The sequence below is a fragment of the Azospirillum halopraeferens DSM 3675 genome, from assembly GCF_000429625.1.
Taxonomy (GTDB): Bacteria; Pseudomonadota; Alphaproteobacteria; order Azospirillales; family Azospirillaceae; genus Azospirillum; species Azospirillum halopraeferens.
Genome location: NZ_KE386927.1, coordinates 51,160 through 164,463, shown reverse-complemented (window position 1 = coordinate 164,463; position 113,304 = coordinate 51,160). Strand labels below are relative to the sequence as shown.

General features: G+C 71.1%; 103 protein-coding genes. 40 read left to right on the top strand and 63 right to left on the bottom strand.

Features of this window, described 5'->3' with window-relative positions:
• Positions 1 to 381: 381 nt before the first annotated feature.
• The 4 genes from G472_RS38410 to G472_RS37630 form a co-directional block, all read right to left on the bottom strand.
• Positions 382 to 762 (bottom strand): DUF6481 family protein, encoded by a 381-nt coding sequence (locus G472_RS38410; protein WP_245593577.1) that lies wholly within the window; start codon positions 760 to 762, stop codon positions 382 to 384.
• Positions 763 to 815: 53 nt separating this feature from the next.
• A complete protein-coding gene (gene infC / locus G472_RS0125360; RefSeq protein WP_029010619.1) occupies positions 816 to 1,349 on the bottom strand; it encodes a translation initiation factor IF-3 in 534 nt (177 codons plus the stop codon).
• Positions 1,350 to 1,617: 268 nt separating this feature from the next.
• Complete coding sequence (locus tag G472_RS0125355; protein ID WP_029010618.1) at positions 1,618 to 1,827, bottom strand: cold-shock protein; 210 nt, start codon at positions 1,825 to 1,827, stop codon at positions 1,618 to 1,620.
• A 127-nt stretch (positions 1,828 to 1,954) separates the two neighbouring features.
• A complete protein-coding gene (locus G472_RS37630) occupies positions 1,955 to 2,551 on the bottom strand; it encodes a DUF3429 domain-containing protein (RefSeq protein WP_051341278.1) in 597 nt (198 codons plus the stop codon).
• Between the two features lie 422 nt (positions 2,552 to 2,973).
• Here G472_RS37630 and G472_RS39885 point away from each other — a divergent pair, with 422 nt between their 5' ends.
• From G472_RS39885 to G472_RS0125320, 6 genes are all read left to right on the top strand, one after another.
• Positions 2,974 to 3,546: a Rossmann-fold NAD(P)-binding domain-containing protein gene (locus G472_RS39885; RefSeq protein WP_211100255.1), complete on the top strand. Its 573-nt coding sequence runs from the start codon at positions 2,974 to 2,976 to the stop codon at positions 3,544 to 3,546.
• A gap of 136 nt (positions 3,547 to 3,682) precedes the next feature.
• Positions 3,683 to 4,903: an EAL domain-containing protein gene (locus G472_RS35590; protein ID WP_035693714.1), complete on the top strand. Its 1,221-nt coding sequence runs from the start codon at positions 3,683 to 3,685 to the stop codon at positions 4,901 to 4,903.
• A gap of 152 nt (positions 4,904 to 5,055) precedes the next feature.
• Positions 5,056 to 9,909, top strand: coding sequence for an NAD-glutamate dehydrogenase (locus tag G472_RS0125335; RefSeq protein WP_029010617.1), 4,854 nt, complete (start codon positions 5,056 to 5,058; stop codon positions 9,907 to 9,909).
• A gap of 109 nt (positions 9,910 to 10,018) precedes the next feature.
• The gene (locus G472_RS0125330; protein WP_051341277.1) at positions 10,019 to 11,941 is read left to right on the top strand and encodes a sensor histidine kinase; all 1,923 of its coding nucleotides are present in this window, start codon (positions 10,019 to 10,021) and stop codon (positions 11,939 to 11,941) included.
• On the top strand, positions 11,938 to 13,284 hold the full coding sequence (locus tag G472_RS0125325; RefSeq protein WP_029010615.1) for a sigma-54-dependent transcriptional regulator: 1,347 nt from the start codon (positions 11,938 to 11,940) through the stop codon (positions 13,282 to 13,284). The genes G472_RS0125330 and G472_RS0125325 overlap by 4 nt, the downstream gene beginning before the upstream one ends.
• Before the next feature lie 83 nt (positions 13,285 to 13,367).
• Positions 13,368 to 13,610 carry a type II toxin-antitoxin system Phd/YefM family antitoxin gene (locus G472_RS0125320; RefSeq protein ID WP_029010614.1) on the top strand — a complete coding sequence of 81 codons (243 nt, stop codon included), beginning with the start codon at positions 13,368 to 13,370 and terminating at the stop codon, positions 13,608 to 13,610.
• A gap of 92 nt (positions 13,611 to 13,702) precedes the next feature.
• Here G472_RS0125320 and G472_RS0125315 read toward each other — a convergent pair whose 3' ends face one another.
• The 3 genes from G472_RS0125315 to G472_RS0125305 all read right to left on the bottom strand — a co-directional run bounded on the left by G472_RS0125315 (position 13,703) and on the right by G472_RS0125305 (position 15,647).
• Entirely contained in the window at positions 13,703 to 14,719 is a 1,017-nt protein-coding gene (locus G472_RS0125315; RefSeq protein WP_029010613.1) for a nucleotidyl transferase AbiEii/AbiGii toxin family protein, read from the bottom strand.
• Positions 14,712 to 15,305, bottom strand: a complete 594-nt coding sequence (locus G472_RS0125310) for a DUF6088 family protein (RefSeq protein WP_029010612.1) — start codon at positions 15,303 to 15,305, stop codon at positions 14,712 to 14,714. The genes G472_RS0125315 and G472_RS0125310 overlap by 8 nt, the downstream gene beginning before the upstream one ends.
• 150 nt (positions 15,306 to 15,455) lie before the next feature.
• On the bottom strand, positions 15,456 to 15,647 hold the full coding sequence (locus tag G472_RS0125305; protein WP_029010611.1) for a hypothetical protein: 192 nt from the start codon (positions 15,645 to 15,647) through the stop codon (positions 15,456 to 15,458).
• Between the two features lie 175 nt (positions 15,648 to 15,822).
• Here G472_RS0125305 and G472_RS0125300 point away from each other — a divergent pair, with 175 nt between their 5' ends.
• From G472_RS0125300 to G472_RS40695, 4 genes are all read left to right on the top strand, one after another.
• On the top strand, positions 15,823 to 16,278 hold the full coding sequence (locus G472_RS0125300) for a GNAT family N-acetyltransferase (protein ID WP_029010610.1): 456 nt from the start codon (positions 15,823 to 15,825) through the stop codon (positions 16,276 to 16,278).
• Positions 16,279 to 16,612: 334 nt separating this feature from the next.
• Positions 16,613 to 17,572, top strand: a complete 960-nt coding sequence (locus G472_RS0125295) for a TAXI family TRAP transporter solute-binding subunit (protein ID WP_029010609.1) — start codon at positions 16,613 to 16,615, stop codon at positions 17,570 to 17,572.
• Between the two features lie 68 nt (positions 17,573 to 17,640).
• A complete protein-coding gene (locus tag G472_RS0125290; RefSeq protein WP_051341275.1) occupies positions 17,641 to 19,749 on the top strand; it encodes a TRAP transporter permease in 2,109 nt (702 codons plus the stop codon).
• 80 nt (positions 19,750 to 19,829) lie between these two features.
• On the top strand, positions 19,830 to 22,049 hold the full coding sequence (locus tag G472_RS40695) for a methyl-accepting chemotaxis protein (protein WP_156927253.1): 2,220 nt from the start codon (positions 19,830 to 19,832) through the stop codon (positions 22,047 to 22,049).
• A gap of 113 nt (positions 22,050 to 22,162) precedes the next feature.
• Here G472_RS40695 and rplS read toward each other — a convergent pair whose 3' ends face one another.
• From rplS to ffh, 6 genes are read right to left on the bottom strand one after another with little or no spacing between them, the layout of a single operon-like run.
• Positions 22,163 to 22,558 carry a 50S ribosomal protein L19 gene (gene rplS, locus G472_RS0125280; RefSeq protein WP_029010606.1) on the bottom strand — a complete coding sequence of 132 codons (396 nt, stop codon included), beginning with the start codon at positions 22,556 to 22,558 and terminating at the stop codon, positions 22,163 to 22,165.
• A 41-nt stretch (positions 22,559 to 22,599) separates the two neighbouring features.
• Positions 22,600 to 23,340: a tRNA (guanosine(37)-N1)-methyltransferase TrmD gene (trmD, locus tag G472_RS0125275; protein WP_245593598.1), complete on the bottom strand. Its 741-nt coding sequence runs from the start codon at positions 23,338 to 23,340 to the stop codon at positions 22,600 to 22,602.
• Between the two features lie 59 nt (positions 23,341 to 23,399).
• Positions 23,400 to 23,957 carry a ribosome maturation factor RimM gene (gene rimM, locus G472_RS35585; RefSeq protein ID WP_035693712.1) on the bottom strand — a complete coding sequence of 186 codons (558 nt, stop codon included), beginning with the start codon at positions 23,955 to 23,957 and terminating at the stop codon, positions 23,400 to 23,402.
• A 34-nt stretch (positions 23,958 to 23,991) separates the two neighbouring features.
• The gene (gene rpsP, locus G472_RS0125265; protein ID WP_029010604.1) at positions 23,992 to 24,333 is read right to left on the bottom strand and encodes a 30S ribosomal protein S16; all 342 of its coding nucleotides are present in this window, start codon (positions 24,331 to 24,333) and stop codon (positions 23,992 to 23,994) included.
• Between the two features lie 41 nt (positions 24,334 to 24,374).
• Positions 24,375 to 24,749, bottom strand: coding sequence for a VOC family protein (locus tag G472_RS0125260; protein WP_029010603.1), 375 nt, complete (start codon positions 24,747 to 24,749; stop codon positions 24,375 to 24,377).
• Positions 24,746 to 26,122, bottom strand: coding sequence for a signal recognition particle protein (ffh, locus tag G472_RS0125255; RefSeq protein WP_029010602.1), 1,377 nt, complete (start codon positions 26,120 to 26,122; stop codon positions 24,746 to 24,748). The genes G472_RS0125260 and ffh overlap by 4 nt, the downstream gene beginning before the upstream one ends.
• Positions 26,123 to 26,426: 304 nt before the next feature.
• Between ffh and G472_RS0125250 the strand changes: the two genes are divergently transcribed.
• Positions 26,427 to 27,776, top strand: a complete 1,350-nt coding sequence (locus G472_RS0125250; protein WP_029010601.1) for a pentapeptide repeat-containing protein — start codon at positions 26,427 to 26,429, stop codon at positions 27,774 to 27,776.
• A 22-nt stretch (positions 27,777 to 27,798) separates the two neighbouring features.
• On the opposite strand, the gene G472_RS35580 is transcribed toward G472_RS0125250, so the two are convergent.
• The 3 genes from G472_RS35580 to G472_RS0125235 are packed head-to-tail and all read right to left on the bottom strand — an operon-like array spanning position 27,799 to position 30,292.
• Positions 27,799 to 29,166, bottom strand: a complete 1,368-nt coding sequence (locus G472_RS35580; protein ID WP_051341273.1) for an HD domain-containing phosphohydrolase — start codon at positions 29,164 to 29,166, stop codon at positions 27,799 to 27,801.
• 10 nt (positions 29,167 to 29,176) lie between these two features.
• A complete protein-coding gene (locus G472_RS0125240; RefSeq protein WP_029010600.1) occupies positions 29,177 to 29,932 on the bottom strand; it encodes an SAM-dependent methyltransferase in 756 nt (251 codons plus the stop codon).
• Between the two features lie 6 nt (positions 29,933 to 29,938).
• A complete protein-coding gene (locus tag G472_RS0125235; RefSeq protein ID WP_084536927.1) occupies positions 29,939 to 30,292 on the bottom strand; it encodes a metallopeptidase family protein in 354 nt (117 codons plus the stop codon).
• 150 nt (positions 30,293 to 30,442) lie between these two features.
• On the opposite strand from G472_RS0125235, the gene G472_RS0125230 reads away from it, so the two are divergent.
• Positions 30,443 to 30,745, top strand: coding sequence for a 4a-hydroxytetrahydrobiopterin dehydratase (locus G472_RS0125230; protein ID WP_029010598.1), 303 nt, complete (start codon positions 30,443 to 30,445; stop codon positions 30,743 to 30,745).
• Positions 30,746 to 30,983: 238 nt separating this feature from the next.
• Here the strand turns inward: G472_RS0125230 and G472_RS0125225 are convergent, their stop codons facing one another.
• The 7 genes from G472_RS0125225 to G472_RS0125195 form a co-directional block, all read right to left on the bottom strand.
• Complete coding sequence (locus tag G472_RS0125225) at positions 30,984 to 31,763, bottom strand: succinate dehydrogenase iron-sulfur subunit (RefSeq protein ID WP_029010597.1); 780 nt, start codon at positions 31,761 to 31,763, stop codon at positions 30,984 to 30,986.
• Positions 31,764 to 31,799: 36 nt separating this feature from the next.
• A complete protein-coding gene (gene sdhA, locus G472_RS0125220) occupies positions 31,800 to 33,590 on the bottom strand; it encodes a succinate dehydrogenase flavoprotein subunit (protein WP_029010596.1) in 1,791 nt (596 codons plus the stop codon).
• 6 nt (positions 33,591 to 33,596) lie between these two features.
• Positions 33,597 to 33,995 (bottom strand): succinate dehydrogenase, hydrophobic membrane anchor protein, encoded by a 399-nt coding sequence (gene sdhD, locus G472_RS0125215; RefSeq protein WP_029010595.1) that lies wholly within the window; start codon positions 33,993 to 33,995, stop codon positions 33,597 to 33,599.
• A gap of 12 nt (positions 33,996 to 34,007) precedes the next feature.
• The gene (gene sdhC, locus G472_RS0125210; protein WP_029010594.1) at positions 34,008 to 34,397 is read right to left on the bottom strand and encodes a succinate dehydrogenase, cytochrome b556 subunit; all 390 of its coding nucleotides are present in this window, start codon (positions 34,395 to 34,397) and stop codon (positions 34,008 to 34,010) included.
• Positions 34,398 to 34,652: 255 nt separating this feature from the next.
• Positions 34,653 to 34,904, bottom strand: coding sequence for a DUF3126 family protein (locus G472_RS0125205; protein ID WP_035693711.1), 252 nt, complete (start codon positions 34,902 to 34,904; stop codon positions 34,653 to 34,655).
• A gap of 91 nt (positions 34,905 to 34,995) precedes the next feature.
• Positions 34,996 to 35,259, bottom strand: coding sequence for a hypothetical protein (locus G472_RS0125200; protein ID WP_029010592.1), 264 nt, complete (start codon positions 35,257 to 35,259; stop codon positions 34,996 to 34,998).
• Between the two features lie 9 nt (positions 35,260 to 35,268).
• The gene (locus G472_RS0125195; RefSeq protein WP_029010591.1) at positions 35,269 to 35,622 is read right to left on the bottom strand and encodes an Mpo1-like protein; all 354 of its coding nucleotides are present in this window, start codon (positions 35,620 to 35,622) and stop codon (positions 35,269 to 35,271) included.
• Between the two features lie 103 nt (positions 35,623 to 35,725).
• Here G472_RS0125195 and G472_RS0125190 point away from each other — a divergent pair, with 103 nt between their 5' ends.
• Positions 35,726 to 36,739 (top strand): aspartate-semialdehyde dehydrogenase, encoded by a 1,014-nt coding sequence (locus tag G472_RS0125190; protein ID WP_029010590.1) that lies wholly within the window; start codon positions 35,726 to 35,728, stop codon positions 36,737 to 36,739.
• A 30-nt stretch (positions 36,740 to 36,769) separates the two neighbouring features.
• Here G472_RS0125190 and G472_RS35575 read toward each other — a convergent pair whose 3' ends face one another.
• Complete coding sequence (locus tag G472_RS35575) at positions 36,770 to 37,846, bottom strand: mitochondrial fission ELM1 family protein (RefSeq protein WP_342667964.1); 1,077 nt, start codon at positions 37,844 to 37,846, stop codon at positions 36,770 to 36,772.
• A gap of 49 nt (positions 37,847 to 37,895) precedes the next feature.
• Here G472_RS35575 and G472_RS0125180 point away from each other — a divergent pair, with 49 nt between their 5' ends.
• The gene (locus G472_RS0125180) at positions 37,896 to 38,444 is read left to right on the top strand and encodes an Lrp/AsnC family transcriptional regulator (RefSeq protein ID WP_029010589.1); all 549 of its coding nucleotides are present in this window, start codon (positions 37,896 to 37,898) and stop codon (positions 38,442 to 38,444) included.
• Positions 38,445 to 38,453: 9 nt separating this feature from the next.
• Here the strand turns inward: G472_RS0125180 and G472_RS0125175 are convergent, their stop codons facing one another.
• Both G472_RS0125175 and G472_RS0125170 read right to left on the bottom strand, forming a co-directional pair.
• Positions 38,454 to 39,305 (bottom strand): EamA family transporter, encoded by an 852-nt coding sequence (locus G472_RS0125175; protein WP_029010588.1) that lies wholly within the window; start codon positions 39,303 to 39,305, stop codon positions 38,454 to 38,456.
• A 39-nt stretch (positions 39,306 to 39,344) separates the two neighbouring features.
• On the bottom strand, positions 39,345 to 39,926 hold the full coding sequence (locus G472_RS0125170; RefSeq protein ID WP_029010587.1) for a nitroreductase family protein: 582 nt from the start codon (positions 39,924 to 39,926) through the stop codon (positions 39,345 to 39,347).
• Between the two features lie 101 nt (positions 39,927 to 40,027).
• On the opposite strand from G472_RS0125170, the gene G472_RS35570 reads away from it, so the two are divergent.
• Positions 40,028 to 40,963: a LysR family transcriptional regulator gene (locus tag G472_RS35570; RefSeq protein WP_051341268.1), complete on the top strand. Its 936-nt coding sequence runs from the start codon at positions 40,028 to 40,030 to the stop codon at positions 40,961 to 40,963.
• Here the strand turns inward: G472_RS35570 and G472_RS0125160 are convergent.
• The 19 genes from G472_RS0125160 to htpX all read right to left on the bottom strand — a co-directional run bounded on the left by G472_RS0125160 (position 40,927) and on the right by htpX (position 57,051).
• A complete protein-coding gene (locus tag G472_RS0125160) occupies positions 40,927 to 42,045 on the bottom strand; it encodes a hypothetical protein (RefSeq protein WP_029010586.1) in 1,119 nt (372 codons plus the stop codon). The two genes, G472_RS35570 and G472_RS0125160, sit on opposite strands and share 37 nt — an antisense overlap.
• On the bottom strand, positions 42,039 to 42,266 hold the full coding sequence (locus G472_RS0125155) for a hypothetical protein (RefSeq protein ID WP_029010585.1): 228 nt from the start codon (positions 42,264 to 42,266) through the stop codon (positions 42,039 to 42,041). Before G472_RS0125155 ends, G472_RS0125160 begins: the two co-directional genes overlap by 7 nt.
• A 51-nt stretch (positions 42,267 to 42,317) precedes the next feature.
• On the bottom strand, positions 42,318 to 43,433 hold the full coding sequence (locus G472_RS0125150; protein WP_029010584.1) for a hypothetical protein: 1,116 nt from the start codon (positions 43,431 to 43,433) through the stop codon (positions 42,318 to 42,320).
• A gap of 2 nt (positions 43,434 to 43,435) precedes the next feature.
• Positions 43,436 to 44,551: a hypothetical protein gene (locus G472_RS0125145; RefSeq protein WP_029010583.1), complete on the bottom strand. Its 1,116-nt coding sequence runs from the start codon at positions 44,549 to 44,551 to the stop codon at positions 43,436 to 43,438.
• A 337-nt stretch (positions 44,552 to 44,888) separates the two neighbouring features.
• On the bottom strand, positions 44,889 to 45,995 hold the full coding sequence (locus G472_RS37625; RefSeq protein ID WP_029010582.1) for a nucleotidyltransferase family protein: 1,107 nt from the start codon (positions 45,993 to 45,995) through the stop codon (positions 44,889 to 44,891).
• Entirely contained in the window at positions 45,970 to 46,848 is an 879-nt protein-coding gene (locus G472_RS37620) for a hypothetical protein (RefSeq protein ID WP_156927252.1), read from the bottom strand. Before G472_RS37620 ends, G472_RS37625 begins: the two co-directional genes overlap by 26 nt.
• A gap of 112 nt (positions 46,849 to 46,960) precedes the next feature.
• Entirely contained in the window at positions 46,961 to 47,845 is an 885-nt protein-coding gene (locus G472_RS0125130; protein WP_029010581.1) for an SIR2 family NAD-dependent protein deacylase, read from the bottom strand.
• Between the two features lie 271 nt (positions 47,846 to 48,116).
• Complete coding sequence (locus G472_RS0125125) at positions 48,117 to 49,280, bottom strand: DegT/DnrJ/EryC1/StrS family aminotransferase (RefSeq protein WP_051341264.1); 1,164 nt, start codon at positions 49,278 to 49,280, stop codon at positions 48,117 to 48,119.
• The gene (locus G472_RS0125120) at positions 49,281 to 49,562 is read right to left on the bottom strand and encodes a hypothetical protein (RefSeq protein WP_029010579.1); all 282 of its coding nucleotides are present in this window, start codon (positions 49,560 to 49,562) and stop codon (positions 49,281 to 49,283) included.
• A gap of 4 nt (positions 49,563 to 49,566) precedes the next feature.
• Complete coding sequence (nifT, locus tag G472_RS0125115) at positions 49,567 to 49,776, bottom strand: putative nitrogen fixation protein NifT (protein ID WP_029010578.1); 210 nt, start codon at positions 49,774 to 49,776, stop codon at positions 49,567 to 49,569.
• Positions 49,777 to 49,798: 22 nt separating this feature from the next.
• The gene (locus tag G472_RS0125110; RefSeq protein ID WP_029010577.1) at positions 49,799 to 50,965 is read right to left on the bottom strand and encodes a cysteine desulfurase family protein; all 1,167 of its coding nucleotides are present in this window, start codon (positions 50,963 to 50,965) and stop codon (positions 49,799 to 49,801) included.
• 7 nt (positions 50,966 to 50,972) lie between these two features.
• A complete protein-coding gene (locus tag G472_RS0125105; RefSeq protein ID WP_029010576.1) occupies positions 50,973 to 51,287 on the bottom strand; it encodes a nitrogen fixation protein NifZ in 315 nt (104 codons plus the stop codon).
• A 12-nt stretch (positions 51,288 to 51,299) separates the two neighbouring features.
• Complete coding sequence (locus G472_RS0125100; RefSeq protein ID WP_035693709.1) at positions 51,300 to 51,605, bottom strand: nitrogen fixation protein NifZ; 306 nt, start codon at positions 51,603 to 51,605, stop codon at positions 51,300 to 51,302.
• An 8-nt stretch (positions 51,606 to 51,613) separates the two neighbouring features.
• A complete protein-coding gene (locus G472_RS0125095) occupies positions 51,614 to 52,381 on the bottom strand; it encodes a 4Fe4S-binding leucine-rich repeat protein (RefSeq protein ID WP_029010574.1) in 768 nt (255 codons plus the stop codon).
• Entirely contained in the window at positions 52,378 to 52,893 is a 516-nt protein-coding gene (locus G472_RS0125090) for a hypothetical protein (RefSeq protein ID WP_029010573.1), read from the bottom strand. Before G472_RS0125090 ends, G472_RS0125095 begins: the two co-directional genes overlap by 4 nt.
• An 88-nt stretch (positions 52,894 to 52,981) precedes the next feature.
• Entirely contained in the window at positions 52,982 to 53,173 is a 192-nt protein-coding gene (locus G472_RS0125085; protein ID WP_029010572.1) for a 4Fe-4S dicluster domain-containing protein, read from the bottom strand.
• An 82-nt stretch (positions 53,174 to 53,255) separates the two neighbouring features.
• On the bottom strand, positions 53,256 to 54,809 hold the full coding sequence (nifB, locus tag G472_RS35555) for a nitrogenase cofactor biosynthesis protein NifB (protein WP_035693708.1): 1,554 nt from the start codon (positions 54,807 to 54,809) through the stop codon (positions 53,256 to 53,258).
• A gap of 166 nt (positions 54,810 to 54,975) precedes the next feature.
• Positions 54,976 to 55,908, bottom strand: coding sequence for an exopolyphosphatase (locus tag G472_RS0125075; protein ID WP_029010571.1), 933 nt, complete (start codon positions 55,906 to 55,908; stop codon positions 54,976 to 54,978).
• A gap of 81 nt (positions 55,909 to 55,989) precedes the next feature.
• Entirely contained in the window at positions 55,990 to 57,051 is a 1,062-nt protein-coding gene (gene htpX / locus G472_RS35550) for a zinc metalloprotease HtpX (protein WP_035693707.1), read from the bottom strand.
• Between the two features lie 136 nt (positions 57,052 to 57,187).
• Between htpX and G472_RS35545 the strand changes: the two genes are divergently transcribed.
• The 7 genes from G472_RS35545 (at position 57,188) to G472_RS35535 (ending at position 67,927) form a co-directional block, all read left to right on the top strand.
• The gene (locus G472_RS35545) at positions 57,188 to 57,358 is read left to right on the top strand and encodes a DUF1674 domain-containing protein (RefSeq protein WP_425388006.1); all 171 of its coding nucleotides are present in this window, start codon (positions 57,188 to 57,190) and stop codon (positions 57,356 to 57,358) included.
• A gap of 130 nt (positions 57,359 to 57,488) precedes the next feature.
• Positions 57,489 to 59,243, top strand: coding sequence for a thiamine pyrophosphate-binding protein (locus tag G472_RS0125060; protein ID WP_029010570.1), 1,755 nt, complete (start codon positions 57,489 to 57,491; stop codon positions 59,241 to 59,243).
• Entirely contained in the window at positions 59,243 to 60,331 is a 1,089-nt protein-coding gene (locus tag G472_RS0125055) for an enolase C-terminal domain-like protein (protein ID WP_029010569.1), read from the top strand. Before G472_RS0125060 ends, G472_RS0125055 begins: the two co-directional genes overlap by 1 nt.
• Before the next feature lie 160 nt (positions 60,332 to 60,491).
• Positions 60,492 to 60,866, top strand: a complete 375-nt coding sequence (locus G472_RS0125050) for a helix-turn-helix domain-containing protein (protein ID WP_029010568.1) — start codon at positions 60,492 to 60,494, stop codon at positions 60,864 to 60,866.
• 104 nt (positions 60,867 to 60,970) lie between these two features.
• The gene (locus tag G472_RS35540) at positions 60,971 to 63,898 is read left to right on the top strand and encodes an FAD-binding and (Fe-S)-binding domain-containing protein (protein WP_035693704.1); all 2,928 of its coding nucleotides are present in this window, start codon (positions 60,971 to 60,973) and stop codon (positions 63,896 to 63,898) included.
• Positions 63,895 to 65,691 (top strand): glycoside hydrolase family 15 protein, encoded by a 1,797-nt coding sequence (locus tag G472_RS0125040; protein ID WP_029010567.1) that lies wholly within the window; start codon positions 63,895 to 63,897, stop codon positions 65,689 to 65,691. The genes G472_RS35540 and G472_RS0125040 overlap by 4 nt, the downstream gene beginning before the upstream one ends.
• Before the next feature lie 115 nt (positions 65,692 to 65,806).
• On the top strand, positions 65,807 to 67,927 hold the full coding sequence (locus G472_RS35535; RefSeq protein ID WP_051341263.1) for a hybrid sensor histidine kinase/response regulator: 2,121 nt from the start codon (positions 65,807 to 65,809) through the stop codon (positions 67,925 to 67,927).
• Positions 67,928 to 67,948: 21 nt separating this feature from the next.
• Here G472_RS35535 and G472_RS37615 read toward each other — a convergent pair whose 3' ends face one another.
• Complete coding sequence (locus G472_RS37615; RefSeq protein WP_051341261.1) at positions 67,949 to 68,623, bottom strand: peptidoglycan-binding domain-containing protein; 675 nt, start codon at positions 68,621 to 68,623, stop codon at positions 67,949 to 67,951.
• A 157-nt stretch (positions 68,624 to 68,780) separates the two neighbouring features.
• A complete protein-coding gene (locus G472_RS40690) occupies positions 68,781 to 70,550 on the bottom strand; it encodes a tetratricopeptide repeat protein (protein ID WP_029010566.1) in 1,770 nt (589 codons plus the stop codon).
• A gap of 151 nt (positions 70,551 to 70,701) precedes the next feature.
• Here G472_RS40690 and G472_RS0125020 point away from each other — a divergent pair, with 151 nt between their 5' ends.
• From G472_RS0125020 to G472_RS0124995, 6 genes are all read left to right on the top strand, one after another.
• Positions 70,702 to 70,974, top strand: a complete 273-nt coding sequence (locus G472_RS0125020) for a GNAT family N-acetyltransferase (protein WP_029010565.1) — start codon at positions 70,702 to 70,704, stop codon at positions 70,972 to 70,974.
• A gap of 99 nt (positions 70,975 to 71,073) precedes the next feature.
• Positions 71,074 to 72,369 carry an RsmB/NOP family class I SAM-dependent RNA methyltransferase gene (locus tag G472_RS0125015; protein ID WP_029010564.1) on the top strand — a complete coding sequence of 432 codons (1,296 nt, stop codon included), beginning with the start codon at positions 71,074 to 71,076 and terminating at the stop codon, positions 72,367 to 72,369.
• 129 nt (positions 72,370 to 72,498) lie between these two features.
• Positions 72,499 to 74,160, top strand: a complete 1,662-nt coding sequence (locus G472_RS0125010; RefSeq protein WP_029010563.1) for a heparinase II/III family protein — start codon at positions 72,499 to 72,501, stop codon at positions 74,158 to 74,160.
• Positions 74,161 to 74,233: 73 nt separating this feature from the next.
• Positions 74,234 to 75,820 carry a bifunctional phosphoribosylaminoimidazolecarboxamide formyltransferase/IMP cyclohydrolase gene (gene purH, locus G472_RS0125005; protein WP_029010562.1) on the top strand — a complete coding sequence of 529 codons (1,587 nt, stop codon included), beginning with the start codon at positions 74,234 to 74,236 and terminating at the stop codon, positions 75,818 to 75,820.
• Between the two features lie 125 nt (positions 75,821 to 75,945).
• Positions 75,946 to 76,947, top strand: a complete 1,002-nt coding sequence (locus G472_RS0125000; RefSeq protein ID WP_029010561.1) for an AAA family ATPase — start codon at positions 75,946 to 75,948, stop codon at positions 76,945 to 76,947.
• A gap of 11 nt (positions 76,948 to 76,958) precedes the next feature.
• The gene (locus tag G472_RS0124995; RefSeq protein WP_029010560.1) at positions 76,959 to 79,451 is read left to right on the top strand and encodes a S8 family peptidase; all 2,493 of its coding nucleotides are present in this window, start codon (positions 76,959 to 76,961) and stop codon (positions 79,449 to 79,451) included.
• 20 nt (positions 79,452 to 79,471) lie between these two features.
• Here G472_RS0124995 and G472_RS0124990 read toward each other — a convergent pair whose 3' ends face one another.
• The 10 genes from G472_RS0124990 to G472_RS0124945 form a co-directional block, all read right to left on the bottom strand.
• The gene (locus tag G472_RS0124990; protein ID WP_029010559.1) at positions 79,472 to 80,656 is read right to left on the bottom strand and encodes an ABC transporter substrate-binding protein; all 1,185 of its coding nucleotides are present in this window, start codon (positions 80,654 to 80,656) and stop codon (positions 79,472 to 79,474) included.
• 37 nt (positions 80,657 to 80,693) lie between these two features.
• Positions 80,694 to 81,662, bottom strand: coding sequence for a PDR/VanB family oxidoreductase (locus G472_RS0124985; RefSeq protein WP_029010558.1), 969 nt, complete (start codon positions 81,660 to 81,662; stop codon positions 80,694 to 80,696).
• A 17-nt stretch (positions 81,663 to 81,679) separates the two neighbouring features.
• Positions 81,680 to 82,441 carry a GntR family transcriptional regulator gene (locus G472_RS0124980; RefSeq protein ID WP_029010557.1) on the bottom strand — a complete coding sequence of 254 codons (762 nt, stop codon included), beginning with the start codon at positions 82,439 to 82,441 and terminating at the stop codon, positions 81,680 to 81,682.
• 10 nt (positions 82,442 to 82,451) lie between these two features.
• Positions 82,452 to 83,522, bottom strand: coding sequence for an aromatic ring-hydroxylating dioxygenase subunit alpha (locus G472_RS0124975; protein WP_035693702.1), 1,071 nt, complete (start codon positions 83,520 to 83,522; stop codon positions 82,452 to 82,454).
• Positions 83,523 to 83,718: 196 nt separating this feature from the next.
• The gene (locus G472_RS0124970; protein ID WP_029010555.1) at positions 83,719 to 84,906 is read right to left on the bottom strand and encodes an ABC transporter substrate-binding protein; all 1,188 of its coding nucleotides are present in this window, start codon (positions 84,904 to 84,906) and stop codon (positions 83,719 to 83,721) included.
• A 14-nt stretch (positions 84,907 to 84,920) separates the two neighbouring features.
• Entirely contained in the window at positions 84,921 to 85,664 is a 744-nt protein-coding gene (locus G472_RS0124965) for an ABC transporter ATP-binding protein (protein WP_029010554.1), read from the bottom strand.
• Positions 85,657 to 86,409 carry an ABC transporter ATP-binding protein gene (locus tag G472_RS0124960; RefSeq protein ID WP_029010553.1) on the bottom strand — a complete coding sequence of 251 codons (753 nt, stop codon included), beginning with the start codon at positions 86,407 to 86,409 and terminating at the stop codon, positions 85,657 to 85,659. The genes G472_RS0124965 and G472_RS0124960 overlap by 8 nt, the downstream gene beginning before the upstream one ends.
• Before the next feature lie 3 nt (positions 86,410 to 86,412).
• Positions 86,413 to 87,429, bottom strand: a complete 1,017-nt coding sequence (locus G472_RS35520) for a branched-chain amino acid ABC transporter permease (protein WP_084536901.1) — start codon at positions 87,427 to 87,429, stop codon at positions 86,413 to 86,415.
• A 23-nt stretch (positions 87,430 to 87,452) separates the two neighbouring features.
• Positions 87,453 to 88,307, bottom strand: a complete 855-nt coding sequence (locus tag G472_RS0124950) for a branched-chain amino acid ABC transporter permease (protein WP_029010552.1) — start codon at positions 88,305 to 88,307, stop codon at positions 87,453 to 87,455.
• Positions 88,301 to 89,026 carry an alpha/beta fold hydrolase gene (locus G472_RS0124945; RefSeq protein WP_211100254.1) on the bottom strand — a complete coding sequence of 242 codons (726 nt, stop codon included), beginning with the start codon at positions 89,024 to 89,026 and terminating at the stop codon, positions 88,301 to 88,303. Before G472_RS0124945 ends, G472_RS0124950 begins: the two co-directional genes overlap by 7 nt.
• 338 nt (positions 89,027 to 89,364) lie before the next feature.
• On the opposite strand from G472_RS0124945, the gene G472_RS0124940 reads away from it, so the two are divergent.
• Positions 89,365 to 89,772 (top strand): hypothetical protein, encoded by a 408-nt coding sequence (locus G472_RS0124940; RefSeq protein ID WP_029010550.1) that lies wholly within the window; start codon positions 89,365 to 89,367, stop codon positions 89,770 to 89,772.
• 3 nt (positions 89,773 to 89,775) lie between these two features.
• Here the strand turns inward: G472_RS0124940 and G472_RS0124935 are convergent, their stop codons facing one another.
• Positions 89,776 to 92,802, bottom strand: a complete 3,027-nt coding sequence (locus G472_RS0124935; RefSeq protein WP_029010549.1) for a transglycosylase domain-containing protein — start codon at positions 92,800 to 92,802, stop codon at positions 89,776 to 89,778.
• A gap of 441 nt (positions 92,803 to 93,243) precedes the next feature.
• Between G472_RS0124935 and G472_RS37600 the strand changes: the two genes are divergently transcribed.
• From G472_RS37600 to G472_RS0124920, 3 genes are all read left to right on the top strand, one after another.
• Positions 93,244 to 94,980: a sensor histidine kinase gene (locus G472_RS37600; RefSeq protein ID WP_051341254.1), complete on the top strand. Its 1,737-nt coding sequence runs from the start codon at positions 93,244 to 93,246 to the stop codon at positions 94,978 to 94,980.
• A 214-nt stretch (positions 94,981 to 95,194) separates the two neighbouring features.
• Positions 95,195 to 95,422, top strand: a complete 228-nt coding sequence (locus G472_RS0124925) for an antitoxin MazE family protein (RefSeq protein ID WP_029010548.1) — start codon at positions 95,195 to 95,197, stop codon at positions 95,420 to 95,422.
• A complete protein-coding gene (locus G472_RS0124920) occupies positions 95,419 to 95,787 on the top strand; it encodes a type II toxin-antitoxin system PemK/MazF family toxin (RefSeq protein ID WP_029010547.1) in 369 nt (122 codons plus the stop codon). The genes G472_RS0124925 and G472_RS0124920 overlap by 4 nt, the downstream gene beginning before the upstream one ends.
• Before the next feature lie 45 nt (positions 95,788 to 95,832).
• Here G472_RS0124920 and hisS read toward each other — a convergent pair whose 3' ends face one another.
• A complete protein-coding gene (gene hisS / locus G472_RS0124915) occupies positions 95,833 to 97,188 on the bottom strand; it encodes a histidine--tRNA ligase (RefSeq protein WP_029010546.1) in 1,356 nt (451 codons plus the stop codon).
• 128 nt (positions 97,189 to 97,316) lie between these two features.
• Here hisS and pyrC point away from each other — a divergent pair, with 128 nt between their 5' ends.
• The 4 genes from pyrC (at position 97,317) to G472_RS0124895 (ending at position 103,950) form a co-directional block, all read left to right on the top strand.
• Positions 97,317 to 98,372, top strand: a complete 1,056-nt coding sequence (pyrC, locus tag G472_RS0124910; RefSeq protein WP_029010545.1) for a dihydroorotase — start codon at positions 97,317 to 97,319, stop codon at positions 98,370 to 98,372.
• Positions 98,373 to 98,693: 321 nt separating this feature from the next.
• Positions 98,694 to 102,047: a DUF4347 domain-containing protein gene (locus tag G472_RS39875; protein ID WP_029010544.1), complete on the top strand. Its 3,354-nt coding sequence runs from the start codon at positions 98,694 to 98,696 to the stop codon at positions 102,045 to 102,047.
• Between the two features lie 156 nt (positions 102,048 to 102,203).
• Positions 102,204 to 103,361: a sensor histidine kinase gene (locus G472_RS37595; protein ID WP_051341252.1), complete on the top strand. Its 1,158-nt coding sequence runs from the start codon at positions 102,204 to 102,206 to the stop codon at positions 103,359 to 103,361.
• Positions 103,345 to 103,950, top strand: a complete 606-nt coding sequence (locus G472_RS0124895) for a response regulator transcription factor (protein WP_035693700.1) — start codon at positions 103,345 to 103,347, stop codon at positions 103,948 to 103,950. The genes G472_RS37595 and G472_RS0124895 overlap by 17 nt, the downstream gene beginning before the upstream one ends.
• A gap of 53 nt (positions 103,951 to 104,003) precedes the next feature.
• On the opposite strand, the gene G472_RS0124890 is transcribed toward G472_RS0124895, so the two are convergent.
• Genes G472_RS0124890 through G472_RS0124875 form a run of 4 tightly spaced genes read right to left on the bottom strand, consistent with a single transcriptional unit; the run spans position 104,004 to position 108,482 of the window.
• Entirely contained in the window at positions 104,004 to 105,335 is a 1,332-nt protein-coding gene (locus G472_RS0124890) for a nitrate regulatory protein (RefSeq protein WP_051341238.1), read from the bottom strand.
• Positions 105,336 to 105,352: 17 nt separating this feature from the next.
• On the bottom strand, positions 105,353 to 106,150 hold the full coding sequence (locus tag G472_RS0124885; RefSeq protein WP_029010541.1) for an ABC transporter ATP-binding protein: 798 nt from the start codon (positions 106,148 to 106,150) through the stop codon (positions 105,353 to 105,355).
• 11 nt (positions 106,151 to 106,161) lie between these two features.
• Positions 106,162 to 107,115 carry a nitrate ABC transporter permease gene (gene ntrB, locus G472_RS0124880; RefSeq protein ID WP_084536900.1) on the bottom strand — a complete coding sequence of 318 codons (954 nt, stop codon included), beginning with the start codon at positions 107,113 to 107,115 and terminating at the stop codon, positions 106,162 to 106,164.
• A 26-nt stretch (positions 107,116 to 107,141) separates the two neighbouring features.
• The gene (locus tag G472_RS0124875; protein ID WP_029010539.1) at positions 107,142 to 108,482 is read right to left on the bottom strand and encodes a CmpA/NrtA family ABC transporter substrate-binding protein; all 1,341 of its coding nucleotides are present in this window, start codon (positions 108,480 to 108,482) and stop codon (positions 107,142 to 107,144) included.
• A gap of 612 nt (positions 108,483 to 109,094) precedes the next feature.
• Here G472_RS0124875 and cysP point away from each other — a divergent pair.
• The 4 genes from cysP to G472_RS0124855 are packed head-to-tail and all read left to right on the top strand — an operon-like array spanning position 109,095 to position 112,931.
• Positions 109,095 to 110,108, top strand: coding sequence for a thiosulfate ABC transporter substrate-binding protein CysP (cysP, locus tag G472_RS0124870; protein WP_029010538.1), 1,014 nt, complete (start codon positions 109,095 to 109,097; stop codon positions 110,106 to 110,108).
• 28 nt (positions 110,109 to 110,136) lie between these two features.
• Entirely contained in the window at positions 110,137 to 110,958 is an 822-nt protein-coding gene (gene cysT, locus G472_RS0124865) for a sulfate ABC transporter permease subunit CysT (protein ID WP_029010537.1), read from the top strand.
• Between the two features lie 3 nt (positions 110,959 to 110,961).
• Complete coding sequence (gene cysW / locus G472_RS35505) at positions 110,962 to 111,846, top strand: sulfate ABC transporter permease subunit CysW (RefSeq protein WP_035693698.1); 885 nt, start codon at positions 110,962 to 110,964, stop codon at positions 111,844 to 111,846.
• A complete protein-coding gene (locus G472_RS0124855) occupies positions 111,843 to 112,931 on the top strand; it encodes a sulfate/molybdate ABC transporter ATP-binding protein (RefSeq protein ID WP_029010536.1) in 1,089 nt (362 codons plus the stop codon). The genes cysW and G472_RS0124855 overlap by 4 nt, the downstream gene beginning before the upstream one ends.
• Positions 112,932 to 113,304: the final 373 nt, after the last annotated feature.

Here is a 113,304-nt window from a genome sequence, read left to right as displayed (position 1 = left end):
CAATGTCTCTCAGCTAGTACGCCCTTGTCAGTTTGGCGCGAATGGGTCGATCAGATGCGAATCCTTTACCTGAATTCCGAAGGCCACCTTATTGCCGACGATCTCCACCCCGTCCGTGCCTTCTGTAGTTTCGAGGCCACGCTTAATCCTGCTCCTGTTCGATTGTGAACCGCAGGCTTCCGACGGTCCGGTCGCTGGGAGGCTCGGGGAGATAGTGCTCCTCCTTGGGAATGCTCAAGGACCTTAGCTCCTCGATGAGATCATCCAACGTGGGAGCGCGCCCCTCCCGTGAACCGCACCGGGATTCCCGGAGCGGTTCAATGGAAGCTATCAGCCGCCTTCGGCGTGACAAGCTTCAAACCCGGGCTGCGGTAATACTGGCTATCGCTTCCGGGCTTTCCGTGCCGCATAGCGGGCATCGCGGGAGGCTTTGCGTTCAGCTTCCAAGGCAACCTCACGGGCAGTTTGCTCGGCAGCCTCCAGGGCCTCGGAGGCCTCTCGACTTGCCCGCTCAGCTTCTGCGGCAGCTTGTTGGGCCGCAAGCGCGGCCTTGCGTTCCGCGGCGCGGGCGTCGCGGGCGATGCGGATGGCCTGCCGGGCCGCTTCCCGTTCAGCAAACGCCGGATCGTTCACGCCGGGCTGGGCACGGATTTTTTCCACCATGGCTTTCTTCGCGTTGGCGGACGCGCGCAGCCGGTCGGCAAAATCCGTGTTCTTAAAACTGTTCATCTCGATCCGTTTCGTAGAAATGACGGCGCTCACGCCGGTCCGGGGCTGCCGCAGATCGACAGCCCCCCTCACAGGAATGCCGGAAATCAGCGCGGGGCGATGACCATGACCATCATGCGGCCCTCGACGCGGGGCATCTGCTCCACCTTGGCGATGTCCTGCAGCTGGTCCCGCACGCGGATGAGCACGTTCATGCCGAGATCCTGGTGCGCCATCTCACGCCCGCGGAATCGCATGGTCAGCTTGACCTTGTCGCCTTCTTCGAGAAAGCGGGTGGCGGCGCGCATCTTCACATCGTAGTCGTTGTCATCGATGTTCGGGCGGAGTTTGATCTCCTTCAACTCGATGATCTTTTGCTTCTTACGCGCCTCGTTCGCCTTCTTCTGCTCCTCGAACCGGAATTTGCCGTAGTCGAGGATCTTGCAGACAGGGGGCTCGGCTTGCGGTGCGATCTCGACCAGATCGAGTTCGGCGTCCACCGCGGCATTGAAAGCGTCGCGCAGCGACACGATGCCGATCATCTCGCCGTCGGCGCCCACGAGGCGCACTGTGCGGGCCGTGATTTCGCGGTTAAGACGTGGGCCTTCGCGGACGGGTTCCGCGTCATAGAGCTTGGCTATGTCCGTCTCCTGGGTTTGTTGCTGGGAGTGCCCCGGGACTGGCGTCAGCACCGGGGCGCGAGGGTCGCGACCACTCCGGCGTCATACGAATGCCGCTGATCGAGAGTGACCAAGCAGTCATGCAAATTCTCTTGCCGACGCGCGTAGCACACCGATGCAACATTCTGGCCTGGTTCGAAAAGAGCATGCGTGCGCGGACACACGTCAGGATCGGAGACGTGAAGGGCGGCCAAAGCCGCCCCTTTTCCCATCACCAAGCCCGTGGCGCTCAGAGCGCCCGCAGGTTTTCGGCCGACACCTTGCCCCGCTTCTGATCGCGCACGGCCTCGAACGAGAGCTTCTGGCCCTCATTGAGATTGCCAATGCCCGCCCGCTCGACAGCGGAAATGTGGACGAAAACGTCTGCCGTGCCGTCATCCGGCTGGATGAAGCCAAAGCCCTTGGTCGAGTTGAACCACTTCACGGTACCATTAGCCATGGGTCAGTTCCCTTTCTGGCGTTGCCCCGCCCCACATGAGGGGAGCATCAAATTCACTGCGGGAAGAGACCCAGACCCAAAATTGAGGCTGGAACACACATAACCCATAGCATCTTCGATTACACCATTATCGGGACTGGCACAGCTTCTTACAAGCGGAAACTGAGAGTGGTCCGCGCAGGCGGTGTCCGGGGAGGTGGTACACGATCTGTGGAGAACCGGCCCACGGTGGCCGCCTGACCATGCCGGCCAGACCAGCCGGAGACCAATAGAGCGACCCAACTCCTACACTACGCCTCGGGGCACGATCCACCAGCAGGCTCAGGCGGTCGCGCATCCGCCCGTACCACGTCGGCAGCCGGCCGCTTGCCACGGCACGGCGGTCGGCGCCCCAAGCCAGCGCCAGCGCGGCGATCAGCGCCGGGACGGTCACCGGGTGCGGCAGCAGGATGGCCGTCCAGCCGAACAGGGAGGGGACCACGCCCCACATGAGCCATGCGGCGGCGCGCTCCTCGTCCGGCGGGGCGGCGAGCACCCGGCCCCGGTGCACCGCGCCGATGAAGGACAGGATGACGGCGCCGTAGACCGTCACGGCTCGCACCGCTTCCGCCCGCAGCGGCCCGTCGAGCCCCCACGCCGGCGCGCTGCCCGCCGCGAAGGGAATGAGGCCGAGATAGGAGAGGAGGCGGACCGTCCCCGCTGCGCCACCCGTCGCCGCACTCATCGTCCGTCCTTCCGCCCTGCACGTGGAATCGGCCCGCACCCGTACGCCCGACGCGGCCTACCGGATCACCGGTCATGGCTCGTCCGCGCTCCTGGCCGTCGGGCAGGGGCGGCCCGGGTCTCTGGCATGACCGCCGCCGATTCGCCCCCGCCCGCCCTCACCGGTTTCGACTACCCCATCCGCGCCGTCGTCGTGGGTGCGGGGGGGGGGGGCGGTATCGGGGCTGCGATGACGCGGCGGCGGCTGGCCGAGCCCGCCGTGCGGCTCACCACCGGCACGCTCGACGTGACCGGCGAGGCGTCCATCGCTGCCGCGGCGGAATCGGCGGGGACGGCAGACCTGGTCTTTGTCGCGGTCGGGCTTCTGCATGGTGACGGGGGCAGCCGGAAAAGACCCGGCGCGCGCTCGATCCGGACGCCCTGGTGCACCTGTTCCGCGTCAACGCCGTCGGGCCGGCTCTGGTCGCCAAGCACTTCCTGCTGTTGCTGCCGCGCCGGGGGAGCGCTGTCCTTGCCGCCGTCTTGGCCAGGGTCGGCAGCATCGCCGACAACCGGCTGAGCGGCTGGTACGGCTACAGGGCCACCAAAGCGGCGCTCAACCAACTCATCCGCATGGCCTTTATCGAACTGGTGCGCACCCGGCCGGACGCGCTGTGCGTCGCCCCGCACCCCGGCACCGTCGACACCGCGCTGTCCGGGCCGTTCCGGGTCGGCGTCCCGCACGGCCGGCTGTTCACGTCGGATCAGGCCGCGGTGCACCCGCTGCGCGTGCCGGACGCGCTGGCCCCGGCCGACAGCGGCGGGTTTTCGCCCGGGACGGCCGGCGCCTGCCGTACTGACGTCGATGGCGGCGGGAGGGAAGAGATGCACCGGCGCGTCGGCGTTGATAGGTTCGCGGGGCCGCCTCCTGTGTCCGCTCACCCTCCCGACCGCCGCCGGTCCGGCTCTTACACCGCTGTCATGCCTGGAGGCGTGAAGCGGCGCGGGAGTATATGATGAAGGACAGAACCGATCCGATGCGGCTCCGGCCGATGATCGCCGGTCCCCCGGCCCGTGCGTGCGCGATTTAACCCCCCGGTAAGCAGCCCGGCGCAAGGTGGGGCCGACGCGACCTGAACGGTGACGTTGCCCCATGACCGTGCTGATCCACGCCGTCTATGCGCTCGCCTACACCGTCGCCGGCGTCTCGCTGGGGTGGGCGCTGCCCTACATGCGGCCGGAGTCGGACCCGCTGGTGGGCTGGCTGACCGGCGCCGCGGTGGTGCTGGGCGGCGGGCTGGTGCATGAGGCGGTCAACCGGCGCGGGCGCGAGCATGCCCTGCGCCGCCGCCTGTCCCGCCTCGCCGAGGCGGTGGAGGCGCTGAGCGGGGACCTCGGCCGCCAGCGCGCCGAGGTGGCCCGCCTGGAGGCGGCCCTGGCGGCGGCGCGCAGCGCCGAGGGCGGCGTGCGCTACGACGCGATGATGCAGGAGATGAAGCTCCTGCACTCCCTGGTCAGCCGGCTGCACGACCGCCGCACGGCGGCCGCACAGCCGCTGGTTCCCGTGCAGGCGCCACCGGTGGTGGCCGCCGCCGCTGCTCCGCCGGAGGCGAGCGGGCCGGACGGGGCCGCCCTGGACGACGCCTCGGTCCTGGAGGCGGTGCGCGACGCGCTGAAGGCCGACCGCATCGACATCCATCTGCAACCGGTGGTCAGCCTGCCCCAGCGCAAGCACCGGTTCTACGAGGTCTACTCGCGGGTGCGGGCGCGCGACGGGTCGCAGATCCTGCCCGACCGCTACATCGCCATCGCCGAACGCGAGGGGCTGATCGCCACCATCGACAACCTGCTGCTGATGCGCTGCATCCAGCTCATCCGCGAGACGGAGCGGCGCGGGCACCCGGTGGCCTTCTTCTGCAACATCGCGCCGGCCAGCCTGGGCGACGGCGAGTTCATGCGCCAGTTCCTGCACTGCATGGCGCAGAACCAGACCCTGGTGCCCAAGCTGGTGTTCGAGCTGGGCCAGGACGACCCGGGGACGGGGGAGGGGGCGACGCTGGCCATCCTGGCGCAGCTTGCCCGCACCGGCTTCCGATTCTCCATGGACCAGGTCCGCGACCTCGACGCCATCGACGTCGACGCGCTGGCGCGGCGGGACTTCCGCTACCTCAAGCTCGACCGCGCCCGCCTGCTGGACCCGGCCGTGCGCCCGCGCGTCCGGGCGTTGCTGCGCGCCTGCAAGGAGCACGACATCGACGTCATCGTCGAGAAGATCGAAACCGAGGCCCAGCTCGTGGAACTCCTCGACCTCGGCATCGACTACGGCCAGGGCTACCTGTTCGGCGAACCGCGTCCGGCGCGCAAACCGGGCTGAACCGCTGCGGCTGTTCGGCCGTTCGTCGGATCGGCGTTTCGCCGGACCGCCCGGGGCATTCGGCCGATGCCGGCGGGAAGGGGTTGTTCGCGGCGGCGGACAGGCTACCCTTTGCCCGGACGCGTCAAGAAAAGAAACGGGAGGGACCCGCCATGGCTCTGCGGGCCGAGCAGCTCAAGGACGAACTGACCGAAGCGGTGATCCGCCATGTGCACGGGCGGCTCGACCGCGACCGCGCGGGCATGGCGGAGCGCTTCGTGCGCGCCTTCTACGCCAACGTGCCCCCCGACGACATCGTGCAGACACCGGCGGAGCAGCTCTACGGCGCCGCCATCGCCATGTGGCAGTGGGGCCAGCGGCGGCGGCCCGGCGTGGCGAGCGTGCGCGTCTACAACCCCCGCATCGAGGAACACGGCTGGACCTCCCACCGCACGGTGGTGGAGATCGTCAACGATGACATGCCGTTCCTGGTCGATTCGGTGACGGCGGAGCTGAACCGGCAGGGGCTGTCGGTGCAGCTCGTCATCCACCCGGTGGTGCGGGTGACCCGGGATGACGGCGGCGCGCTCACCGGCCTGATGGAAGGGAACGGCCGGGATGCCGAGGGGGCGCTGGCGGAGTCCTTCATGCATGTGGAGGTCGCCACCCACACCGACGCCGCGACGCTGGAGCGGGTCCGGGCCGGGCTGGAAGGGGTGCTGCACGACGTGCGGGTGGCCGTCGCCGACTGGCGCCCCATGCGCGGCCAGCTTCGCGAAGCCCTGGCCGAGGCCGAGGCCATGCGCATCGTCCTGCCGAGCGAGGAGGTGGCCGAGGCCGAAGCCTTCCTGCGCTGGATGGACGAGGACCACTTCACCTTCCTCGGTTACCGCGAGTACCGCTTCGACGACGAGGCCGGAACCGGCGAGCCCATGCTGCGCATGGACGCCGCCAGCGGGCTGGGCATCCTGCGCGACAGCGACTACACGGTCTTCGACGGGCTGCGCCACTTCCGGACGCTGCCGCCGGACGTGCGCGACTTCCTGCGCCAGCCGCGCGTGCTGATGGTCACCAAGGCCAACCGGGCGGCCACCGTGCACCGCTCGGTTCCCATGGATGCGGTGCTGGTGAAGCGCTTCGACGCCGCGGGCGCCATCGTCGGGGAGCGGCTGATCGTCGGCCTGTTCACCTCCTCGGCCTACAACCGCAGCCCGCGCGACATCCCGTTCCTGCGCCACAAGGTGTCCGGCGTTCTCAAGCGCGCCGGCTTCGACCCCAGGAGCCACGACGGCAAGGCGCTGCTGAACATCCTGGAGAACTATCCCCGCGACGAGCTGTTCCAGGTCGGCGTCGAGGAGCTGTACGAGACCGCCATCGGCATCCTGCACCTGCAGGAGCGCCAGCGCCTCGCCCTGTTCGTGCGCAAGGACCCGTTCGAGCGGTTCTGCACCTGCCTCGTCTACGTGCCGCGCGACCGCTACGACACGGGGCTGCGCCTGCGCATGCAGGAGATCCTGGAATCCGCGCTCAACGGCACCTGCAGCGGCTTCACCACGCGGGTGGCGGAAAGCGTGCTGGCGCGCGTCCGCTACACCATCCGCACCGAACCCGGCCGGGTGCCCGCCATCGACACCGCCGCCATCGAGGAGCGGCTGGTCCAGGCGGCGCGCGACTGGAGCGACCGCCTGCGCGATGCCCTGGTCGAACTGCGCGGCGACGAGGCGGCGACCCGGCTCATGGCCCGCTACGGCGCCGCCTTCCCCACCGGCTACCGCGAGGCGTACTCGGCGGAAGCGGCGGTGCACGACATCGACCGGGTGGAAAGCGTGCTGGCGCGCGGCCGCGTCGCCATCAACCTCTACCGTCCCCTGGAGGCCGACCCCGACGAGGTCCACTTCAAGCTCTACCACGAGGGGCATCCGGTGCCCCTGTCCGATGTGCTGCCGATGCTGGAGCACATGGACCTGCGGGTCATCACCGAACTGCCCTTCGAGCTGGCCCCCGCCGACCGGCCCGGCGCGGTGTGGATTCACGATTTCGTCACCCGTTCCCAGACGGGGATGCCGGTCGACTGCGCCCTGGTCAAGGACAGCTTCCAGGAAGCCTTCTCGGCGGTGTGGGAAGGCCGGATGGAGGACGACGGCTTCAACCGGCTGGTCCTGCGCGCCGGTCTCAGCGCCCGCCGCATCACGGTGGTGCGGGCCTACGCCAAGTACCTGCGCCAGGCCCGCATCCCCTACGGCCAGGACTCCATCGAGGCGACGCTGGCCGCCCACCCGCAGATCGTCCGCCTGATCGTCCGCCTGTTCGAGGCCCGCTTCGACCCGGCGCAGGCCGCCGACTCCGCGGCGCGCCAGGCGGACGCGGCCGAGGCCATCGTGCGGGCGCTGGACGACGTGGCCAACCTGGACGAGGACCGCATCCTGCGCCGCTTCGTCAACGCCGTCCAGGCGACGCTGCGCACCAACGCCTACCAGCCCGACACGGACGGCGGGCCGAAGCCCTACCTCTCCTTCAAGATCGACAGCCAGGCGGTGGACGACCTGCCGCCGCCGCGGCCGTGGGTGGAGGTGTTCGTCTATTCCCCGCGCATGGAGGGCGTGCATCTGCGCGGCGGCAAGGTGGCGCGCGGCGGCATCCGCTGGTCCGACCGGCGCGAGGACTTCCGCACCGAGATCCTAGGCCTGATGAAGGCGCAGATGGTGAAGAACGCCGTCATCGTGCCGGTCGGCTCCAAGGGCGGCTTCGTGGTGAAGCGCCCGCCGCCGGCCGCCGCCGGGCGCGATGCCGCCATGGCCGAGGGGGTGGCCTGCTACCGGACGCTGATGCGCGGCCTGCTGGACGTCACCGACAACCTGGACGCCGAGGGGGCCGTGGTGCCCCCCGCGTACGTGGTGCGCCACGATGGCGACGACCCGTACCTGGTGGTGGCGGCCGACAAGGGAACGGCCACCTTCTCCGACATCGCCAACGGCATCGCGCTGGAGCACGGGTTCTGGCTGGGCGACGCCTTCGCGTCGGGCGGCAGCCAGGGCTACGACCACAAGAAGATGGGCATCACCGCCCGCGGCGCCTGGGAGTCGGTGAAGCGCCACTTCCGTGAACTGGGGCGGGACATCCAGACGACACCCTTCACCTGCGTCGGCGTCGGCGACATGTCCGGCGACGTGTTCGGTAACGGCATGCTGCTGTCCCGTTGCACCCGCCTGGTCGGCGCCTTCGACCACCGCCACATCGTCTGCGATCCCGACCCGGATCCCGAGCTGAGCTGGCAGGAGCGCCGGCGCCTGTTCGAGCTGCCGCGGTCCTCCTGGGCCGACTACGACGCGCGGCTGTTGTCGGACGGCGGGCGGATCTTCGACCGCTCGGCCAAGGCGCTGACCCTGACGCCGCAGATCAGGGCGTGCTTCGGCATCGACCGCGACCGGGTGACGCCTCTGGAGCTGATCCAGGCGATGCTGCGCGCCGAGGTGGACCTGCTGTGGTTCGGCGGCATCGGCACCTACGTCAAGGCGGCGGGCGAGAGCAGCGCCGAGGTGGGCGACAAGGCCAACGACGCCGTGCGCATCGACGGCGGCGACCTGCGGGCGAAGGTGATCGGCGAGGGCGCCAACCTGGCGATGACCCAGCGCGGCCGCATCGAGGCGGCGCAGGCGGGCGTGCGCCTGAACACCGACGCCATCGACAACTCCGCCGGCGTCGACACCTCCGACCATGAGGTGAACATCAAGATCCTGCTGGGCGACGTGGTCGGCCGCGGCGACATGACGCTGAAGCAGCGCGACCACCTGCTGGCCGGCATGACCGACGAGGTGGCGGGGCTGGTGCTGACCGACAACTATCTGCAAACCCAGGCGCTGACCATCGCGCAGGCCCGCGGGCCGGAGATGCTGGAGGCGCAGGCCCGCTTCATCCGCGCCCTGGAGAAGTCGGGCCGTCTGAAGCGCCGTATCGAGGCTCTGCCCGACGAGGAGGAACTGGCTGCCCGCACCGCCGAACGGCGCGGCCTGACCCGGCCGGAACTGGCGGTGCTGCTGGCCTACGCCAAGATCACCCTGTACGACGATCTGCTGGCCTCGGACCTGCCCGACGATCCCTTCATGGCGGCCGACCTGGAGCGCTACTTCCCCCGCCCCCTGCGCAAGCCCTACGCCGAGGCCATCGCGCGCCACCGGCTGCGGCGCGAGATCGTCGCCACCACGGTGACCAACAGCGTGGTCAACCGCGTCGGCCCCGTCTTCGTCAAGGAGATGATGGAGAAGACCGGCATGGGGCCGGCCGACGTGACGCGGGCCTACGCCATCGTGCGCGACGCCTTCAGCCTGCGCCCCCTGTGGAGCGCCATCGAGGGGCTGGACAACCGGGTGCCGGCGGAGGTGCAGTCGGCCATGCTGATCGAGACGGTGCGGCTGATGGAACGCGCCGTCGCCTGGTTCCTGATCAACGGCAGCCATCCCCTGGACATCGCGTCGGAGACCGATCTCTACCGTCCCGCCATCGAGACGCTGGCCGCCGGCCTGGACGGCGTGCTGGACGCCGAGGAGACCGGCCGCCTGACCCAGCGCTGCGCCGCCTATGGCGAGCAGGGGGTGCCGGAGGAGGTGGGGCGGCGCGTCGCCAGCCTGCCGGTTCTGGCGGTGGCGCCCGACCTGGTGCGCGTCGCCCGGCAGACCGGGCGCGACGTGCCGGCGGTGGCGGCGGTCTATTTCATGCTGGGCCGCCGCTTCGGGCTGGAATGGCTGCGCGACCGCGCGGCGCTGGTGAAGACCGACAACCACTGGCAGAAGCAGGCCACCGCCGCCATCGTCGATGACCTGTTCGCCCACCAGACCCAGTTGACCGTCCGCGTCCTGGACGGCGCCGGCACCCTGCCGCCCGGGGACCCGGTCGAGCACTGGATCGCCCGCCGCCGCCCGGTGGTGGAGCGGGTCGAACAGCTCCTGTCCGAACTGCGCACCCAGCCGGCGGTGGACCTCGCCATGCTGGCGGTGGCCAACCGGCAGCTCAGGGGATTGACCGCGGGGTGATCGGGGCGCGGCCGTCCGCACCCCGGGTCGCCGGCGTCCGCGAGCCTTCCGGCGACAAGGCCGGTGCGACGCGATACACTCCGCCTCCCCTTTGGGAAGCGGAGCGGCGATGGCGTTCGGGTGGCACGTTGCGGGGATGGCGCCGGCGGCCGGCGCGCTGCCCCGGCCGGTGCAGGCGGTGGCGTGGTGGCTGGCGGTGACGGCGATGGCCGCGGCGGCGGTCGCCGGGGCCGCGCTGTGGAGCGAACGCCGCGGCATCGAGGCGTTGCGGGCGGGCGGGGAGCACCGCATCGCCCTCTATGTCAGCAGCCTGGAGGGCGCCATCCAGCGCCACGACTACCTGCCCGTGGTGCTGTCCATGAACGAGGACGTGCGCCGCCTGCTGCGCGATCCCGGCGACGCGGCGCTGCGCGACCGGGTCAACCGCTACTTCGCCACGGTGACGCAGGAGGCGCAGTCGGCCACGCTCTACGTCATGGACGCCTCGGGGCTGACGCTGGCAGCCAGCAACTGGGACACGCCGCAGAGCTTCGTTGGCAGCAATTACGCCTTCCGCCCCTATTTCCGCCAGGCGATGACGTCGGGTCGCGGCCGGTTCTACGCGGTCGGCGTCACCACGGGCACGCCCGGCCTGTTCCTGTCCCACGCCGTCAGCGACGGCGGGCGCACCGTCGGCGTGCTGGCGGTCAAGGTCAGCCTGGACGCGCTGGAGGAGGCGTGGCGCAACGGGCCCGAACGGGTGCTGGTGGCCGACGGGGCCGGCGTCGCCTTCCTGTCGTCGGAGCCGGCGTGGCGCTTCCGCACCCTGGATGATCCCTCGGCGGCGGAGCTGCGGCGCATGAGCCTGTCGCGCCAGTACGCCGGGGTGACGCTGGAGCCGTTGGCCGTGACGGGACGGGGCGACCGGCACGGCGCCCCGGTGCTGGCGATCCGCGACCCCGACGGCCCCGGCACCACCGAGTACCTGATGCAGAGCGTGGCCCTGCCCGGCCCCGACTGGCGCGTGGTCATCCTGTCCGACCCGGCGCCGGTGACGGCGGCGGCGCGCACCGCCGCCGCGGTGGCCGCCTTCGCCGTGGTGTTCCTGCTGCTGGTCGTCCTCTACCTGCGCCAGCGCCGCCGCCGCATCCTGGAGGGCATGGCGGCGCGCGATGCGCTGGAAACCGCCAACGTCGAGCTTCGCCGCGCCCATGAGGAGCTGGAGGTGCGCATCGCCGCGCGCACCGCCGACCTGGTCGCCGCCAACGCGCGGCTGACCCGCGAGGTGGCCGAGCGCGAGCGGGCCGAGCGCGTGCTGCGCGAGGCGCAGGACGAGCTGGTGCAGGCGGGCAAGCTCGCCATGCTGGGCCAGATGGCGGCGGGCATCACCCACGAGCTGAACCAGCCCCTGGCGGCCATCCGCACCTACGCCGACAACGCCGTGGTGCTGTTCGACCGCGGCCTGCACGACGACCTGCGCACCAACCTGGTGCGCATCCCCCATCTGGTGGAGCGCATGGCGCGCATCACCGGCCAGCTCAAGGCGTTCGCGCGCAAGACCAAGGCGCGGGCGGAGCCGGTGCCGGTCGGCCGCGCCGTGCACAACGCCCTGCTTCTGATCGAACAGCGCCTGGCGCCGGAGGGGGTGGAGCTGATCTGCGTGCCGGCCGACCCCGGCATCGCCGTGGTGTTCGAGGAGGTTCGGCTGGAGCAGGTGCTGATCAACCTGTTCCGCAACGCGCTGGACGCCATGAAGGGGCAGCCGGTGCGCCGCCTGAGCATCGCCGTGGAGGTGCGGGGGGAACGGGTGCGCATCCGCGTGCGCGACACCGGCCCCGGCATTCCCGATGACGTGCTGCCGCGCATCTTCGAACCGTTCTTCACCACCAAGGACGCGGCCGGTCTGGGGCTGGGGCTGTCAATCTCGGCCGGCATCGTGCGCGACGCCGGCGGCCAGCTCACCGTGGACGGCGGGCCGGGCGGGGCGGAGTTCGCGGTGGACCTGCCCCGCGCCGGGGCCGGGGAGGCAAGCAGCGTGAGGGGCACGGCATGAAGGTGCTGTTCGTCGAGGACGAACCGGACGTCCGCCTGGGCAGCGAGCAGGCGCTGAAGCTGGCGGGCATCCCCGTGGACGGGTTCGAGCGGGCCGAGGACGCCCTGCCGGCGCTCGAACCCGATGCCGCGGCGGTGCTGGTGACGGACGTCAAGCTGCCGGGCATCGACGGGCTGGAACTGCTGCGCCGCGCCCGTTCGGTCGACCCCGCCCTGCCGGTGGTGCTGGTCACCGGCCACGGCGACGTCTCCATGGCGGTGGAGGCGATGCGCGAGGGCGCCTACGACTTCATCGAGAAGCCCTTTTCCTCCGACCATCTGGTGGAGGTGGTGCGCCGCGCGCTGGAAAAGCGCCGGCTGGTGCTGGAAAACCGCCGCCTGCGCCGCGCCATCGCCGGGCGGGGCGCGCTGGAGGACACCATCCGCGGCACCTCGCCGGCCATCGCCGGGGTGCGCCGGCTGGTGGAGCGGCTGGCCGAGACCGCGGCCGACGTGCTGGTGCTGGGCGAGACCGGCACCGGCAAGGAGCTGGTGGCCCGGGCGCTGCACGAGCTGAGCCCGCGCCGCGCCCGCAACTTCGTGGCGCTCAACTGCGGCGCCCTGCCGGAGAGCGTGTTCGAGAGCGAGATCTTCGGCCACGAGGCCGGCGCCTTCACCGGTGCCATGAAGCGCCGCATCGGCAAGATCGAGCACGCCGACGGCGGCACCCTGTTCCTGGACGAGATCGAGACCATGCCGCTGGCCCTGCAGGTCAAGCTGCTGCGGGTGCTGCAGGACCGGCGGGTGGAGCGCCTGGGGTCCAACGACGCGCGCCCGGTGGATTTCCGCGTCGTGGCGGCGACCAAGGAGGACCTGAAGGAGCTGTCGGACCGCCGGGGCTTCCGCGCCGATCTCTATTACCGCCTCAACGTCGCCACCATCGCCCTGCCGCCGCTGCGCGAGCGGATGGAGGACATCCCCGTCCTGTTCGAGCATTTCGTCACCGACGCCGCGGTGCGCTACGGCCGCGAGCCGCCGGTGGTGTCGCGGGCGCAGATGCAGCTTCTGTGCTCCCACGACTGGCCGGGCAACGTGCGCGAGCTGCGCAACGTGGCGGAACGCACGGTGCTGGGCCTGCTGCGCGAGCCCTTCGCCCCCGGCCGCCCCGACGGTGCCGGTGCCGCGTCGCCCCTGTCCCTGGCGGAGGAGATGGACGCCTTCGAGCGCGGCGTCCTGGAACGCGAGCTCACCCGCCACCGCGGCGACGTCGCCGCCACCTGCGCCGCCCTGCAACTGCCGCGCAAGACCTTCTACGACAAGCTGAAGCGGCACGGCATCGACCGGGCGCGGTTCGAGCGGGGGTAGGAGGGGGCGACGGTCTTGCGGAGGCGTTGACCAACCGGTTGGACGATGCCAGGGTTGGTCGGAATCGACCGGAGAGGTCTGTCATGGACACCGTCAATCAGGACGACGCCAAGATCCATCGGTCGCAGCTCGTGGACCGTGCCGCCGCGGGCGAGGAGATCATCATCGCCCGGTCCGGACGGCCGATGGCCCGGCTTGTGCCGCTGCGGCGGCGCACCGCGCCGCGGCCCCTTGGCCTGCTGCGCGGCCAGGTGACGCCGGGCGATGACTTTGACGCGCCGCTTCCCGCCGAGATGGCGCGAGCCTTCCGGGGTGAGCTGCCATAAGGCTGCTGATCGACACCCGCATCGCGCGACCGCCCCCGGAAAGGCTCTCCCGGGAGGGCCAATGGACAACGTTGCCTCCCGGCCCGTTTTTCTTATCCTGCCGCGCTGTTGGCTCGCGCGGCGATGTCTGCGCAGCGCTCCATGAGCGTCTCGAAAGGCTCGGCTTCCTCAAGGAGGAGCCCGTCGTCGACCATCCGTGCGTAATCTTCTGCGAGAGCTTTCGCGCCATCGCCGCCCGGGACGAGTTGCAAGCCGCCGTTCACGGCCCCGGCATAGTCAATCGGAGATCGATCGACAGCCTTCTCGGCGAAGAACATTGCCTTGTGGCGCGCCACGGCATTGGCCAACTCGCGATCAGCGAAGGCGGTGGCCGCAAAGCCCGCTTCATCCAGACGCGCTACGTCATGCCAGTGCCGTGCAAAACGGTCACCCCGGAGTCGTTCCTGAAGACAGAAGACGTGGATTGCGGTCGCCTTCTCCCAGAAAGTTCGCTCGGCGTGCATGACTCGTGGCCGTGCGGTCGGAAACGTCACCCCATCCACCAGTCCGGCAGCATCGCAGGTGACATCACGCGGGCTCGCCGGCTCGCCCGTTGAGCGCGCGCCGAATTCGAGCATGACGCTCGGAGACACATAGCCCGAGCCCCCCGCCATCGCCTCGTAGTCGATGAAGAGTTTCTCGCCGTCCCTCCGGATCGCCGCTGAGAAGGGGCCTTCTGCCAATGCTTCGGCGATGACCGGCTGAACGGCTCCCATAACCCATTCCGGCAAGCGCTTGCGCACCTCGCTCGTCCAGCGCTTTTCTTCGCTTCGTGTCTTCGGCAGCGCTTCGCTGTTGTCTCCAACGATATTCGGTGCGAGCGCTCGAATGTCGTAGGTCAGATCGACGTCCTCGGAGAACCGCCGAATGACACCGTAGGCCTTCGACAGCGAGGTGCCGCCCTTGAAGACGAGATGTTCGCCGAGGGGCGAGCCATAGAGCGTCGCCAACGCCCACACCACCCACACATCCTTCTCGAGAAGGTGTGCGGGGCGGCCGGAGCGATCAGCCGCGACGCTCAAGGCTTCCCGGCGATCCTCGGCCGGAAGGAGGAGGAAGGCCTCAGCCATGCGCGACCTTCCCCACGCTGCGCGCAAGCCATGTCGGAAGCTGAGGCGCCACGGCCACCAGCTCGCTGAAGGCGGCGGGCGGAAGCGTCCGCTTCAGGGTGTGGAGGGCCGCCTCGACCTTCTCAGGTCCGAGCCAGGCAAGCGCTCTCACCGCCTGACCCGCCGGTCGATGCGGCATAGTGAGCTGCCAGCGAGGGGCGTGGCGAAGTTCGACGATTTGCTTGCCGATGCTGATTTTCCGTGTGCGCCCCGACGTCAGATAGACGGTTCGGACCGGCACCTGGGTCGTAAGCCCAAAGCTATTGGCGGCAGCGGCGCCGCTCGAGACGATGACCTCGCCGCGCTGCGCAGCGAGCGCCTCGACCGCCTGTTCGACGGACGGCGCTCTGGTGCCGAACCGGCTCGTGACCGGCAGCAGGTAAACCCCACGTCCAGCCCGGATCAGTTTTCCCCGCGTGGCCAAGCGCGACAAGGCTTGATCCACCGCGGCGCGATTGCCCAGGTGAAGCAAGCTTTTAGCCGAGACGGGCGTGCCCTCTGGCAGCCGCGTCGCATGCTGAAGGATCTGTTCGGTCAAGCGTTGCACGGCGATTCTCCTGTCAGAAATATATGCAGTTTTCTGACAGTCTTCAATCGGAGGCTTGCAGCGCCGGCAGGGCGCGCCGTTCGGCCGGCGGCGGTCATACACGGCATCACAGTCGCAGGCCGGGCACACCGGGCGCCCGTTCGTCTCCGGTCAGCGGATCGCCGCGAAGACCGTCTCGGCGTCCGTGTCCGATAAGCGCAGCACGGTCGTCAGCGACAGCGTGCGCGCCGCGGCGGTGAGGAGGACGTGCCGGCCTTCGGGACGGCGGGATGTGGCGATCTCCAACACTGTGACCGCCCGAGTCTTCCCGACCACGGCTCCGCTGAGAATCGCCAGGTTCATGCTTTGTCCTTGCCTCGCCGGATCGCCCGCCCGGCCGGGATGGTGGCGGCTATATAAGTCCGCGTTTGCGCCGACCGCGCCGTTGCCGTGTATGATGTGCCGGTGATCGCTTAGCGGAGGGGACGCCACCGTTCGTCACCGCCGGAATCATGTCGCCCGACCGGAGAACGCCCCCATGGAGATCCGACGCCTGGCGTTCCGGGATCTGTCCGCCCAAGCTCTTTACGATCTGCTGCGCCTGCGCCAGGACGTGTTCATCGTGGAGCAGGCCAGCCCCTACGGCGACATCGACGGACGGGACCCCGACGCCGTCCATCTGATGGCCGCGGGTCCCGACGGGGTGCTGATGGGGTGCGCGCGCTGCCTGGGGCCGGAGGGCGAGGCGCCGGGCGTCGTCCGGTTCGGGCGGCTGGCCGTGCATCCCGCGGCGCGCGGCACCGGGCTCGGCCGCCGGCTGGTGGCGGAGGGGCTGGACTGCCTGGCCGGGCACTGGCCCGGCCACGCGGTGGAGATCGGCGCGCAGCTTTACCTGGAAGCGTTCTACGCCGGCTTCGGCTTCCGGCGGATCGGCGGCGTCTACGACGACGCCGGGATTGCGCACGTGGACATGCGGCTGGCGGGGGAAGGGTGATGCCGGGATCGGAGCGTCCCGACTCCGAACCCGCCATCGGCCGCGACGGCGGCCGTGGCCCGTCGGGGCCGAAGCCTGCGTGGCGTATGAACGCGGCGGGAGCCTCCAGACCGCGTCCGACGCGTCGCCGCACCCGCGAAGCCCGTGCCGGAATCCGCACGGCCGCGCCGGCGGCGTGCGGATTTCGGCACGCCGCCGCTCCCTTGTCCGCTGACGGTGCCAGGCTTTCCAACGGTTCGGCCGGCGGATGATCGCTGGCACGGCTCTTGCCCCCATGGGTCCGGACGGCGCCCCCGCGCGCCGCCGCAAACACCGCATGAGGGAGAGACGCACCATGAAGTCCGCGTTTGCCGCCGCCACCGCCGCCGTGTCGTTCGCCGCCGTGTCGTTCGCCACCTTGCCGGCCGGGGCGGCCGAGTTCATCAACGTGCTGACCGGGGGGACCAGCGGCGTCTACTACCCGCTGGGGGTGGCGATCGCCAGGCAGGTGGGCGACGCGCTGCCCGACGCCAAAACCTCGGTCCAGGCGACCAAGGCGTCGGTGGAGAACCTGAACCTGCTGCAAAGCGGGCGCGGCGAGCTGGCCTTCTCGCTGGGCGATTCCCTGAGCATGGCGTGGGCCGGCGACGCCGAGGCGGGATTCCGCCAGAAGCTGGACAAGCTGCGCACGGTCGGTGCCATCTACCCCAACTACATCCAGATCGTGGCGCGCGCCGACAGCGGCATCCGGACGCTGGCCGACCTGAAGGGCAAGCGCGTGTCGGTGGGGGCGCCCAAGTCGGGCACGGAGCTGAACGCCCGCGCCATCCTGGGCGCCGCCGGTCTCGGCTACGGTGACTTCGCCAGGACCGAGTACCTGCCCTTCGGCGAGTCGGTGGAGCTGATGAAGAACCGCCAGCTCGACGCCACGCTCCAGTCGGCGGGGCTGGGCGTCGCCTCCATCAAGGACCTGGCCGTCAGCTCCGAGGTGGTGCTGGTGGAGGTGCCGGCGGACGTGGTCGCCCGCATGGGCGACCCGGTGTACGTGTCCGCAACCATTCCCGCCGGCACCTATCCGGGCCAGGACGGGGACGTCGCCACGGTGTCCGTCGCCAACTACCTGGTGACCCACGCCGGGGTGTCCGACGACGTGGTCCACGCCATGACCAAGGCGGTCTTCGCGCACCCGGAGGCGCTCGCCGCCGCCCACAGCGCCGCCCGCCAGATCTCCGCGGAGCGGGCGGCCGCCCCCATCGCCGTGCCCCTGCACCCCGGCGCCGAGCGCTACTTCCGTGAGGCCGGCCTGCTGAAGTGATACGGGCACCGGGGGGCTCCGGTCCCCCGGCCGCACCGCCGCCCGCACCCAGCCCCGGAGACCCTGCCATGACCAGCCCCGCGCGGCCGCCCGATGGGGCCGCCGCCACCCGCCGCGTCGTCGACCGCGAAAACCCGGCGACGGCCCACCTCGACCTGCCGGCGTGGACGCGCCGCGTCATCTTCGCCCTGTCCGTCGCCTTCGCCCTGTTCCAGTTGTGGACGGCCACCTTCGCGCCGCTGTCCAGCGCCGTGGTGCGGGCGATCCATGTGGGATTCCTGCTGGCCCTGACCTTCCTGCTGTTCGGCGCCGGCCGGCGCCACGAGCGCACGGCGGTGCCCGCGCTCGACTGGATCCTCGCCGCCCTCGCCCTTGCCGTCAGCCTCTACCACCTGGTGTTCGAGCACGACCTGCTGCTGCGCGCCGGTGATCCCACGGCGCTCGACCTGGCGGTGGGGACGGTGACCATCGTCCTGGTGTTCGAGGCGGCGCGGCGCATCCTGGGGCCGGCCCTGCCGATCATCTGCGGCGTCTTCCTGCCCTACGCCCTGCTCGGCCCCATGCTGCCCGATGCGCTGGCCCACCGCGGCTACGGCTTCGACCAGGTGGTGGAGCAGCTCGCCTTCGGCACCGAGGGCATCTACGGCACGCCCATCTACGTGTCCGCCACCTTCATCTTCCTGTTCATCCTGTTCGGCGCCTTCCTGGAGCGCGCCGGCATGATCCGCCTGTTCAACGACGTGGCGCTGGGCATGTTCGGCCACGCCAAGGGCGGGCCGGCCAAGGTGGCGGTGGTGTCGTCGGGCTTCATGGGCACCATCAACGGCTCCGGCGTGGCCAACGTGCTGACGACCGGGCAGTTCACCATCCCGCTGATGACCCGCTTCGGCTACCGCCCGGCCTTCGCCGGGGCGGTGGAGGCGACGGCCAGCATGGGCGGGCAGCTCATGCCGCCGATCATGGGGGCGGCCGCCTTCATCATGGCCGAGACCATCGGCGTGCCCTATCACGAGGTGGCGCTGGCCGCCCTGCTGCCGGCGGTTCTCTACTTCGGCGCCGCCTTCTGGATGGTCCACCTGGAAGCCGGGCTGCATGGCCTGAACGGCGTGCCCAAGGCCGAATGCCCGAGCGCCCTGGCGGCGATCCGCGCGAAGTGGCACCTGATCTTTCCGCTGGTGGTGCTGGTCGCCCTGCTGTTCTCGGGCTTCACGCCGATGTTCGCCGGCGTGATCGGCATCGCCTGCACCATCGTGCTGATCCTCGGCACCGGCACCGCCGGGACGCTGCCGGCGGTGTGGCTGCGCACCGCCTTCTGGATCGGGCTCGGCCTGGTGGCGGCCGGTCTGTGGCGGATGGGGCTGCGGGTGGAGCACCTGGCGGTGGCCATGGTGGGGTTGCTGGTGCTGCCGTCGCTGGCCCTGCGCGGCGGGCGGGAGACGCTGACCCTGCTGGTGCGCAGCCTGGCGGACGGGGCGCGCAACGCCATCGGCGTCGGCGTCGCCTGCGCCCTGGTGGGTGTGCTGATCGGCATCCTGACCCTGACCGGGCTGGCATCCGGCATCGCCGCCGGCATCGTGGAGATCTCCGGCGGCAGCCTGATGCTGGCGCTGGTGCTGACCATGGTCGCCTCGATCGTGCTGGGCACCGGCCTGCCGACCACGGCCAATTACATCATCACCTCCGCCATCGCGGCACCGGCGCTGCTGGAGATGGGCGTGCCGCTGATCGTCAGCCACATGTTCGTCTTCTACTTCGGCATCATGGCCGACCTGACGCCGCCCGTGGCGCTGGCCGCCCTGGCCGCCTCGTCCGTGGCGCGCGGTGCGAGCCATCTGCAGATCGGCTGGATCGCCACCCGCATCGCCATCGCCGGGTACGTGGTGCCGTTCATGGCGGTCTACGCCCCGGCCCTGCTGCTGCAGACCGACGATCCCGTGGCGGTGGTCTACATCGCGGCCAAGGCGGCCATCGGCATCATGCTGTGGGGCGGTGCCTCGGTGGGCTACTTCCTGACGCGGCTCTCCTGGCCGGAACGGGCCTTCGCCACGGCGGCGGCGGCGCTTCTGGTGGTGGCGATGCCGATCACCGACGAAATCGGCCTGGGCATGGCCGCGGCCTTCACCGGCTGGCAGTGGTGGCGCACCCGCCGCGCGGCGGTGCGGGTGCCGGCGGTGTGACCGTTTCAGCGTGACGTGAAGGGCGCCGAAAAGACCCGCGATCCGGCGGGCGGCGGCGCGGACACAGGGGGAGGAAAACCATGCGTACGGCGTTCCGGATGGGACTGGCCGCCCGGCTGTTCGCCGCCTTCGCGGCGGTGGCGGCGCTGACGGTGGCGGGCAGCGGGGTGGGGTGGTGGTCCTACGCGGCGGTGGAGCGGCGCATCGACGCCATCGCCGACCACACCCTGCCGGAGGTGGCGGCGGTGAGCCGCCTGAGCAAGGCCAGCGCCGCCCTGGCCGCCGCCGCCCCCGACCTGGAGGCGGCGGCCACCCCGGCCGACCGCGACGCGGCGGCGGCCCGCATCGCCGGGCGGGCGGCGGCCCTGGCCGACCGGCTGGCCGACCTGGACGGGTTGGATCTGCCGGCGGGGCAGGTGGCGGACCTCGGCGGCGCGGCGCACGGCCTGCTCGCCACGCTGGAGCGTCAGGCGACGGCGGCCGACGACCGCATCGCCCGGCGGCTGCGCCGGCTGGCCCTGGTGGAGACGCTGAACGCCACCCACCAGACTCTTCTTACCGCCATCGAGCCGCTGGCGGCCGGTGCCAGGGGCGACGTGATCGCCGCGGCCGAGGCGCTGACCGACGACACCGCAGCGGCGGCCCGTGCCCTGGTGGAGGCCCACACGCAGGGCCGCGGCGCGGCGACGGCGGAGGCGATGCGGCGGGCGGCCGACGCGCTGCACCGCAACACTGCCTTCGCGGTCAGCGACCTGACCACCGACGCGTTGGTGCGCTTCAGCACCTTCCTGGAATTGAGCGCCCTCACCAACCTGGCCGCCGGCCTGCTCAACGAAGCAGCCAACGGGACGGAGGCGGACCGCCTGCCGGATCTGCACGCCCGCTTCGACCGGGCGGCCGGGGCGATTGCGGCCCTGGTGGCCGACCTGCCGGCCCGCGAGGCGGCGCGGGTGGAGGCGCCGGTCGCCACCCTTCTGAACATCGGCCGCGGCGCCGATGGCCTGTTCGCGGTGCGCGCGGCGGAGCTGGAGGCCATGGGCGCCGGTGCCGTCCTGCTGGCGCAGAGCCGGGCCGGAGCGGCGGCCCTCGACGCCGCCGTGGAGGGATTCGTCGCCGTCACGCTGGCGGCGTCGCGCGACGCCGCGGCGGCGGCGCGGGCGGCCACCGCGTCCGGCCGGCTGTGGCTGGCCGCCGTGGCGGGGCTCAGCATCGTCGGCGCGGTGCTGATCGCCTGGCTCTACGTCGGGCGGGGCATCGCCGCGCGCCTGCTGGCGCTGGCCCGCGCCATGCGGGCGGTGGCCGACGGCAACCATGCGGTGCCGGTGCCGACCGGCGGCCGCGACGAGGTGGCGTCCATGGCCGAGGCGCTGCTGGTGCTGCGCGACGCCGCCGCCGCCGCGGCGCGGGCCAACGAGCGGGTGGAGGAGGAGCGGCGGCGGGCGGCGGACGAGAAGGCGCGCACGCTCCGGGCCCTGGCCGACCGGTTCGAGGCGTCGGTCCGCTCGGTCGCCGGGGCGGTGGCGCAGGCGGCGGGCGGCCTGCACGGCACGGCGCAGGCGATGGTCACGCAGGCGGACGCGGCCGGCCGGTGCACCGGCAGCGCCGCCGCGGCGGCGGCCCGCACCCTGGACTGTGTGCGATCCGCCGGCACCGCGGCCGAGGCGCTGACCGCCTCCATCGCCGCGGTGGAGCGGCAGGTGGCGCTGTCCTCCGACACGGCCGAGCGGGCGGTGCGCGACGCCGAACGCACCGACGCCATCATCCACGATCTGGCCGGAGCCGCCGCCAGCATCGGCGGCGTGGTGGAGATGATCGGCCGCATCGCCGCGCAAACCAACCTGCTGGCGCTCAACGCCACCATCGAGGCGGCGCGCGCCGGCGAGGCCGGTCGCGGCTTCACGGTGGTGGCCAACGAGGTCAAGACGCTGGCCAACCAAACGGCGGCCGCCACCGGCCGCATCGCCGGCCAGATCGCCGCCATGCAGACCGCGACCGGAGAGGCGGTGAGCGCCATCGGCGCCATCACCGAAACGATCCGGTCTCTCGGCGCCCTGTCCGGCACGGTGGCCGACGGCATGCGCGACCAGGCGGCGGCCACCCGCGCCATCGGCGCCGGCGTCCGCGACGTGGCGCGGGAGAACGGGGAGTTGTCCGAAGCCCTTACCACCGTCGCCGCCGGCGTCGCCGCGGGCCGGGCCGCCACCGGCGACGTGCTCACCGCCGCCGAGTCCCTCTCCGCCTGGTCCCGCCGCCTGGACGAGGAGATGCAGGGGTTCGCGGCGTCGATCCGGGCGGTGTAGGGCGCTCCCCGGCCCTTCTGAACGGCACAGTCCGCCCCGCCACCAACGCCGAACGCCCGCCGGAGGAGACCCCGGCGGGCGTGTGGCAGTCGCTGCAGCAGGTGCGCCCGATGTTACTCGGCGGCGGCGGCCGGCTTGCCCATGCCGCGGCCGGTGGTGCGCTCGGCGATGCGGGCCGACTTGCCGCGGCGGTCGCGCAGGTAGTAGAGCTTGGCGCGGCGGACGTCGCCCTTGCGGACCAGCTCGATGGAGTCGATGCGCGGGCTGTACAGCGGGAACACACGCTCCACGCCCTCGCCGTAGCTGATCTTGCGGACCGTGAACGAGGAGTTCACGCCGGCGTTCTTGCGGGCGATGCAGACGCCCTCATAGGCCTGCACGCGCTCGCGCGTGCCTTCGACCACCTTCACGTTCACGCGGAGCGTGTCGCCCGGCGAGAACTCCGGAATGGTCTTGTCGCCCAGGACCTTCTGGATCTGCTCCTGCTCGAGCTGCTGCAACAGGTTCATGGCACTACCCCTTTTCAACCGGCGCGCCTCGCGGCGGACCGTCACTCCATCGGTTTCCGGCGGCCGCGGCGCGCGCGGCCGGTTGCTTCGTCCTCGGCCCGGCGCCGCTCGGCGTAGCGGGACCACAGGTCGGGCCGGCGGCCCGCGGTGATCCGCTCCGCCTCGGCGAGCCGCCAGGCGTGTACCTTCCCGTGGTGACCGGACAGAAGAACGTCCGGCACCCGTCGCTCCACACCCTGCCCGTCGGTCCACACCGCCGGCCGGGTGTAGTGGGGATACTCCAGCAATCCCCGCTCGAAACTCTCCTCGCCCGCCGTCTCCACGTTCCCCATGACACCCGGCAGCAAACGCACCACCGCGTCCATGAGGCAGAGGGCGGCCGGCTCGCCGCCGGACAGCACGAAGTCGCCGAGGCTGACCTCCTCGACCGCGTGCGCCTCCAGCACCCGTTCGTCCACCCCTTCGTAACGGCCGCACAGCAGCGTCACAACCGGGGTCGCCGCCAGTTCCCGGACCAGTTCCTGGTCGAGAACCCGGCCGCGCGGCGACAGGTAGATGACCCGTCCGCGCCCCTCGCGTCCCGGCGGGCCGCAGGCCGCGGTGAGCGCCGCGTCCAGGACGTCGGGCCGCATCACCATGCCGGCGCCCCCGCCGAAGGGGGTGTCGTCGACGGAGCGGTGTTTATCGCGCGCAAACGCCCGAATGTCCACCGTTTCGAGTGCCCAGACTCCATTTTCCAGGGCCTTGCCGGCCAGGCTGTGACCCAGCGTGCCCGGAAACATCTCCGGGAACAGGGTCAGCACCCGCACCGTCCAGGCCAGGGGTCCGGCCGCCCCGTGGTTCACCGCTCCGGCTCCTCTTCGCCCCCGCCATCGCCCGCATCTCCCTCCGGCCGCACTTCGACCACGACCGGCGGATCGACGACAAGACGGCCGCCGCGCACGTCCACCACCGGCACGCAGGCCCTGGTGAACGGCAGCAACTCCGTCCCGCCGCCCGGCGTGCGGACCTCCAGCACGTCGCCGGCGCCGTGGTCGTACAGCGCCTTCACCGTGCCGAAGGGTGTGCCGTCGGCCAGCACCGCGGCCAGGCCGATGAGGTCGGCGTGGTAGAACTCGTCCTCATCCGCCGGCTCGGGCAGGGCGGCCCGGTCGACGTAGACGTCCACGCCGGCCAGGGACTCCGCCTGCTCGCGGCTGTCGATGCCGCCCACGCGGGCCAGCCACAGCCCCTTGTTGGACCCGGCGAGGGACACGGCGAAGCGCCGCGCCCCCGTCGCGTCCGACAGCGGGCCATAGGCGGCGACGGCGCCCGGGTCGGCGGTGAAGCTCTTCAGCTTCACCAGACCCCGCACGCCGTGCGCCCCGACGAACCGGCCGACGCAGATGCGGTTGGACATGGACGAACCCTGCCGCGGACTGCGGGAATCCGGCTCAGCCCTCGGCGGCAGCGGCGGCCTTCGCGCGCTCCTGCGCCTTGGCCTTGGGCGCCGACTTCTTCGGGGTCTCGCGGATGGCCGGCTTCTCGACCAGGCCGGCGTTGGCGAGGAACAGCACGACGCGGTCGGTCGCCTGGGCGCCCATGGTCAGCCAATGCTTGGCGCGCTCCGCGTTCAGCACCACGCGCTGCGGATTGTCGCGCTCCAGCATGGGGTTGTAGGTGCCGATCTTCTCGATGAAACGGCCGTCGCGCGGGCTGCGGGCGTCGGCGATGACGATCGAGTAGAACGGGCGCTTCTTGGCGCCGCCGCGGGCGAGACGAATCTTCAGAGCCATGGGTGGAACTGCTTTCCTGCTTGGTCGTGAACGTGATGGGTTCAGGACGCCGTGTGGCACACGGCTTCCAGTCGGTTGCCGTCGGGGTCGATGACGAACCCGGCGTAATAGTCGGGGTGGTATACGGGCCGCAGGCCCGGCGCCCCGTTGTCGGTGCCGCCGTGGGCCAGCGCCGCCGCGTGGAACGCGTCGACGGCGTCGCGGCTGGCGGCCCGGAAGGCGATGTGGACGCCGGCGGCCGGCCCCGCCGGGGGCTGCTCGGGCACGGCGATCCACAGGTGCGGGTGGGCGTCGCCGTAACCGGCGGACTGCCCGAAATCCATCATGCGGCGGTAGCCCACGGCCGCCAGCACGGCGTCGTAGAACGCCCTGGCGCGGGTGATGTCGGAGACGGGCAGGGAGATGTGGTCGATCACGGGAAGCCGCCCCCGCCCCGCAGGTTGCGCGGCAGCAGGCCGCCCAGGCCGTGGCGGGCGATGCCCTTCTTGCCCAGCTTCTGCACCTGCTTCATCATGGACCGCATGTCGTCGAACTGCTTCAGCAGCCGGTTGACCTCCTGCACCGTGGTGCCGGAGCCGGCGGCGATGCGCTTGCGCCGCGATGCCTTGATGATCTCCGGCGTCTTGCGCTCCTTCTTCGTCATGGACGAGATGATCGCCTCCTGACGCTTCAGCGCCTTGTCGTCGATCTTCTTGTCCTTGAGCTGGTCCTTGATCTTGCCGACGCCGGGCAGCAGGCCCAGCAGGCCGCTCATGCCGCCCATCTTGCGGATCTGGCGGAGCTGGGCGGCCATGTCGTCCAGGTCGAAGCCCTTGCCCTGCTCCATCTTGCGGGCAAGCTTCTCGGCCTCCTCCTGGTCGATGGACTCCGCGGCCTTCTCCACCAGGCTGACCACGTCGCCCATGCCCAGGATGCGGCCGGCGACTCGGTCGGGGTGGAAGCCCTCCAGGGCGTCGAGCTTCTCGCCCATGCCCAGCAGCTTGATGGGCTTGCCCGTCACCTGGCGCATGGACAGGGCCGCACCGCCGCGGGCGTCGCCGTCGACGCGGGTCAGCACGATGCCGGTGATGCCGACCCGGTCGTTGAAGCCGGTGGCGACCGCCACCGCGTCCTGGCCGGTCATGGCGTCGGCGACCAGCAGCGTCTCCACCGGCTTTGCGGCGTCGCGCACGGCCGCCACCTCGGCCATCAGCTCCTCGTCGATGGCGAGGCGGCCGGCGGTGTCGAGCATGACGACGTCATAGCCCTCCTTGCGCGCCGTCTCCAGCGCGCGCCGGGCGATGGCCACCGGGTCCTGGCCGGGGACGATGGGCAGGGTGGCCACCCCCGTCTGCTCGCCCAGCACCTTGAGCTGCTCCTGCGCGGCCGGACGGCGCACGTCGAGCGACGCCATCAGGACCTTCTTGCGCTCCTTGCTCTTCAGGCGCAGGGCGATCTTGGCCGTGGTGGTGGTCTTGCCGGAGCCCTGCAGGCCGACCATCAGCACCGGCACCGGCGGCACGGCGTTGAGGTTGATCGGCTCCGCCTCGCCCAGCATCTCCACCAGATGGTCGTGGACGATCTTGATGACCTGCTGGCCGGGCGTGACCGAGCGAAGGACCTCCTGCCCGACCGCGTTCTCCTTCACGCGCGCGACGAACTGCTTGACCACCGGCAGGGCGACGTCGGCCTCCAGCAGCGCGATGCGCACCTCGCGCAGCGCGGCGGACACGTCCTCTTCGCTCAGCGCGCCGCGGCGGCGCAGCTTGTCGAAGATGTCGCCCAGACGTCCGGTCAGGCCCTCGAACATGCGGTCCTCGTATCGGTCAGGTCCCCCGCGCCAAACAAAAAACGCGCCAGTGCGCGACACTCGCGGACTGACGGCGCGCCCGGCGGGCACGGTGTCGAACGGATCGACAGGAACTGAGCCGCGGACTTTAGGAGCGGCGGCGGCGTGAGTCAACAGGATCCGACCGGCAACCGGACGTTACCCTCACGGATTGCGTCCGTATGTAAGGAAATGCCGCAGCAGCCGGCTAGTTCTTACGAACCGTTAACCGTTTGTTCGCTGCTTGCGGGCATTCTGACCCTCCGTCAAGGATCGAGGGTCAGGGATGTCGACGTCGCAAGGCTTCGGGTCGAACGCGCCGCGCGCCAAGCTGTCCCAGAGCCAGCTCAACACCGTCCTGCTGCGCCACCAGGCGTTCCGCAAGAGCCAGCCGGGCGGGGTGCGCGCCAATCTGAAGATGCGCGACCTGTCGCATCTGGACCTGTCGGGAATCGACCTGTCGGACGCCGATTTGTCGGGGGCGAAGCTGTTCAGCGCCCGTCTGATGGGCAGCAACCTGCAGAACGCCAACCTCTACGCCGCGGATCTGCGGCTGGCCAACCTGGAGAAGGCGGATCTGCGCCGGGCCGATCTGCGCGGCGCCTGCCTGCGCGGCGCGGTGCTGAGCGAGGCGTCGCTGGTCGAGGTGGACCTGCGCGACGGCACGCTGCTGCACTACGGCGAGAACGGCGAGATGCGCGAGCACAGCTTCGACGACGGCGTCATCACGGCGGAGCTGACGGCGGCGACGGTGCGCGGGGCCGACCTGTCGCGGGCCAAGCTGGCCAACGCCTTCGTCATGCAGACCGACCTGACCGACGCGGTGCTGCGCGGCACCAAGTTCATGCGCGCCAACCTCACCAACGCCAACATGACGGGCTGCGACCTCACCGACGCCGACCTGTCCGAGGCCAACCTGTCGGGCGTGCGCCTGTCGGGGGCGGTGATGACGGGCTGTGCGATCAACCGGGCCAACTTCACCAACGCCGTGCTGATCGGCGCCATCCTCGACGCGGCCCAGCTCCGCTCGCCCAACCTGGTCGGCGCGGTGATGGCGCGCGCCATGGAGAACCCGGAAAAGGAACTGCGCGACATCCTGGCCGCGCACGTCGCGTGGATCGACGGCGGCGGCAAGACGGGCAAGCGGGCCGACCTGTCGGCGCTCGACCTGTCGGGGCGGAACCTGGACGGGATCAACCTGTCGGCGGCGATCCTGCAATGCATCACCCTGCGCGGGGCCTCGCTGGTCGGGGTCACCCTGGCCATCGCCGACCTGTCGCTGGCGGACCTGCGCAAGGTGGACTTCACCGGCGCCGACCTGCGCGGCATCAACCTGGAACGCGCCACCCTGTCCAACGCCAACCTCACCGATGCCCGGCTGGGACCGGTCCACATCCAGACCATGAGCGGCCACGTCTGGCGCGCCAACCTGCAGCGCGCCCGCATGAGCATGGCGGTGCTGCGCAACGCCGACCTGCACAAGGCGAACCTGGCCGGAGCCAACCTGACCGGCACCGACCTGCGCGGCGCCAACCTGTCCGGGGCGGACCTGTCGGGCGCCGATCTCACCGGGTCCGATCTGGAGGGGGCCGACCTCACCGACGCCCGGACGGCCGACGCGATCGGCCTGACGTAGGGCGGACGGGCGCCGACCCCGGCTACAGGGTCACCAACCCCTGTCCCAGCACGGCGGCGCAGGCGTCCACCGCGTCCGCGTCGTAGAGGCGGCCGCGGTGGCGGGTCACCTCCTCCAGCGCCGCCGCGACGCCCAGCGCCGGCCGGTAGGGACGGTGACAGGCCATCGCCTCCACCACGTCGGCCACGGCGATGATGCGCGCCCCCCGCAGGATCGCCTCGCCCGTCAGCCCCTGCGGGTAACCGGAGCCGTCCAGGCGCTCGTGGTGCTGGTGCACCAGGTCGGCCAGCGGCCAGGGGGCGTCCACCGACTTCAGGATCTCATAGCCGGATTGCACGTGCGCCTTGACCAGCCCGTATTCGGCGGGGCTGAGCCGGCCGGGCCGCGTCAGGATCTCCGCCGGCACGGAAATCTTGCCGATGTCGTGGACCGTCGCCGCCATGACGATGCCGGTCGTCTCGTCCTCGCTCACCCCCAGGGCGCGGGCGATGGCGCGGGCCAGTTCCGCAACGCGGCGCTGGTGCCCGGCGGTGTAGGGATCGCGCAGTTCCACCGTGGCGGCGATGGCGGCGACGGTGCCCTCCAGGCTGCGGGTCAGCCGCTCGGCCCCCCGCCGCTGCTCCGCGCGCAGGCGCAGCACCGACAGGCCGAAGGCCAGGTCGCCCGCCATCTCCGTCAGCAGCGTCCGCTCCTCAGGATCGAATCCGTCGGGGCCGGCGGCGGCGATGCGCAGGGTGCCGAACGGCACCTCCCCGGCGACCGGCAGCGCCAGCAGGACCGCCGGCTCCGGCGGCGGGGTTCCGCAGGCGGCGAGCGGCCGTCCGGATGCGGCGTCCTCGACGCCGGCGTAGGGATAGCCGCCCTCCTCGACAAGGACGCGGCACATGGCCGCCAGCAGGGCGGGGGCGTCCGCGGCGTCGATGATCGCCCGGTTGCCGGCCCCGCGCGCCTTCAGGGCGCGATTCACCCGGTGCAGGCGCACCTCGCGGGCGTGGTGCTCGCGCTCCAGCTCCACCCGGCGGGTGACGTCGACCAGGGTGAGGATCAGGCTGCCGACGCGCCCGTCGGCTCCGGTCACCGGCTGGATCAGCCAATCCCGGTAGGCGACGTCCCCTTCGGGATGGCCGGGGGGCCGGAACGGCCTGGCCTCGGCCCGGTGCGGCCGGCCGGTCGCCGCGACGTCGCGCAAGATGCCCTCCATCTCGGGGTCGGGATGAAGGTCGAAGTGATTGCGGCCGGGGTAGGCGTCCGCGGTGCGGCCGTCCGCCTCGGCGAAGAGGCGGTTGACGCGCAGGTAGGTGAGGCGGGTGTCGAGATGGGCGGCCGGCAGCGGCAGTGCGGCGAACAGCGCCGCCGCGCCGGCGGGGTCGGTCGGTTCGGGCGGGCTCACGGCCGCGCCCTCAGCCCATCCGGCGGAGCAGGTAGAAGACGTAGCCGTAGCCGGCACCGAAGCGCCGCCGCAGGTCGATCTCCGCCGCTTCGGCGTCGAGCACGGCGGCCCGCGCGGCGTCGCCGGGGTAGCGCTCCCGCCACTCGGCGATGCGCGCCTCCAGCGGCCGATAGTACTCGTCCCACCACGCGGAGTCGGGCAGGGTGACGGTGTCGAGCACCCGCCAGCCCAGCCGCTCCGCCGCGGCGCGGTTGGCCGCCTCGGTCCGCATGGCCGGGTAGGCATCGGCCCAGAAGGCCCGGGCTTCGGCCGGCGGCGCTTCGGTCAGCCAGGTCAGTTCGCTGAACGCCGCCAGCCCGCCGGGGCGCAGCAGGCGGCGCCAGCGCTCCAGCCCGGCGTCGAACCCGGCGATGTAGATGGATCCTTCGCCCCACAGCAGGTCGAAGCGTTCCGCCGGCAGGGCGTCCAGCTCCAGCATGGAGCGCCGCTCGACCCGCGCGCGCCGGCCCAGCCCGGCCTCGTCGATGCGGCGCTGCGCCTCGCCCAGGAACGGTTCGTGGATGTCGATGCCGGTGACGCGGCCGCCGGTGACCCGCGCCAGCATCATCAGCGACCGGCCGGGACCGCAGCCGATGTCCAGCACCTCCGGATCGTCGGGCAGCCCGTGGGCGCGCAGGCGGCGCACCGCGTCCTGCGTCACCGCATCGGACCCCGGCGCCTGGCGCGGCAGCCCTTCATGCAGGGCGAAGAAGAGGGCGTCGTCCATGGCCGTTCACTCCCCGCCGTTCTCGATGCGCTCCATGTCGTCGTCGGAGAATCCGAAATGGTGGCCGATCTCGTGGATCAGCACGTGCCGGACGACGTGGAACAGGTCTTCGCCGGTCTCGCACCAATAGTCCAGGATGGGACGCCGGTAGAGGAAGATGGCATCGGGCTCCAGGCGCACGTCCGAGACACTTTGCCGCGTCAGATCGACGCCGCTGTAGAGGCCGAGCAGGTCGAAGGGGCTTTCCAGCTCCATGTCCCGCGCGGTGTCCTCGTCGGGAAATTCCTCGACGCGGATAAGGACGTTGCGCACGTGGACGCGCAGCGGTTCGGGAATGGTGGCGAGCGCCTCCTCGGCCATCGCTTCCATCTCGACGGCGGAGGGCGGGTGCAGCGGAGGGCGGTGCATGGGGTCCTGCGTCATGGCAAGAACCCTAGCGGAGCTTGACCCTTCCGCCAAGCGGCGGTAAGCCGGGACCCCCGAAACACCAGAGCGCGAGGAGTGGCCGCGATGGCGGAAAAGCTGGTCGGTGTCAAGCGTCAGACGGCCCTGAAGGAACTGCACGGGTGGGTGGAGGTGCTGGAGCGCGACGCCATCCGCAAGACCTTCCACTTTCCGGATTTCCCCGCCGCATGGGGCTTCATGAGCCAGGTGGCCCTGCTGGCCGGCAAGATGGATCACCATCCCGAGTGGTTCAACGACGTGGGACGCGTCGAGGTCATTCTGTACACCCGCAGCGTCGACGGCGTGACGGCGAAGGACGTGGAGTTCGCCCATCGCCTGGACCAGATGGCGCCGCCGCACGACCGCTGAGGTCCGCCGCCGCGACCGCATCCGGCAAGGGCCGCGCCCTTCGCGCGGCCCTTCGCACGTCCGGGCCCGAGTTGTGGCCGATCCGGCCGTCGCACAGCCCGAACGGACGGGACCGCTGTTCTGCAGCATGGTCGTCCGGCCACCGGAGGATCGAGGAGGAAACGACTCTCCCCCGTCAAAGCAGACGAGGCGCCCCGAAGGGCGCCTCGCAGCGTGAGACATGCGGCGCAGCGGCGTGTCAGCGCCGGGCCACCATGAGCTTCTTGATCTCGGCGATCGCCTTGGCGGGGTTGAGGCCCTTGGGGCACGCCTTGGTGCAGTTCATGATGGTGTGGCAGCGGTACAGGCGGAACGGGTCTTCCAGATTGTCCAGCCGCTCGCCGGTCATCTCGTCGCGGCTGTCGACGATCCAGCGGTACGCCTGCAACAGGATCGACGGACCCAGGTAGCGGTCGCCGTTCCACCAGTAGCTGGGGCAGGAGGTGGAGCAGCAGAAGCACAGGATGCATTCGTAAAGGCCGTCCAGCTTGGCGCGGTCCTCCGGCGACTGCAGGCGCTCGCGGTCGGGCGGGGCCGGGCTCTGGGACTGCAGCCACGGCTTGATCGAGGCGAGCTGGGCGTAGATGTGCTTCAGGTCGGGCACCAGGTCCTTCACCACCGGCATGTGCGGCAGCGGGTAGATGCCGACGTCGCCGGGGATGTCCTCGATGGCCTTCAGGCAGGCCAGCGTGTTGGTGCCGTCGATGTTCATCGCGCACGACCCGCAGATGCCCTCGCGGCACGAGCGGCGGAAGGTCAGCGTCGAGTCCAGGTTGTTCTTGATGTAGATGATCGCGTCCAGGATCATCGGGCCGAACTTGTCCAGGTCGACGATGAACGTGTCGACCCGCGGGTTCTGCCCGTCGTCCGGGTTCCAGCGGTAGATCCTGAAGGTCTTCGCCCGCTTGGCGCCCTGTGCGGCGTTGACGGTCTTGCCGACGCCGACCCGGGAATTGGCGGGAAGGTTGAATTCGACCATTGTCTGTGCGTCCTTGCCTGCGTTCCGGGGCCGTTCTTAGTAGACGCGCGCCTTGGGCGGGAACACGTCGACTTCGTCGGTCAGGGTGTAGAGGTGCACGGGGCGGTAGTCGATCCGCACCTCGCCCTTTTCCCCGACCCAGGCCGCGGTGTGCTTCATCCAGTTGTCGTCGTCGCGGTTCGGGAAGTCCTCGCGGGCGTGGGCGCCGCGGCTTTCCTGACGGTTGTGCGCCGAGTTCATGGTGACGACCGCCTGATAGAGCAGATTGTCCAGCTCGATCGCCTCGATCAGGTCGGAGTTCCACACCAGCGAGCGGTCGGAGACCGCCACGTCGCCCTTCTTGGCGAAGGCCTCGCCGATCAGCTTCACACCCTCCGCCAGCACCTCGCCGGTGCGGAAGACGGCGCAGTTGTTCTGCATGACCTTCTGCATCTCCAGCCGCAGCTCCGACACCTTCATGGAGCCCTTGGCGTTGCGCAGGCGGTCCAGGCGCTCCAGCGCCACGTCGGCGCTGTCGGCCGGCAGGGCCTTGTGGGAGCCGGCGTCCTTCACCAGTTCGGCCGCGCGGATGGCGGCGGCGCGGCCGAACACCACGAGGTCGAGCAGCGAGTTGGAGCCCAGCCGGTTGGCGCCGTGCACCGACACGCACGCCGCCTCGCCGATCGCCATCAGGCCGGGGACCACCTGGTCGGGGTTCCCGGCGGTGGGGCGCACCACCTCGCAGCGGAAGTTGGTGGGGATGCCGCCCATGTTGTAGTGCACGGTGGGCAGGACGGGGATCGGCTCCTTCGTCACGTCGACGCCGGCGAAGATCTTCGCCGTCTCGGCGATGCCGGGCAGGCGCTGGTGGATGATCTCCGGCGGCAGGTGCTCCAGGTGCAGGTGGATGTGGTCCTTGTGCTCACCCACGCCGCGGCCCTCGCGGATCTCGATGGTCATCGAGCGCGACACCACGTCGCGCGACGCCAGATCCTTGGCCGAGGGGGCGTAACGCTCCATGAAGCGCTCGCCGTTGGAGTTGGTGAGATAGCCGCCCTCGCCGCGCACACCCTCGGTGATCAGGCAGCCGGAGCCGTAGATGCCCGTGGGATGGAACTGCACGAACTCCATGTCCTGGAGCGGCAGGCCGGCGCGCAGCACCATGGCGTTGCCGTCGCCCGTACAGGTGTGCGCCGAGGTCGCCGAGAAATAGGCCCGGCCGTAGCCGCCCGTCGCCAGCACCGTCTGGTGGGCGCGGAAGCGGTGGATGGTGCCGTCGTCCATGTTCAGCGCGATGACGCCGCGGCACGCCCCGTCGGCGTCCATGATCAGGTCCAGCGCGAAGAACTCGACGAAGAACTCCGCCTCGTGCTTCAGCGACTGCTGGTAGAGGGTGTGCAGGATGGCGTGGCCGGTGCGGTCGGCCGCCGCGCAGGTGCGGTACGCCTGGGTCTTGCCGTACTGGGCGGTCATGCCGCCGAAGGCGCGCTGGTAGATCTTGCCCTCCGGCGTGCGCGAGAAGGGCACGCCGTAGTGCTCCAGCTCGATGATCGCCGGGATGGCCTCGCGGCACATGTACTCGATGGCGTCCTGGTCGCCCAGCCAGTCCGACCCCTTGACGGTGTCGTACATGTGATAGCGCCAGTCGTCCTCGCCCATGTTGCCCAGCGCCGCGGAGATGCCGCCCTGCGCCGCCACCGTGTGGGAGCGGGTGGGGAAGACCTTGGTGATGCACGCCGTCTTCAGGCCCTTCTCGGCCATGCCGAAGGTGGCGCGCAGCCCCGCGCCGCCGGCGCCGACGACGACGACGTCATAGGTGTGATCGATGATCTGGTATGCGCTCGCCATGACCGGTCAGACTCCGAAGGTCAGCTTGAGGACGGAGACGATGCAGATCGCCGCCAGTGCGTAGAGGACGAACTTGGTCACGATGATCGAGGCGATCTTCGCGAACTCGTTGTGCACATAGTCCTCCAGGACCACCTGCATGCCGGCGGCGGCGTGATGGAAGCCGACGGCGACGAACAGGATCATCATGGCGGCGGAGTAGGGCGACCGCAGCCACTCCACCATCTCTACGTAGTCGGCGCCGAGATGGATGATCACGGCGATGACGAACCACAGGGTCAGCGGGATCAGTGCCAGGGCCGTCAGGCGCTGGTGCCACCAGTGATCGGTCCCGTGCTTGGCGGAGCCCAGGCCGCGGGCCAGCGCCAGGGGGGTGCGCAGGGTGTTTCGGTTGTGCGTGCTCATGTCGGCTCCCCCTTACCAGGCGATCAGGCCGATGATCCAGGCCAGCAGCGTCAGCACGATCGAGGCGATCGCCACGATGTAGGCGCCCCGCTCGGCATTCTGCAATTCGAACGCGTACCCGGCGTCCCACACCAGGTGACGGATGCCGTTGGCAAGGTGGAAGAACAGCGCCCAGGTCCAGCCGAACATCAGCAGCATCCCGAACCACGAGCCGATGAAGCCCTGCGCGGTGGCAAAAGCGTCGGGACCGGCGGCGGCGGCCACCAGCCACCAGGTGATGAGCAGGGTTCCGATGGTCAGCCCCACGCCCGTGATGCGGTGCGTGATCGACAGCGCCATCGTCCATTGGAATCGGTAGACCTGAAGATGCGGTGAGAGCGGCCGACTGCTGCCGTTTGCCATTTTTGTGCGTCCTCTGTTTCGGCTGCCGGGCGCGGCGCGGGTGCGGTTGCCGCAGCGGCGGATCAACAACAAGCTCGCATGTGCGAAAAGATTTTTCGGCGAATTCGTTTACGCCTCTCGCACCCATGAGTCAACGCACCCGCACGGAAGTGCAGGGGCAAAATACTACTTTCGTGGGGGCGAAATTGGTAGCACCACGCCGCGCGACGGGACGCCGCGGGCGGCATTACCCGCGGCGGGGCGGCGGCGGCCGCGTCAGCGCTTGCGGGCGGGCGCGCCGGCCGGCGGCAGGTCTTCCTCCAGGATGACGACGTGCAGGGCGTAGGAGACCTCCCCCTCGTCCACATCGCGGTGCAGGGTGCCGAGCAGCTCGCCGCCGCAGGTCACCTCGGCCGACTGGCCGGCTTTGGCCTGCGGTTCGACCGTGATGGTGTCGTTGCCGAAGGTCCGGCGCAGATAGGTCTGGACGCGGGCGATCTCGGTTTCGGTCATCTTGGCGGGCGGCATGGCGGTCTCGGTCCCTTTCTTATGCGCTCACAACAGATCATATGGGCATCACGCCCCGGTCCGCAGCCCCCGAAGGGGCCGCGGGGTGGCTTCAGCGGTCGAAGCGTTTCACGTTGTCGACCATCATCGTGTACATCTGCGAGATGAGGTCGGCGGGGCGCAGCCGGCCGAAGGGAATGTTCTCCTTGGCCCACTCCACCAGACCCTCGGGCGGCCGCGAGGGGACAACCTCGTACCCCGTCTTCTTCAGCGCCGCAAGCACGGCGCGCGCCTGCTTGGTGTAATCCTCGTTGAAGAAGGACTTGTCGGCGTCCTTGATGGCCTTGGCGATGAGGTCTTCCAGGTGCGTCGGCATCGATCGGATTCACTCCACTCCGGCGCGGTCCAGCTCGCGCCGAAGCCGCCCGGAGATCCACAGGACGAACATGTGCAGGTCGCCGGCCAGCGACCACAGCGGGTGGCGGAAGGTGGCGGGCCGGTTGCCCTCCACGGTGGCGTGGGCGATCCAGGCGAAGCCGTAGCCGCAGACCACCGCAGCCGGCAGCAGCCACGGTTCGCCGGTCACCGCCGCCGCGGCCAGCAGCGCCAGCGCCAGCCCGGTGCCGGCCACGTGCAGGGCGCGGGTCGCCGGGCGGCTGTGCTCGCGCAGGTAAAAGGGCCAGAACTCCGCGTAGGTGCGCGGGTCCGGCGGGGGTCCGGGCCGATCCCGTCCGGCCATCGCCTCCTCCGTCGGCGTCGCTTCGGTGCGGCGATTGTTGCATTTCCGGAGGCAAGCGAATAGGTCAAACGATTCCGTGAACCCGGCAGAAGGATGCTTCGCGATGGGCTACAAGGTTGCGGTCGTCGGCGCCACCGGCAATGTCGGGCGAGAGATGCTGTCCACCCTGGCGGCGCGGTCGTTCCCGGCCGACGAGGTGGTGGCGCTCGCCTCGGCCGGCTCGGCCGGGCGCGAGGTGTCGTACGGCGACGACACGACGCTGACGGTGCGGGATCTCGCCCGCTTCGACTTCCGCGGCATCGACATCGTGCTGTCGTCGCCGGGCGCCGAGGTGTCGGCCGGCTTTGCCCCCGGGGCCGCCGCGGCCGGCGCGGTGGTGATCGACAACACCTCCCACTGGCGCATGGACCCCGACGTGCCCCTGGTGGTGCCGGAGGTCAACCCGCAGGCGCTGGCCGGCTTCCGCAGGAAGCGCATCGTCGCCAACCCCAACTGCTCCACCATACAGATGGTGATGGCGCTGAAGCCGCTGCACGACCTGGCGACCGTGCGGCGCGTCGTTGTTGCCACCTACCAGTCCGTGTCGGGGGCGGGGAAGGAGGCGATGGACGAGCTGTTCAACCAGACCCGCGCCATCTACGTGAACGACCCGGTCACCCCGACGGTCTTCCCCAAGCAGATCGCCTTCAACGCCATCCCGCAGATCGATCGTTTCATGGAGGACGGCTCCACCCGCGAGGAGTGGAAGATGATGGTGGAGACCAAGAAGATCCTCGACCCGTCGATCAAGGTGACGGCAACCTGCGTGCGCGTGCCCGTTTTCATCGGCCACGCCGCCGCGGTGACGGCGGAGTTCGCTGATCCCATCGACGCCGAGGAGGCCCGCACCGCCCTGCGCAACGCCCCCGGCATCGTGGTCATGGACCGGCACGAACCCGGCGGCTACATGACCCAGGTGGAGGCCACCGGCGACGACGCCGTCTACGTCAGCCGCATCCGCGAGGACGCCACGGTGGACAACGGCCTGTCCTTCTGGTGCGTCGCCGACAACCTGCGCAAGGGCGCCGCGCTGAACGCCGTGCAGATCGCCGAACTGCTGGTGCACGAGCACCTGTAAGGCGCAACCGCCGTCCGGCGGCCCCGCCCGTCAGCGCCGCCGCGCCCGTTGCGCGGCGAGGCGGCGGCGGACCTCGGCGGCGACCCGCGTGGTGTCGTCGAAGGGCTCGTAGGTCCAGTGGTCCAGCGTGCCGGCGAAGGGGCGGGTGATGCCGTCGCGGTACAGGGCGTCGAGGAAGGCGCGGAACTTGGGCGAGCCGCCCTCCAGTTCGATCACGTAGACCGGCTTGCCGGTGAAGCAGGCCTCCGACACCATGGACACGCTGTCGCAGGTGACGACCACCGCGTCGGCCAGAGCCAGATAGGCGAAGTAGGGGTTCTCGCCGGTGCCGTCCCACACCTCCGCCGGCAGGCCGGTAAGGCGGGCGCGCAGGATCGCCTCGTTGTCCGCCCCGGTGCGCCGCGACGGCGTCACCATCAGGCCGGCGCCGTGCTCCTGCGCCAGCCGGGCCAGGTTGTCGGCGACGTCTCCCATGACGGTGGGGGACAGGTGGTAGACGCCGTTGCTGCCGCCCACCAGCACCGCCACGCGCGGCCGCGGCAGGTGGTCCAGGCGCGCGGCGTGGCGGGCGGCGGCCTCGTCCAGCACGGCGCGGGTCACCCGGTGAAGGGCGCCGCGGGTGGTGATGACGTTGGGGCCGCGCAGCCGGTCGTGCTCGGGCACCACCACCAGGCCGAAATGGCGGGGGGAGATCTGCGGGTCCTGGATGCGCACCGTGAAGGTGCGGCCGCCCGAATGGCGGCGCGCCGCCAGGGCGGCGGGGTTGCTCTGGCGGCCGATGGCGATCAGCACGTCGGGCCAGGGCGGGCCCACGGGGTCGCCCTCGGCGGAGAAAGCGAAGCGGTTGCCGATGCGCAGGAAGGGGGTGAGCTGCTTCCACGGGCTGCGCAGGCGGATGCGCTTGACCACCGGCGTGATCCCCAGCGCCTCGGCCAGGCCGACGCCCTGGTTCTCCATGCCGGCCGCCCCCTCGGTGACGACCCAGCAGGTCAGGCCGTCGTCCGCACCGGGGTGCGGCGCGTCGTCGCGCCCTTCTGTTTGCTGGCCGGAAAAACCATCGGCGGTTTCCGGTTGCGCCGGGTTCCGGCTTGGCGTAGAGGCTGCCACCGTGTAATATCCTTTCCCAGACCATCCCCCGGAGCGAACTGAGCACATCATGCGGCGGGTCAAACTCGACCGAATTGACCGGCGTATTCTGCGGGATCTGCAGAATGACGGCCGGATGACGAACGTGGAGCTTGCGCGGCGCGCCGGCATCTCCGCCCCCCCCTGCCTGCGGCGGGTGCGAGCGCTGGAGGAGTCCGGGTTCATACGCGGCTATCACGCCGACATCAATCCCGATGCGCTGGGATTCGGCGTGACGGTGTTCGCGCAGGTCGGCCTGTCCAGCCAGGCGGAAGCCGACCTGAGGAAGTTCGAGGAGCTGATCAACAGCTGGCCCATGGTGCGCGAGTGCAACATGCTGGCCGGGGAGTTCGACTTCCTGCTGAAGATCGTGGCCGAGGACTGGGACGACTACCAGCGCTTCCTGACCACGAAGCTGACCAGCGCCCCCAACGTGGCGCACGTCAAGTCGGCCCTGTCGATCCGCAGCTCCAAGCACCTGCCGGGCGTTCCCATCGACGTGGATTCCCCCGACATCCCGGAATCCCTGGAGGACGACGAGGAGGACGACGAGACCGCACCGGTGCGCGCCGGGCGGTGATCGGCCCGGTCACCGCCGCGACAGGGCCATCCCGGTGGCCGTCGCGGCGAGGATCAGGGCGATGCCGGCGGTCTGCACCGGCTCGAACCATTCGCCGAGCAGCAGGGCGCCCAGCGCCGTCGCCACCAGCGGGCTGAACAGCGACAGGAAGACCACGTCGGCGCCCAGGGCGGCGATCCCGCGCACCCACAGCCAGTAGGTGAGTGCGGTGCCGACGATGGTCAGCACGGCAAGCCCGAAGAGGTTGAGCGCGCTCGGCACCGGCGGCGGCCCTTCGACGGCCAGCGCCACCGGCAGCAGGACCAGACCGCCCAGGGTGAGCTGCCAGGCGGCGAGGGCCAGCGGCGGCCCGGCGCGGCCCCACCGTTCCAGCAGCACGGTGCCCAGCGCCATCGATCCGGCCGCCGCCAGGGCCGCCAGGACGCCCACCCTATCGGGGGCCGCGGACGGGTCGAGCACCAGCAGCGCCACACCGGCCAGCCCCGCCAATGCCGCCGCGATCTGCCCCGGATGGGGGCTTCGGCGCAGCATCACCCACGCCAGCAGCCCGACGATGAGGGGCTGGATCGCCATGATCGTGGCCGCCATGCCGCCCGGCAGACGGGCGGCGCTGACGAACAGCAGGCCGAAGAACAGGCCGATGTTGGCCACCCCCAGCACCGCCAGCGGCACGATGCGGTCGCGGGGCGGCAAGCCGGGGCCCAGCGCCATCAGCAGGACGCCCGCCGGCAGCGCGCGCAGCGCACCGACCAGCAGGGGATGGCCGGTGGGCAGCGTCATGGTGAACACGACGTAGGTCGTGCCCCACAGGACGGGGGCGAGCAGCGTCGCGAGAATGACCGGAAGCCGGGAGCCGGGCACGCCGGGGTCTCCGTTGCAGGAGGGGGCAGGGGGACGGTGTCAGCCCCGGAACGGGCCGGGGTAGGCGATCGCCTCCAGCGGCCGGCGCGGCGAGGGCTGTTCGCGCGCCCGCAGGTCGTCGGGCAGGGTGGCGGGGTCGGCGCGCCGGCCGATGGCCGCGGCCATCTCGATGCGGAACCGCTCGGGCACGGCGAGGCGGGCGCGGGCGCGGTCGAAATCGATGCCGGCCATGCCGTGGGCGTGATAGCCCAGCCGAATGGCCTGAAGGGCCAGTTGCGCCCAGGCGGCGCCGGTGTCGAAGCTGTGGGTGTAGGCGGGCGTGTCGGAGTCGTCGCGCACCAGCCGGGTGTCCGACAGCACGAACACCAGGGCCGACGCGTCGCGCGCCCACCGGGCGTTGCCGGGCAGCAGCAGGTCCAGGAAATCGGCCCAATGGGCGTCGCCGCGCCGGGCGTAGAGGAAGCGCCAGGGCTGGTAGTTGAACGCCGACGGCGCCCAGCGGGCGGCCTCCAGCATGGTCAGCAGGTCGCTTTCCGGCATGTCGGCCGCGTCGAAGGCGCGGGGCGACCAGCGGGCCGGGAACAGCGGGTCGACGGGGTGGGCGGGAACGCGTTCGCTCATGGTCGGTCTCCAATGCCGGGTGGGGCGAGAGGTAACCCCTTGCCCGCTACAGGACAATGTGGCATCCGGTTCACTCACCATTCACCGGCGGGAAACAATACGTGGACCGGTTCACCGCGCTGAGGGTCTTCCGCACGGTGGTGGAGCAGGGCAGCTTCGCCGGGGCGGCGCGCCAGCTCGGCCTGTCGCCGGCGGCGGTGACCAAGAACCTGTCCGAACTGGAAGCGCAGCTCGGCGTGCGCCTGCTCAACCGCACCACCCGGCGGATGAGCCGGACCGAGGCGGGGGCGCTCTATTACGACCGGGTCGTGCGCATCCTCGACGCGCTGGAGGATGCGGACGGGGCGCTGGGGCCGCTCCAGCGGATGCCCGGCGGTGTGCTGCGGGTGGCGGCTCCCCTGACCCTGTCGCTGACGCGGCTGTCGGCGGCGATGCCGCGTTTTCTGGAGCGTTATCCGGCCCTGTCGGTGGACCTGCGCATGGAGGACCGCCGCATCGACCTGGTCGAGGAGGGCATCGACGTCGCCATCCGCGCCGCCACCGTCCTGCCGGACTCCAGCCTCGTCTCCCGGCGGCTGATGGCCATGCGCTACGTCGTCTGCGGCGCGCCGTCCTACTTCGCGCGCCACGGCATGCCCGCCGTTCCCGACGATCTGCGCGTCCTGTCCTGCGTCCGCTTCTCCCTGGGCCGCCACGTCGCGGAATGGACGTTCCACAAGGACGGGCACACGGTGAGCGTGCCGGTCGGCGGCCGCTACATGGTGTCGTCGAGCCTGGCCGTGCGCGACGCCCTGCTGGCCGGCTTCGGCATCGGCCTGATGCCGCACCTGTACGTGCGCGACGACCTCGCCGCCGGCCGCCTCCTCGCCGCGCTGCCGGACTGGTCGGCCGGCGAACTCGGCGTCTTCGCGGTGTACCCGTCCCGCCTGCACGTGCCGCTCAAGGTCCGCGCCTTCCTGGACTTCGTCGTCGAGGACCTGACGGACGGGGAATGCGGAGCCTATGCGGGACCGGAGGCGGGCGGTGGCATCGGCTGACATGGAACGGCGATGCGTTGCAGAAGGCCGATCACCGCGCCGGCCACATCCTGCGGCGGCCCTTCCCAGGGATAGTGATAGGGCAGCAGCCCCGGCTTGGCGTTGATCTCCAGGACGGCGACGGTGCCGGCGGTCGGCGGCTGCGCCGGGTCGGTGATCATCACGTCCAGCGCGGCGACCTTCAGGCCGGGGATGGCCGCACAGGCCCGTTCCATCATCGCACGGTACCCGGGGTGAACGGCCCCGGGGCGGGAGATGCTGTCGGCGCCGGAGGCGCCATTGGACGTCGGGTGCAGGAAGACGCGGCGGCCCGCCGCGGGCACGCTGTCGAGGTGCAACCCCTGGCGGGCCAGCATGAACGTGCGGGCATGCCCTTCGGGGATGTCGAAGTGGCCGACCACCCGGCGCGCCGCCCGCTCGCGGTGCTTGGCGTCGATCAGCGCGGCTACGGAGCTGATTCCATCGCCCAGCACGCTGGCCGGACGGCTGAACTTCACGCCGACCACCGCCGGCTCGACGTAGAAGAAGCGCCAGACGTGGCCGGGCATGCTCCGTTCCACCAGCACCGCGTCGTAATGGGCGGCGACCATCCGGAAGGCGTCGTCGATCTCCTGCGCCGTCCGCAGGCCGGGGAAGACGAGATCGCCGAGCGCGCCGCTGTTGGGCTTGACGCACAGCTCGCCCCGGCACTGCGCGGCGTAGAGCAGGGCGCCGGCCCGGTCGGCGGCGGCGAACACGCGCCCCGGCGGCGTGGGAATGCCGGCCGCCGCCAGCCGCTTCCCGGTTTCCTGCTTGTCCTTCGTGATCAGGCCCGCGGTTCCGTTGACCGGGGCGGCGGGCCCCGTGGCGAACCCGCCGCGGCTCAATCCGTGATGGCGAAAGAAGAACACCTCGGCACCGATCGGCAGGCACAGCCACGGGCTGGCCTTCGGATTCCGCTCCGCCGTGCCGCACTTGCGCGGCCAGGTGTCGGCGGCCACCACCCGGGTGGGGATGCCGGCCCGCTCCGCGGCTTCGCGCAGGACCCATGCGTGGCCGTGCCGTTCCCGGATCAGAGTGTCCGCCGGCAGCACGGTCAGCATTCCCCCCCGGACGCCGCCAGCACCCGGCGCGACTGCAGCACCGCCAGGATCGAGGGCGTCGCGACGCCGGTCAGCGCCGCCATCTTGATCAGCGCCTCGCGGCGTTGCACGAGTTCGTCTTCCGTCAGGTCCGGCACCGTGCAGAACGGCGAATCTATTTCGCTTGCCGGTTGATCACTTTGAATCTCGTTGGAATGATCGTTCTGATTGTCGTGCGTCACAGGATTCTCCATGATGTAACAAGATGAAATGGTGCCGATATTGTAGGATCATCACGGTGTCACGCTCAATGAATCCTTGGTGGGTTCTATGGCGGTGGCGATGCGGCAGAGAAAGGCGACCAGGGCGCCGGCCACATCCCGGGGCGTTCCTTCCCAGGGAAAGTGGTGCTGGAGCAGGCCGGGGCTGGAATTGATCTCCAGAACGGCGAACGTGTCCTCCGCCATCGCCGGACGGGCGGGATCGCGGATCGCCACATCGACGCCGGCGACTCGCAGCTCGGGCAGGGCGGCACAGGCCCGTTTCACCGCGGCGGTGTAGCTCGGGTGCACCGCTTCGGGGCGGGCGACGCCGTCGGCCCCGGTCTGCGCGTTGGAAAGGGGGTGAAGGAACACCCGGCGGCCGGCGGCGGGAACGCTGTGGGGTGTCAGCCCCTGGCGGCCCAGCATGAAGGCGCAGGCGTGGCCGTCGCCGATCGGGAAATGCCCGACGAGGGCACGGGTGGCGCGCTCCCGGTTCTTCGCGGCCATCAGTTCGGCCACCGTGCGGTGCCCGTCGCCGACGACACTGGCCGGCCGGCTGTGCTTCACCGCGACCACATCGGGGTCGATCCAGAAGAAGCGCCAGATCTGGCCGGGCACGCTGCGTTCCACCAGCACCGTGTCGTAACAGGCGGCGACCGCGCGGAACGCTTCGTCGATCTCCTCCGCCGTGCGCAGGGCGGGAAAGACCAGGTCGCCCAGCGAGCCGGTGTTGGGCTTGATGCACAGTTCGCCCCGGCACCGCGCGGCGTAGAGCAGGGCGCCGGCCCGGTCGTCGGCGGCAAACGTCCGGCCCGGCGTCGTCGGGATGCCGGCCGCCGCCAACCGCTGCCCGGTCGCCTGCTTGTCCCGCGCGATGGCGTGGGCGGCCCCGTTGATCGGGGCGGTCGGACCCGTGGAGAACTGACCGCGGCTCAATGAATGGTGGCGATAGAAGAACACCTCCCCGCCGATGGGCAGGCACAGCCAGGGGAAGAGGGCGGCGTCCTCCTCGATCTCGGCGCCGATCTCGTGGGGCCAGGTGTCGCCGGCCACCACCCGGGTGGGGATGCCGGCCCGCTCGGCGGCGTCGCGCAGGATCCGGGCGTGGCCGTGCCGTTCCCGGTCCAGGGTGGCGGGGCGCAGCACGCTTACACCTTCCCGCCGGGTGGCGCCGGCAGCGGGGACGGCGCAGCAATCCGCCGGAGGAAGGCGACCACGGCCCCGGCCACGTCCCGCGGTTCCCCTTCCCAGGGGAAATGGTGCTGGAGCAGGCCCGGATTGGCATTGATCTCCAGGACGGCAAGGCCATCAGCCGTCTCCGGGCGGCCGGGATCGCGGATCACCGCGTCGACGCCGGCGATCCGCAGGTCCGGCACCGCCGCGCAGGCCCGCCTGATCGCCGCCATGCAGCCGGGGTGTGCGGCATTGCGAGGCGTGATGCTGTCCCCTCCGGCCGATGAGTTCGACACGGGGTGCAGGAACACCCGGCGCCCCGCGGCGGGGACGCTGTCGCCGGTGAGCCCCTGGCGGGCCAGCATGAAGGCGCCGGCGTGGCCGATGGCGATGGGAAAGTGTCCGTTGACCTTGCGGGCGGCGCGCACCCGGTTTGCGTCCTCGACCAGCTCGGCGACCGTGCGCCGCCCGTCGCCGACGACGCTGGCGGGGCGGCTGACCTTTTCGGCAACGATGTCCGGCTCGACGTAGAAGAACCGCCGGATCTGGCCGGGTACGCTGCGTTCCACCAGGACGGTGTCGAAACGGGCGGAAACCGCGCGGAACGCCTCGTCGATTTCCTCGGCCGTCCGCAGGGCGGGGAAGACCAGATTGCCCAGCGAACTGCTGTTGGGTTTCACGCACAGTTCGCCCCTGCATTGCGCGGCATAGAGAAGGGCATCGGCGCGGTCCGTGGCGGCGAACACGCGGCCCGGCGGTGTGGGAATGCCGGCCGCCGCCAGCCGGTCCTTGGTCGCCTGCTTGTCCTTCACGAAGGCGTGTGCGCCGCCGTTCACCCAAGCCGTCGGCCCGGTGGCAAAGCTGCCGCGGCTGAGTGCAGAGAGCCGGTAGAAGAAGACCTCCCCGCCGACGGGCAGGCACAGCCAGGGAGAGGCGGCGGACCGGGCGTGCACCCGGCCGCCGATCTCGTGGGGCCAGGTGTCGCCCGCCACCACCCGGGTTGGGATGCCGGCCCGCTCGGCGGCTTCGCGCAGGACCCATGCGTGGCCGTCCCGTTCCCGGTCCAGGATGGCGGGGCGCAGCACGCTCATTTCCTTCCACCCGGCGGTGCCGGGACGATAGGCGCGGGACCACCGCTCCGCGTGACCACCTTCACCGGTTCATCGCGGCGCCGCACCGGGTGAGCTTCGGAGGAGCCGAAGATGTCGCGGGTCTCCGGGTCAAATCCGTGGGGCGTGATCCCTTTGGCCGACTGATCCATCGCGCCGCATCCATCGGTCGATTCGCCCCGCCGGTGCCATCGGGCTTCGTATGACGTTCGATAACATACGCCGATATGACTCTATCGATCAATGCATCGGATTGACCCGTCGGGTTTCACGGCCGGAAACCATCGGAACGACCTTTTCTTTCCGGCCGTGTGGGAGTTCAGGCGCGGCTGCGGGCCTTGCGAACGAGGATGCGCGTGCGACGGACCACGCCGCGCAGCGGCGCGTCGTCGGCCAGGACCGTTGCGGCGACGGCGGCCGGGCCGCGGGTCCTCAGCCTATGGGCAATGATTCTCAGCCATCCCGCCACCGCCCCGAGGGCGGGCCGGTCGACCAGTTCGAGATGCAGGAGACGCGCCCGCAACCGCGCGGCCGGACGGAAGCGCTGCGGCGGCAGCGGCATGGCCACCAGGGATGCGGCGAGGAGGAGGATGGCCGCCGCCGCGTCGCCGGCACCGGCCGCGGCGAACCGCCGGGCGAGACGGTGCCGGTCCATCTCCTCCGCCCCGCCCCGGGCCGCCAGTTCCCGCAGCTCCAGGAGCTGGCGCAGGGCGATCCGGCGTCCGCTGCGGTGGTCCTCGATCATGTGGAGGACGCAATGGACGATGCGGTGCTCCGGGCTGAGGACGCGGGCCTCGCCGGGTCCGGCGAGGGGAACGGCGGCGGCCAGCGCGTCGTCCGCCGGCAGCCCGCGGCGCAGCGGTTCGGGCAGGACATGGCGGTGCACCTCGACGGCGAAGGGCTCAGCCGGGTGAAACAGCGACGGCGCGTGCTTGCCGTCCGGATCCATGATCGGGGCGCGGGGGCCGCGCCCGCCGTAGCCGGCGGCCCGGAGAACCTCCAGGGCGCGCGCCACCTGGTCGGCGGGAAGCAGCAGGTCGATGTCCGACGACAGCCGCACGCCCGGATCGGGATAGAGATCGTCGAGCAGCGCCGCCGTGCCCTTGAGGAACACCGGCACCAGCCCGGCGGCGTTCAGGTGCGCGGTCAGGCGCCGCGCCTGGCGCACCTGGGCCGCGGCGCGCTGGCGCGCCAGTTCGGCCGCACCGTCCACGTAGTCCCGCACCGCCGGCGGCAGGCGGGGCGTCAGCCCGTGGGTGCGCACCCGCCACGCCATGGCGCCGCTGAGCCAGGACGCGTCGGCCAGGCGCAGCACCGCCGCCCACTCCGGCGTTCCCGCGGCGGCAAGGGCGGGCGGGGCGGGCGGGGGGCCCAGCAGCGCCAGCAGACGGGCCATGGCCTCACGGGACTCGCGCGCGGACGGCATGGACCCCCTCCATCCCTTCGGCCAGCGTGCCGTAACCCAACCGGAAGAAGCGCAGGCCGTTGCCCCACCGGGTCACCAGCGCCGCCGCTTCCTCCTCGCCCACCGCCCCGGTCAGCGTGGCGCCGCCGCAGATCAGGTGGTCCAGCCCCTCCAGCGGCGGCATATCCGCCACGGTCGGGCCGCGGCCGGGCCGGCGGTCGAGGATGATCACCGCCGCCGCCGGCGGACCCAGCGGCGCGACGCTGCCGAGGGTCCGGGGCGGCAGATGGCGCCGCCCCGGACCCTCGTGCACCGCCGCAACGGCCGTCGCGTCCAGCAAGGGCGCCACCACCGGCCAGCCGCTGTCGCGGACGCGCAGGGCGGCCGGGAATCCGGCGATCGCGAAGCCATCGGCGAGGACGCCGGCGGTGTCGTCGCCGAGCAGGGTCGCGCCGCCGCGGACGAGACCGAGCGCCAGCGTCGTCTTGCCGCCACCCGACGGTGCGCTCAGCAGCACGGTGACACCATCCACCACCAGGGCCGCGGCGTGGAGCAGCAGGGCCGTCCGGCGCGGTGCATGGACCAGGGGCAGCAGCCGGGCCAGGATGTCGCCGACGAGGGCCACGCGGTCCGCCGGGCGGGCGACGCACACCCCGTCGAGGTGGACGGCGTAGCCGCGGGCGTCGTCGCCGGCCATCTCCAGCTCATGGTCCGGCCGGGAGATCCCGTCGACGGCCAGCGGCAGCAGACGGGGCCGCAGTCCGAGTCTCGGGTTGGCGATGCGGCAGCGCAGGCAAACCGTCCGCTCCACCGGCTGCAATGTCAGTTCCCAGGTCACGCCGGGCGGGGTGGTTTCACCAAGGGAAGCGGGCATGGGGACAGCCATCGCCGGAAGGAAACCGGCGAAGACTGCCCCCCGGATCACGGCGGGTCAATCAACGAAAGCTTGCCAACGAAAGCTTGCCAACGAAAGCTTGCAATCAGCGTCACTGCGCCATGGCCGCGTCGATGCGCGCCAGCACGTCGGGCAGCGGGGCGTCGATGCGCCGGATGCCGTACTGGTCGAGGAACCGGGCCTCGTTCTTCGACAGCTCCCCCTCGATCACCGCCCAATGGGTGTCGGCGGAGCGCTTGGCGATCTGGCGGGCGAAGGTGCGCTGGATCTCCGCGTCGAAGCGGCAGCCGAGATAGAGGAAGCTGCGGCCGCCGCGGCGGTCGACGACGGCGGCGGGGATCGGGGTCTGGATGTCGATCTCGGTCAGCACCTCGACGAAGTCGCTGTCGGAGATCAGGTAGTTGCCGGCCGGCGAGACGCTGCCCGACGGCTTGTAGAGCACGGTCGGCCAGGCGTCCGCCGCCGCCGCCGCGGTCTCGCTGCCGTCGGGGGCGTAGTAGCGCACCCACTCCCCGGTGGACTGGGGGTGTGACAGGCCCTGCACCTGGCCCCACAGGCGGGCGGGATCGGCGGCCAGCAGCTTTTCCAGCACGTCGTCGTACCAGACGTCGACGATCAGGGGCGGGGCGGGCAGGGCGGCCACCCAGCGATGCACCGGCGTGGCCGGCACCTCCGTGCGGAAGACCCCGGTCAGGATGGTTTCCAGCGTCTTGCGGTGGCGGCGCGTCTCGATGTACTGCGCCACCGCCGTGAGGCTGGAGCGGATGCGGCCGGGGGCCGCCACTTTGGCGTTCAGGCGCTGCACCAGCTCCGCCGAGGAGCGGGGGATCGGGCAGCTCCCCTCGGGCAGCGTGGCGAAGACGCCCGGCCCCAGATAGGGCACCACGGTGCGGGCCTTCAGGCCGGCGGCGATGGCGCGGGCGGCGCTTTCGAGGGCGTCGTCGTCGAGGGCGGGAACGGCGGCGGTGTCGCTCATGGGGGGAATCCCTTCGGCCGGAGGCCCGCGGCGCCGTTGAAGTCGGGCGCGGCCGGGCGTATCTTGAAGGCATCCGCCGGGTGCTCGGTACACCCGGCGGCGCCTCCCACGTTCGGGTGATGATCGGGCGGATGTGAATCCACCGGACCCGCAGCTCGAAGCGTAGAAGGAAGATGGTAGCTTTCATGCCATCCTCCTCCGTTGCGCCGGGCGGCCAGTTCCGCCCGGCGCACCACCCTGACGTGGTGGCGCCCCGGTTGCATTCGTGTGTTCATAGGTAAATCGCCGCACCGGCACCCGTGTTGACCGTGGCGTCCTTCAGCGTGTCGACGATGAAGGCGATCTGGTCCTGCGTCACCTTGTGGTGCAGCGGCAGGGCGAGGACGCGGTCGGCCGTCTTCTGGCACACCGGGCAGTCGGCGCGGGAATGGCCGCGTTCCTGATAATACTGCTGGGTGTAGAGGGGCTGGCCGTAGTCGGAGGATTCCACCGCGTGGGTCTCCAGGTCCTCGATGATCGCCTTGCGGCCGGACGCGGTGAAGCGGGTGCCGAGGTGGACGGCGTAGACCATGGGGTTGACGACCTCCGTCCCCGGTCCCTTGTAGGGCGGCTTGATGCCCTCGAACGAGGCCATGGCCGCGTCGTACCAGGCGACGACCCGGCGGCGCTTGGCCAGGATGTCGTCCAGGCGCTTCAACTGCACCAGCCCCAGGGCGGCGTTCAGGTTGCTCATGCCCGCCTGCCAGGGCAGGGTGCGGGTGATGACGACGGTGTAGCGGTGCTCCGTCTCGCGCCGGCGCAGGTAGCGCAGGGCGTGCGCCAGCTCCCGGTCGTCGGTGACCACCATGCCGCCGCCGCCGGCCAGCAGCACGCCGGGCTCGGAGAAATCGAAGACGGCGCTGTCGCCGAAGGTGCCGACCATGCGGCCCTTGTAGGTGGACCCGATGGCCTCGCTGGAATCCTCGATCAGGATCAGGCCGCGGGCGTCGGCAAGCGCGCGAAGCTCGTCCCAGTGGGCGGGGTGGCCGTTGACGTTGCCGGCGACGATGGCGCGGGTCGCCGGGGTGATGCGGGCCGCCGCCTTTTCCGGGTTGATGGTGTGCTGCCAGTAGTCGACGTCGACGAACACCGGCGTGGCGCCGCTCAGCGCCACGGCGTGCTGCACCTGGTGCCAGCCGAAGGGGGAGCACAGCACCTCGTCCCCCGGCCCCAGGCCGTGGGCCTTCAGGGCCAGCAGCAGGGCCATGGTGCCGCCGGACACCGCCACCGCGTGGGCGCGGCCGACATAGGCGGCGAAGGCGTTCTCGAACGCCTCGGTCATGCGGCCGTCGCCGAGCGGGCCGGAGGCCAGGACGCGGCCCAGCACCTCCACCTCCGCGGCGGAGATGTCGGGATCCACCAGGGGGATGTAGTCGTCGTCCGCCGCCTCGTCCATTCAGTCGTCCTCGTCGCGCAGCGCCACCACCAGGCCGGTGGCGGCCTTCGGGTCGGCGGTGATGGTCCAGCAGTGGTTGTGGCCGTCCACCAGGAAAAGGGCGCAGAGCCCCTCCTCCCGGTACGGCTCCTCGGCCATGATGGAGGCGAAGGTGCCGGTGACCAGCAGGCCGGGGTGGGCGTCCTTGACCGCGTGCACCACGGTGCTGATGGTCTCGCCGGCGGCGAAGCGCGCGGCGGCCAGGGCGGCGACGGCGTCCAGCGTCTCGCTCGACAGGGCCATGGCGTCACTCCGATCCGATCTTGCGCGCCTCGACCGTGATCGGCAGGCGCGTGTCGGGGGCCAGGTCCGGCAGTTCCAGGGTCCAGCCGTTGGCCACCTTGACCCGGCCGCCCCACAGGCCCGGCTTCTCCATCTCCACGATGGCTTCCTCCAGGTCCTTCTTGGCGACGTAGATCGTGTAGCCCTCGCCCACCTTGCGCACCATCACCTTCATGCTTCGTCCTCCGCTTCGTGTGTCATGTCCCAAAGGCCGCCGCCCGCGCGCACAGCGGCGGCAGCGCGTCCAGCACCGCCGCCACCTCCGCCGCCGTGGTCGTCCGGCCCAGCGAGAAGCGCAGGCTCGCCGCCGCCTCCCGCGCGTCCAGTCCCATGGCGGTCAGCACATGGCTGGGTTCGTTGCCGCCCGACGCGCAGGCCGCACCCATGGACACCTGGATGCCGGCGCGGTCCAGGCGCAGCAGCAGCTCCTCGGCGTCGGCCGGGCGGCCGTGCGGGTCGGCGAAGCGGATGTTCGTCGTGTTGGGCAGGCGCGGCGCGCCCGCACCGTTCACCGCGGCGCCGGGGCAGGCGGCCAGCAGCCCGGCCTCCAGCCGGTCGCGCAGCGCCGCCGTGGCCGCGGGCGCACCCGCGGCGAGCGCCCGCGCCGCCAGCTCCGCCGCCACGCCGAAGCCGGCGATGGCCGCCACGTTCTCGGTGCCGCCGCGCCGGCGGCGCTCCTGATGGCCGTGGATCTGCACCGCCAGCGGCGTGCCCTTGCGCACCACCAGGGCGCCGGCACCCTTGGGGCCGTGCATCTTGTGGGCGGACAGGGTCAGCAGGTCGGCGGGCACCGCGGCCAGGTCCACCGGCACCCGGCCGGCCGCCTGCACGGCGTCGCTGTGGAACAGGGCGCCGCGGGTGCCGGCGATCGCCGCCGCCTCGGCCACCGGCTGCAGCACGCCCGTCTCGTTGTTGGCCCATTGCAGGGACACCAGCGCGGTGGCGTCGTCCACCGCCGCCTCCAGGTCGGCGACGGCGACCCGGCCGTCCGGACCCACCGGCAGCACGGTGACCCGCCAGCCCCGGCCGGCCAGGTCGCCGGCCAGCAGCAGGGTCGCCGGATGCTCCACCGCCGCGGTCACCAGGTGGCGGCGCGCCGGCTGCGTCCGGGCCACCGCGTGCAGGGCGCCCAGGATCGCCAGATGGTTCGCCTCGGTGGCGCCGGAGGTGAAGACCACCTCGCCCGGCTTGGCCCCGACCAGCGCCGCCACCGCCGCCCGCGCCGTCCCCACCGCCTCGCGTGCGGCCATGCCGGCGCCGTAGGGGCTGGAGGGGTTGGCGAAGCCGTCCGCGAGGTGCGGCAGCATGGCCGCCAGCGCCTCGGGCGCGATCGGGGTGGTGGCGTTGTGGTCGAGGTGGATCACGGCCCGCTCACCCCATCACGCCGGGGCGCGGGCGCAGGGTGGCGCCCAGCGGCGTCAGCTCCTCCTCGAAGCAGCCGACCATCATGCCCGCGGGGAACTCCACCAGATAGACGAAGTCGTCCGACCCTTCGGCGCGGCCGACGCGGGTGACCACCCCCGGCGTGCCCGCGGGAACCAGCAGCGCCCCGTCCCCGGCGTGGGGATGGCTGCCGTCGTTGAACAGGTCGCCGGCGGCGGCGACGCGCATGCCCCAGTCGAAGACGGGCTCGCGCGGCGGGACGAAGACCGGTTTGGTGGGTGCGGAGGCGGCGGAGTCTGACATGGCGGGGCTCCCTCAGGCTTTGGGGTCGTTGCAACGGGCGTCGATCAGCTCCAGCTCACGGGCGCGCATGCCGACGACCATGCGGCGCTCGTAAAAGTCGATGGCGTAGATGTAATACATCTGAAGATAGGTTCCGACCGAGTGGACGTAGCCGACGTCCCCGGCGTCGATCAGCACCTCGCCCATGGGGCGGTTGGGGTAGGTGCCGTCGTTGCGCACGGCGCGCAGGGCGCGGACCTTCTGCCCCACCTCCAGGGCGGGAGGGCCGGTCAGTTCGACGGCGTCGTCGGGGTGGCGGGCGGAGTTGCGCAGGGCCATGGGTCACCTCATCGGTCGGGTTCGGGCACGGTGTCGCAGCCGGCCAGACGGGCGCGGACGGTCTCGCGCACTTCTTCGACCGGGTCGTCGGCCAGCGTCGCCAGCCGGTCGGCCGGGATGCGGCTGGCGACCACGTAGCGCACGCACCAGTCGGCGTCGTGCAGCAGCACCGCCAGCTTTTCCGGCGCCAGGCGCTGGGCCACCAGCAGGCGCACCCGCGCGTTCTCGTCGCGGGCCATGCTCGTCAGCCGCTCCGGACCGATGCGCCGGGCCACCTCCAGGCGCACCTCGGGGTCCTCGTCGTGCATCATGGCGGGCAGCATGCCCTCCGGCACCCGGCGGGCGACGCGCAGGCGCACCGCATAGTCGGGGTCGCGCATGAGCGGGGCGAGGTCGCTGTCCTCCAGGCGCGCGGCGACGGCGATGCGCACCTCGCGGTCGGGATCGTCGCGCAGGCGCAGCAGGAGACGCCGCGGCAGGCGGCGGGCGACGCTGGTGCGCACCGTCTCGTCGGGGTCCTCCATCATCCGGGGCAGGTGGAAGATGGGGGCGTAGCGGATGGCGATGGCCCGCACCTCGAAGTAGGGATGGTCCAGGTGGGCCACCGCCAGGTCGGGGTTGCGCTCGAAGAAGCGCTGGATGCGCTTGGCGTAGCGGTCGTGCACGCAGGCCCGCATGGGCTCGCAGCCGCCCGCCGCCAACCGGTCGGTGAAGGCGCAGCCGGCGCAGGTGACCGGCCGGCCCAGCCAGTCGAAGGCGCCGTCGATGTCCGTCATGGCTCCTCCTCCCCGCTCTCGTGCCGGTCGGCGACGGCGATCAGGCGGCGGGCACCCATCCGGTCGTCGGGGTCGAGGGACGCCACCTTTTCCAGCGCTTCGCGCCCCTCCTCCCGCCGGCCCAGGCGCAGCAGCAGGTAGCCGACGGCGGTCAACGCGAAGAGGAAGAACCGCGGCGCAGCGTCGAGGCTGCGGAAGTCGGCGGTGGCGGGGGTGACGCCGCGCCAGTCCGGGTCGTTGACGCCCAGCCCGGCCAGCGCGTGGGCCAGCATGCGCCGGCCGTAGACCAGGGCCGGCTCCAGGTCCGCCTTGTAGAAGTGGAACTTGTAATGCGCCAGGTCGACCAGCCGGTGGCCGGGTGCCAGCGCCGCCGCCGCCGCCAGATGGCGTTCGGCGGCCGGCGCGTCGGCGTAGACCGCCGCCGCCAGATGCAGGCACCGTTCGGCCGCGGCCGGCAGGTCGCCCCCGTAGTAGCGGCGGTCCAACCATGGCTCATCCACCTCCGCCGGCATGGATGGTCTCCTCGGGTTGCCGGGACGGGTGCACCCCGGGGGCGCCGTCCCCCCTCTCCCGCGACGGGGGAGAGGGAGCCGTTTTCCGTCAGGCCGGGACGCAGCAGTCGGCCGGGCACACCGAGGCGCACTGCGGGCTGTCGAACTGGCCCTGGCATTCGGTGCACTTGGTGGCGTCGATGATGTAGGTGCCCTTCTTGAAGCTGATGGCGACGTTCGGGCACTCGGCCTCGCAGGCGCCGCAGACGGTGCACTCGGCGGACTTGATCTTGTAAGCCATGGAACGCTGTCTCCTCTGGTTGGCGGAACGGGCCGGCGCGCGGCCCGTCGTTCCCCGGTGCGGATCGGGGACGGGGTTGGCCTCAGGCCCGGCGCGCCGCGGGCTGCGACGAAGGGCGGATGACCGCATCGCGGCCGGTACGGAGGGTTGCCGTACCCTGGGCCACGCGCGCGGCGTAGTCCTTGAAGTAAGTCAATGCCGACTCTTCGATGTATTCGAAGGCGAAGCGGTCGACCGGTTCGATGCCCGCCGCCGCCAGCCTGTCCTTCGGGCAGCCGCCGATCTTGGCGACGAAGACGGCGGCGCAGTCGGCGATGGCGGCGAGCACGGTCTCGATGGCGTCCTCGTCGCCGTCACCGCCCTGACAGTACTGATCGACGCGGCGGTGGCCGACGAACTTGGCGCCGGCCGGGCCGACCTCGTAGATCTGGAACTCCCCGGCGTGGCCGAAATGCTCGTTGATGCGCTCGCCGCCCTTGGTGGCGACGGCCACCAGGATGGGGGGCACGGCGTTGCCGACGGTGTCGGCCACCTCGGCCCGGGCCGCCTCCTTCGAGGCATGGCGCACGGCGCGTTCGGCCTCCACATGCTCCCGGTAGGCGCGGCGGGTGCTGTCGTCGGCCGACACCTCCAGCGCCTCGACCTTGTCGGCGGTGAACTCGGCCCCGCGGTCCTCGCCCAGCAGGCCCACCGCGTCGGCGCGGCACTGGCGACAGTGGCGCATCAGCTTCATGTCGCCCTCGCAGCGGTCCTGCAGGGTCTTCAGCTCCTGCGCCGTCGGCCCGCGCTGGCCGGTCAGGCCGAAATGCGTGCCGTGGGCCGGGTCGGAGATCAGCGGCATGATGTTGTGCAGGAAGGCACCCCGCGCCTTCACCGCCTTGTTCACCTCGACCAGGTGCTCGTCGTTGATGCCGGGGATCATGACCGAGTTGATCTTGGCGAGGATGCCCGCCGAGGTCAGCATTTCCAGACCCAGCATCTGCCGCTCGTGCAGGATCTTCGCCGCGTCGCGGCCGGTCCAGCGCTTGTGGTTGTGGAAGATCCAGGGATAGATGCGCTCGCCCACCTCGGGATCGACCATGTTGATGGTGATCGTCACGTGATCGACGTTCATGTTGCGGATGCGGTCCACGTGGTCGGGCAGGGCCAGGCCGTTGGTGGACAGACAGAGCTTCAGGTCCGGCGCCTTGTCGGCGATCAGCTCGAAGGTGCGGAAGGTGTTGGCACCGCGGGCCGCCAGGCTGTCGCCGGGGCCGGCGATGCCGATCACGGAGAGCTGCGGGATCTCCTGCGCCACCGCCAGGACCTTCCTGGCCGCCTGCTCGGGAGTCAGCTTCTCCGACACCACGCCGGGCCGGCTCTCGTTGGCGCAATCATACTTGCGGTTGCAGTAGTTGCACTGGATGTTGCAGGCCGGCGCCACCGCCACGTGCATCCGGGCGAAGTAGTGGTGGGCCTCCTCGCTGTAGCAGGGATGGTTCTTGACCTTCTCCCACACCTCGGCCGGCATGTCGGCCGGGCCGGACGACGAGCCGCAGGCCGACGAGGTGCAGCCCGACGCCGCCGCGGGGGCGGTGGGGGTGGCCTTCAGCTCGCCGACGCCGAGGATGCTGTCCAGCGCGATCACGTTGCCCATAACCCGCTCCTTTTCCTGCCGTGCGGCAAAGGATCAGCAAGAAGCGGGCCAGGACAGGACTGTCAGTCTTATCAGTGGGTTGGTGAAAGTCGTTGGGGTGGGCGCCGGTGTCCGCTATGCGACAATTCCGGGGGGATGTCGGGGAATCGACACCGGGCGGCGCCGGTCACCCATCCGCCCGGAAGCGCGCCACCACGGCGGCCAGGGTGGCGTCGGCGGTGTCGTTGGTGACCTGGCAGGTGCCGGCGGCGTGGTGGCCGCCGCCGCCGTAGTCCAGCATGAGCGCGCCGATGTTGCTGTTCGACGTGCGGTTCAGGATCGACTTGCCGCAGGCCAGCACGGTGTTCTGCTGCTTCAGACCCCACAGCACGTGGATGGACACGTTGGCGTCGGGGAACAGGGCATAGATCATGAAGCGGTTGCCGGCCAGGATCGTGTCCTCGCCGCGCAGGTCGAGGATAACCACGTTGCCCTCCTGCCGGGCGCAGCGCCTGATCTGTTCGATGAACTCCGGCTCGTGCCGACGGTACAGCTCGACGCGCTCCTTCACGTCGGGCAGGTCCAGGATTTCGTCGATGGTGTGCCGGCGGCAGTAGTCGATCAGCTCCATCATCAACTGGTAGTTGGACACCCGGAAGTCACGGAAGCGGCCGAGCCCGGTGCGCGCGTCCATCAGGAAGTTCAGCAGCGTCCAGCCCTGCGGGCGCAGGATGTCGTCGATGGCGTAGCGGGCGGAATCCGCCTGGTCCACGGCGCGCATCATGTCGTCGGACACGCGGGGGAACCGCTCCTTGCCGCCATAGTAGTCGTAGACGACGCGGGCCGCGGAGGGGGCATCGGCGTCGATGATGTGGTTGTCGCGCCGCCCCACCCGCAGCGTCTCCGACAGGTGGTGGTCGAAGACCAAGTGGGCGCCTTCCACGTAGGGAAGGTTGGTGGTGATGTCGCGGCCGGTGATCTCCACCTTGCCGTCCTGCATGTCCTTGGGGTGGACGAACTTGATGTCGTCCACCAGGTCCAGCTCCTTCAACAGCACCGCGCACACCAGACCGTCGAAGTCGGAACGGGTAACCAGACGGTATTTCACACTTTCGTTCATCGCAATTCCCCCGGGTGCCGGCGTTGTTCTGTCCGCCCGGAGGGTAGTCGCGCCTCCATTGGCGCGCAAGCGGCGGCCGGCCTACTCCCACGGGCTGCGGCGACCCGGCGCACCGCCGCCGGAGGACGGGACCGAGGACCGGCCGCCCGGCCGGCGCGGCGCCTCCGGCCGGCGGGGGACGGCGGCGCCCCACGGGCTGTCGGGGCGCTGCGGCGTGCCGGCCCCGGACGCGCCCCCGGCACGACCCGCCACCGTGCCGCCGCCATGGCTGCCGCTGCCGCCGGCCCCGGCCATGGCGCGCAGCGCGGCGACGCGGTTCTCCATGTTGGGGTGGGTGGAGAACAGGTTGTCGAAGCGCTGGCCGTGCAGGGGGTTGACGATGAACAGGTGGGCGGTGGCCGGGTGCGCCTCGGCGCGGTGGTCGACGGTGCGGGCCACCCCCTCGTGAATGCGCACCAGCGCGCTGGCCAGCCACAGGGGGCGACCGCAGATCTCGGCCCCGATGCGGTCGGCCTCGTACTCGCGGGTGCGGCTGATGGCCATCTGCACGATCATCGCCGCCATGGGCGCCAGCAGCGCCATCAGCAGGATGCCGACGAAGCCCAGCGGGTTGCCGCCGTTGCCGTTGCCGTTGGACGACGAGGACGCCCCGAAGAACAGCCCGAAGTTGGCGAGCATGGAGATGGCGCCGGCGATGGTCGCGGTGATCGTCATGATCAGCGTGTCGCGGTTCTTCACGTGCGCCAGCTCGTGGGCCATGACGCCGGCCACCTCCTCGGCGCTGAGCATGCGCAGCAGGCCGGTGGTGGCGGCGACCGCGGCGTTCTCCGGGTTGCGGCCGGTGGCGAAGGCGTTGGGCTGGTCGGAATGGATGATGTAGACGCGCGGCATCGGCAAGCCGGCCCGCTGGGCCAGCCGCTCCACGATGCCGTAGTATTCGGGTGCGGAGTGGCGGTCCACCTCCTGCGCCCCGTACATGGACAGCACCATGCCGCCGGAGTTCCAGTAGGTGAAGACGTTCATGGCGACCGCCACCAGCAGCGCGATCAGCATGCCGCCCTGGCCGCCGATCAGGAACCCGACGCCGCCGAACAGCGCCGTCAGGCCGGCAAGCAGGATGGTGGTCTTCAGATAGCTGGTCATAAGCGGGTTTCCCCCGGGCCTTCGGTGTCGGGTGCGCGGATAGGGCTACCCCCCGCGCCCTGCCGGTGATATGGGCTTGGCCCCGCCATCCGTTCAAGATGGTGGAATCCCGCCATCCCCGCGCCATATGACGGCCATGACCGACGACACCGCCAAGCCGGACCCGTCCGGCACCCCCGAACCCGCCGCCGACGCCACGGCCGGCAAGGGCCCGCAGCAGAAGCCCGGCGAGATCGGCGGCCCCAAGGGGCCGGAGCCGACCCGCTACGGCGACTGGGAGTTCAGGGGGCGCTGCTCCGACTTCTGACCGGCGCGCGATCGCCCCGGAACCATGACGCCGGGCGTGCGGTTGGGATAACCGGCCGCCCGCGCTGACGTTCCGCGCCCGACCCCGGCCGGGCGGCCGTACCCGCACCACGGATACGGGAGACGGCGACATGGCCTTCAACACCTCGGATGCGATCATCGACACCCTCGTCCACTGGGGGGTGGACACGATCTTCGGCATCCCCGGCGACGGCGTGAACGGCCTCATCGAGGCGCTGCGCAAGCGCCGCGACGACATCCGCTTCATCCAGACCCGCCACGAGGAGTCCGCCGCCTTCATGGCCTGCGGCTATGCCAAGTACACCGGCAAGCTCGGCGTGTGCATCGCCACCTCCGGCCCCGGCGGCATCCATCTGCTGAACGGCCTCTACGACGCCAAGCTGGACGGCGCGCCGGTGCTGGCCATCACCGGGTTGCAGTTCAGCGACCTGATCGGCACCCACACCCAGCAGGACGTGGAACTGGACAAGCTGTTCCAGGACGTCGCCGTCTACAACCAGCGGGTCATGAAGTCCACGCATGCCCGCAACGTCGCGGTCAAGGCCTGCCGCACCGCGCTGGCCTACCGCGGCGTCGCCCACATCACCATCCCCGTCGACGTGCAGGAGGAGGAGGTGAGCGAGGACGAGGCGTCCAAGCGCAACATCCTCGGCCACAACACCGACCTCTACGCCACCGCCGTCAAGCTGCCGCCGGAGACGGAGCTGCGCAAGGCCGCCGCCATCATCGACGCCGGCGAGCGGGTGGTGATCATGGCCGGCCGCGGCGCGTTGGGCGCCGGGGACGCGGTGGAACGGCTGGCGGACCACCTCGGCGCCGTGATCGTCAAGCCGCTGCTGGGCAAGGCGTGCGTGCCCGACGACAGCCCGTTCACCACCGGCTCGGTCGGGCTGCTCGGCACCACCCCGTCCCAGGAGGCGCTGGAGGGCTGCGACACCCTGCTGATCGTCGGCTCCTCGTTCCCCTACATCGAGTTCTATCCCAAGCCCGGCCAGGCCCGCGGCGTCCAGATCGACATCGACCCCATGCGCATCGGCCTGCGCTATCCCGTGGAATGCGGCCTGGTCGGCGATTCCGGCGGCACGCTGGAGGCGCTTCAGGCGCTGGTCAAACGCAAGGCCAACCGCGACTTCCTGACCCGGGCCCAGCAGGGCAAGGCGGAGTGGATGGCCCTGATGGAGGAGCGCGGCACCCGTCAGGACACGCCCATGAAGCCCCAGGTGGTGGCGTGGGAGCTGGGCAAGCGCTTGCGCCCGGACGCCATCGTGTCGTGCGACAGCGGCACCATCGCCACCTGGTGGGCGCGCCAGATCCCGGTCAAGCGCGGGCAGATGCACTCCCTGTCGGGCAACCTCGCCACCATGGCGCCGGGGCTGCCCTACACCATCGCCGCCCAGGTCGCCTATCCCGACCGCCAGTGCGTCGCCTTCGTCGGCGACGGCGGCCTGTCCATGCTGCTGGCCGACTTCGTCACCGCGGTGAAGTACAAGCTGCCGATCAAGATCTTCGTCATCAACAACCGGGCGCTCGGCCAGATCAAGTGGGAGCAGATGGTGTTCCTCGGCAACCCGGAATACGTCTGCGACCTCGCCCCCATCGACTTCGCCAAGTGCGCCGAGGCGATGGGCGGCACCGGCATGACCATCACCGATCCGGCCAACGCCGCCACCATGATCGAAACCGCGCTGAGCCTGCCCGGCCCGGTGATCGTTGACTGCATCGTCGATCCCCACGAGCCGCCGATGCCGCCCAAGGTGAAGCCCGGTCAGGCCGTGAAGTTCGCGCAGGCGCTGGCCAGCGGCACGCCGGCCGCCGGCAAGATCGGGCTGACGGTGGCGGCCAACACGATCCGCGAGATCATCTGATGAGTCCGCGGGTGGAGGCGGTCACCGCCGCCGCCTTCCGCATCCCGACCGACGCGCCGGAGTCCGACGGCACGCTGGAATGGGACGCCACGACCCTGATCGTCGTGACCGCCCGCGGCGGCGGCACGACCGGTCTCGGCTACGGCTACGCCCACCGTGCCGCCGCGGCGCTGATCGCCGACACGCTGGCGCCGCGGGTGACGGGGACGGACGCGCTGGCCGTCCCCGCCGCTTGGCACGCCATGAACGCCGCCGTGCGCAACCTCGGCCGGCCGGGGCTGGGCGCCATGGCCGTGTCGGCGGTGGATGTGGCGCTGTGGGACCTCAAGGCCCGCCTGCTGGGGGTGCCGCTGTTCGCCCTGTTGGGGGCGGTGCGCCGCGGCGTCATGGCCTACGGCAGCGGCGGCTTCACCTCCTACGATGACGGGCGGCTGGCCGGGCAGCTCGCCGGCTGGGTCGCCGACGGGCTGACGGCGGTGAAGATGAAGGTCGGGCGGGACCCGGCGCGCGACGAGGCCCGCGTCGCCCTGGCCCGGCGGGCGATCGGCGACGGCCCGGACCTCTTCGTCGACGCCAACGGCGCCTATGGGGTCAAGCAGGCGCTGGCCATGGCCGGCCGCTTCGCCGCACAGGGCGTGAGCTGGTTCGAGGAACCGGTGTCGTCCGACGACCTGGACGGCCTCTGCCGGCTGGTGGAGGGCGTGCCGCCGGGGATGGAGGTGACGGCCGGGGAGTACGGCGACGGCCCCGTCTATTTCCGCCGCATGCTGGAGGCCGGCGCCGTCGACGTGCTGCAACCCGACGCCACCCGCTGCGGCGGGGTGACCGGCTTCCTGCGCGCCGAGGCGCTGGCGGACGCCTTCGACGTGCCCCTGTCGGCCCACACCGCGCCGACGCTGCACGCCCACCTCGGCTGCGCCTGCCGCCGCGTGCGCCACGTGGAGTATTTCCACGACCACGCCCGCATCGAGGAGATGCTGTTCGACGGCGCCCTGCGCCCCGCCGGCGGCACCCTCACCCCCGACGCCTCGCGTCCCGGCCTGGGCCTGACGTTCAGGGAAGCCGACGCGCGGCGGTACGCGGTGTGAACGGAGGCAGCCGCCGATGTTGCGCTGCGGGAAATGGCCGAGTGGCGCTCGCCCTTCGTTGATGACCGGCTCGTGAGCGTGGTGAAGTACCTATGGCGTATGGTTTGCCTTACGCCGAGTATGACGAACTGAACCGCAGCGGCAGGCCGGAGAGCACCTGATGGACTTCACCCCGATCAAGACCGAGGCCGATTTCCGGACCGCGCTCGCCGAGATCGAGCGGCTGTGGGACGCCGAACCGGACACGCCGGATGGTGATCGCCTCGACATCCTGATGACGCTGGTGGAAGCCTACGAGCGGCGCCACCACCCCATGCCGCCGGCGGACCCGATTGCGGCGATCGAGTTCATGATGGAGCAGCGCGGGATGACGCGCGCCGATCTGGAACCGATCATCGGATCGAGCGGCCGGGTGTCGGAGGTGCTGAACCGGCGCCGGGCGCTTTCCGTTTCGATGATCCGCCGGCTGTCCGAAGCGCTCCATATCCCGGCCGAGATCCTGATCCGGCCGTACGACCTCCGGCACGTCGCCTGAACGGCGCCGTTCGGGCGCGAAATGCGCGCTCCGGGGCAACGCCGGGGCGGTTCTGCCGTTGACAGGATGGCATCCCGCCGTTCCACCGTCACAGGAGAACCGCCATGCCCGACAGCATCGCGCGACACGTCGATGTGGACGCGCTCGCCGCCGATCTGCGCCGGGAGGTGGACGGGGACGTTCGGTTCGATGCCGGCCACCGGGCGCTTTACGCCACCGACGCGTCCAATTACCGGCAGGTTCCCATCGGGCTGGTGGTGCCGCGCCATGTGGAGGCGATCCGCGACGCGGTGGCCGTGTGCGCCCGCCACGGCGCCCCCATCGTGCACCGCGGCGGCGGCACGGCGCTGGCCGGGCAGAGCTGCAACACCGCCGTGGTCATCGACGGGTCGCGGCATTGCCACCGCATCGTCGAGCTGGACCCGGAGAACCGCCGCGCCACGGTGGAGCCGGGCTGCGTGCTGGACGATCTGCGGCACGCCGCGCGGGCACACGGGCTGACCTTCGGGCCGGACCCGGCCACCCACGACCACTGCACGCTGGGCGGCATGATCGGCAACAACTCCGGCGGCGTGCACGCGGTGATGGCCGGCCTCACCATCGACAACGTGGAATCGCTGGACGTCCTCACCTACGACGGCCTGCGCCTCACCGTCGGCCCGACGCCGGACCGGGAGCTGGAGCGCATCATCGCCGCGGGCGGGCGGCGCGGGGAGATCTACGCCGGCCTGCGCGCCCTGCGCGACGCCCACGCCGACGAGATCCGCCGGCGCTTCCCCGACATCCCGCGTCCCGTGTCGGGTTATCCCCTCGACCAGCTCCTGCCGGAGAACGGGTTCAACGTCGCCCGTGCGCTGGTGGGCACCGAGGGCACCTGCGTCACCATCCTGCACGCCACCGTCCGCCTGGTGCCGGAGCCGCCGCACCGCGTGCTGCTGGCCGTCGGTTTCGACGACATTGCCTGCGCCGCCGACTTCGTGCCGCGCCTGCTGGAGCACGGGCCCATCGGGCTGGAGGGGATCGACGAGCGCCTGGTGCAGAACATGCGGCGCAAGTGCCTGCACCCCGACGAGGTGAAGCGGCTGCCGGACGGCGAAAACTGGCTGCTGGTGGAATTCGGCGGTACCAGTACCGAGGAGGCACGGGAGCGCGCCCGGCGCCTGGAGGACGACCTGGCCGGCAATCGCCACGTCCGCGGCGTGGCGGTGCACGCCCGGCCGGAGGACCAGGCGGCCCTGTGGCGGGTGCGGGAGGCCGGCCTGGGCGCCACCGCCTTCGCGCCGGGCGCCAAGCGCGACACCTGGGAAGGGTGGGAGGACTCCGCCGTGCGGCGCGAGGATCTCGGGGACTACATCCGCGACCTCAAGGCCCTCTATGCCCGCCACGACCTGCACGGCGCCATGTACGGCCACTTCGGCGACGGCCTGATCCACACCCGCATCGACTTCGGCCTGCACAGCGAAGAGGACCTGCGCCGCTTCCGCCGCTTCCTGGAGGAGGCGGCCGAACTGGTCACCCGTTACGGCGGCAGCCTGTCGGGCGAGCACGGCGACGGCATCGCCCGCGGCGAACTGCTGCCGATCATGTACGGCGAGCGGATCGTGCGCGCGTTCGAGGCGTTCAAGGCCATCTGGGACCCGGCCAACCGCATGAATCCCGGCCGCATCGTCCATCCCTACCCGCTGGACAGCCACCTGCGCCTCGGCACGCGCTACCGTCCGCCGCAGCTCGACACCCACTTCCGCTTTCCCGAGGACGACGGCTCGTTCGCCCGGGCCACCCTGCGCTGCGTCGGGGTCGGCAAGTGCCGCCGCCACGCCCGCTACGGCGGCACCATGTGCCCGTCGTTCAAGGCCACCCGCGAGGAGATGCACTCCACCCGCGGCCGCGCCCATCTGTTGCAGGAGATGATGGCGGGCGATCCCATCCGGGACCTCTGGCGCAGCAGCGCCGTAAAGGAGGCGCTCGACCTCTGCCTCGCCTGCAAGGGCTGCAAGGGCGACTGCCCGGTCAACGTGGACATCGCCACCTACAAGGCGGAGTTCCTGGCCCACCATTACGAAGGCCGTTTCCGGCCGCGGGCCGGCTACCTCATGGGCCGCATCCACCAGTGGGCGCGCCTGTTCGCCCCCGTCCCCTGGCTGCCCAACGCGGTGATGCGCGCACCGGGCCTCGGCCGGCTGGCGCGCCGGGTGGCGGGCATCCACCCCGATCGCGCGGTTCCCGCCTTCCGGCGGCCATTCCGCCCGGCCTTCCGCCCGGCAGCGGGCACGCCCGGCCGGGTGCCGGTCATCCTGTGGACCGACACCTTCAACAATCACTTCTCCCCGGAGGTGCTGGAGGCCGCCAGCACGGTGCTGAACGCCACCGGCCACCCCGTGGAGATCACGGCGCGCAACCTGTGCTGCGGCCGGCCGCTCTATGATTACGGGTGGCTGGATGCGGCGAAGCGTCACCTCTCGGGGATCATGGCGGCGCTGAAGCCGCGCCTGGACGCCGGGGCCTGCGTGGTGGGAGTGGAGGCAAGCTGCCTCAGCGTCTTCCGGGACGAGCTGACCAACCTCTTCCCCGGCCATGACGAGGCGCGGCGCCTGGCCGAGCGCACGCTGACGCTGGCCGAGTTCCTCGATCGCCACGGCTCCGACCTGCCGTGGCCGGATATCGGCCGCACCGCCATCGTGCACGGCCACTGCCATCACAAGGCGATCATGGGGATGGCGGCCGACGCGGCGGTGCTGAAGCGCGCCGGGGTCGCCGCCGACGTGCTCGACAGCGGCTGCTGCGGCATGGCCGGCGCCTTCGGCTACGAGACGGAGAAATACCCGGTGTCGATGACCATCGCCGAGCAGGTGGTGCTGCCCGCAGTGCGCGAAACCGATGCCGACCTGGTCATTGCCGACGGCTTCAGTTGCCGCGAGCAGATCAACCAGGCCCTCGCCGGCCCCGGCGGCAGGCGCCGCGCCGTGACCCTGCCGGAAGTGCTGGCGCAGGGGCTGCGATCGGCCGGGACCGGCGGCGGGGACCGGCGATGACGCGGCGCATCGAGGATTACGCCCTTCTCGGCAACACCCACACCGCGGCCCTCGTCGGGCGCGACGGATCGGTGGACTGGATGTGCCTGCCGCGCTTCGACTCCCCGGCCTGCTTCGCGGCCCTGCTGGGGACCCCGGAGAACGGGCGCTGGCGGATCGCGCCGCAGGGGGAGGTGCGGGCGGTGCGGCGGCGCTACCGCGACGGCACGCTGGTCCTGGAAACCGAGATGGAGACCGACGACGGCGTGGTGGCGGTGATCGACCTGATGCCGCCGCAAAGCGAAGACGTGCGCGCCGACCTGGTGCGCCTCGTCGAGGGGCGGCGCGGCCGGGTCGCCATGGCCATGGACCTGGTGTTCCGCTTCGACTACGGCTCCATCGTGCCGTGGGTGCGGCGCACCGCCGACGGGCTGGTGGCGGTGGCGGGGCCGGATTCCGCCCACCTGCACACGCCCGTCGACCTGCACGGCGAGGCGTTCCACACCCGCGCGGCCTTCACGGTGTCGCAGGGCGAGACCGTGCCCTTCACCCTGACCTGGCACCCCTCGCACCTGCCCGAACCCCCGCCCGAGGACCCGCGCCGCCTGCTGGACGAGACGCAGGCGTGGTGGCGCCGCTGGTCGTCGCGCGGCCGCTACGACGGGCCGTGGAGCGATGCCGTGCGCCGCTCCCTCATCACGCTGAAGGCGCTGACCTACGAGCCGACCGGCGGCATCGTCGCCGCCCCCACCACCTCGCTGCCGGAAAAGATCGGCGGGCCGCGCAACTGGGACTACCGCTTCTGCTGGCTGCGCGACGCCACCTTCACCCTCTACGCCCTGCTGTCGTCGGGCTTCCGGGAAGAGGCGGCCGCCTGGCGGGCGTGGCTGACGCGCGCGGTGGCGGGCATGCCCTCGCAGTTGCAGATCATGTACGGCCTGGCCGGCGAGCGGCGGCTGGAGGAACGTGAACTCCCCTGGTTGTCCGGCTTCCTGGACAGCCGGCCGGTGCGCATCGGCAACGAAGCCTACACCCAGGTCCAGCTCGACGTGGTCGGTGAAGTCATGGACGCCTTCCACCTCGCCCGGCGCAGCGGGGTGGAGGCCGACCACACCGGTTGGCGGGTGCAGTGCGCCCTGCTGCGCTACCTGGAAGAGGTCTGGTGCCGCGACGACTACGGCCTGTGGGAGGTGCGCGGGCCGGCGCGGCCGTTCACCCACTCGCGCATCATGGCCTGGGTGGCCTTCGACCGCGCCATCCGGGCGGCGGAGGCCATGGGGCTGGAGGGGCCGGTCGACCGCTGGCGCGAGCTGGCCCGGCGCATCCACGCCGAGGTCTGCGACAAGGGATTCGACCACCGCCACAACCGGTTCGTCCAATACTACGGCGCCGACCACACCGACGCGTCGCTGCTGCTGATCCCGCAGGTCGGGTTCCTGCCGCCGGACGACCCGCGCGTCGCCGGCACCGTGGCCGCGGTGGAGCGGGAGCTGTCCGACGACGGCCTGATCCTTCGCTACCGAACCGAACCCGATGTGGATGGCCTGCCGCCGGGGGAGGGGTGCTTCCTCGCCTGCTCCTTCTGGATGGTCGACGCCAAGGTGCTGCTGGGCCGCCGCGAGGAGGCGCAGGCCCTGTTCGAGCGGCTGGTCGGCCTGGCCAACGACGTCGGCCTGCTGGCGGAGGAGTACGACCCACGGGAGCGCCGCATGCTCGGCAACTTCCCGCAGGCGTTCTCCCACGTGGCTCTGGTCAACTCCGCCCACAACCTGGCGCGGGCGGACGGGCCGGCGGAAGGCCGGGCGGCGCGGTGACGGGGCCTATCCGGATCGGCAAGCCGGGGCAGCGGCGGTTCGGACGGGTTGACCCGATGGAGCGAAGGGGCGATCTGTCGTTTCGACCGAAAACGGCAGCAGCGTATGGCGGATCATGGCGTCGAAGGGCATCGAACCGCCGGCCGGAACGGCCGGCTCCGTGCGCGCGCTGCGGCTGTTGCTGGCGGCCTGCATGGTGGTGCCGCTGCTGCTGTTTGCCCTGATCGCCTGGAACAGCCACGCCCTGACGGTGGCGGAAACCGAACGCGGCATCCGTAAGACCACCCTGGTGCTGCACGAGCACGCCCTGAAGGTGTTCGAGACGCTGGAAGGCACCCTCGACCGCATCGATGAGCGTCTTGACGGGGTGGACTGGGCGACCATCGCCGAATCCCGCGACGTCCACGAGATGCTGCGGGCCTTCGACAGCAGCATGCCGCAGCTCGGCTCCCTGGCCCTCGTCGACCCGCAGGGCCGCATCGTCGCATCCAGCCGGCGGTATCCCGCCGTGTCCGTGGACGTCAGCGACCGCGAGTACATCCGTGCCCTGCGCAACGGCGACGGTGCGTACACGGTCAGCGAAGCGATCCATGGCCGCATCAGCGGCGACCCCCAGTTCAACATCGCCCGCCGCCGCTCGGGCGGCGACGGTGACTTCAACGGCGCCATCGTGGCGGCGGTCTTTCCGCAATATTTCGTTGATTTCTATCGCCGCGTCGCTCTGGGCGACGACGAATCCATGGGGCTGACGCGGGCCGACGGGGCAGTCCTGGTGCGCTATCCCGAGCCGGCGGCCGACGCCCCGGTCCGCCTGGCCCGCGGCCGCGGCATGATGGCCGCCATCGAGCGCAACCCGGACGAGGGTCTCTTCCGCGTGCACGGGCAGGTCGACGGCATCGACCGCATCTTCGGGTACAAGAAGCTGGAGGGGCATCCCGTCTACGTCACCTACGCCGTGGCCACCTCGGCGGTGACGGCCGCCTGGCTGCGCACGACCGCGATCTACGCGGTGTTCGCCCTGCCGGCGATGCTGGCCCTGGTTCTGGTGGCCCGGGCGGCCCTGCGCCGTGCCCGTGGCGAGGCCGCCACGGTGCGGATGTGGGCGGACGAGGTGCGCCGGAGTGCCGAACTGGAGGCGGCCCTGCGCCAGTCGCAGAAGATGGAGGCGCTGGGCCAGCTCACCGGCGGCGTGGCGCACGATTTCAACAACCTGCTGACCGCCGCCCGGACCAACCTGCACCTGCTGGCCCGCCACGTCCCGGCACCGGCCGCGACCTATCATGAGGGGGTAACGGCGGCCCTTGAACGGGCGGCCAAGCTGACGCGGCAGCTCCTGGCCTTTTCGCGCCAGGAGGCCGTCAATCCCGAAGTGATTGACCTGAACGGCCATCTGCGCGCCATGGCCGATCTGCTGGAGCGCTCCGTCCGGGCCGACATCACCCTGGCATGGGAGGTGGGGGACCAGCCGGTGTACGTGGAGGTGGACCCCGTCCAACTGGAACTGGCAGTCCTCAATCTGGTGGTCAACGCGCGCGACGCCATGGCTGCCGGCGGCCGGATCACCATCGCCACCGGCGTGGACGGCGCGCACGCTGTGGTGTCGGTGCGCGACACCGGGTCCGGCATGCCCGCGGACGTCCGCACGCGCGCCTTCGAGCCGTTCTTCACCACGAAGCGGGACGGGCAGGGGACGGGGCTGGGCCTGTCCATGGTGTATGGCTTCGCCCGCCAGTCCGGCGGGATGGCGGAGATTGACTCACGTCTGGGGCAGGGGACCTGCGTGCGCATCACCCTGCCGCTGACGACACGCCGCCCGTCAGAGGTCACCACCCGGCCACAGGCGGAGGATCCGGTGACCCGTTCCATCCGTGTCCTGCTGGTGGAGGACAACGCGCTGGTCCTGCTCGCCACCGTGGAGGGCCTGAAGCAGGAGGGGTTCGAGGTGGCCACCGCCGAGCACGGGGTGGCGGCCCTGGAGATTCTGGAGGGCGGGGCGGAGATCGACGTGGTGGTGTCCGATGTGATCATGCCCTATGGCGTCAGTGGCTTCGACCTTGCCCGGCGCGTCCGGGAACGGTGGCCCGACATCCCCGTGCTGCTGACGTCGGGCTACAGCCCGGAATCCCTGGCCACCATGGGAGCGGAAGCCGACGCGGCGGTGCTGCCCAAGCCCTACACCCCCGACCGGTTGGCCGCCCGCATCCGCGACCTGGCGGTGCGGGTGCGGGCGACCTGACCGATCATCCCATCAGCGGGGTCAGTCGGACTCGGTCTGCGTGCTCGGCAGGGGCGAACCGGCGCCCAGCGGACGCTCCTGCGCCGACGGGTTGGCGCTGTCGCCCGTGATGCCGCTGCCCAGCGTCGCGTCCGCGCCGCCGCCGGCGTCGGTGCCGCCGGTCGCGCCGGCCGTGCCGGTGCCCATGCCGTCGGTGGCGCCCAGGGTGTCGTCAGCACCCAGGGTGTCGTCGGTGCCCAGCGTCTCGCCGGCGGTGCCGACGTTGCCGCCGGTCGCCGTCGAGCCGAAGGCGTCGCCCGTCGCACCCGCGTCGCCGCCGGCGCCCATGGCGGAGCCGGAGTCGCCGACGTTCAGCGACCCCAGGGTCTGATCATCCGCCTCGCCGGTCGCCGGCAGGTTGTTGGCCTCCTGGTAGTCGCGCAGGGCGTCGCGGGTGTTGGGACCCCAGATGCCGTCCACCTCGACGTTGTGGCCGGCGTCGCTGAGCGCCTGCTGGAGATCGCGGATCTCCTGCTCGCTCATGTCCTGGTCCGCCGAACCGGACAGGCCGGCCTGCGCCGACTGGTCCATCTGGATGGTCGAATCGGTCTGCATGGCCGAGGAGGCACCGTCACCGGCGGCGTGCGCCGGCATGAGGGCGAAGGCCGAAAGGGAGCCGGCCGCCAGGACGGCCGCCAGATGAGTCGAGATCTTCATCGTCGCATTCCTTCCCGTCTGTCATGTCCATGCCGACGAGCCGTCCCAAGCGCGGCCGTTGTCGGCTGGCCCCCTGTCAACTTGACGGTGGCGATGAAGTTCCGAAGAAAGGTGAGTGTCTGCTGCTGCTCCGCTGCCACCTGCTTTGTGCCGATCCCTATTTGGCGCCGATGAAGGAGCAGTGCGGGAAATCGGGGAAATCGTACCAGCGCACGCGGGCCGGGGTGTGGCGGTTCATCCAGTCCAGCACGGCGTAATGGGCGGTCTGGTCGAGCAGCCAGTAGGCGGTGCCCGGCCCCAGCAGGAAGCGGGCGATGTAGGCGGCGACCCGCTCCAGGAAGAGGCGGCCGGCCGGCGTGTCGGCGTACCAGTTGAAGCACACCGTTATTTCCCGCGACGGGCCGCGCCGGCGGCGGTCGAGCAGCAGCCCGAGGTCGTATCCCGTCATGTCCCCGGCCAGCGCCCGCAGATCCGAATGGACGGTGCAGTCCAGGTCCAGCACGATGATGGGGCCGCCGAGGCGCACCTGCCATTGCCAGGCGCGGATGAAGCGGGCGGCGGCGTAGTAGCTGAAGCGCTTGATGTCCGGCCAGCCCGTGAAGTCCGGCCGCTCGCACGACCAGCCGACGCCCGGGCGCGGATCGGCGCTCCGGCGCTCCAGATCGCGGCGCGTCGCCTCGCCGGGATCCACCACGTGCACCGCCACCGCCGCTCCGGGCATGCGGCGGGCCAGGGAGTCCAGCAAGTCGGGCGCGAAGCGGCGGTAATAGACGTCGTCGCACGACAGAACCACCGTTGGTTGTCCCGGCGTGGCGGGCGGGTCGGCCTGCACCTCCAGCGGTGCCATGCGGGCGACGGCGGCGGACGCCGGCTCCAGGGTGGCGAAGAACCCGTCGTCGGCCCGCAGCATGGCCCAGATGCCCAGCTCGTGGTCGGCGGCGATCGCCGCCGGGGTGAGACGCCGCAGGAAGCGCTGCATCAGCCGGGAGGCCAGCACCGCGCGCCCCCGGCGGTAGACGTGGAACCCCGCGACCACCGCGGCGGTGGCGTCGGTCCGATGCCGCGCCAGCCGCCGCCACGCCGCCCGGGCGGCGGCGTGCAGCATGGCGTCGTCGGCCAGGCCGATCTGCACCAGCGTGCTGACGGCCAGGAGGCGCAGGCGCTCCGCCTCCTCGTCCCGCGGGTCGGCGGCCGCCAGGGCGGCCACCGCCTCGGCCGCCAGCACCCGGTCGACGGCGAAGGGTTTGCCGGCGGAGACGGCGGTCAGGCCGCTGCGCTCCAGCAGCAGGGAGCCCAGCCGCCGGCTGGCGGCGCGGTGACCGGGGTCGAGCGCCAGGGCCCGCCGGGCCGCCGCCTCGGCCGCCGCCCGGTCGCCGACGGCGTCCAGCGCCTCGGCCGCCGCGGCGTGGGCATCGGCGCCGGCGCCCGGCCGCGCGGCGGCGCGGCGGCGGGCCGCGGCCCGGTCCAGATCCGTCCCCCGGGCGGCGCGCAGCACGTCCAGGTTGGCGGCGGCGGCGGGGTGACCGGGCACCGCCGTCAGCACCCGGCGGTAGCAGCGCTCCGCCTCCGCGGCGCGGTCCAGCCGCTTCATCTCGTTGCCCAGGTTGAATCCGGCGGCGACGTGCAGCGGGTCGAGCGCCAGGGCGCGGCGCAGGTGGTCGGCGGCGGCCGCGTGCCGTCCCGCGGCGCGCAGCGCACCGGCCAGGTTGCTGTGGGCGTCCGCCGACTCCGGCTCCAGCGCCGCCACGCGGGCGAACAGCCCGGCCGCCGCGTCCGGCCGCCCGGTCTGCGCCGACAGCAGGGCCAGGAGCTGGAGGGCCCGGCGGTTGTCGGGATCGGCGTCGAGCACCGCGCGGTACAGGGGCTCGGCCTCGCCGTGCCGGCCGGACCGGTGCAGGGAGAGGGCCGCGTCGAGGCGTTCGTCCATGGATCGGGAAGGCGGGCGGTTGCGGAGGCCCGCAGAGTACCGCCGCGCCGGCACTCCCGGCAACCACATCCCCGGCAACCACATCCCCGGCAACCATCGCCGTCCGCCGCCGTTTGCGGTAGGAAGGGATGGGCCCGCGACGAGGAGTTCCATGGACGATCCGGTGAAGGACAACCCCGACCGCCGCCGTTTCGAGCTGGAGATCGACGGGATGACCGTCTTCGCCAGCTACCGCCGCGACGGCGACGAACTGCACATCCCCTATGTGGAGGCGCCGCCGCCCCTGCGCGGCACCGGGGCCGCCGACCGGCTGATGCACGGGGTCATGCGCATCGCCCGCGCGGAGGGCCGCCGCGTCGTGCCCATCTGCGGCTATGCCGCGGCCTGGATGCGCCGGCACCGGGAATACCGGGACCTGCTGTAGCCCGGTCCCCCGGCCCGGTCTCCGGGGGAACGTCCGTGCCGCGACGCCTGCGGCGCAATCCCCATCGACAGCGGGGCGCCGCCGCGCTACATGGCGTTCATGACCGAATCGACCCTTGCCGCGCGGGCCGTTGCGCTCGACCTGCTGCGCGACGTGCTGCGCAAGTCCGTCCCGCTCGACGACGCGTTCGACGCGCACCCGGGACTGGCCGGGATGGAGGCGCGGGACCGCGGCTTCGTGCGGCTGCTGGTGGCGACCGTGCTGCGCCGGCTGGGTCAGATCGACGCCGCGGTCGAGGCGTCGCTGACGCGGCCCGGCGCGCCCAAGGCCACCGTGCTCGACCTGCTGCGGCTGGGGGCGGCGCAGCTCCTGTTCCTCGGCACCCCGGCCCACGCCGCGGTGGACACCGCCGTCACCCTGGCGGCGGAGCGCGGGGCGGCCCCCTACAAGGGCCTGGTCAACGCGGTCCTGCGCCGTCTGGCGCGCGAGGGGCAGGCCATCATCGCCGGCCAGGACGCCGGCCGCCTCAACACGCCGGACTGGCTGTGGCTGGCGTGGCGCCACGCCTACGGCACCGCGCGCACCCGCGCCATCGTCGAGGCGCACCTGCATGAGGCGCCCCTGGACATCACCGTGCGCGACGATCCCGCGGGCTGGGCGGAGCGGCTGGAGGCGGCGCTGCTGCCCACCGGCACGCTGCGCCGGCCGCCCGGCGGCGCCGTCGCCGACCTGCCGGGCTTCGCCGAGGGGGCGTGGTGGGTGCAGGACCTCGCCGCCTCGCTGCCGGCCAAGGTGATGGGCGATGTGGCGGGCCGGCGCGTCTACGACCTGTGCGCCGCCCCCGGCGGCAAGACCGCGCAGCTCTGCGCCCGCGGCGCCTCGGTGGTGGCGATCGACCGCTCGGCCCGCCGGCTGGAGCGGGTGGGGGAGAACCTGGCGCGCCTGCACCTGACGGCCGAGGTGGTGGCCGCCGACGCCGCCACCTGGATTCCGGACGAGGGGCCGGCCGACGCGGTGCTGCTGGACGCCCCCTGCACCGCCACCGGCGCCATCCGCCGCCACCCTGACGTGCAGCGCCTGAAGACCCCCGACGACGTGGCCAAGCTGGCCCGCGCCCAGGGCCGCCTGCTGGCCCGCGCGGTCGATCTGGTGAAGCCCGGCGGCCTGGTGGTCTACTGCACCTGTTCGCTCCAGCCGGAGGAGGGGGAGGCGCAGATCGACCGTCTGCTCGCCGCCGACGACCGGGTGGAGCGGATGCCCGTCACCGCGGACGAGCTGGACGGCCTGGCCGAGCCGATCAACGGGCGCGGCGAGATCCGTACCCTGCCGGGCATGCTGGCGGAGCGCGGCGGCATCGACGGGTTCTTTGTGGCGCGGCTGCGACGGCGGGCGTGATTCGCAAACCGCCGTCTTGCGGCGGTTGCATTGAATTTGATAGGAACCGACTCATGGCGTCGATCCGTCCTCCCACCATTCTCCGTCGCGGCCCGGCCGGCCCCGCCCGTTGCGGGGCGAGGTAGGCGCATGGCCGCAGGGCGCGACACCTTCGGCCGGTTCCGTGACGGCGTTGCCCAGATCGCCTACGGGAACCCTCTCTATCAGCTCATGCTCGGCGGGCGGGCGCCCACCGCCCTGTCGGTGGTGCCCTCCGACCCCTGGCCCGGCCGGCCGGAGGAGGGGACGGCCGTGCTGTCCGGCGTCTACCGCTTCGCCGGCCACGCGGTGACCCGCGATCCCGCGGCGGAGCCGGACTGGCGCCCCGCCGGGGCCGGCCCGCGCTGGATCGCCGGCATGCACGGGTTCGAGTGGCTGCGCGATCTGCGCGCCGTGGGCGGCGACGCGGCGCGGCGGCGGGCGCGGGCGCTGGTGACGTCGTGGCTGGACCACAACGGGTCGTGGAACGCCCGCACCTGGGCGCCGCAGGTGCTGGCCGCCCGCATCGCCAACTGGATCGGCCTGCACGATTTCTATTGCGCCAGCGCCGACGACGAGTTCCGCGCCCGCGTCTTCGACAGCCTGGCGCGCCAGACCCGCCACCTCGCCCGGGTGGTCCCCGGCCATCTGGAGGGGGCGGCGCTGCTGACCGCCATCAAGGGGCTGGCCTACGGCGGCCTGTGCCTGCCCGGCCACGAGAAGCTGGGCGGCGAGGCCCTGCGCCTGCTGGAGCGGGAACTGCCGCGCCAGATCCTGCCCGACGGCGGTCACGCCGAGCGCAGCCCGTCCCTGCAACTCCAGGTATTGCGGGATCTGGTGGACCTGCGGGGCGTGCTGCGCTCCGCCAGGGCGGAGATGCCGGACTCCCTTCAGCACGCCATCGACCGTATGACCCCGGCCCTGCGCTTCTTCCGCCACGGTGACGGCGGGCTGGCGCTGTTCAACGGCAGCCGGGAGGAGGAGCCGACGCTGGTCGACACGGTGCTGGCCCAGGCCGACGCCCGCGGCCGCCCGCTGAAGAGCGCGCCGCACACGGGGTTCGAGCGGCTGATCGCCGGCCGCACCCTGGTGCTGATGGACACCGGCGCGCCGGCTCCCGCCGGCCTGGACGACCGCGCCCACGCCGGCACCCTGTCGCTGGAGGTGTCGGTCGGCAAGGAGCGTCTGATCGTCAACTGCGGCTGCGACCCCGGGCTGTCCGGCCCCTGGCGGGCGGCGCTGGCCGCCACCGCCGCCCATTCCACCGTCACGCTGGCGGAAACCAACTCGGCCGAGGTGCTGGAGGACGGCGGACTCGGCCGCCGCCCCGGCCACGTCGGCTGCGAGCGGCAGGAGGCGGACGGGGCCGTGCTGGTGGTCGCCACCCACAACGGCTACGCCCGCGGCTTCGGCTACCTGCACCGCCGCCGCGTCTACCTGGCCGAGAACGGCGAGGACCTGCGCGGCGAGGACACGCTGGAGCCGGTGCTCGGCGCCAACCCGGCGCCGCAACCGTTCGTCGCGCGGTTCCATCTGCACCCGTCGGTCCGGGTGGAGCCGGTGCAGAACGGCACGGCCGTCCTCCTGAACCTGCCCAGCGGCACCGGCTGGCGGCTGCGCGTCACCGGCGGGCTGCTGGAAACGTCGGAGAGCATCTATCTCGGCACCGGGGACGAGCCGCTCCGTTCCACCCAGGTGACCATCACCGGCCACGCCGATGCGCGCGGCGCCTCGGTCAAATGGGCCTTGCGCCGCGAGCGCAAGGGGGGGTAAACCGCGGGCATCCGCGGGCACCCTCCGCATTCGGGCGGCGGGACGACCCGCCCGAGCCAGGAAGCCCGTCCCCATGAGCACCGCCGCCCCCGACGTCGTCCGCATCACCCGCGCCCTCGTTTCCGTTTCCGACAAGACCGGCCTGGTGTCGCTGGGCCGGGCGCTGGCGGCGCGCGGGGTGGAGATCCTGTCGACCGGCGGTTCGGCGCAGCGCCTGGCCGAGGCCGGCGTGCCGGTGAAGGAGGTGTCGGCCCACACCGGCTTCCCCGAGATCATGGACGGCCGCGTCAAGACGCTGCACCCGCGCATCCACGGCGGCATCCTGGCGCGCCGCGACGACCACGCCGAGGCGATGGCCGCCCACGACATCCCGGGCATCGACTTGGTGGTGGTGAACCTCTACCCGTTCGAGGCGACGGTGGCCAAGGGCGCCTCCTACGAGGATTGCGTGGAGAACATCGACATCGGCGGCCCGGCGATGATCCGCGCCGCTGCCAAGAACCACGACTTCGTCGCCGTCGTCACCGACCCCGCCGATTACGAAGCGGTGCTGGGCGAGCTGGAGCGCACCGACGGCGGCACCTCGCTGGCCCTGCGCCGCACGCTGGCACAGCGCGCCTACGCCCGCACCGCCGCCTACGACGCGGCCATCTCCACCTGGCTGGCCGGGGCGCTGGGCGAGACCTTCCCGCCGCGCCACACCGTGTCGGGCACCCTGGCGCAAACCCTGCGCTACGGCGAGAACCCGCACCAGCAGGCGGCCTTCTACGTCAGCGATACCTCCCGGCCGGGGGTGGCCACGGCCATCCAGCTTCAGGGCAAGGAGCTGTCCTACAACAACCTGAACGATACGGACGCCGCGTTCGAGCTGGTGGCCGAGTTCGAGCGCCCGGCCGTCGCCATCATCAAGCACGCCAACCCCTGCGGCGTGGCCGAGGGCGACAGCATGGTGGAGGCGTACCGCCGCGCCCTGATGTGCGATCCCGTCAGCGCCTTCGGCGGCATCATCGCGCTGAACCGCCCGCTCGACGCGGACACCGCGGCCGAGGTGGCCAAGCTGTTCGCCGAGGTGGTGATCGCGCCGGACGCCGACGACGCGGCGCGCGCCGTGCTCGCCGCCAAGAAGAACCTGCGCGTGCTGCTGACCCGCGACATGCCCGATCCGGCCGCGCCGGGCATGATGCTGAAGCAACTGTCCGGCGGCTTCCTGCTGCAGAACCGCGACGCCGGCCGCATCGCCGCCGCCGACCTGAAGGTGGTGACCCGGCGGGCGCCGAGCGAGCGGGAGCTGAGCGACCTGCTGTTCGCCTTCCGCGTGGCCAAGCACGTGAAGTCCAACGCCATCGTCTACGCGAAGGACGGCGCCACGGTGGGCATCGGCGCCGGCCAGATGAGCCGGGTGGACAGCGCCCGCATCGCCGCCATCAAGTCCGGCGAGGCCGCGGCGGCGGCCGGCCTGGCGGAGCCGCTGACCCGCGGTTCGGTCGTCGCGTCGGATGCCTTCTTCCCCTTCGCCGACGGCCTGCTCGCGGCGGCCGAGGCCGGTGTCACCGCGGTGATCCAGCCCGGCGGCTCGATCCGCGACAACGAGGTCATCGCCGCCGCCGACGAAAAGGGCCTGGCGATGGTGTTCACGGGGATGCGCCACTTCCGGCACTGAGGGCGGGGAGCCGCGGGTGGCGCCGGCATCGGCCGGCCCGCGGCGACTGCCGGGCGTACTCCGCGTCGGCGGTTCTCTTCAGGCAGCATTCGTGATTCAATGCGTCCCGGAGAGGGGAACCGGCCATGGCGACGGCGCAGCAACTACTCGGCCTCATTCGGAGCCACGCGCGGGGCGACGAGGAGCGTTTCCACGCGCTCACCCTCCAGCTTGCGGCGTCGGAGGACCGTAAGGGGCACAAGAAGCTCGCCGGGGAACTGCGGAACCTCGCTGAGGAAACCCTGGCGAAATCGCAGGCGACGATCGGACTCCGGACCCCTCCGACGAAACGGCCGACGCCGATCGTGGCGCCGCGAGGCGAACTGGCCGGCCTGATGTCGGCGGCGTACCCGAAGACCCGATTATCGCACATGATCCTGGATGCCGGTACCGCCGGCCAGTTGAAGCGGGTCGTCGAGGAGCACAGGCGCCGCTGGCAATTGCAGGAACACGGTCTGCACCCCCGTCACCGGCTGCTGCTGATCGGTCCGCCCGGGTCGGGAAAAACGATGACCGCGTCCGCACTTGCCGGAGAGTTGGGGCTCCCCCTCTTCACCGTTCTCCTGCACGGTGTCATCACCAGGTTCATGGGGGAATCGGCAGCGAAGTTGCGGTTGGTCTTCGACGCCATCGCCGACACGCGGGGTGTTTACCTGTTCGATGAACTCGACGCTCTGGCGGCCCAACGGGGAAACGAGAACGACGTCGGCGAAGCCAGACGCCTTCTGAATTCGTTCCTCCAGTTTCTCGACGAAGACCATGGCGAGTCCCTGATCGTCGCGACGACCAATCATCAAGGTCTTCTCGACAAAGCCATCTTCCGGCGATTTCATCTGCTGCTGGAATACCGCCTGCCCGACCGGGCGTTGATCGCCGATACGGTCAGGGCGCGACTGGCCAACTTCGATCTCAAAGGTTTGGACTGGACAGTCGTCAGCGAGGCAGGCGAGGGGCTGAGCACCGCCGAGATCATGCGGGCAGCGGAAGACGCGGCACGGGAAGCGGTTCTTGACGGACACACCACCCCTGATACACAACAGGTGGTGACGGCACTTCACAATCGGAAGTCCGCGCTCCGCTTTCTGTAGTTTTCGGTGTCATGCCACCGTCGAAGAACCTGCCTCACCTCCTGTTTCCGTTCGCCGGGGTTGCCGAACCCTTCAGACCGAAGGGTGGCGGCGACGGATCACGGCATCCGACGCCCGTTGCCGACCGGGAAAGCCATGCCCGCGAGCTCCTGGCTCAACTCGACGTCATCGTCAGGGAAGCCGAGCGCCAAGCTCGACGGGACGACCTGCCGGCCGCCGAGACCGGGGTATACATTTCCGTCAGGGGGCGTCCCGGTGAACCGCTCGCTCTCAAAAGACTGGAACGGCGAAGGGAGGGGATCGAACTGCTCGGCGCCTTCGATCGCCCGGATCATCAGGAGGCCACGGTGTTCATGCCGGTGGCCGCGCGTGGGTGCTTTCCGCGGATCGTCGAGGACTACCGGACCAGAAATTCACGTTACAAGGGCAAGGATACCGGGAAACCGGCGAACAGCGATCTGGTGGACGGAATCCGATCGTTTCATCTGGCCGATCTTCGCCACCTATGGGCGGACGACCAGGCACTGTTTCCGCAGTCGGGAACCACGTTCCGTTGGGAAACGTGGCTCAGGGTCGGCACCGTTGATCGTCTGCGCTCCGAGGCACAACGGCTCGGGCTCAAGCTCGGACCCGCGCCGCTGCATTTCCCGGAAACCGACGTCATCCTCGTCCATGCAACTCCCGAGCAAATGGCCGGGCTCATCCATCGAACGCTGTGCGTGGCCCGTCTCAAGCGTTCGTCGACGACCGCCGATTTCTTCGACGGCCTGCCACCCCGGGATCAGGCCGCTTTCGCGACCGAATTGGTGGACCGCCTCAGAACGGCACCGCGGACCCGAAACGGATCCGTGGTCTGCCTGCTGGATACCGGCGTCAACACCGGGCATCCGCTGTTGGCCGGGTCCATACACCCGGATGACTGCCACGTCGCCGATCCGGCCTGGGGATTGACCGATTCCTCGGGGCACGGGACAGAACTGGCCGGCATCGCCCTCTATGGCGATCTGACCCCCGTGCTCGATGGTGCCGGACCGATCGATCTGCCACACCGGCTCGAATCGGTGAAGGTGATCCCGCCCCGTGGCGAGAATGCCTATGATCAGCTCGGTTCCATCACCCGTATCGCGGTCGAATTCGCCGAGGTATCGGGGGCCGAATGCCGGCGTGTCTACTGTCTTGCCACGTCAACCGACGAAGACACGTCGCATGACGGCTTTCCGACGACATGGTCCTCGGAGATCGACCAACTCGCTGCCGGCATCGGAGTGCCCGGTGGAAACCGGCGCCTGTTCTGCGTTTCGGGCGGCAACGTCCGGAACGAGAGGATCACCGCGGCCGGCTACCCCGGGCTGAACGACGGGGCTGAGATCGAAAGTCCCGGACAAGCCTGGAACGCCATCACGGTGGGGGCTATGACCGACAAGCAGGTGTTGAGCGATCCTTCCCTGGCACGCTGGCGACCTCTTGCCGGACAGGGTGATCTTTGTCCGATGAGCCGGACGGGATGCTGGGGCGGGGGATGGCCGATCAAACCGGAACTGGTGCTGGAGGGCGGGAACCTGGCGGTTCATCCCTTCGACGGTGCCGGATACTCGGTGCCGGACCTGGCGCTCCTGACCACCGGCAAGGACCATCCCAATCCGTCCTTCACGACGACCCGCGCAACCAGCCCGGCGACCGCCGGCCTGGCTCGGCTGGCTGCTCTGGTCAGCGACGCCCGTCCCGATCTTTGGCCGGAGACGATCCGCGCGCTGCTCGTCGGCTCCGCGTCGTGGACGCCGGCCATGCTCGCCAACCTGCCGCCGGAGTCGCCGAGAAAGGCGGATTACGAGACGCTTCTGCGCCGCTACGGCTACGGTGTTCCCGATCTCGGCCGCGCCATGTGGAGCGCATCCAACTGCCTGTCGCTGATCGTTCAGGATCACCTTCAGCCATACCGATGGTCGGAGGAAAGCGGGAGACCGGTTATCAATGAGATGAAGCTGTTCCGGCTGCCCTGGCCCCGCGACGTTCTGAGCGGCCTTCAGACCGTGACGGTGACGATGCGGGTGACGCTGAGCTATTTCATCGAGCCGAACCCTTCGGAAACCGCCCGGGGGCGGAAGTTGCGGTATGCATCCCACGGCCTGCGATTCAAGATGATCGGTCCCGACGAGACGGTCGATCACTTCCGCCACCGGATCAACAAGGTGGCGGAAAAGGAGGCTGCCGGCGGTGCCGCATCGGGGTCCGACAGCCCGTCCTGGACCCTGGGATCCCACCGGCGTGACGTTGGTTCCCTTCACTCCGACATCTGGACCGGACCCGCATCGGATCTTGCACGCCGGAACGTGATTGCCGTTCACCCGGTGGGAGGATGGTGGAAGGAGCGGGCGCATCTGGATCGCTGGTCCGGCACCGCCCGCTTCTCCCTGGTGGTGACCATTGATACCGGCGACGTCGATGTCGACGTCTACACACCGGTGGCGACCGCCATCGCGGCCATGGTTACGGTGATGACCTGAAGACCGGCCCCGCCGCTGTCCTATTTCTTCGCCGCCTTGACCGGGTCTTTGACGGCGGGGATGGTCTCGAACTCGACGTTGTAGAGTTCGCCGTTCACCCGCTCGACCTTGCGGATGTAGATGTTCTGCACGATGTCGCGGGTCTCGGGGTCGATGGACACCGGGCCGCGCGGGCTCTCCCACGCCATGCCCTTCATGGCCTCGACCAGCGCCGGGCCGTCGGACGCGCCGCCGGTCGTCTTCAGCGCCTCGTAGATCAGGTGCATGCCGTCGTAGCCGCCGACCGCCATGAAGTTCGGCCGCATCCCCCGGTTGGCCGCCTTGAACGCCTCGACGAAGCTCTTGTTCCCGGGCGAATCGTGGGCGGCGGAATAGTGCTGCGAGGTCACCACGTCCAGGGCCACGTCGCCCATGTCGTTCAGCAGGTCGTCGTCGGTGACGTCGCCCGGCCCGATGAGCCGGATGCCCGACCGGGCGAGACCGCGTTCGGTGAACTGCTTCATGAACTGGGCGCCCACACCCGACGGCACGAACACGAACAGCGCGTCCGGACCGGCGTCGGCGACGCGCTGCAGGAAGGGGGAGAAATCGGGATTGCGCAACGGCACCCGCAGGTTGTCCACCGTGCCGCCGGCCGCGGTGAACTCGTCGGTGAATGCCTTCTCGGCGTCGATGCCGGGGCCATAGTCGCTGACCAGCGTCACCACCTTCTTCATGCCGTTCCCGGCCGCCCATTGCGCCATCGGCACGGTCGCCTGCGGCAGGGTGAAGCTGGTGCGCACGATGAAGGGTGACGCCTCGGTGATGGTGGCCGTGGCGGCGGCCATCACCACCTGCGGCACCTTGGCCTGCGTCGCGATGGGCGCGGCGGACAGGGCCAGCGGCGTCAGGCCGAAGCCGGCCAGCACCGCCACCCGGTCGTTGACCACCAGCTCCTGCGCCAGGCGCTTGGTCAGGTCGGCGGTGCCGGTGTCGTCGCGGACGATCAGCTCCACCGGCCGTCCGGCCACCTCGGCCCCGTGCTGCTGGATGTAGAGGCGGGCCGCCGCCTCGATCTGCCGGCCGGTCGAGGCGAACGGCCCCGACATGGGCAGGATCAGCCCGATCTTCACCGGGTCGGCCGCCGCGGCCGGCCCCGGTCCCCACGCGATCGTCGCGGTCATGGCCGCCGCCGCGGCCAGCAATGCTGCGCGCCTGTTGAGCATCTCTTCTCCTCGCCTCTTCTCGTTGCCGGCGGCCCGGTTAGCGGTCCGCCGTGTCGATGGTGATGCCGCCGCGCACCGCGCGGGACACGCACGTGCACATCCGCCGGTTCTCCGCCTTCTGCCGATCGCTGAAGAAGACGTCGCGGTGGTCGATCTCCCCCTCCGTCTCCAGGACGGTGACGGCGCACAGGCCGCACTCGCCGCGCCGGCAGTTGAAGATCATGTCGATCCCGGACTCCTCCAGCGCCTCCAGCAGGGTGCGGTTGCGCGGCACGGTGATCTCCCGGTTCAGGCGCGGGATGCGCACCGTAAAGGTCTCCGCCGGGTAGCGGCCGGTGTTGCCGAAGGTCTCGAAGCGCAGGCCCCCGGCCGGCCGGCCGGCGGCGGTCCACCGGCGCCGGGCCTCGTCGAGCAGCCCGATGGGGCCGCAGACATACATCTCGCCCCCCTCGGGCAGGGCGGCGATGGCGCCGTCGAGGTCGATGACGCGCCCGTCCGCCTCCGCGACGGTCTCCAGCCGATCGCCCAGGCGCTCCCGCAGCGTGTCGGCGAAGGCGAGGTCGGCGGCCGTGCGCGCGCCGTAGAGCAGGCGCAGATCGGCGCCGGCGTCGGCCAGGGCCAGCGCCATGCCGTAGATCGGGGTGATGCCGATGCCGCCGGCCACCAGCAGGTAGCCGGGCCGCCCGCGGCTGAGTTCGAAGAGATTGCGCGGCCCGGCGATGCGCAGCCGCGCCCCCGGCTCCAGCCCCCACAGATAGGCCGAGCCGCCGCGGCCGGGGTCCATGCGCTTGACGGCGATGCGGTAGACGTCGTCCGTGCACGGCCCCACCACCGAGTAGGAGCGCAGGTCCGGCCGTCCGTCGACCAGCACGCCGACGGTGATGTGGCATCCCGGCGCCGGCGGCACGAAGCCGCCCATAGGCACGATCTCGAACAGGCGGATGTCGGGCGTGAGGTCGGTGGTGGAGCGGAGCTGCGCGTCCTGCCAGTCCATCGCGAGGGCCATGTCGGTGACTCCGGTGTTCAGGCGCGTTTGCGCATGCGGATCAGCGGGGAGCCGGGGACCCGCTCCATCTGCTGCTGGTTCTGCAGGGCGATCTGCAGGTTGCGCCGGGCGATGCGGGAATGCTCGCGGGCGAGGCTCTCCGCCCGCGCGCCCTCGCCGGCCTCGATCGCCTCCAGGATGGCGCGGTGGTGCTCCTGGGCGATGACCAGGATCTCGCGCGACCGGGCCAGTTCGGACTGCACGAAGACGAAGGCGTTGGGCGAGGCGAAGGGAAGCTGCTGGATGCGGTCGATGGACCGCTTCAGCACCGGGCTGGCCGCCAGCTCCACCAGCAGGGTGTGGAAGCGCTCGTTCAGGCGGATGTAGTCGGAGAAGTCGTCGAGGGTCGGGTTGTTCCGGCGCACCAGCGCGTCGAGGCTGCCGACGCAGTCGCGGATGTCGGCCAGTTCCGCCCGGTCCGGCCGGCGCTCGGCGGCGCGGCGGGCGGCCATGCCCTCCAGGGTGCCGCGCACCTCGATGGCGTCGGCGATGTCCTGCTCGTCGAAGCGGCACACGGTGAAGCCGCCCGTCGACAGGCAGTCCACCAGGCCCTCCTCCTCCAGCCGCACCAGCGCCAGGCGGATGGGCGTGCGCGAGACGCCCAGGCGCTCGACGATGCCCAGCTCCGGCACCCGCTCGCCGGGCTTCAGCTCACCGCTGAGGATCAGCTCCCGCAGCTTGAGCAGCGCCTTGACCGTCTGCGCGTTGCGCGGCTTGTCGTCCGAACTACGTGCCGTCATGGGTCTGCCGTCACTCCGCCGCCAGGCGCGGCGAACCGCCGTGTTCCGCCGCGATCATCCGCTCGATCAGACGGCGCGCCCACAGGGCACCGGCGTCGATGTTCAGGTCGTAGAAGGGCTGGCGGGCGCGGCGGTCGATGGCGCGCTGCTGCGCCTCCAGCACCACGTAGTCCTGGTCGTAGACGCCCTTGCCGTCGTTGACGTGGCCCAGGTTGAGCGCCCGCGTCAGCTCCGCGTCGTCCTTGCGGAAGTTGCGCACGAAGTTCCAGAAGTAATGGCAGGTGGTGGCCGTCTCCGGCGCCAGCGCCGCCAGGAAATGGCCGTTGACGCCCCGGCTGCGGTCGCCCCGCCGCGCCCCGGTGCCGGCCATCGCCACGCCCACGTCGCCGGCGATGACGCACGGCGCCTCGAAGCGGATGATCTGCCAGCGGTCGACGGTGCCGGGCCGGCCCAGCATGCGCGCCCAGAAGGGCGGCGGGTGGATGCCCTCCATCCAGCGGGTCACGGTGACGGTGCGGTCGGTGTGGGTGACCTCGAACGGCACGCGGGTGATCGCCTCGTCGCCGATCGATCCGGCGTGCACGTAGGTCTCGTGCGTCAGGTCCATCAGGTTGTCGGCTACCAGGCGGTAGTCGCACTTCAGGCTGTAGAAGGTGCCGCCCTCGCCCACCCATTCGTCGTTGTCGTTCCAGTGGAAGTCGGGCACCCGGGCCGGATCGGCCTTCGCCGGGTCGCCCGGCCAGACCCAGATCAGCCGGTGCTTCTCCACCGCCGGATAGGCGCGCACGCAGGCGGAGGGGTTGATGGTCTCCTGCGCCGGCATGTGGGTGCAGCGTCCGCCGGCGTCGAACACCAGCCCGTGGTAGCCGCACACCACCTGATCGCCCTCCAGGCGCCCCATGGACAGCGGCAGCAGCCGGTGCCAGCACGCATCCTCCAGCGCCGCCACCGCGCCGTCGGTCCGGCGGTAGAGCACCATGTCGGTGTCGCAGATGGTGCGCGCCGTCAGCGCACGCCCCACCTCGTGGCCCCAGGCCGCGGGATACCAGGCGTTCAGCGGATAGGTGGGGGTCTGCACCATGGCTCGTCTCCTTGCCCTCTGACTGTCTCCAGCGGATGCAATCCGGGTTGCGAACAAACTAGCACGAACGGTTATTGGATACAATGATCGACAGGAATGACCGAAAGGGGGCGAGGGTGGGGGAAGGGAGCTTCATTTTGGATACAATGAGCGTCTCGGGCCCCCGCCCAACCCTCTCCCGCCGCGCGGGGGCGGCTTATGGCTTCGCGGCCTTGACCGGGTCTTTGACGGCGGGGATCGTGGCGAACTCGACGTTGTGGAGTTCGCCGTTCACCCGCTCGACCCTGCGGATGTAGATGTTCTGGACAATGTCGCGGGTCTCGGGATCGATGGAGACGGGGCCGCGCGGGCTGGTCCAGCTCATCCCCTTCATGGCCTCCACCAGGGCCGGACCGTCGGAGGCGCCGCCGGTCTTCTTCAGCGCCTCGTAGAGGAGGTGCATGCCGTCGTAGCCGCCGACCGCCATGAAGTTGGGCCGCGCGCCGCCGCCGGCCTTGCGGAAGGCGTCGACGAAAGCCTTGTTCCCGGGGGAGTCGTGGGCGGCGGAATAGTGGTGGGACGACACCACCCCCAGCGCCACGTCGCCCATGCCGTTCAGCAGGTCGTCGTCGGTCACGCTGCCCTCGGCCAGCACGGTCATGCCCGCTTGGGCCAGGCCACGCTCGGCGAACTGCTTCATGAACTGGGCGCCGACACCGGAGGGGACGAAAACGAACAGGGCGTCCGGCTTCAGGTCGGCCGCCTTTTGCAGGAAGGGGGCGAAGTCCGGGTTGCGCAGGGGCACGCGCAGCTCGCCCGCGACGGTGCCGCCGGCGGCGGTGAAGCGGCTCTTGAACGCCGCCTCCGTGTCGATGCCGGGGGCGTAGTCGGTGACCAGCGTCACCACGGAGCGGATGCCGTTCCCGGCCGCCCAGTCCGCCAGCGGCACGGTGGCCTGCGCAGCGGTGAAGCTGGTGCGCACGATGAACGGCGACTGCTCGGTGATGATGGAGGTGGCGGCGGACATGACGATCTGCGGCACCTGCCCCTGCGTGGCGATGGGGGCGGCGGCCAGCGCCAGCGGCGTCAGGCCGAAGCCGGCCAGCACGGCGACCCGGTCGCGCACCACCAGCTCCTGCGCCAGCCGCTTGGTGAGGTCGGCGGTGCCGGTGTCGTCGCGCACCACCAGCTCCACCGGCCGGCCGGCCACCTGCGACCCGTGCTGCTCCATGTAGAGGCGCACCGCCGTCTCGATCTGCCGGCCGGTCGAGGCGAAGGGGCCCGACAGGGGCAGGATCAGCCCGACCCTGACGGGGTCGGCCGCCGCGGCCGGCAACGGCCCCGCCATCGCCATGCCCGCCAGGACGGCGGCTGCGCCCACAACGACACTGCGCCGATCGACCATGCCTTTCCTCCCAATCATGTCCGGTTGCCGGCCCGGAGGGGCCGCGGTTCGGATTTGCGGGCGACGCCGAGGTGCAGCTCCAGCGTCGCGGCGTCGTCCTTCAGGGCGGCGCTGTCCGCGGCATGGACGATGGCGCCGCGGTCGAGGATCAGCGCGCGGTCGGTCATGCCCAGCACCTTGTGCGCGTGCTGCTCCACGACGATGCCGGCCATGCCCTCCTCGCGGAACAGGCGGGCGAGCACCCGCAGCAGCTCCTCCACGATGATCGGCGCCAGGCCCTCCGTCGGTTCGTCCAGCAGCAGGACCTTCGGGTTCAGCACCAGCGCCCGGGCGATGGCCAGCATCTGCTGCTCCCCGCCGGAGAGCTGGTTGCCGAGGTTGCCCCGCCGCTCCTGCAGGCGCGGGAACAGGGCGTAGACGCGCCGGACGTCCCACCGCCCGGGACGGGCGACGGCGGTCAGGTTCTCCTCCACCGTCAGGGACTTGAAGATGTTGCGCTCCTGCGGCACCCAGCCGATCCCGGCGGCGGCGCGCTTCTCCGGGGCCAGGCGCGTGACGTCGCGCCCGCCCAGCGTGATGCGGCCGGCGAACAGGCGGGTCACGCCGACGACGGTGTTGAGCAGCGTCGTCTTGCCGACGCCGTTGCGCCCCAGCACCGCCAGCGCCTCCCCCTCGCGCAGCGCCAGCGAGGCGCCGGAGAGGACGACGGCCTCGGCGTAGCCGGCGGTCACGCCCTCCAGGGTCAGCACGTCAGGCATCGGCCTCCTCCCCCAGATAGACGGCCCGCACCGCGGGATCGCGGGCGATCTCCTCCACCGTGCCGTCGCGGAACAGCGCCCCGTTGACCAGCACCGAGATGCGGTCGGCGAAGCTGAACACCAGGTCCATGTCGTGCTCGATCAGCAGCACCGCGACGTCGCGCGGCAGGGCGGCGACGGCGGCCAGGATCTCGTGCCGCTCCGCCTCCGGCACGCCGGCCGCCGGCTCGTCCAGCAGCAGGACGCGGGGCCGGCAGGCGAAGGCGATGGCGATCTCCAGCAGGCGCTGCTTGCCGTAGGGCAGCGTCGCCGTCCGCTCCTCCAGCGCGTCGCCGAGGCCGAACCGCTCGGCGATGGCGACGATCTCACCGATGACGGCGCCCTTGGTGCCCACCCGCCGCCACCAGTCGCGCCCCGTCCCCTGCCGCTCCGACACGGCCAGTCCGATCGTCTCCAGCGGCGTCAGATCGCGGAAGAGCTGGTTGATCTGGAAGGTGCGCGCCAGGCCGCGGCGCACCCGCCGGTGCGCGCTCTCCCCGGTGATGTCGGCCCCCTCCAGCAGGATGCGGCCGGCCGACGGGGTCAGCACCCCGGTCAGCAGGTTGACGAAGGTGGTCTTGCCCGCCCCGTTGGGGCCGATCAGCGCGTGGCGCGCCCCCGGCTCCAGCGTCAGCGAGACGTCGGCGGTGGCGACGAGGCCGCCGAAGTTCTTGTGCAGGCCGATGGTCCGGAGTGCGGGCGCCATCGCTCACGCCTCCCGCACGGGGCGGCCGAAGCGCCGGAGCAGGCCGGCGAAGGGCGCGGCCAGCGTCGCCACGACCCGTTCGCGCCCGACCAGCACCAGGACGACCAGGATCAGCCCGACCCAGAAGTACCAGTACTGCGGCGTCAGGTTGGCCAATTCGTCCTGCACCAGGCGGAACAGCACGGCGCCGATGATGCCGCCGTAGAGATAGCCGGTACCGCCGATGATGAGGACCAGCAGCACGTCGGCGGAACGGTGGAACTCCAGCACGTCCAGCGACACGAACTGCGTGGTCTGCGCCAGCAGCGCCCCGGCGACCCCGGCGTAGGCGGCGGCCAGCGTGTACACGGCGACCAGACGCCCGCCCACGGGAATGCCCACGGCCGCCGCCCGCAGCGGGTTGTCGCGGATCGCGCACAGCGACAGCCCGAAGGGGGAATGGACGATGCGCCGCGCCAGCAGGAACAGCACGAACAGGACGGCCAGGCTGTAGCCGTAGGCGGTCTGCCCCCACAGGTCGAACTCGAAGGTGCCCAGCACCGGGCCCATCACGATCCCTTGCAGACCGTCGGCGCCGCCGGTCAGCCAGGCCATGCGGTTGGCGATCTCCCCCAGCACCAGGGCCACGCCGATGGTCACCATGATGCGCGTCAGGTCGCTGCCGCGCAGCACCAGGAAGCTGGTGGCGAAGCCCACCAGCGCCGCCGCGCCGGCGGCGGCGAACAGGCCGACCACCGGTTCCGCCACGCCGTGCCGGGCGAGCAGGCCGGCGGTGTAGGCGCCCAGCCCGAAGAAGGCGGCGTGCCCCAGCGACACGATGCCGGAATAGCCCAGCAGCAGGTCCAGCGACAGGGCGAACAGCGCGAGGATGGCGATCTCGTTGAGAATGAGGTAGCGGCCGGGCAGCAGGAACAGGGCGGCCAGGGCCAGCGCCCAGAAGGCGACCTCCGGCAGGCGCCAGCGGCCGCGGCGGGCGAGCGCGGCGGTCACGCGGGTTGCCGGGGGATGGGGGATCGTCATGGCAGGGACGCTCCGTCTTGCGCTCATCGGGCCCGGGCGAACAGCCCGTGGGGGCGCAGCACCAGGACGACGATCATCAGGGTGTAGATCACGAAGGCACCGAACTCCGGCACGTAGTACTTGCCGGCGACGTCGGCGATGCCCAGAAGCAGGGCCGCCAGGAACGGCCCGGTGATGGTGGCGGTGCCGCCGACCGTGACGACGATCAGGAAGTAGATCATGAACTTCAGCGGGAAGGTGGGGTCCAGGCCGAGGATCTCGGTGCCCAGCGCCCCGCCCAGGCCGGCCAGCCCCGACCCGGCGGCGAAGGTGGCCGCGAAGATCAGGTTGACGTTGATGCCCAGCCCCCGCGCCACCCGCTGGTCGTCCACCGCGGCGCGCAGCCGGCTGCCGAAGCGGGTGCGCGTCAGGATGAGCTGGAGCACGACCACGACCACGCCGCACACGGCGATGATGAAGGAGCGGTAGAGCCCGACCGCGACGCCGAACACGTCGACCCGGCCCTGCAGCCACGCCGGCAGCGTGATGAGCTGCTGCGACGAGCCCATGGCATAGTCCACCGCGGCGATGGCCATGAAGACCAGGCCGATGGAGAACAGCACCTGGTCGAGGTGGCTGCGTCCGTAGAAGCGGACGTAGAGCGTGCGCTCCAGCAGCAGCCCGACCGCGGCGGTGATGAGGAAGGCCAGCGGCAGGGCGGCGAGGAACGGCACGCCGTAGCGGTTCATCGCCACCACGGTCACATAGCCGCCGGCCATGGCGAAGGCGCCGTGCGCGAGGTTGATGAAGTTCATCAGCCCCAGCGTCACCGACAGACCGGCCGACAGGATGAACAGCACCATGCCGTAGGCGATGCCGTCGAACAGCAGGGTCAGCATGCGCGGCTCCCCTCCGGTTCCCGGCGCAGCCAGGCCAGCAGGGCCTCCGTCACCGCCTCGGGTCGTTCGACCGTGGCCATGTGGCCGCACTCCTCGATCACGGTCAGGGTGGCGCCGGGGATGGCGGCGGCGATCGGCTCGTGCTGGGCCACCGGGCTCCAGCCGTCCTGCCGGCCGACGATCACGGCGGTCGGGCAGCGGATGGCGGCGAGCTGGCCGGACGCGTCCGGCCGGTCCAGCAGGGCGCGCTGCTGCCCCTCGAAGATCGCCGGCGTGGCGCGGCACACCATGGCGGTCAGCGGTTCCATCAGCGCGCGGTCGGCGACGCGGTCAGGGTGCACCATCGGCGGCAGCCAGCGCGCCGCCAGCGCCGCCATACCCGCGCTCCGCGCCAGGTCGATCAGCGCCTGCCGGCTCGTCTCCTCGCCCGGCTTGCGGGGATGCACGCCGGTGTCGAGCAGCGCCAGGCGCTCCACCCGCTCCGGCGCCTGCCGGACGACCTCCAGCGCCACCCGGCCGCCCATGGAGTGCCCGGCCAGCGCGAAGCGGCCGGGCACGGCGTCCAGCACGGAGCGCGCCATGGCGGCGATGGAATCGAAGCCGTAGAAGCCGGGGATCACCACCCCGGCGTCCCGCTCCAGCGCCCGGGCCTGGTGCGCCCACACGCCGGCGTCGCAGAGCAGCCCCGGCAGCAGGACCACCACGGGCCGGCCGCTCATGGCCCGCCCGGATCGCATGCCGCGGGCGCCGTTGGATACAATGGCGCGACCATCATCGCTCAACCCCATCCCGAGTAAGGATTTTGTTTGTTGTCAAACAATATAATTCGTTTAGCGGACAGATGCTATCCAATCGCCGCCCGCCGCTATTCGGAATCCGATCGGCTTGACCGGCGTCATGGATACAATGCGTCGGGCGGGCTCGATCCCCGGCCGCCCGCCGCCGTGTTCGCCCGGTCACGCCGTCCGGCGATGCAACCTCCGATGGCCCGCGGGCGTTGACCCGGGGATGGCCGGTCCGATAGGTCAATCGGTCCGGGGAACGGGGAGGGGACGGCATGCGGGAGCGGGGCGACGGAGCCGACGATGGTGCGGGGATCGCGCTGGACGTGCTGCTGGACGCGGTGGAGGCCGTGCCGGCCGGCGAGATGGCGTGGGACCTCGACCTGCTGCGCACCGCCCTGCGCATCGCCCGCGCCACCGAGGCGCCGGAGGACCTGCGGCGGGCGGGGCTCGCCTATGGGGCGCTGGGCGGCGACAGCCGCGCCCGGCTGGCCGGGCGGATCGCCGAGGCCACCCGCCGCGGGCGGCGCGTCGCCGGGCGGCCGTCCCCGGCCGAGTCGCGGGCCGAGCCGCGCAGCGGGCTGGCGGGGCTGGTCGCCGGGCTGATCCGGCGCCGGGATGCCGAGCGCGGCGCCGCCACGGCCAGGGCGCGCCTCCTGCGCGACATGCCCGGAGGGACGTAGCGGCTACAGCCCGGTCTGCACCCTGGCGGCGTCCGCCGTGGCGGCGGCGGCCGGGTCGATCAGCGGCTCCAGGGCCGGGGCGAGGCTCTTGAGGAGCTGGGCCGGCAGGGCGCTGGTGAAGCGGTAGTCGTTGGCTTCGGGGCCGGAGACGAAGGCGGTCATCGTCCCGAAGAAGCGGTCGCCGATGTAGAAGGCGAAGGTGGCGGTGCGGTTGACGGCGCGGGACTCGATCAACTGGCCGCCGGGGCCGTAGCGGTCCAGGCGGTGGTCGCCGGTGCCGGTCTTGCCGCCGATGGGGATGGGCTGGCCGGAGCCGTCCCGGAACGCCCCCCACACGCGCTTGGCGGTGCCGTTCATGGCCACATCCATCAGCGCCTTGCGCAGGGTGTGGCTGACCTCGGCCTTCATCACCCGCTGGCCGGCCAGGGGGCCCAGGCCGACCACCGCCTCATAGGGCGTGCCGGCGGCGAAGTGCAGCTTGCGCACCCGCACGATGGGCTGGCGGATGCCGTCGTTGAGGATGATCCCCATCAGTTCCGCCAGCGCCGCCGGTCGGTCGGCGGAGCTGCCGATCGCGGTGGCCAGCGACGGCACCAGCCGCTCGAACGGATAGCCGAGGCGCCGCCACGAGGCGGTGATGCGCTGGAACGCCTCCTCCTCCAGGCCGATGCGGATGCGGGTGTTCTGGGCCTGCATGCCCTTCCTGAACAGCCAGCGGTAGCTTTCCTGCCGCTCCGCGGCGCTGGCCTCCAGCACGGCGGCGCGGGTGGCGTCGGGGTTGGTGTGCAGGTGGGCCACCAGCCACAGCTCCAGCGGATGGACGCGGGCCAGGTAGCCCAGGTCGTTCAGCGGGAACTTGCCGGGGGCGTACTTGGTGAACAGCTTCTCCACCTCGCGGTCGTCGAGCCGGGCGTCGGGCAGCCGGGTGCGCAGGAAGGCGGCGAACGCCTCGATGCCCGCGTCGGGGCGCACCGTGCGGAACACCACCGCCAGCCGGTAGGGGGCCGGGCGCGACCGGCTGGCCAGCAGGGTCAGCATCTCGTCCGGCGACCGCTTGCGGTACAGGGTGTAGAAGCGGTTCAGGAACTCCGACCCTTCCTTGTCGGCGAAGCGGGCCAGATAGGCCTGGCGGGCGGGATGGTCTGGGTTGTGCAGGATGTCGGAGGTGTCCTCGCCGCCCTCGGCCATGTGGAACTGCACGATGTCGCGCATCATGCGGATGAACGGCAGGTTGACGGAATGGCGCATCGACTCGGTGACGGTGAGGACGCTGCCGTTGTGCTTGCCGTCGAAGTTGACGAAGCGGTGCTGCCCGCCGCCGGTGAAGAACGCCTCCGCCGGGCTGGCGGAGTAGCGCCGCTCCATCGCCGCGTCGAGCAGGGCGGGCAGGCTGCGGTCCCGCGCCGTGCGCAGCCACGCGGCCGTCCAGCGGGTCAGGTTGTCGGACGCCTCCTCCTCCATGTCCACCAGGAAGTCCCCGGGCAGATGGGCGTAGCGGGTGTGCAGTTCGGCGATGATCTCCAGGTAGGACACCAGCGTGCGCAGCTTGGCGGTTGAGCCCAGGTCGAGCTTGGCGCCCTCGTTGATGTCGAGCGGCTGGTCCAGGTTGTCGGCCTGGATGCGCAGATAGTTGGCGTCGGTGCCGCGTTCGTAGAGGGTGAAGCTGTAGATCACCTTGGACAGGTCGTTACCGCGGGTGTCGAGCAGCCGCTCGCCGGTCAGCCCCATGGCCCGGGCGTAGTCCGGGTCGCCGAGGCGGCCCAGCGCCTCGACCACCCGCTGCTGGGTCGGCCCGTCCAGCGTCGCCTCCACCGTCAGGTCGGTGCGGTCGAGCTGGTAGAGACTGGAGATGCCCAGCATGGACAGCAGCCGGGCGCGGATGGCGTTGGGCGCCTTTTGCTCCACGAACGAGGCGATCTGCGGCTGCGGCGGCTCCCGCCGGAAGGTCAGCCGCGACGCCAGCGCCGCGTCGCGCAGGGCCGGGTCGATCACCCCCACCTCGGCCATCAGCCGCAAATGGCTGTCGGCCAGACGCTCCAGGGCGTCCCGGTCGGCGATCAGGTAATGGGACGGACGGCGCTGCGCCAGGATCAGCGCCAGAACCTGCTTGTAGGCGGCGGCCCTGGCGCGCAGGGCCGGCTCGTCCGCCGCCGGCTCCGACAGCAGGCGCACGGCCACCGGCAGATCGGTGCCGAACCACGCCCATAGCCCGTCGCCCAGGCCGTTGACCTCCCCGAAGCCGGGGCGGGCGGTGAGCGGCGTGGAGTTCAGGTAGTCGACGACGATCTCCTGCCGGGCGCGCGTGGTGTCCTCGCCGTCCAGATAGGCGCGCACGCTCGCCGCCGCCATCTGGCGCAGCTTCTCCGTCGGGCCGTCGGTGCGGCCGTCCGGGGAATGGCGGTACTTCTCGATCTGGGTGGCCAGCGTCGAACCGCCGGCCACGCGGGTGCCGGGGTGGACGTACTTCATGGGCAGGGTCACCAGCGCCCCGGCGAACCGGTCCCACTCCACCGCCGGATTGCGCCGGGGCTGCGCGGTGTCCAGCAGTTCCCGGTTCTCGATGAACAGCAGCGTGTCGACCACCAGGGGCGGCACGTCCTCGAACCGGTTGAACACCCGTTCGGGGTAGCGGGCGGAGAACAGCGTGGAGCCGTTGCGATCCAGCAGGGTGAGGCCGGTGCGCGTCTTTTCCCGATAGACGGCGGAGCCGGTCACCTCCATGAAGCGGTTGAGGCCCGGCGACGCCACCGCCTGCATCTCCACCGTGTAGATGTCGTCGGTCAGCGCCTTCAGGTAGGACGGCAGGCCGATGTAGCCCTGGCGCTCGTTGTGGGGCCCCTGCGTCGGGAACCGCGCCTCCGGGTTGGCTCCTTCGTTCAGGGAATAGGTGAGACTGCCGGCGTACAGGGAGAGCAGGCGCGCCTGCAATCTGGACGTGCGCACCTCCTCCATGGCGGCGTAACCCAGGCCCGCCAATCCGGCCACGACGCTGACGCCGATCACCGCGCGCCGCCACATCGACCCTGCCATGGCGAGTCCGTCCCCATTCCAATATAGTTAAAATGCCCACCGAAACTTCTGGTGTTCACGGGGCAGGCTCAGGGAACGCTACGTCTCTAATGGTTAATGAGGTGTATAACCGGACACCACTTTCGTCGGAAAAGCCGCCGCGAAAAGGCGCTAATCAACAATAAGGGGGAGGCGTTGCGTGCCGGCAACGGTGTCGTCCCATGGTTGTGATGGCGGACGGCGCTTTCAGGATGAAGCGCCGATATTTTGTCAAGTTTACGCGACTTTATAGATAAATACTTATTCGTTGCTCTTTCCCGACTCCGGTCATGCCGAGACCGCCGGGATGCCTTGCTTCTGCGGCAGCGGCCGGTTTTCGACTCCGGAGAGCACTTGTTAAGTATTTGTTGCCATGATTGTTTGATCGGGGCCATCGGGCGGCCAAGCGGGGGAGTGACGGCCGTGTCTCTGCAAAAACGCGTTCTGCTGGCGATGGCGGCGCTGATCACCGTGATGGTGGCGGTGAACATCGTCGTCCTGCGCGAAACGGTGCTGCCCGGCTACCGCCACCTGGAGTTGGATGAGGCAGAGCGGGCCGCGCGGCGCGTTGCCGACGCGCTGCGCGGAGATGTCGTTGCGCTGACCCGCACAACCAATGATTATGCGCGTTGGGACGAAACCTACCGGTTCATCGTCGAGTTCAGCGAATCCTACGCCAACGATCTCAACCCGCTGACCCTGAGCAATCTGGACATCGACGCGGTCTATTTCCTGGACACCGAAGGGCGCCCGGTCTGGGGACGGGCCATCGACCCCGAAACCATGGAGGAGCGGCCCATGCCGCGCCTCGACCACACCGGCGGGCCGGGCATCCCGGCCGGCACCGAAGGTGTGGTCGTGACCGACGCCGGACCCATGCTGTTCAGCGCCCGCCCGATCCTTACGTCGGAGGGCGGGGGACCGGCGCGGGGCACCCTGATCTTCGCCCGGTCCCCGGGCCCGGACCGGGTCGAGGCGTTGCGCGACCGCCTGGGCCCCGGCGTGGACGTCCGTCCGGCCGACGCTTCGGCTGCGGACGGCCTGCGGATCGGCGAGACGTCCATCGTGGCGACGCAGGTCATTCCCGACCTGCACGGAAAGCCGGCCCTGATCGCCGAAGCGACGCTGGAGCGCCGCATTTCCGCGCTGGGGGAGCGCGCGGCCTGGTTCGGCGTGCTGTCGCTGATCGCGGTCGGGGCGGCCGACATCATCCTGATGTGGATCCTGCTCCGCCACCTCGTGCTGCGCCCCATCGGCCGCCTGACCGGGAGCGTGCTGTCCGTGTCCTCGTCGGCCGACCTGTCGCGCCGGGTGGCGGCGGGCGGCGGCGGTGAACTGGCGCTTCTGGCGACCGAGTTCAACCGGATGATGGACCGTCTGGAAACCATGATGGCCACCGCCGAGGCGGCGCGCGACGACGCGGTGCGCGCCAGCCGTGCCAAGTCCGACTTCCTGGCCACCATGAGCCATGAGCTGCGCACGCCCCTCAACTCCATCATCGGCTTCTCGCAGATGATCCGCGATGCCGAGCTGGCGCCGCTGGACAGCCGCTACCGCGACTTCGCGTCGGATGTGAACGATGCGGGCCGCCATCTCCTGCGGGTGATCAACGACGTGCTGGACATGGCCCGGGCGGAGGCCGACCGGATCGAACTGCGCGAGGCCACGGTGGACGTGGGGGCGGCCGTGGTGTCCTGCCTGCGCATCCTGCTGCCGGCCGCCCGCCAGGCCGAGGTCACGCTGCGCTCGGATCTGCCCGGCGATCTGCCCTGCGTGCGCGCCGACGATGTGCGGCTGCGCCAGATCCTGATGAATCTGGTGGCCAACGCCGTGAAGTTCACACCGGCCGGCGGCCGGGTGGTGGTGCGGGCCGGCTGCGACGAGCGCGGCGCCGTGCGGGTGGAGGTGGAGGATTCCGGCATCGGCATCGCGGCGGACGACATTCCCAAAGCGCTGGAACCGTTCGGCCAGATCGACAGCGCCCGCTGGCGCCTGCACCAGGGCACCGGTCTCGGCCTGCCGCTGGCCAAACGCCTGATCGAAGCCCATGGCGGCCGGCTGGACATCGAAAGCCAGCCCGGCGTCGGCACCCGCATCACCGTCACCCTGCCGCCCGAACGCACCCTGTACACGTCGGGCGCCTGCGCCGCCGGGGGATGATGCGGCCGCAAAACGATTGGTTCCATTGGTTTCCGGCGGTGAAACCCGACCGTTACCACCAAGGCCGACACCGAAGCCGCGAAGGTGGCGGCCCGCGCCGCGGCCGCGCCGAGAACGAGGCCTGGCGGGCGGCTGGATGCGGACCCCGGTTGAGATCCTGTTGACAGCGTGAGGCGGTGCGCCCAGGTTACATGAAACCGGGTTGGAGGTTGTCATGGGTGCGGTTCGGAAGCCGTCGCGGGAGAAGGTCAGGGCGCATCGCGCACGGCTCCGGGCGCAGGGGTTGCGTCCGGTGCAGTTTTGGGTTCCCGACGTCCGCAGTCCGGAGTTCGCGGCCGAGGCCCGGCGGCAGTCTCTGGCCGTCGCCAACAGCCCGCAGGAGGCAGACGACCAAGCGTTCCTTGACAGCGTAGGGTGGGGTTCCCTGGGCGACGAGGAATGAGGCGGGGGGAAATCTGGACCCTTGCCGGGGGACCGGACTACGCCGGCAAACCCCGCCCCGTCGTCATCCTTCAGGACGACCGTTTCGAGGACACGGCATCCGTCACCATCTGCCCGCTGACGACGAACGAGACGCCCACCCCCCTGTTCCGGCGCGAGGTCGAGCCGTCCGAGGGGAACGGCCTTGCCCGGCCGTCCCGGCTCATGGCCGACAAGCTGACGACGGTTCCGCGATCGAAACTCGGGCGGCGGATCGGCCGCCTTGAGGCCGAGCATGTGGCGTGGATCGGGCAGGCGATCCTTGTTTTTCTCGGCTTCGCGGGGGGGCGATCCGACGACCCGGCCGAGGGCACGGGCACCGCATAGACGCCGGATCGACCGTCCGGACGTCCGAACGGTCGTGACGCGCGGTCAGCCCGCCAGCATCCGGGCAATGGTCGGGGCGAGGTCGCCCAGCGCCACCTCGACCTGTTCGCCGCGGGTCAGGTGCTTGACGGTGGCGGTGCCGCGGGCGCGCTCCTCGCTGCCCATCAGGACGACGACGGGGATGCCGGTCTTGTCGGCATACTTCATCTGCCTGGCGAGCTTGCCGCCCTCGAGCTGGATCTCGGTGTTGAGACCGGCCGCGCGCAGATCCGCCGCCAGACGGAAATAGTCGGCCCGCAGGTCCGGGTCCATCTGGGTGACCAGAACCTGCGCGGTGGCCGTGTCCTCCCGGATCAACCCGGCTTCCATGAGCTGCCAGAACAGCCGGGTGGCGCCGATGGAGATGCCGACGCCCGGCAGGGTCGATTTGGTGTAGTGGCTGGCCAGGTTGTCGTAGCGCCCGCCCGAACAGACCGAGCCGATGCCCTTGTGGTCGTTGAGGAACGTCTCATAGACGGTGCCGGTGTAGTAGTCCAGGCCGCGGGCGATGGCGAGGTTGATGCGCACCGCGCCGTCGGGCACCTGGAAATCCTTCAGCCCGCAGACGACGGTCGCCAGCTCCTCCACCCCTTGCGCGAAGGTGGGGTTGTCGATCCCCATGGCGCGGAGCGCCGCCAGGGTGTCGTCGTTGGACATCTCCTCGGCGATCAGGTTCAGGATGCGGTCGGCGACGGCGGCGGGCACCGCGAGGGTGTCGCCCGTCAGGGCGTCGCGCACCTTGTCGCGGCCGATCTTGTCCAGCTTGTCGATCTCGCGCAGGACCAGGACGCACCGCTCCGCCCCGGCGATCCCCAGCCCGTCCAGCAGGCCCAGCAGGACCTTGCGGTTGTTGACGTTGATGGTGAAGCCGCCGACGTCCAGTTCCCGGAACACGTGGTAGATGACGGCCGGGATCTCCGCGTCGTAGTGCAGCGACAGGCTGTCCTTGCCGATCACGTCAATGTCGCACTGGTAGAACTCGCGGAAACGGCCGCGCTGGGCGCGCTCGCCGCGGTAGACGCGCTGGATCTGGTAGCGGCGGAAGGGGAAGGCCAGGTCGCGCTCGTGCTCCGCCACATAGCGGGCGAGCGGCACGGTCAGGTCGAAGCGCAGCGCCAGTTCCGGCTTGTGCCCCTGCTGGATGGCGCCGGTGGACTGGACGAAATAGACCTGCTTCTCCGTCTCGCCGCCGGACTTGGTCAGCAGCGTCTCCACCGTCTCGAACACCGGAGTTTCCACGGGGACGAAGCCGAAGCGCTCGTAACCGCGGCGGATCGTGTCCAGCATGCGCTGGAAGGCGACCTGCCGGCGGGGCAGCAGTTCCATCGTTCCGGGCGGGGTGCGGGGCGTGATCAGGCTCATGGCGGTCCGGCGTTCGGCTCTTGCGGGTGGGTCGGAAGGACGGGAGGCCACTTCTAGCCCCTTTCGCCGCCCCCGTCACGCCGGTTAAAACGACCCGTCCCGTTCCCCCAGCCGCCGAGTGCCCGCCCATGCCCGCCGAACGCCTGATCCTGCGCCGTCCCGACGACTGGCACATCCACCTGCGCGACGACGCCATGATGAAGGCGGTGCTGCCCTTCACGGCGCGGCAGTTCGCCCGCGCCATCGTCATGCCCAACCTGAAGCCGCCGGTGGTCACCGCCGCCGCCGCCGCCGCCTACCGCGCGCGCATCCTGGACGCCGTGCCCGCCGGCACCGGCTTCACGCCGCTGATGACCGCCTACCTGACCGACACCACCGACCCCGACGACCTGGAACAGGGGGCCCGCGACGGTGTGTTCACGGCGGCCAAGCTCTATCCCGCCAACGCCACCACCAACAGCGCCCACGGGGTGAGCGACGTGCGCCGCATCGACGCGGTGCTGGAGCGCATGGAGGCCATCGGCCTGCCGCTGCTGGTGCACGGCGAGGTGACCGACCGCCACGTCGACATCTTCGACCGCGAGGCGGTGTTCCTGGAGCAGGTGCTGGCACCGCTGCTGGACCGTTTCCCCCGCCTGAAGGTGGTGCTGGAGCACGTGACGACCCGCGACGCGGTGGAGTTCGTGCGCGCCGGCGCCGCCTCGGGCCGGCTGGGGGCGACGATCACCGCGCACCACCTGCTGATCAACCGCAGCGACATCTTCGCCGGCGGCATCCGCCCGCACCTCTACTGCCTGCCCATCGCCAAGCGCGAGGTGCACCGGCAGGCCCTGGTGGAGGCGGCGATCTCCGGCGAGGGTCCGTTCTTCCTGGGCACCGACACCGCCCCCCACACGGTGGCCGCCAAGGAATCGGCGTGCGGGTGCGCCGGTTGCTTCACCGCCGCCACGGCGCTGGAACTCTACGCCCTGGCCTTCGACGAGGCCGGCGCGCTCGACCGGCTGGAGGCGTTCGCCAGCCTCAACGGCCCGCGCTTCTACGGCCTGCCTCCCAACGAGGAGCGGGTGGTGCTGGAGCGCGCACCCTGCACCGTCCCCGACGTGGTCCTGCTGGCCGACGGCGACGGCGTGCTGCCGTTCCGCAGCGGCGAGACGCTCGGCTGGCGCTATGGCGGTGCGGTGTAATCCTCTCGGCATCACCCGCTCACCAAAGACGAGTCCGAACGGAGGGCTGCACCATACCGGTGCGCCCTCCGTTTCTACCCAAATCTCCTGTCCATGGGAAGATATCGGGACAACAGACCTGCAAGAGGTAACCGTATTCTCTTGGAGTGTTCGGGAGGATGATGGATTGCCGCCGCGGCGTAATACAGCGGGTGGTGACCATAGTCTCAATCGATACTGGTAGAGTTCACAGCTTATTGAAGCGTCTCCTGGTCCCGATCTCCGGGCACAGCCGCCGGTTCGCGTGCGGCGAGCCTCCGATGACGGACAAGGGGATCAACGGTGCAAGACGTACTTATCGCGGCCGCCGGCCTTCGCGATCTCGCCGACCTGCTGGAGCGCCGCTCCGGTGACATCCGCGTCATCCTCGTTCCCGACGGGACCGATGCCCATCCGGTCCTGGCGGAGGTGCTGGCGCAGCGGCCGCCCGCCATCCATCTGCTGGCCCACGGTGCGCCCGGCGCGCTGCACCTGGGCGCCCTCCCGATCACCGCGGACAGCCTGTCCGACCGCTGCTGGCCCGAGGCGCCGGCCACCGACATCCTGATCCACGCCTGCAACACCGGCGCCGGCCCCGCGGGGCGCTTTTTCGTCGAGCGTCTGGCCGCCGCCACCGGCGCGCGGGTCGCCGCCGCCTCCCACCCCGTGGGCGACGCGGCGCAGGGCGGGAGCTGGGAGCTGGACGTGGCGAGCGCTCCGGTGCGCGCCGCCGCTCCCTTCGCCGGGCATGAATCCTGGCCCCACCTGCTGGCCGTCACCGGTACGCCGACCGCCGGCGCCGACACCCTGTCGGGCGACGATGCGGCCGACATCATCAGCGGCCTGGACGGCGACGACGTGATCTACGGCGGCGGCGGCAACGACTTTCTCTACGGCAACGCGGGCAACGACACGCTCTACGGCGGGGCCGGCCGCGACACGCTGGACGGCGGGCCGGGTGCCGACCACCTGGACGGCGGCAGCGGCTTCGATGCCGTGTCCTACGAGCGCGTCATCGGCGGCATCCGCGTCGACCTGACCAATCCCGCCAACAGCACCGGCGAGGCGGCGGGCGACACCTACGCCAACATCGAGCTGTTCATCCTGGGCGACGGCAACGACACCTTCATCGGCAGCGACGGCAACGACCAGGTGTGGGCGCACGCCGGCAACGACGTGCTGTACGGCGGGTTGGGCAACGACTCCCTGGAGGCCGGCGGCGGCAACGACACGCTCTACGGCGGGGCGGGCAACGACTATCTCGCCGGGCGCGCCGACAACGACGTCCTCTACGGCGGGGAAGGCGACGATCTGCTGGAAGGCGACGGCGGCGCCGATGTGCTGTACGGCGGTGCCGGCAACGACTCCCTGGCCGGTGACCAGGGCGCCGACACGCTGTACGGCGGCGCCGGCGACGACGTGTTCTACAACGCCTACGGCTTCGACCGCGACGCCAACGGCAACCTTCTGGGCTTCAACACCATCCGCGACCGCGCGGCCGGCCAGGCCGACCGGATGTTCGGCGAGGACGGCAACGACCGCTTCGTGGTGGTCGACGCCGACGACGTGAACGGGTCCATGCTGTTCGACGGCGGTTCCGGCACCGATTCCATCGAGGTGCAGACCGCCGAAGCCGTCAACTTCTACGGCATGACCCTGGTGTCGGTGGAGCGGCTGGAACTGACCGGCGGCGTCGCCCACGACGTGAAGCTCAGCGCCGCCCAGATCAACGGCCTGCAGACCATCACCGGCGGCGCCGGCGACGTGCTGCGCATCGTCGGCACCGCCGAGGAGGTCGGCGACCTCACCGGCAAGGTGGCCGACGGCATCACCGTGCTGTTCACCACCGACGCCGGCGGTGCGGCCGGGTCGATCTTTACCGCGGCCCAGTCGGACGCCGACCTGCGCAGCGTCGACCTGACCGGCGTGACGGAGATCGTCGGCACCTACAACGGCCAGTCGATCATCACCCTGACGCCGCAGCAGCTCGACGGCATCCTGCGCATCACCACCGCCGAGAACCCGAGCGACGGCGACACCCTGCGGGTCATCGGCACCCCCGCGTCGGAGACGGTGGATCTCAGCAAGGTCAGTCTGAACAACATCGACTTCACCCACGCCGAAGGCGGCGCCGGCAACGATTACGTCATCGGGTCCAACCGGTCGGACCGCCTGTTCGGCAGGGAAGGGAACGACACCATCTATGGCGGCCAGGGCTGGGACGTCATCGGCGGCGGCTCCGGCGACGACCTGTTCATCTTCGAGGCCCGCGACAACGGCGTGATCGGCGGCCGCTTCGACAGCCTGCACTGCGACTACCTGACGGACTTCGGCAACGGCGGCAACGGGCTGATCGGCGACGTCATCCGCATCAAGGATGTGGCCCTGACGGGAACCATCGTCGACGGCTACTCCTCCGGCATCCGCATGGGTGAGGTGCGGGTCAAGCGCCAGGACGGCAGCGACCCCAATTTCCCCGACGACGACACCACCACCCCCAACACGGTGCTGATGATCGCCACCGACACGGTGCCCGGTGTCGACATCTTCCTGCGCCTGAACGGGGTGTTCTCCGCCAACGACTTCGTCATCGAGGCGCACGACGGCTATTCCGACATCTACCTCAAGGGCCGCACGCCGCTGATGGGCAACGACACGCTGAGCGGCGGCACCGGCAACGACACGCTGATCGGCGGTGACGGCAACGACACCCAGAGCGGCGGCAGCGGCAACGACACGCTGATCGGTGGCGACGGCAATGACACCCAGAGCGGTGGCGGCGGTGACGACACGCTGATCGGCGGCGACGGCAACGACACCCAGAGCGGCGGTGGCGGTGACGACACGCTGATCGGTGGCGACGGCAACGACACGCAGGGCGGCGGCGGCACCGACACCCTGCCCGGCGGCGACGGCGGCACCGGCGGCAATGGCGGCGGCGCCGGCGGTGGCTCCGGTGGCGGTGGTTCGGGCGGCGGCTCGGGCGGTGGTTCCGGCGGTGGTTCCGGCGACGGCTCCGACCGGATCACGGACGATGCCGACCGCACGGTCACGGGCACCGATGAAAACGACGTCCTCACCGGCGGTGACGAGGACGACATCCTCTTCGGCGGCCTCGGCGACGACGTCCTCTTCGGCGGCGCCGGCAACGACGCGCTCTATGGCAACCAGGGGGCCGATGCCCTCTACGGCAACGTCGGCGACGACAGCCTGTTCGGTGGGCAGGGTGCGGACAGCCTGTTCGGCGGCCAGGGCGCCGACGAGCTGTACGGCCAGATCGGTGACGACGTGCTGTATGGCCAGATCGGCGCCGACACCCTGTTCGGGGGCCAGGGTACCGACACGCTGTTCGGCGGCCAGGGCGACGACGTGCTGTACGGCAACCTCGGCAACGACGTGCTGGCCGGCAACCTGGGCAACGACACCCTGTTCGGCGGCGCCGGGTCCGACACCTTCGTCTTCGCGGCCGGCGGCGGGAACGACGTCATCGGCGACTTCAACGCGGCCGAGGGCGACCGCATGCAGGTGGTGGGCGGCCTGACCTGGACCATCGCCGACGGCACCGCGGGGGCGGTGGTGACGTTCAACAGCGGCGACACGGTGACCCTAACCGGCATCGCCGCCCGCGACGTCGCCGACACCTGGTTCGTGGTCTGACCCGTGGCGGCCCGCCCGCCCGCACGAACCGGTGGGGGCGGGCCGTCCCGCGGGTGGTGCCACCACCGGGCCGCCGCCGCTCCCCCGACGCGCTCCGCCCGCTCCCCATATCCGGGAGGCGGGTCGCGGTGGGCGCGGCGGTGGGGGAGGGGTGCCATGGCGGGAAGCGAACGGGTGGCGGACGAGGCGACGGCCCTGTGGACCGGCCCGCCGTCCGCCGCCGCGGCCGCCGGCGGGACGGCGGCGGACGAGGCGTTGCGGCGCGTGCTGCTGCACGGGGTGCTGGTCGCCCTGACCGCCGCGGTCTTCGCCGCCGACGTGGCGATGCACGGCGAGAGCGTCTCGGTCTGCTTCGCCTACGCCGGCCCGATCGTCCTGGGGGCGCTGGTGGACGCCCGCACCCCCTTCGCCTACGCCGCCGCCGCCTCGGTCCTGGCGGTGGCGGGCCTGGCCATCCAGCCGGGCGAGGCGACGACGGCGGCCTTCGTGGTCAACCGGGCGCTGGCGGTGGGGGCGCTGTGGCTGCTGGCGCTGCTCATGCACTCCCGCCACCGCGCCGAGGCGGCCCTGCGCCGCAGCCTGGAGATGGAGAGGGCCAAGGCCGACATGCAGCGCCGCCTGATCGCCATCCTGTCCCACGAGGTGAAGACGCCGCTGACCACCATCGACGGCCAGGCCTACCGGCTGGGCAAGCTCAGCCGCACCCTGGAGCCCGACGACGTGGTGGTGCGCACCGCCAAGATCCGCGCCGCGGTGCGCCGCATCAGCGGCATCGTCGAGCGGATCGAGTTGTCCTCGGCGGCGGGCAGCGGCGAGGCGGTGGCGGCAATCGAGCCCGTGGACCTCGCCGACCTGCTGGTGGAAGCGGCCCAGACCCACGCGGAGCGCCCCGGCGCGCCGGCCTTCGCCTTCGATCTCGGGCGGCTGCCGGTGGCGGCGTCGGGGGATCCCAGCCTGCTGCTCCAGGTCTTCGACAATCTGCTGTCCAACGCCGTCAAGTACACCCCCCCCGGCGGCACCGTGACCGTCGAGGGCCGGGCCGAGGAAGGACACGCCGTGGTGAGCGTCAGCGACGACGGCGCCGGCATCGACCCGCAGGAGGCGCCGTCCCTCTTCAAGCCCTACTTCCGCGGCCGCAACAGCGGCGGCGTCGGCGGTGCCGGCATCGGCCTCTATCTGGTGGAGCGCTACGTGGCGCTGCACGGCGGACGGGTGGCGGTGGCCAACCGGCCGGGGGGAGGTGCCGTCTTCACCGTCCGCCTTCCCCTCACGCCCACGACGACGGACCCCGTCCATCATGTCGCACCGCAGTAAGATCCTGTGCATCGAGGACGACCCCGGCACCCGCGAGTTGCTGGAGGAGGAACTGGCGGAAGCCGGCTTCGCCGTCCACACCGCGGCCGACGGCGAATCCGGGCTGACCGCCATCGCGGCGCTGAAGCCCGACCTGGTGCTGTGCGACATCGACATGCCGCGCCTCACCGGCTTCGAGGTGCTGGAGCGTCTGCGCCGGGGCGGCGCCGCGGCGCGCGGCGTGCCGTTCGTCTTTCTCACCGCCTACGGCGCGCGGGACAACCAGATCCGCGGCCGCCGCCTGGGCTGCGACGACTATGTGACGAAGCCCATCGACTTCGAGTTGCTGGTGGAGATCGTGCGCAGCCGCCTCGCCCGCACCGGCTCCCGCCCCGAGGCCGCCGGCGGCGAGATCCGCCTGACCGACCGCGAGGCGGAGGCCCTGACCTGGTCGGCGCGCGGCAAGTCTTCGGCCGACATCGCCGTGCTGATGGCGGTGTCGGAGCGCACCGTCAACTTCCACATCGACAACGCCATCCGCAAGCTGGGCGTGGCGACGCGCATCCAGGCGGCGGTGAAGGGCGCGCTGCTGGGGCTGGTGGCGCCCTGAGCAGGTTTTTCCGGATCGGGCCGCGGGCCGGCCCCGCCTTCACAGCCCCTGATTCATCCGCATCGGGGCGGCCCCAGGATCTCGGCCATGCTGACGATGGCCTCGGCGACCTGGACGATGCGCTTGTTCTGGTTCATGGCGGTCTTGCGCATCAGGGCGTAGGCGTCGCGTTCGCTGAGGCCGCGGCTGCTCATCAGCAGGCCCTTGGCGCGGTCGATCTGCTTGCGCTCGTGCAATTCGGTGCGGGCGGATTCGAGCTGGCTGCTGACGTCCTGCAACAGGCGGGACTGGGCGTGCATCAGGTCGACCACCGAGCGCATGAGGCGCGGGCGGATGCCGTCCAGGGTGTAGAGGCCGGGGGTGTCCTCCGGGCCGCGCGCCGCGGGGTCGGCGTCCATCACCAGCATGGCCACGGGGGTGGCGGTGTCCGCCTCGCCGGCGCCGTCCGGGCCGGTGCCGGCGTCGTGGCGCTCCAGGTCCCGGCGGGCCGCCGTGAGCGTCACGGCGCACAGCCGGCACAGCTCGTCCACCAGCCCGTCCTCCACCGCCTTCATGGCGTCGATGCGCAGGGTCGCCTGCTCGTACCACTCTTCGCCGCTGATGCCGGCGGCGCTGCCGTCGCCGGTCAGCGCCGCGGCGCGCATGCGCTCCACCGCGGCGGAGGCCGGGATGGCCAGGGCGGCGTGGAAGCGGGCGACCCAGGCGGGCTCGGCGAATTCGGCGAAGACGCGGAAGGCGCGGTTCTGGGCCGCCGCCAGGTCGCGCAGACGGCGGCGGTCGGCGTCCTCGAACACCCCGCGGGAGAAGCCGGCGCCGGCGGTGGCCCGCTCCTGCCCGGCGTACTCCTTGCCCTGGATGGCGTTGACCAGCGCCACCAGGGCGCGGGACATGGCGGGGTCGGCGGCGATGTCGGCGGCCTCGAAGATCACCGCCATCAGCCGGCCGATCATGTCGGTGAAGGCGCTGACGGCGTCCAGCGGCGCCAGCGCCCCGGCGGTGATGCGGGCGCGCAGCCCGTCCGCCTTGTCCAGCGCCATGAGGGCGAAGGCGACGCGGCTGTAGAAGCGCGCCCCCGAACTCATGCGGCCCAGCCGCTCGTCCACGCGCTCCAGCCGGTCGCGCACGACCCGCTCCAGGGCACGGCACTCGGCGGTCCGCCGCGCCAGCCGGTCGGCGAACCGCTCCCCGCCCGAGCCGAGATGGATGGACGACGCCCCGCGTTCCTTTTGCAGGGCGTGGATCAGCTCGCCCGCGTCCCGCACCAGCTCGCTGACGATGGCGAGCTGTTCCAGGTCGCGGATGCGGCAGAGCAGGGCGGAGCGCAGGAACCGGGCGGCGGGTGCCGCCGGTTCCCCTGTTGCCGGCCGGGCGGGCGGGTTGTCCATGGCTGCGCCCCCCGTTCTCAGGCCGCCTCCACCAGGCGGTGGCGGTCGTAGAGGAACTTCAGCACCGCCGAGCGGCAGCGCAGGTAGGTGGGGTCGGACACCAGCTCCACCCGCCGGCGCGGCCGCGGCAGCCGGACCTCGCAGATCTCGCCGATGCGCGCCGCCGGGCCGTTGGTCATCATCACGATGCGGTCGGACAGCAGCACCGCCTCGTCCACGTCGTGGGTGATCATCAGCACCGTGTTGCCCAGGGTGGCGTGGATCTGCATGACCTGGTCCTGCAGGTGGGCGCGGGTCAGCGCGTCCAGCGCCCCGAACGGCTCGTCCAGCAGCAGCACCTTGGGCTCCATGGCCAGGGCGCGGGCGATGCCCACGCGCTGCTTCATGCCGCCGGAGATCTCCGACGGGCGCTTGTCCAGCGCGTGGGTCATCTGCACCAGCTCCAGGTTGCGCAGCGTCCACTCGTGCCGCTCCGCCGCCGACCGGGAGCGGCCGAACACCTTGTTCACCGCCAGGCGCACGTTCTCGTACACCGTCAGCCAGGGGAGCAGCGAGTGGTTCTGGAACACCACGGCCCGGTCGGGACCGGGGGAGTCCACCAGCCCGCCGTCCAGCAGCACGGCGCCGGAGGTGGCGTCGGTCAGGCCGGCGACGATGTTCAGCAGGGTCGACTTGCCGCAGCCGGAGTGGCCGATGATTGAGATGAACTCCCCCTTCTCCACCCCCAGCGACACCTTGCGCAGCACCTCGGTCGTCGAGCCGGTGCGGGCGAAGCTCTTGTCGACCTGTTCGATGGACAGATAGCTCTTGGTCATGGGGCGGTCCTTCAGGTGTTCGCGGTGCCGCGGGTGACGATCCGGGCGACGGTGGCGACGACGCGGTCGAGCAGGAAGCCGACCACCCCGACATAAATCAACGCCAGGATGATGTCGCTGATGAGGGAGGAGTTCCACGCATCCCAGATGAAGAAGCCGATGCCCACGCCGCCGATCAGCATCTCCGCCGCGACGATGGCCAGCCAGGACAGGCCGATGCCGATGCGCAGGCCGGTGAAGATGTAGGGGGCGGCCGACGGGATCATGATGGTGTAGACGTATTCCACCGCGTTGAGGCGCAGCACGCGGGCGACGTTGCGGTAGTCGTCGGGGATGTTGCGCACGCCGACCGCCGTGTTGATGATGATCGGCCACACCGCGGTGATGAAGATCACGAAGATGGCCGAGGGCTGGCCGTCGCGGAAGGCGGCCAGCGACAGGGGCAGCCAGGCCAGCGGCGGCACCGTGCGCAGGACCTGGAAGATGGGGTCGAGGCCGCGCATGGCCCATACGCTCTGCCCCACCAGGACGCCCAGCGCGACGCCGGCCACCGCAGCGATGGCGTAGCCGACGGCGACGCGCTGGAGGCTGGCCAGCAGATGCCAGAACAACCCCTTGTCGATGCCGCCGTTGTCGAAGAACGGGTCGACGATCAGGTCCCAGCTGTTGACCAGCACCGCCGACGGGGCGGGCAGGCTGGAGCCGGGGGCGGAGCAGACGACCTCCCACACCGCCACCAGGACGGCCAGGGTGAACAGGGGCGGCAGGACCGAGGTCGCCAGGTTGGACAGCCCCCGGCGCAGGCTGCCGGCGGCCGCCGCGGCGGCCCGCCGTCCGGGGGTGGCCAGGGCGACGACCGTGGCCGGGGCGGCGGCGGGGGCGGCGGAGGCCGCGGCGGGGGTGGCGGAAACGGGCGCGGCGGCGCGGGGGGCGGGGGTCGCCTTCACGGCGGTGCTGTGCTGCATGAGGTGTCTCCTGCGATGGCGCCGCGTCAGGCGATCCGGGTGATGGACAGGCTGGCGAGGTAGGCCGCGGGATCCTCCGGATCGAAGACCTTGCCGTCGAAGAACGTCTCCTTCCCGCGCGAGGTGGAGGCGGGGATCTGGTCCGCCGGCACGCCCAGGGTCGCGGCGGCGTCGCGCCACAGCTCCTCGCGGTTGACCTTGTCGATCAGGGCGGCGAAGTCGGTGTCGGCGCTGAACTTGCCCCAGCGCACGTTCTCGGTCAGGAACCACAGGTCATGGCTGCGGAAGGGGTAGGAGGCGAAGTCGCGCCAGTACTTCATGATGTGCGGGCTGCTCTCCACCACCTTGCCGGTGCCGTAGTCGAAGCGGCCCTTCATGCGGTCAGCGATGTCGGCGACCGGCGCGTTGATCCAGTTGCGCCTGGACACGATGGCCGACACCTCGTCGCGGTTGGCCATGTCGTCGCACCACATCTGCGCCTCCTGCACCGCCATCAGCAGCGCCTTGGCGGCCTTGGGGTGCTTGTCGACCCAGGCGGCGCGCATGCCCAGCGCCTTTTCGGGGTGGCGGTTCCACAGCTCGCCGGTGTTGACGGCGGTGTAGCCGATCTTCTGGTTCTTGAGCTGCTCGTTCCACGGCTCGCAGACGCAGAAGCAGTCCATGGTGCCGACCTTCATGTTGGCGACCATCTGCGCCGGCGGCACCACGATCGTTTCGATGTCGCGGTCGGGGTCGATGCCGCCGGCCGCCAGCCAATAGCGGATCCACAGGTCGTGGGTGCCGCCGGGGAAGGTCATGGCCGCCTTGATCGCCTTGCCCGACGCCTTCTTCTTCTCCAGCGCCGTCCTGAACGGCGCGGTGTCGAGGCCGACCCGCAGGTCGGCGTACTCCTGCGCCACCGAGATGCACTGGCTGTCCAGGTTGAGGCGGGCCAGGATGTACATGGGCGTGGGCTGGTTGTTCTGGGTCACCACGCCGGCCGAGATCAGATAGGGCATGGGCGTCAGGATGTGGGCGCCGTCGATGCCGTTGCCCTCCGACCCCAGCACGATGTTGTCGCGGGTGGTGCCCCAGGACGCCTGCTTCAGCACCTCCACGTCGGGCATGCCGTGCCTGGCGAAGAAGCCCTTCTCCTTGGCGATGATCAGCGGCGCCGCGTCGGTCAGGGCGATGAAGCCCAGCTTGGCGGTCGTCGTCTCCGGCGTGTCCAGCGGGGCGGCCCAGGCGCCGCCGGGCAGCGCGCGGTAGGCGGCGCCCAGCAGTGCGGCGGTGGCGGTGGCGTAGGCGCCGCCGGCCAGCAGGGCGCGGCGCGAGACGCCGGCGGCGGGCCGGGCGGGCGTGTCGGAACGGTCGGAAGCGTTGGTCATCGGGTGGAGTCCTCGGATTGGAGTCGCGGACCGCGACGGGTCGATGCGGAAGGCGAGGGCGCACCGCATGCGGCCGGGCGGCCACCGGAACCGGCGGCGGGGATCGGACCCGAGGGCGAGGGACAGGGCATTGGCACCTCCCGCAAAGCGGCGCGAAGGACAGGGCGATGCGCGCGGGCGACGGGCGGCACGGGGCCGCTTGTGTTCCGGCGCGTCTCAGTCTGCTTGCCGGCTCGCCTTTAAGCCGGCCACGGCGCGGTCCCGGTGACGGGATCTTGCGAGGAGCGTCTCCGACGTCATTGTCGGCCTCGCCTGATAACTAGCAAGGCGCGTGCCAATCTTGATGCAATGCAGCAGAGCGCGGATCCCTTGGCATCCGCGCCGCCGGCCGGGGCCGGCGCCGATACGGAACTGCACAGGATTTCAGCGGCGAAGGCGAAAGGTTGGGCGGTTTGATGGCCAATCCGGCGCCACGGCGCGCCGGCCCGGGCCGGCCGACCTGTTCCGCGGCTGCGAGTTCGTTATTGACCGCGGTATTGCGCACGCCGTAATGTGGATCTGAGAAAAACACCATCTAAATGTGTAATTTTGCGGATCAAGGATACGGCAACCATGCGCAAGACGCTCCGATCGGCCGCCGTGGCGGTCATGCTGGCGGTAACCGGTGCGGCGCCGGCCGCGGCCAACGACGCGGACACGCTGCTGAACGTGTCCTACGACATCGCGCGCGAGCTGTACGCGGCGCTCAACCCCGCCTTCCAGGCGCGCGTCAAGGCGCAGACCGGGCGGGACGTGACGGTGAACCAGTCGCACGCGGGGTCGTCGCGCCAGGCCCGCGCCATCCTGGAGGGGCTGGCGGCCGACGTGGTGACCTTCAACCAGGTGACCGACGTGCAGATCCTGGCCGACCGCGGCGGGCTGGTGGCGGCCAACTGGCAGGAGCGGCTGCCCAACGCGGCCTCGCCCTACTACTCGCTGCCGGCCTTCCTGGTGCGCGCCGGCAATCCGAAGAACATCCGCAACTGGGACGATCTGGCGCGCGAGGGCGTGCAGCCCGTCTTCCCCAACCCCAAGACCTCGGGCAACGCGCGCTACACCTACCTGGCGGCCACGGCCTACGGGCTGGAGGCGTTCGGCGGCGACGCCGACAAGGCGGCCGATCTGGTGCGGCGCATCTTCGCCAACGTGCCGGTGTTCGACACGGGCGGGCGCGGCGCCACCACCACCTTTGCCGAGCGCGGCATCGGCGACGTGCTCGTCACCTTCGAGGCGGAGGTGAACAACATCCGCGACCAGTTCGGCGCCGACAAGTACGAGGTGGTGGTGCCGCCGGTCAGCCTGCTGGCGGAGTTCCCGGTGTCAGTGGTGGACCGGGTGGTCGACCGCCGCGGCACGCGGGCGCTGGCGGAAAGCTATCTGAATTTCCTGTACGAGGAGGAGGCGCAGGAGATCCTGGCCCGCTTCTACAACCGCATCCACCATCCGGCGGTGATCGAACGCCACCGCGACCGCTTTCCGGAGGTCCGCCTGTTCACGGTCGAGCAGGTCTTCGGCGGCTGGGCCGCCGTGGAAAAGGACCATTTCGCCGAGGGCGGGCGCCTCGACACGGTCTTCGTGGCCCGCTGACGCCCGCTGACGCTGCCGGAACGCGCCGATGAAACGCCACGTCCTGCCGGGCTTCTCGCTCACCATGGGGTTGACGCTGCTCTACCTCGTGCTGATCGTGCTGCTGCCGCTGAGCGCGCTGATCCTGAAGGCGGCAAGCCTGGAGGCGGCCGATTACTGGCGCATCGTCTCCTCGCAGCGGGCCGTGGCGACCTACCGGGTCACCCTGACGGCGGCTGCCTGGGCCACCCTGTTCAACGCCGTGTTCGGCCTGACGCTGGCCTGGGTGCTGGTGCGCTACAGCTTCCCCGGCAAGCGGCTGCTGGACGCGGTTGTGGATCTGCCCTTCGCCCTGCCCACGGCGGTGGCCGGCGTCGCCCTGACGGCCCTGTTCGCGCAGACCGGCTGGTACGGGCGGCTTCTGGCGCCGCTGGGCATCTCGGTGGCCTACACCCCCGTGGGCATCGCCGTGGCCATGGCGTTCACCAGCGCCCCCTTCGTGGTGCGCACCATCCAGCCGGTGCTGGAGGACCTGCGGCCGGAGGTGGAGGAGGCGGCGCAGTCGCTGGGCGCCTCCGACCTGCAGGTGTTCGCCCGCGTCATCTTCCCGCTGATCTTCCCGGCCTTCCTGGCGGGCTGCGCGCTGGCCTTCGCGCGCAGCCTGGGGGAGTTCGGGGCCATCGTCTTCATCGCCGGCAACCTGCCGTTCCGCACGGAGATCACCGCCCTGCTGGCCTACATCCGCCTGGACGAGTTCGACTACCCCGCCGCCGCCGCGGTCGCCTCGGTGATGCTGGGGGCGGCCTTCGTCATGCTGCTGGTGACCAACAGCATCCAGTTCTGGGTGCAGCGCCATTCGGAGAGGGCCTGAGCCATGGCTGCCGCCGGACGCGTGGGCGACGGCCCGCTGTTGCGCCGCATCCTCATCGCCGTCGCGGTGACGGGGACGCTGGTTTTCCTGCTCGCCCCCATCGCGGTGATCGGGGCGCTGGCGCTGGGCTCCGGCATCGGGGCGTTCCTCGACGCCATCGCCCAACCCGAGACGCTGCACGCCATCGGCCTGACCGTCCTGACGGCGGTGGTGGTGGTGCCGATCAACGTGGTCTTCGGCATCTGCGCCGCCTGGGCTATCGCCAAGTTCTCGTTCCCCGGCAAGCGGCTTCTGCTGACGCTGATCGAGATCCCGTTCTCGGTGTCGCCCATCGTCGCCGGCGTCATGTACATCTTCCTCTACGGCGCCCAGGGCCTGTTCGGTCCGTGGTTGCAGGAGGCGGGCGTGCAGGTGATGTTCACGGTGTGGGCGATCTTCCTGGTCAGCCTGTTCGTCACCTGCCCCTTCGTCGCGCGCGAGCTGATCCCGCTGATGCAGGCCCAGGGCAGCGAGGAGGAGGAAGCGGCCCTGACGCTGGGCGCCTCGGGCTTCCAGACCTTCGTGCGGGTGACGCTGCCCAACATCAAATGGGCGCTGCTGTACGGCGCCATCCTCTGCAACGCCCGGGTGATGGGGGAGTTCGGCGCGGTGTCCGTGGTGTCGGGCAACGTGCGCGGCCAGACCAACACGCTGCCTTTGCAGGTGGAGCTTCTCTACAACTCCTACAACACGGTGGGCGCCTTCGCCGCCGCCTCGACCCTGGCGGTGCTGGCCCTGCTGACGCTGGGCGCCAAGCTGCTGCTGGAACGCCACGGCCACGTGGGGGAGGCGCTGGACGCCGCCCCCGTCCCGTCCACCCGCCTGTCCCTTGCCGGAGACCGCGCATGAGCATCACCGTCCGCTCCCTGACCAAGACCTTCGGCACCTTCACCGCGCTGGACGGCGTGTCGCTGGAGGTGGAGAAGGGCGAGCTGATGGCGCTGCTCGGCCCTTCGGGCTCGGGCAAGACGACCCTGCTGCGGCTCATCGCCGGGCTGGAGTTCGCCGACGCCGGCACCATCCTGTTCGACGGCACCGACACCACGCACCTCAGCGCCCGCGAGCGCCGGGTCGGCTTCGTGTTCCAGCACTACGCCCTGTTCCGCCACATGACGGTGGCCGACAACGTGGCCTTCGGCCTGTCGGTTCTGCCGCGCGGCCGCCGCCCCGACAAGGCGGCCATCGCCGCCCGGGTGAAGGAGCTGTTGGAGCTGGTGCAGCTCGGCCATCTCGCCGGGCGGTACCCGGCGCAATTGTCCGGCGGCCAGCGCCAGCGGGTGGCATTGGCCCGCGCCCTGGCCATCGAACCGGCGGTGCTGCTGCTGGACGAGCCCTTCGGGGCGCTGGACGCGCAGGTGCGCAAGGAGCTGCGCCGCTGGCTGCGCGACCTGCACGACGAGATCCACATGACCAGCGTCTTCGTCACCCACGACCAGGAGGAGGCCATGGAGGTGGCCGACCGTGTGGTGGTGATGAACCACGGCCGGATCGAGCAGGTGGGCACCCCGGTGGAGATCCACGACGCCCCCGCCTCGCCCTTCGTGTACGAGTTCCTGGGCCACGCCAACAAGCTGGACTGCCGCATCGACGGCCGCGAGGTGGCGGCGGGCGGCTGGAGCGCCCCCTTGGCCCGCGTCGCCCCGGCGGCGGCGGACACCCCTGCGCCTGCCGGCGCGTCGGCCGCCGCGGTCGCCTATGTGCGCGCCCACGAGCTGGAACTGCTGCCCGAGTCCCGCGCCCCCGAGGCGGCGGCTTTGGCGGTGGTGCGCCATCTCACGGCGCGCGGCGGCCAGGTGCGCGTGGAACTGTCCCGCCGCCCCGACGGCGCCGTTCTGGAGGCCGAGGTGTCCCGCGCCGAGGCCGACGCCCTGCGCCTGACCCCCGGCACCCCCGTCGCCATCCGCCCCCGCGCCCTGCGCCTGTTCGCGGCGTAGGGCGGGGGTTGTTTCCCTGCGACCGGCAAGGACCGAAAGAGCCCTCCCCCGTCGAAGATGGGGGAGGGTCGGGTGGGGGCCCGGTGCGGGGGAGTGGGTTAAGGAATGCGCGCGGCAACGCCCTGCCGGCATGATGCGGGTCGCACCTGAACCTCGGTTTCCCATCGGCTACACTCATCCCGCATTGGTTCCAGGTGCCGATCCGGTTGCGGCTGGACCCCGGTTTCCCATCGGCTACACTGATCAGGGCGTCCCTCTTCACCTCCGCCATGTTGCGGCTGGACCCCGGTTTCCCATTGGCTACACTCCGCATCGCCCGACGCGGGAGGTGCTTGAGGTTGCGGCTGGACCCCGGTTTCCCATCGGCTACACT

Bases quoted from the DNA above. Each gene is read 5' to 3' on its own strand.
- G472_RS0125100 (WP_035693709.1), bottom strand. From the start codon at position 51,605: ATGGCCCTGCGCAACTCCGCCCGCCACCCCGACGACGCCGTCGAACTG.
- G472_RS0125105 (WP_029010576.1), bottom strand. From the start codon at position 51,287: ATGTCAGACTCCGCCGCCTCCGCACCCACCAAACCGGTCTTCGTCCCG.
- G472_RS0125195 (WP_029010591.1), bottom strand. From the start codon at position 35,622: ATGGCCGGACGGGATCGGCCCGGACCCCCGCCGGACCCGCGCACCTAC.
- G472_RS0125145 (WP_029010583.1), bottom strand. From the start codon at position 44,551: ATGAGCGTGCTGCGCCCCGCCATCCTGGACCGGGAACGGGACGGCCAC.
- G472_RS0124940 (WP_029010550.1), top strand. From the start codon at position 89,365: ATGCGGGAGCGGGGCGACGGAGCCGACGATGGTGCGGGGATCGCGCTG.
- G472_RS0125230 (WP_029010598.1), top strand. From the start codon at position 30,443: ATGGCGGAAAAGCTGGTCGGTGTCAAGCGTCAGACGGCCCTGAAGGAA.
- G472_RS0124895 (WP_035693700.1), top strand. From the start codon at position 103,345: ATGTCGCACCGCAGTAAGATCCTGTGCATCGAGGACGACCCCGGCACC.
- G472_RS0125060 (WP_029010570.1), top strand. From the start codon at position 57,489: ATGGCCTTCAACACCTCGGATGCGATCATCGACACCCTCGTCCACTGG.
- G472_RS0124960 (WP_029010553.1), bottom strand. From the start codon at position 86,409: ATGGCGCCCGCACTCCGGACCATCGGCCTGCACAAGAACTTCGGCGGC.
- G472_RS40690 (WP_029010566.1), bottom strand. From the start codon at position 70,550: ATGGACGAACGCCTCGACGCGGCCCTCTCCCTGCACCGGTCCGGCCGG.
- G472_RS0124925 (WP_029010548.1), top strand. From the start codon at position 95,195: ATGGGTGCGGTTCGGAAGCCGTCGCGGGAGAAGGTCAGGGCGCATCGC.
- G472_RS0124920 (WP_029010547.1), top strand. From the start codon at position 95,419: ATGAGGCGGGGGGAAATCTGGACCCTTGCCGGGGGACCGGACTACGCC.
- G472_RS0125020 (WP_029010565.1), top strand. From the start codon at position 70,702: ATGGACGATCCGGTGAAGGACAACCCCGACCGCCGCCGTTTCGAGCTG.
- G472_RS0125120 (WP_029010579.1), bottom strand. From the start codon at position 49,562: ATGGCCCTGTCGAGCGAGACGCTGGACGCCGTCGCCGCCCTGGCCGCC.
- G472_RS0125090 (WP_029010573.1), bottom strand. From the start codon at position 52,893: ATGCCGGCGGAGGTGGATGAGCCATGGTTGGACCGCCGCTACTACGGG.
- G472_RS0125085 (WP_029010572.1), bottom strand. From the start codon at position 53,173: ATGGCTTACAAGATCAAGTCCGCCGAGTGCACCGTCTGCGGCGCCTGC.
- G472_RS37625 (WP_029010582.1), bottom strand. From the start codon at position 45,995: ATGCCGTCCGCGCGCGAGTCCCGTGAGGCCATGGCCCGTCTGCTGGCG.
- G472_RS0124990 (WP_029010559.1), bottom strand. From the start codon at position 80,656: ATGCTCAACAGGCGCGCAGCATTGCTGGCCGCGGCGGCGGCCATGACC.
- G472_RS40695 (WP_156927253.1), top strand. From the start codon at position 19,830: ATGCGTACGGCGTTCCGGATGGGACTGGCCGCCCGGCTGTTCGCCGCC.
- G472_RS0124975 (WP_035693702.1), bottom strand. From the start codon at position 83,522: ATGGTGCAGACCCCCACCTATCCGCTGAACGCCTGGTATCCCGCGGCC.
- ffh (WP_029010602.1), bottom strand. From the start codon at position 26,122: ATGTTCGAGGGCCTGACCGGACGTCTGGGCGACATCTTCGACAAGCTG.
- cysP (WP_029010538.1), top strand. From the start codon at position 109,095: ATGCGCAAGACGCTCCGATCGGCCGCCGTGGCGGTCATGCTGGCGGTA.
- G472_RS0125075 (WP_029010571.1), bottom strand. From the start codon at position 55,908: ATGAACGAAAGTGTGAAATACCGTCTGGTTACCCGTTCCGACTTCGAC.
- G472_RS0125040 (WP_029010567.1), top strand. From the start codon at position 63,895: ATGACGCGGCGCATCGAGGATTACGCCCTTCTCGGCAACACCCACACC.
- rplS (WP_029010606.1), bottom strand. From the start codon at position 22,558: ATGAACCTGTTGCAGCAGCTCGAGCAGGAGCAGATCCAGAAGGTCCTG.
- pyrC (WP_029010545.1), top strand. From the start codon at position 97,317: ATGCCCGCCGAACGCCTGATCCTGCGCCGTCCCGACGACTGGCACATC.
- cysT (WP_029010537.1), top strand. From the start codon at position 110,137: ATGAAACGCCACGTCCTGCCGGGCTTCTCGCTCACCATGGGGTTGACG.
- G472_RS0125235 (WP_084536927.1), bottom strand. From the start codon at position 30,292: ATGGCCGAGGAGGCGCTCGCCACCATTCCCGAACCGCTGCGCGTCCAC.
- G472_RS0124965 (WP_029010554.1), bottom strand. From the start codon at position 85,664: ATGCCTGACGTGCTGACCCTGGAGGGCGTGACCGCCGGCTACGCCGAG.
- G472_RS0124935 (WP_029010549.1), bottom strand. From the start codon at position 92,802: ATGGCAGGGTCGATGTGGCGGCGCGCGGTGATCGGCGTCAGCGTCGTG.
- G472_RS0125250 (WP_029010601.1), top strand. From the start codon at position 26,427: ATGTCGACGTCGCAAGGCTTCGGGTCGAACGCGCCGCGCGCCAAGCTG.
- G472_RS0124980 (WP_029010557.1), bottom strand. From the start codon at position 82,441: ATGACGGCACGTAGTTCGGACGACAAGCCGCGCAACGCGCAGACGGTC.
- G472_RS0125160 (WP_029010586.1), bottom strand. From the start codon at position 42,045: ATGCTGACCGTGCTGCCGGCGGACACTCTGATCCGGGAACGGCACGGC.
- sdhA (WP_029010596.1), bottom strand. From the start codon at position 33,590: ATGGCGAGCGCATACCAGATCATCGATCACACCTATGACGTCGTCGTC.
- G472_RS0125000 (WP_029010561.1), top strand. From the start codon at position 75,946: ATGGCGACGGCGCAGCAACTACTCGGCCTCATTCGGAGCCACGCGCGG.
- G472_RS0125200 (WP_029010592.1), bottom strand. From the start codon at position 35,259: ATGCCGACGCACCTGGAAGACCTCATCGCCAAGGCCATCAAGGACGCC.
- G472_RS37615 (WP_051341261.1), bottom strand. From the start codon at position 68,623: ATGAAGATCTCGACTCATCTGGCGGCCGTCCTGGCGGCCGGCTCCCTT.
- nifT (WP_029010578.1), bottom strand. From the start codon at position 49,776: ATGAAGGTGATGGTGCGCAAGGTGGGCGAGGGCTACACGATCTACGTC.
- G472_RS37630 (WP_051341278.1), bottom strand. From the start codon at position 2,551: ATGAGTGCGGCGACGGGTGGCGCAGCGGGGACGGTCCGCCTCCTCTCC.
- rpsP (WP_029010604.1), bottom strand. From the start codon at position 24,333: ATGGCTCTGAAGATTCGTCTCGCCCGCGGCGGCGCCAAGAAGCGCCCG.
- G472_RS0124855 (WP_029010536.1), top strand. From the start codon at position 111,843: ATGAGCATCACCGTCCGCTCCCTGACCAAGACCTTCGGCACCTTCACC.
- G472_RS0125240 (WP_029010600.1), bottom strand. From the start codon at position 29,932: ATGGACGACGCCCTCTTCTTCGCCCTGCATGAAGGGCTGCCGCGCCAG.
- G472_RS0124945 (WP_211100254.1), bottom strand. From the start codon at position 89,026: ATGAGCGGCCGGCCCGTGGTGGTCCTGCTGCCGGGGCTGCTCTGCGAC.
- G472_RS0125355 (WP_029010618.1), bottom strand. From the start codon at position 1,827: ATGGCTAATGGTACCGTGAAGTGGTTCAACTCGACCAAGGGCTTTGGC.
- G472_RS0125130 (WP_029010581.1), bottom strand. From the start codon at position 47,845: ATGAGCGACACCGCCGCCGTTCCCGCCCTCGACGACGACGCCCTCGAA.
- htpX (WP_035693707.1), bottom strand. From the start codon at position 57,051: ATGACCAGCTATCTGAAGACCACCATCCTGCTTGCCGGCCTGACGGCG.
- hisS (WP_029010546.1), bottom strand. From the start codon at position 97,188: ATGAGCCTGATCACGCCCCGCACCCCGCCCGGAACGATGGAACTGCTG.
- G472_RS0125305 (WP_029010611.1), bottom strand. From the start codon at position 15,647: ATGAACCTGGCGATTCTCAGCGGAGCCGTGGTCGGGAAGACTCGGGCG.
- G472_RS35540 (WP_035693704.1), top strand. From the start codon at position 60,971: ATGCCCGACAGCATCGCGCGACACGTCGATGTGGACGCGCTCGCCGCC.
- G472_RS0125335 (WP_029010617.1), top strand. From the start codon at position 5,056: ATGGCTCTGCGGGCCGAGCAGCTCAAGGACGAACTGACCGAAGCGGTG.
- G472_RS0125330 (WP_051341277.1), top strand. From the start codon at position 10,019: ATGGCGTTCGGGTGGCACGTTGCGGGGATGGCGCCGGCGGCCGGCGCG.
- G472_RS0125095 (WP_029010574.1), bottom strand. From the start codon at position 52,381: ATGACGGACATCGACGGCGCCTTCGACTGGCTGGGCCGGCCGGTCACC.
- G472_RS0125125 (WP_051341264.1), bottom strand. From the start codon at position 49,280: ATGGACGAGGCGGCGGACGACGACTACATCCCCCTGGTGGATCCCGAC.
- G472_RS0125300 (WP_029010610.1), top strand. From the start codon at position 15,823: ATGGAGATCCGACGCCTGGCGTTCCGGGATCTGTCCGCCCAAGCTCTT.
- purH (WP_029010562.1), top strand. From the start codon at position 74,234: ATGAGCACCGCCGCCCCCGACGTCGTCCGCATCACCCGCGCCCTCGTT.
- G472_RS0125190 (WP_029010590.1), top strand. From the start codon at position 35,726: ATGGGCTACAAGGTTGCGGTCGTCGGCGCCACCGGCAATGTCGGGCGA.
- ntrB (WP_084536900.1), bottom strand. From the start codon at position 107,115: ATGCAGCACAGCACCGCCGTGAAGGCGACCCCCGCCCCCCGCGCCGCC.
- rimM (WP_035693712.1), bottom strand. From the start codon at position 23,957: ATGTCCAACCGCATCTGCGTCGGCCGGTTCGTCGGGGCGCACGGCGTG.
- G472_RS0124950 (WP_029010552.1), bottom strand. From the start codon at position 88,307: ATGCTGACCCTGCTGTTCGACGGCATCGCCTACGGCATGGTGCTGTTC.
- trmD (WP_245593598.1), bottom strand. From the start codon at position 23,340: ATGTTTCCGGGCACGCTGGGTCACAGCCTGGCCGGCAAGGCCCTGGAA.
- G472_RS0125050 (WP_029010568.1), top strand. From the start codon at position 60,492: ATGGACTTCACCCCGATCAAGACCGAGGCCGATTTCCGGACCGCGCTC.
- sdhD (WP_029010595.1), bottom strand. From the start codon at position 33,995: ATGAGCACGCACAACCGAAACACCCTGCGCACCCCCCTGGCGCTGGCC.
- nifB (WP_035693708.1), bottom strand. From the start codon at position 54,809: ATGGGCAACGTGATCGCGCTGGACAGCATCCTCGGCGTCGGCGAGCTG.
- G472_RS0125325 (WP_029010615.1), top strand. From the start codon at position 11,938: ATGAAGGTGCTGTTCGTCGAGGACGAACCGGACGTCCGCCTGGGCAGC.
- G472_RS0125180 (WP_029010589.1), top strand. From the start codon at position 37,896: ATGCGGCGGGTCAAACTCGACCGAATTGACCGGCGTATTCTGCGGGAT.
- G472_RS0125295 (WP_029010609.1), top strand. From the start codon at position 16,613: ATGAAGTCCGCGTTTGCCGCCGCCACCGCCGCCGTGTCGTTCGCCGCC.
- G472_RS35590 (WP_035693714.1), top strand. From the start codon at position 3,683: ATGACCGTGCTGATCCACGCCGTCTATGCGCTCGCCTACACCGTCGCC.
- G472_RS35545 (WP_425388006.1), top strand. From the start codon at position 57,188: ATGACCGACGACACCGCCAAGCCGGACCCGTCCGGCACCCCCGAACCC.
- G472_RS0125015 (WP_029010564.1), top strand. From the start codon at position 71,074: ATGACCGAATCGACCCTTGCCGCGCGGGCCGTTGCGCTCGACCTGCTG.
- G472_RS0124890 (WP_051341238.1), bottom strand. From the start codon at position 105,335: ATGGACAACCCGCCCGCCCGGCCGGCAACAGGGGAACCGGCGGCACCC.
- G472_RS0124995 (WP_029010560.1), top strand. From the start codon at position 76,959: ATGCCACCGTCGAAGAACCTGCCTCACCTCCTGTTTCCGTTCGCCGGG.
- G472_RS0125170 (WP_029010587.1), bottom strand. From the start codon at position 39,926: ATGAGCGAACGCGTTCCCGCCCACCCCGTCGACCCGCTGTTCCCGGCC.
- G472_RS37595 (WP_051341252.1), top strand. From the start codon at position 102,204: ATGGCGGGAAGCGAACGGGTGGCGGACGAGGCGACGGCCCTGTGGACC.
- G472_RS37620 (WP_156927252.1), bottom strand. From the start codon at position 46,848: ATGCCCGCTTCCCTTGGTGAAACCACCCCGCCCGGCGTGACCTGGGAA.
- G472_RS0124885 (WP_029010541.1), bottom strand. From the start codon at position 106,150: ATGACCAAGAGCTATCTGTCCATCGAACAGGTCGACAAGAGCTTCGCC.
- G472_RS0125055 (WP_029010569.1), top strand. From the start codon at position 59,243: ATGAGTCCGCGGGTGGAGGCGGTCACCGCCGCCGCCTTCCGCATCCCG.
- G472_RS35535 (WP_051341263.1), top strand. From the start codon at position 65,807: ATGGCGTCGAAGGGCATCGAACCGCCGGCCGGAACGGCCGGCTCCGTG.
- G472_RS0125320 (WP_029010614.1), top strand. From the start codon at position 13,368: ATGGACACCGTCAATCAGGACGACGCCAAGATCCATCGGTCGCAGCTC.
- G472_RS0124985 (WP_029010558.1), bottom strand. From the start codon at position 81,662: ATGGCCCTCGCGATGGACTGGCAGGACGCGCAGCTCCGCTCCACCACC.
- cysW (WP_035693698.1), top strand. From the start codon at position 110,962: ATGGCTGCCGCCGGACGCGTGGGCGACGGCCCGCTGTTGCGCCGCATC.
- sdhC (WP_029010594.1), bottom strand. From the start codon at position 34,397: ATGGCAAACGGCAGCAGTCGGCCGCTCTCACCGCATCTTCAGGTCTAC.
- G472_RS0124875 (WP_029010539.1), bottom strand. From the start codon at position 108,482: ATGACCAACGCTTCCGACCGTTCCGACACGCCCGCCCGGCCCGCCGCC.
- G472_RS0125315 (WP_029010613.1), bottom strand. From the start codon at position 14,719: ATGGCTGAGGCCTTCCTCCTCCTTCCGGCCGAGGATCGCCGGGAAGCC.
- G472_RS0125225 (WP_029010597.1), bottom strand. From the start codon at position 31,763: ATGGTCGAATTCAACCTTCCCGCCAATTCCCGGGTCGGCGTCGGCAAG.
- G472_RS0125205 (WP_035693711.1), bottom strand. From the start codon at position 34,904: ATGCCGCCCGCCAAGATGACCGAAACCGAGATCGCCCGCGTCCAGACC.
- G472_RS0124970 (WP_029010555.1), bottom strand. From the start codon at position 84,906: ATGGTCGATCGGCGCAGTGTCGTTGTGGGCGCAGCCGCCGTCCTGGCG.
- G472_RS0125290 (WP_051341275.1), top strand. From the start codon at position 17,641: ATGACCAGCCCCGCGCGGCCGCCCGATGGGGCCGCCGCCACCCGCCGC.
- G472_RS0125010 (WP_029010563.1), top strand. From the start codon at position 72,499: ATGGCCGCAGGGCGCGACACCTTCGGCCGGTTCCGTGACGGCGTTGCC.
- G472_RS35520 (WP_084536901.1), bottom strand. From the start codon at position 87,429: ATGACGATCCCCCATCCCCCGGCAACCCGCGTGACCGCCGCGCTCGCC.